Source organism: Frigidibacter sp. RF13, assembly GCF_026626305.1.
In the GTDB taxonomy this organism is placed as follows: domain Bacteria; phylum Pseudomonadota; class Alphaproteobacteria; order Rhodobacterales; family Rhodobacteraceae; genus TMP-24.
Map to the genome: position 1 here is coordinate 1 of NZ_JAPNUE010000005.1, position 112,336 is coordinate 112,336.

The window sequence follows — 112,336 nt, forward strand, 5'->3', positions numbered from 1 at the left end:
CCCCGCCGCGGCGCCGCCCCCCGCCCCCCCCCCCCCCCCCCCCGCGCCCCCCCCCCCCCCCCCCCCCCCCCCCCCCCCCCCCCCCCCCCCCCCCCGCTACTTGCCGCGCCGAAAGAACCGCGAGCGCGAATAAAGCTCTTCGAGCCGCCGCATCCTGGCTTGCGTCTCGTCCCAGGTCAGATTCTCGGTCGCGGCCAGAAGGGTTTCCAGCAGAAGCTGGATCGCCACGGTCGAATCCCAGGCCGACGGCGCCTCGACATGGGCCGAGAGGCGATGGCGGGCATGGGCGGCGGCGGGCGAGACCCATTGATCGGTGATAAGAACGACCTCCGCCCCCTGCGCAGCCGCCGCTTCGACAAGCTGCAGCACATTGTTTTCATAGCGCCTGATGTCCAACGCCAGCAGCACATCGCCCGGCGCCATGTCGATGATCGCGGGAAGCCAAGCATTGGCGCGGTCGGAAATCAGGCTCACGTCGCGGCGGATGACCTTCATATGGGTGACGAAATAGTCGGCCAAAGCATGGGTGATCCGCCCACCCATCGCAAAGATGCGACGACCCGGATCAGCCATCAGGCCCGCGATCGCATCGAACTCCGCCTGATCGATCTGCGCAAGCGTCGCCTGAAGGTTCGCGACCACCGCATCGGCGAAGCGGTTGAGCATATGGGTCTGCGGCACGCCGCCCGCCCAGCGGTCGTGTTTCATCAAGGGTGAGATCAGCCGTTCCTCGACCTCGGCGCGCACCGTCACCTGAAAGTCGGGATAGCCCTTGAAGCCCAGCTTCTGGGTGAGTCGCACCACCGTCGGCGTCGAGACCTCTGCCGCCTTGGCAAGCGTGGTGATCGAGCCGAGCACCGCCACCGGATAATTGCGCATGATGTGGCTGGCCAGCTGCCGCTCGGCCCGGGTCAGTTCGTCGAAGGCCGCCTTGATCTGCTGCTCGATCGTCTGCTTCATCCGTCCGCTGCCCTTCCGCATATGACTTAGAAAAGATCGTAACAGAAAATTTCTGCCGGGAAACATATTGACAGTCTCGCGCCGACATATGACCGTGGCGGCCAAGACCCGGGGGACTTCTGCCGAACATGAGTGTTTCGCACAACAGATTTGACACGCCGGTCGCTGTCGAGAACCCCGGTGGCGACAGCGATGTGCTGATCGTCTGCGAACATGCGTCGAACCATTTCCCAGAAGAATTCGGTACGCTGGGCCTCAGCGAGGCGGACCGGCGCGCCCATATCGCCTGGGACTCGGGTGCATTGGGTATCGCGCGCGGCCTGTCGGCGCGGCTGAACGCGACACTGGTGCGCGCGACGGTCTCGCGGCTGATCTATGATCTGAACCGCCCACCGGACGCGACCGGTGCGATGCCCACGAAAAGCGAGATATTCGACATCCCCGGCAATGCGTCAGTCGATGACGCCGAAAGGCTGCGGCGAACGCAAGCGATCTACCTACCCTTCCACGCCCGGCTTCATGCCGAGATCGCCGCGCGAATCGCGGCGGGGCGCCCGCCGGTCATCGTGACGATCCATTCTTTCACGCCTGTCTATTTCGGCAAGGCGCGCGCGGTTGAATTCGGCGTCATCCATGATGCCGACCCCGCGCTTGCCTTGGCGACCGTCGAGGCTGCGCGCGCCCTGACCGATTTGCGCGTGGAACTGAACGAACCCTATTCCGCTGCCGATCAGGTCACGCATACACTCCGCTTGCAGGCCACCCCCTACGGGCTGAGGAACGTGATGCTGGAAATTCGCAACGATCTGATCGCCACACCCGGCGCCGAGGAGGCGATGGCCGACAAGTTGGTCCCCGTCCTCAGGCGCGCCATGGGCGAATTGCAGCGGGGCCGTCATCGAAGCGCCTGATCAAGGCTGAGACTTCGAGGTGACTGAATACATTCGGACGAAGCGGCGCCAGAAGGCGGCTTCGCCAACGAAGGGGAGAGACGGACTATGGCTGGAAATCTGACACTTGACGCGCTGAAGAAAGCGGTCAAGGCGGGCGAGATCGATACGGTTCTGGTGGCAGGCATCGACATGCAGGGCCGCCTGATGGGCAAGCGCTTTCACGCGCAGTTCTTTCTCGACGGCGGCTGGGAGGAGACGCATTGCTGCAACTACCTCCTCGCCGTCGACATGGAGATGAACACCGTCCCCGGCTACAAGACCTCGAGCTGGGAAAAGGGCTACGGCGACTATGTGATGAAGCCCGACCTCGCGACGCTGAGGGTCATTCCCTGGCTGCCCGCGACGGCGATGGTCCTGTGTGACCTCCTTGACCACCACACGCACGAGGAAGTTGCCCAATCCCCCCGCGCCATCCTGAAGAAACAGGTCGCCCGCGCCCGCGCGCTCGGATTCGAGCCGATGATGGCGACGGAACTGGAATTCTACCTGTTCGAGAACAGCTATGAGGCGCTGCGCGACACGAACTTCACCGGCCTGAAGCCGATCAGCGCCTATAACGAGGACTACCACATCTTCCAGACCACCAAGGAAGAAGATGTGATGCGCGCCGTCCGCAACGGGCTTTATGCGGCAGGGATCCCGGTCGAGAATTCCAAGGGCGAGGCCGATGCCGGTCAGGAAGAGATCAACTACCGCTATTCCGACGCGCTGGATACGGCCGACAACCATACGATCGTGAAGGCGGGCGTGAAGGAAATCGCCTGGTCCAAGGGCCGGTCGGTGACCTTCATGGCCAAGTACGACCACCGCAAGGCCGGATCGTCGAGCCACATCCACCAGTCGCTCTGGACCAAGGACGGCAAGCCCGTCTTCATGGACAAGGACGATGCCCACGGCATGTCGGCCACGATGAAGCATTACGTCGCGGGCCAACTGACCTATGCGCGCGAGATCACGGCCTTCCTGGCGCCCTACGTGAACAGCTACAAACGCTTCTGCATCGGTCTGTTCGCGCCCACCAAGGCCGTCTGGTCGGCCGACAACCGCACCGCCGGCTTCCGCATCTGTGGCGAACACACGAAGGGCGTGCGCGTCGAATGCCGCATCCCGGGGTCGGACGTGAACCCCTACCTCGCCTGCGCCGCACTCCTGGCAGCGGGCCTCGCCGGCATCGAACAGAAGCTGGAGCTGGAGCCCGAACTCAAGGGCGACATGTACAACACCAAGGGCATCCGCGAGATCCCGCATACCTTGCGCGAGGCGGCCGACCTGCTTCTTGGCTCCGACATGCTGCGCGAGGCCTTCGGCGACGAGGTGGTCGAACATTACCACCATGCTGCCCAGTGGGAGATCTCGGAAACCGACCGTGTGGTGACCGATTTCGAAATCCAGCGGCTTCTGGAACGCGCTTAATCTGTAGGGCGGGCTTCAGCCCGCCTTCTTTGCATGATGGCGGGCTGAAGCCCGCCCTACCAAGGACGACCCAAATGAAAACCATCCAACTCATTTCGCCCGTGGACGGCTCGGTCTATGCCGAACGCACGCCGCTCACCCCCGACGCCGCCCTGGCCGCCGTCGCCCGCGCCAAGGCCGCCCAGAAAGGCTGGGCCGCACGTCCGCTCGCCGACCGCATCGCGCTGGTGAATGCGGGCGTCGAGAAGCTGAACGCGATGCAGGCGCCCATCGTCGAGGAAATCGCCTGGCAGATGGGCCGCCCGACCCGCTACGGCGGCGAGTTTGGCGGCGTGAATGCCCGCACCGCCTACATGTCGGAAATCGCCGAAAAGACCCTCGCCCCCCTGATGGTCGAGGATTCGAATGCCTTCCGCCGCTACCTCGCGCGCGAACCCGTGGGTGTCGTCTTCATCGTGGCGCCCTGGAACTATCCCTACCTGACCACGATCAACACGCTCGTCCCCGCGCTCATCGCCGGGAACACGGTCGTCCTGAAACATGCCTCGCAGACCATGCTGGTCGGCGAACGTCTGGCCGAGGCTTTCCATGCCGCAGGCATCCCCGAGGACGTCTTCCAGAACGTCGTCCTCGACCATGCCACGACCGAAATGCTCATCCAGAAACGCTCCTTCGGCTTCGTAAACTTCACCGGTTCCGTCGGCGGCGGTCAGGCGATGGAACGCGCTGCTGCGGGCACCTTCACGCCCCTCGGGCTTGAACTCGGCGGCAAGGACCCGGGCTATGTCCGCGAAGATGCGAACGTCGATGCCGCCATCGACACGCTGATGGACGGCGCGCTTTACAACGCCGGCCAGTGCTGCTGCGGGATCGAACGCATCTATGTGCATGAGCGGCACTATGACCGCTTCGTCGAGGGCGCCGTTGCCTGGGCATCGGGCCTGAAGCTTGGCAACCCGTTCGACGCGGCCACCACCATCGGCCCGATGGCCAACAAGCGCTTCGCTGCCACCGTCCGCGGTCAGATCGCCGAGGCGGTCGCCGCCGGGGCAAAGCCGCTCATCGACCCCAAGCTCTTCCCGGCCGATGACGGCGGCGCGTACCTGGCGCCCCAGGTTCTGGTGAACGTCGACCATTCGATGAAGGTGATGATGGAAGAAAGCTTCGGCCCGGTCGTCGGCATCATGAAAGTCTCCGGCGACGAAGAAGCGATCCGCCTGATGAACGACAGCCCCTATGGTCTGACCGCCTCGATCTGGACGCAGGACTATGATGTCGCCGCCAATATCGGCGCCCAGATCGAAACCGGCACGATCTTCATGAACCGCGCCGATTACCTCGACCCCGCGCTATGCTGGACCGGCTGCAAGGACACCGGTCGCGGCGGCTCGCTCTCCTATCTCGGGTTCCACTCGGTGACCCGTCCGAAATCCTATCACCTGAAGCAGGTCCAGAAATGAGCCACAACGTACCAAACCGGAACTGGTCCTACCCGACCGCGATCAAGTTCGGCGTCGGCCGCATCGCGGAACTTGCCGAACATTGCGCGTCGGTCGGGCTGAAAAAGCCGCTCCTCGTCACCGACAAGGCGCTGGCGTCCCTGCCGATCACGGCCTCAGCACTTGACGTCCTTGACGCCGCAGGCCTCGGCCGCGCGGTCTTTTCCGAGGTCGACCCCAACCCGAACGAAGGCAACATGGAAGCGGGCATCGCCGTCTACAAGGACGGTGGCCATGATGGTGTCATCTGCTTCGGTGGCGGCTCGGCCCTCGACCTTGGCAAGATGATCGCGCTGATGGCGGATCAGAAGAAGGGCCTGTCGGTCTGGAAGCTCGAGGATATCGACGACTGGTGGACCCGCGCCGACGCCGACAAGATCGCCCCGATCATCGCGGTGCCGACGACCGCCGGAACCGGCTCGGAAGTTGGCCGCGCGGGCGTTCTGACCAACTCGGCCACCCACAAGAAGAAGATCATCTTCCATCCCAAACTCATGCCCGCAGTCACAATCTGCGACCCCGCACTGACGGTCGGCATGCCGAAATTCATCACGGCGGGTACCGGCATGGACGCGCTCGCCCACTGCCTCGAGGCCTACTGCTCGCCCTTCTACCACCCGATGTCCCAGGGCATCGCGCTGGAAGGTATGCGGCTGGTTTTCGAGAACCTGCCCAAGGCCTATGCCGACCCCGGCAACCTCGAGGCCCGCGCCCATATGATGAGCGCCGCCGCCATGGGCGCCGTCGCCTTCCAGAAGGGTCTGGGCGCGATCCACTCGCTCAGCCATCCGATCGGCGCGGTCTACAACACCCATCACGGCACCACCAACGCCGTCGTCATGCCCATGGTCCTCGACTTCAACCGCAAGGCCATCAAGGACCGGATCGCCTCCGCCGCCGCCTATCTTGGAATCAAGGGCGGCTTGAAGGGCTTCCGTGCCCGGATCATTGACCTGCGGGCAGAACTGGGTATCCCCGAAGACCTGACGAAGCTCGGCGTGACGAACCCCGACCTCGACATGCTGACCAAGATGGCGCTGGAAGATCCGTCCTGCGGCGGCAATCCGGTGAAGATGACCAAGCGCAACACAAGGGCGCTGTTCGAGGCCTGCCTCTGAAGCAGGTGGGGGGCTGCCGGCCCCCCGCACCCCCCTGGGATATTCCACCACATTGAAGCGATCGGGCTTTCACAGTGGTCCAAATATCCCGGGGTGAATTTGGCCGGAGGCCAAAGAGGGGCAGCGCCCCTCCGCATGGAGGCCGGATGAGCGAGACCACCGAGATTGCCGTGATCGGCGCAGGCGTCATCGGCCTTGCCATCGCCCACCGGCTGGCGCTGGCGGGCCGCGAGGTTCTGGTGTTCGACCCCAACGAGCCCGGCTCTGGCGCCTCCTACGGAAACGCCGGCACCATCGCCGATTATGCCGCGCAGCCCGTCGGTACGCCCGACGTCCTGAAAAACCTCCCCTCACTCCTCTTCGACCGCAATTCGCCCCTTGCGATCCGCCGCGCCGCATTGCCGTCTCTGGCCCCGTGGCTCCTGCGCTTCGCCCGCCAATCCCTGCCCGGGGCCGCGCGCCGCAACGCGATGGTCCTCGCGGGGCTACTTGCGGATGCGACCCCGCGCTGGCAGGCGCTGGCGACCGAGATCGGTGGCGCGGACCTGTTGCAGGACCGGGGTTGTCTTTACTGGTACCAAACCGATGCCGCATATCGGGCGGCCAAGGCCGACATTTCCTTCCGCCAAAGCCTTGGCGTCACCGTCGAACTGATCGACGCCGCCGAGCTGCAATCCCTCGAACCGACCCTACCGGTCACCGAAGGCGGCGCGGCCTTCTTCCCGAACGCGCGCTTCATGACCGATCCCGGCCAAATGGTCACCCGCCTCGCCCGCGCCGCCGAGGCGGCCGGCGCCACCTTCCGCCGCACCAAGGTCACCGGCCTCTCCGATGCGGGCACCGCAATGCGCCTTCAGGGCGATGGCCTCGACGTCCTCGCCCGCCATGTCATCCTCGCCGCCGGCGCCCATTCCCGCGCCCTTGCCCGCCAGGCAGACGACCGCGTGCCGCTCGACACCGAACGCGGCTATCACCTCGAATGGGACATGACCGCGCCGCGCCTGACCCGCCCCACCTGCCCGACCGCACGTGGCTTCTACCTGTGCCCGATGCAGGGCCGCCTGCGCGTGGCCGGAACCGTCGAACTGGGTGGCCTGACCGCCCCGCCCTCGCCCCACCGCCTCGCAAAGCTCGAAGAGGGCGCGCGCAGCATCTTCCCCGATCTGCCCGCGCCGTCACGCACCTGGATGGGCTTCCGCCCCTCGATGCCCGACTCGCTGCCCGTCGTCGGCCCGAGCCGGGCGGGCAACCGGGTGATTCATGCCTACGGCCACGGCCATATCGGCCTGACCCTCGCCCCCGTCACCGCAGAACTCGTGGAACGCTGCCTCACCGCAAACACCGGTGACGCTCGCCTCGCCGCCCTCTCGCCCGCGCGGTTCTGAGGCGAGGCAAGTATCGCGGGCGGCGCCGCGACTGTTCCCTTCAGGCAAACAATCGCTCTCGCCAGCCGCGCGCCGATCGCTCACCCGTTGACACTCGCCCGCCCGGGGCGGCATGTCGGACGCATTGAATTGATGAGGTTTGCTGATGAAGATCGCGATGATCGGCACAGGGTACGTCGGGCTTGTGTCAGGGGTCTGCTTTTCCGACTTCGGGCATGAAGTCATCTGCGTCGACAAGGACCCCCGCAAGGTCGAGATGCTGAAGGCGGGCCAAGTGCCGATTTACGAGCCGGGGCTTGAAGCCCTGATGGCCAAGAACGTCGCTGCCGGCCGCCTCTCATTCACCGGCGACCTCGCCACTGCGGTCGCCGGCGCCGAGGCGGTCTTCATCGCCGTGGGCACGCCGACCCGCCGAGGCGACGGCCATGCCGACCTCACCTATGTCTTTGCCGCCGCCGAGGAGATCGCCCGCGCACTCACCGGCCACGCCGTCGTCGTCACCAAATCGACCGTCCCGGTCGGCACCAACAGCAAGGTGGCCGAGGTGATCCGCAAGGCCGCGCCCCATGCCGAATTCGACGTCGCTTCGAACCCCGAATTCCTGCGCGAAGGCGCGGCCATCGACGATTTCATGCGCCCCGACCGCGTCGTCGTGGGCGTCACCTCGGACCGCGCGAAACAGGTGATGGGCGAGATCTACCGCCCCCTTTTCCTGCGCGACTTCCCGATACTTTACACCGACCTCGAAACTGCCGAGATGATCAAGTACGCCGCGAACGCCTTCCTCGCCACCAAGATCACCTTCATAAACGAGATCGCCACTCTCTGCGAAAAGGTTGGCGCCGATGTGAAGCAGGTCTCGAAAGGCATCGGCCTCGACGGCCGGATCGGCAACAAGTTCCTGCATGCCGGGCCGGGCTATGGCGGCTCGTGCTTCCCGAAAGATACCCAGGCGCTCGCGCGGACCGCGCAGGAATATGCCGCACCCATGCAGATCGTCGAAACGGTCATCAAGGTGAACGAGGAAATCAAGCGCCGCATGGTGACCAAGATCCTCGACCTTTGCGACGGCTCTGTGAACGGCAAGACCGTGGCCGTCCTTGGCGTCACCTTCAAACCCAACACCGACGACATGCGCGACGCGCCCTCGTTGACTATCGTCCCGGCCCTCGTCGGCGGCGGCGCGAAGGTCCGAGCCGTCGATCCCCAGGGCCAGCGCGAAGGAAGGCACCTGTTGCCAGGTGTCGACTGGGTTGAGGATGCCTATGAGGCAGCAAAAGACGCCGATATCGTGGTTATTCTCACCGAGTGGAACGAGTTCCGCGCCCTCGACCTCAAACGACTCGCGAAGGGTATGGCCCATGCCCGCATGGCCGACCTCAGGAATGTCTATTCGCCTGCCGACGCGAAAAAGGCCGGTTTCAGGGCCTACGCAGGCGTCGGCCGCTGACGTGTGGGGGACGCTGTCCCCCATACCCTCTGGAGCATTTTCGGACAGACCGTATGTCTGCCACGTTCTGTCCCGAAATACTCCGGGGGAGAGCTAGGGGGCAGAGCCCCCTCGCACGGATCGGCCCGCCAGCGGCAGGACGAAATCTCACGCCAAGAATTTGCGCCGCGCCGCAATAAGGCTTGCAGGTTCGGTCTTCGCGGCCGGCGTGAACCCGTCCGGCACGCCCCGCCCGATGGCCAACCCGATCGGCAGGACCCCGCTCCAGACATCCAGCGCCTGATCTTCCGGCTCGTCGATGGGCGGACCGGACCGCACCTTGACCGTCATCGCCTCGATCTCGACCGCCAGCACACCGGTCGCCTTTTCCTCCTGCGCGGTCGAGGCGCGAACCTCGCCGCTCCGCCCGGGCATCAGATGGTCGGTGATCAGCCACAGCGCCCGGTCGAACTCGGCCCTGTCCGTCACCGCCCGTGCCGTGCCATGCACCATGCAGGACCGGTAGTTGACCGACGAATTGAAGCCCGACTTCGCCACCACCAGCCCGTCGATATGGGTCACGGTCAGGCAGACCGGCAGGTCCGCCGTCTTCGCGATCACCCGCGTCTTGCGCGCGCCGTGGATATAGATCCGGTCGCCATCGCGGGCATAAGCCATCGGGATCACCATAGGCCGCCCCTCGGCCACGAAGCCTACATGTGCGACCAACCCCTGATCGAGGATTGCGTGCGCGACCGCCTCATCCTCGACCTTGCGCTTCACATAGCGGATTTTCGCATAATTCTGCGGATCGCCCATCATCTTCTCCTTCGCTTTCCCGCAGTTCTAGGCGATCATATGGTTCCCCAGTAGCTCCACTATATACAATCTTGATGGAACCACTTTTTCTGAAACCTCTCCCGCCGCTCGATCGAAGCGCCGATCAGACGCTCACCGTCCAGCTCTATCGCGCCCTCCTGGCGGCCATCCGTGCGGGCGATCTGACCGGTAGCCTCCCCTCGTCCCGCGCCGCGGCGGGCGTGTTCGGTGTCGCGCGCAACACGGTCAACGCCGCCTATGAGCTCCTTGAAGCGGAAGGCGCGGTCACGATCCGCCGGGGTGCGGCGCCGGTGATCCTCGGCCGCGCCGCACCAACGCCCACCCTGCCAATACGAAACGACCTGCCGCGCCTGTCCGAGCGCGGTCGGTCGATCGCCGCATCGGGGGAGGATCGAGACCGCGCGGGCCCGATGACGCCGGGTCAGCCCGATCCCGATCTCTTTCCGCGCGATCTCTGGGCACGCCTCCTGCGCCGGGCCGCGCGGCTCACGGCGGGCGCGGCGCTGGGATATCGTCACTATACCGGCCTGCCCGCCCTGCAAGAGGCGCTTGCTCGTCGGCTCACGACAGATCGCGGCATGGTGGTGACCCCGGAACAGATTCTCGTCACCCCCGGCGCGCAGGCCTCTCTCACGCTTCTGGCGCTGACGCTCGGCGATCCAGGCGACACAGCGCTGATCGAAGACCCCGGATATTCCGGCGCGAAGATGGCCTTCCGCCTTGCGGGTCTGAAGCTCCATCCGCTGCCCGTCGATGCCGAGGGCGCAGATTGCGGGCCGGCACCGGCGGCCCGCCTCATCTACCTGACGCCGGCGAACCAGTATCCGCTGGGCGTCCGCCTGTCCCTTGCCCGCCGTGCGGCATTTCTTGACCATGCGCGCCGTCACGACGCTGTGATCGTCGAGGATGATTATGACAGCGAGTTCCTATGGCACGGCCGCCCGATCGCCGCCTTTCAGCCCGAGGCGCCCGAGCGGATCGTCACCATTGGCACCGCCGCCAAGGCGCTCACGCCGGGGCTCAGGCTCGGTTGGATCGTCGCACCGCCCGGCCTCGCTGCGGCGCTTGCCGCCGCCCAGCGCAGCCTGGGTCTTGCCGCCAATGTGCATGCGCAGGCGGCGCTCGCGGCGCTGATCGAGGACGGGCGCTACCGCGCCCATCTCTTCCGCATCGCCGCGACCTACGGCGAGCGAGGGCGGGCGTTCGCCCGCGCGCTCCGGGCGATTCCGGGGGTGGAGGCCGCCGATCCGTCCGGCGGCGTCCAGCTGACCATCCGCCTGCCAGCCGGGTCCGAAGCCGCTGCCCATGCCGCCGTTCTTGGGGCTGGATTCGCGCCGGCAGCTCTTTCGGCCTTCTGCATCGGACCCGGCCAGAGCGGTCTCGTCGCGGGATTTGCGGATGCGACGCCGGAGCGGATCGCCGGTTTCTGCGCGGCGCTGGCGCGCGCGCTCAAACGCTGAAAAGGTCCTTCAGTTCGGCGCGCAGCAAAGCCTTCTGAACCTTGCCCATCGTGTTGCGGGGCAATTCCGCGCGCATCTCGATATGCTTGGGCTGCTTGAACTTCGCCAGCTGTCCCTGAAGCGCTGTGCGGATCGCCTCGACCGTCGCACCTTCCTGCGCCTCGCTAACAACGACCGCCACCACCGCCTCGCCGAAATCGGGATGCGGCACGCCGATGACCGCGCTTTCCAACACCCCTGGCAGCGCGTCGATCAGTTCCTCCACCTCCTTGGGATAGACATTGAAGCCGCCCGAGATCACCAGATCCTTCGCCCGACCGACGATGGTAACATAGCCATCCGCGCTCATGGTGCCGAGATCGCCGGTGATGAAGAACCCGTCGTCGCGCAATTCCTCGCGGGTCTTTTCCGGCATCCGCCAATAGCCCTGAAAGACGTTCGGGCCCCTTACCTCGATCACGCCAACCTCGCCGCGCGGCAGTTCGGCTCCGGTGGTGTCGCAGACCTTCACCTCCACTCCGGGCAGCGCTATCCCAACAGTGCCTGCCCTTCGATCGCCCTCATAGGGGTTCGATGTATTCATGTTGGTCTCGGTCATCCCGTAACGTTCCAGCACCCGGTGCCCGGTCCGCGCTTCCCAATCCCGGTGCGTCTCGGCCAGAAGCGGTGCGGAACCCGAGATGAAGAGGCGCATATGCGCGGTCAGTGCCCGGTCAAGGCGAGGGTCGGCGAGAAGGCGGGTGTAGAAGGTCGGCACCCCCATCATCGCGGTCGCCTGCGGCAGGAGGCGGATCACCTCGTCCGCGTCGAACTTCGGCTGAAAGATCATCGGCGCCCCGGCGATGAGGGCCACGTTCGTGGCCACGAAGAGCCCGTGCGTGTGGAAGATCGGCAGGGCATGCAGAAGGACATCCGCGCGCGTGAACCGCCATTCCCGCGCAAGCACTTCGGCATTGGACAGAAGGTTGCCATGACTGAGCATCGCGCCCTTGGACCGACCCGTGGTACCCGACGTATAGAGGAAAGCGGCGAGATCGCTTGCGGCGCGCGGCTCTGTTGCAGAACGCTCAGGCTGAGTCGCAGCCAGCATGCCGAAATCGCCGGTGCCGTCGCTGCCAAGCGACATGAGCGGCACCCCTGCGGCCGAAGCCATTTCCGCCAGTGCCCCCATGCGTGACGGATCGGCGAGCAGGAGCCGGGCCTCCGCGTCGGTGATGAAATAGGACAGTTCGGCCGGCGTATAGGCGGTATTGAGCGGCAGGAAGATCACGCCTGCCTGAATGGCGCCAGCGATCACCGCAAGCATCTCGGCACTCTTCTCCAGCTGAAGCGCCACCCGGTCGCCGGGCCTGAGGCCCGCCACCCGCAGGGCGCCCGCCATCTGCGCGGCACGCGCAAGAAAGGCGGCATGGGAGATGCTGCGCCCATCCGGCAGGATCAGGAACGACGTGTCGCGCCCCAGATGCGGGCCGAAAAGCGCGTCATAGAGGTGATTGATCATGATAGCTCCGCCGGGACCTGTGCTCAGATAACGGGCGACGCTACGGACAGTAAAGGGCGATGCTCCTCGTCGGCCGCCGGCCGCTCGTCGCGAGAGCGCCAGAGCGAAGAGCGCCGAAGGCTGCGATGAGCGGCGTGCTCAGACACGGCTCCGCCGCAGGGCGGAAAGAAGGAAAAGGCAGAAGGCCGCGACCACCACCGACGGTCCGGCCGGCGTGTCGAAGCGCAGCGAAGCGCCGAGGCCCGCAATGACCGCGAAGGCACCGCTCAGCGTCGCGAGGACCGCCATCCGCTCCGGCGTCGCGGCGAAGGCGCGGGCGGCTGCGGGCGGAATGATCAGCATTGCGGCGATCAGAAGCGCCCCCACGATCTTGATCGACAGCGCCACGGTGAGCCCCAGCGCCAGCGTCAGAGCCAGCCGTTCGCGGCCCGGATTGACGCCCGAGGCCTGGGCCAGTTCCTCGTTCACCGTGGCCGTCACCAGCCCGTTCCAGCGCCACAGAAGGAGCCCCAGCACCGCACCGCTTCCGGCCCAGACCCAGACCACGTCACTCCAGCCGACCGTAAGGATGTCGCCGAAGAGATAGGCCGAAAGATCGACCCTTACCGACGGCAGGAAGGAAACAGAGACAAGGCCCAGAGCCAGTGCGGAATGGGCCATCACACCCAGGAGCGTGTCGGCTTGATGGCCGCGCCCGCTGAGGCTCGCGACTGTCAGCGCAACCGATAGCGCGACGGCAAGAATGCCCAGATAGAGCGGCAGATGGAAGGCAAAGGAAAGCGCCACCCCGAGGATCGCAGCATGCGATGTGGCATCGCCGAAATAGGCCATCCGCCGCCAGACCACGAAAGAGCCAAGCGGGCCCGTCGCCAGCGTGAGACCAAGCCCGGCGAGAAGCGCGCGCAGAAGGAATTCGTCAAACATCCACCTGCTCCGACGCTTGGGTTGCGGACCGATCACTGTGGCCAGGGTCATGTGCGTGGTGATGATGGTGATCGTGACCGTCCTCGCCATGATCGTGATCATGGTCGTGATGGTGGCGGTACAGCGCCAGAACCCCGTCCTGATCAAAACCGAAGAGCGCCCTGTAGGCGGGCGCGGCAGATACGGCCTCGGGGGCGCCTTCGCAGCAGACATGGCCATTGAGGCAGATCACCCGATCCGAGGCCCGCATCACCACATTCAGATCGTGGCTGACCAGCAGCACCGCCACCCCGGTCTCCTGCCGGAGCTCCTCCAGAAGCCGGTAGAAGGCGGCGATGCCCGGCTGGTCCAGCCCTTGGGTCGGCTCGTCCAGGATGAGGATTTCCGGCGCCGACAGAAGCGCCCGTGCCAGCAACACCCGCTGGAACTGCCCCCCCGACAGCGCCAGCAGCTGGCGCGGACCAAGGCCGTCGGCCCCGGTGCGCGCAAGCGCTGCCTCCGCCGCGGCGTCAGTCACCCGGCGCGGCAGCGACAGGAAGCGGCGGACGGTCAGTGGTAGGCCGGCTTCGACCTTCAGCCGCTGCGGGACGTAGCCGATCCTGAGCCCCGCCCTACGCTCGACCGACCCAGAAGAGGCGGGCGCGAGGCCGATCAGCGCCCGGATCAAGGTGGACTTTCCCGAGCCGTTCGGCCCGATGATCGTCACGATCTCGCCCTTCGAGACCGCAAGCGTCACATCGCTTAGAACCGGCAATTCGCCGTGCCGTACCGAAAGGCCCCGCGCCGCGATCAGCATCTCAGACCTCCCCCCGCGCCCGGCAGGCCGAACAGAGGCCCAGCGCCTCGACCACCGTCCCCTCGACCGCGAAACCTGCCGACGCTGCAGACTCTGCGACGGCCGCTGCCACAGGCTCCGCAGGCGCCTCGGCCACGGACCGACAGGCGCGGCAGATCATCACCATCGGCGTATGGTCATCGCCCGGATGCATGCAGGCCATGAATGCATTCAACCGTGCGATCCGGTGCGCCATGCCGTTTTCGACAAGGAAGTCGAGTGCCCGGTAGGCGACTGGCGGCTTGTTGCCGAACCCCTCGCCCGCCAGCCGTTCCAGTACCTCATAGGCGCCAAGCGCCCGGTGCTCCTCAAGCAAGATCTCCAAAGCCCGCCGCCGGACCGGCGTCAGCTTCAGCCCGCGTTCCGCAGCAAGCTCATCGGCGCGCGCGATCAGCCCACCACAACAATTGCTGTGGTCGTGCCTGCGGAATGCCAACCCCGCGTCAGTAGCTGGCTGGGTTGACGCCTCGATATCCGCGGGTCCAATCATGTTATACTATCACATTTATCTTGACTGTTACATTATAACATATGATATCACCCTGCCGAGCACAACAGGACTTAAAATGCGCCTCACCGACACCCGCCTTGCCATCGCCGTTATTGCCCTTTCCGCTGCCTCTCCCCTTCTCGCCGATGCGCCTTTGGTCGTGACCGACATCGCGCCCGTCCAGTCGCTGGTGGCGCAGGTGATGGGTGAAACCGGTGAACCGGTACTGCTTGTCGCCAAAGGTGCCGACCCGCACGATTATCAGCTCCGCCCATCCGAGGCGCGTGCCCTCGCCTCAGCCGACCTCATCTTCTGGATCGGGCCGGAAATGACTCCATGGCTCGACCGGGCACTTTCCACTGCGCGCGCCGAAGCACCGCTGGCGCTCCTGACCACGCCGGGCACCGAATTGCGCCACTTTGCAGGGGAAGCAGCCGGTGCGCCGGGAGACCATCACGACGGCGACGACACCGGGGACGACGATGATCATGATCACGAAGGCATCGATCCGCACGCCTGGCTCGATCCGGCGAATGCCCGCGCCTGGATTGCGGCGATCCGCGACCGGCTGAGTGCGGCGGACCCTTCCCATGCCGCCGACTATGAAAGGAATGCGGCTGATGCAATGGCGCGCCTGACGGCTCTGGAAGAAGAGGTCCAGACAACACTCAGTGCGGCGCGCGGCAGGTCACTGATCACGGGCCATGATGCCTATGGCTATTTCGCCGCTGCCTTTGGCCTGACCATCGCGGCCAGCCTCTCCGAAGGCGATGCCGCAAGCCCCGGTGCGCATCATCTGAGCGAGGTGACCGAGATTGCGCGCGCCGCCTCCGACGGCTGCATCTTTCCCGAAGCCGGTCACGACCCGGCGCCTGTCGAGCAGATCGCTGCGGATAGCGGCATCAGGATCGGCGCGGTCCTCGATCCCGAAGGGCTTTCGCTTGCGCCCGGTGCTGAGCTTTACGGCCAGCTCCTGCGCGGGCTTGCCTCAACGATCATCAGCTGTCTCGCCTCTGGCGGGTAGAGCGTTAGCGCTATATCTTTCCGGACAAAGGCGCCGCAAAGGCCACCATCCGGGGAGAGAGATGAGCGAAATCTTTGATAACCGGCCCTGTGCCCTCGGCGAGGGGCCGCTGTGGCATCCCGTGCGGGGCCAGCTTTTCTGGTTCGACATTACCGGGCGGCGGCTTCTGTCGCGCGATGCGAGCGGCCCGCTGGACTGGCGCCTGCCGGAGATGTGCTCGGCGGCGGGCTGGATCGACGGCGACCGCCTTCTGATGGCGTCCGAGACCGGCCTTTGGGTCTTCGATATCGAAAGCGGCGCGCGCGACCGCGTGACGGCACTGGAGGCCGACAATCCCGTGACCCGCTCGAACGACGGCCGCGCCGATCCCTGGGGCGGCTTCTGGATCGGCACGATGGGCAAGCAGGCGGAGCCCGAGGCCGGGTCGATCTGGCGCTATTACCGGGGCGAATTGCGGCTACTCTTCCCGAAGATCACCATCTCGAACGCCATCGCCTTCACCCCGGACCGGCAATTCGCGACTTTCGCAGATACGGCGCGCGGCATGGTGTGGCGCACGGCGCTCGATCCGCTTCATGGCTGGCCAAAGGGCGAGCCGGAACCTTTCCTTCGTGCACGCGCAGGCGGCATGACCAATCCCGACGGCGCCGTCTTTGATACCGACGGCATCTTCTGGCTGGCGGAATGGGGCGGCTCGCGGGTCGCGTCCTACGGGCCGGACGGCCGGTTCCTGCGGGCGGTTGCGGTCGGCGGACGCCATTCCTCCTGTCCCGCCTTTGGCGGCGATGACCTGAAGACCCTTTTCACCACCACAGCCCGGCAGGGCCTGCCGCCGGAGGTCCTGGCGGTCGAACCGCTGAACGGCGCGACTTTCCGCTGCGAGGATGTTGCCCCGGGCATGGCCGAAGCGCGCGTCATTCTCTGACCCGCGGCCGGCGCGGGATCAGCGCGCCCCCAAACCCGAGGTGCCGGGGCCATGCCCCCGCGCCGAGAGATGGCTTGATCTCGTGCGCCCACGGGCGCACGAGATCGCATTTTGAAAGAAGCCGTTGCGCCCGGACGCGCGAACGGTGATCTTGTTGCCATGCCAGAGACAGACCGGACGCTCGCCCTTCTTTTCGCCGACATTGCCGATGCCTTCGGCCTCTCTCGCCCGGCGGGGCAATGTTTCGCCGCGATCTGGCGCGCAGCGCAGCCGCCCTGCGCCGACGATCTGGTAGCGAGCCTTGGCCTTGCCCGCTCCAATGTCTCCACCGCTCTGAAGGACCTGCGCAGCGCGGGCCTAGTCAGCACCGCCCGCACGCCCGGCGACCGGAAGGAGTATTTCACCGCCCCTGCCGACCCGTGGGAGCTTCTGCGCCTCCTGGCCGCGCACCGGCAGCGCACCCTGATGCTGCCGCTCCTCGACCGACTGATGCAGGCAGAAGCCACCACGCCCGATAGCCGCCTCGCCGCGCTGCACGACACTTTGTCGACGGCCTCAGCGGCCATGGCGGGACTCGCCACGCTCGACGCGGGCGGCTTTGCAAAACGGGTCAATGCACTCGCGGACCCTTCCGAAAAGCCGAAGAAGAAAAAGAAGAAGCGCTGAATGCCCCTGCCGCGCCCGCTCCAATGCCTATTGCGGATCGGAAAAGCTTAGTTCGCGTGGCAGGTGCGCCATGAATTCCGTGCCGTTCTCGTCCGACCGCACAAGTTCAAGCCGCCCGCCATGGCCCCTGATCAGTTCCGCCGCGATGGCAAGGCCGAGACCGGTGCCGCCCTTACGGTTGCCCGCATGGAACGGCTCAAAGAGATGCTCGCGGGTCTTCTGCGGCAGGCCGGGGCCAGTATCGCCCACACGGATCCACCAGCCGCCCTCCTCCTCGCCCGCGCCGATCTCGATCGTGCCGGGCTGGCCCGTCGCCTCGATCGCCTGACGGGCATTGCGGGTCAAGTTCGACAAAACCCGGTAGAGCTGCTCGCGATCCGCCCGCATGGTCAGCGCCGGTGCGATGTCGGTGACATAATCGACAAGCCCATTGCCCGCGATCCGCTCGCCCTCGACAATCTCCTCGACCAGCCCCGACAGCATGAAGCGCGCAAGCGTCGGCGGCGGCTCTTCGGCCTTGCCGAAAGCCAGCGTCGATTCGCAGAGCGACACCGCCCGCCCGATCGCCGCGATCAGCTTCGGCGCGGCGCGGGCAACCGTGGGATCCTTGCTCATCTCGATCCGGTCGCTCATCAGTTGCGCCGTCGTCAGAATATTGCGCAAGTCATGGCTGATCCGCGCCACGGCGCCGCCAAGCTGCGCGAGCCGTTCCTTCTGCCGCAGAGCCGAGGTGAGTTGCTTTTGCAGGCCCTGCAGCGCCTCCTCCGCCTCGCGCAGCTCGACCACATCCGATTGCGGTTCGATGACACGCCGCGCATCCTCGGGCGCCTCCGCGTAGGAGGACATATGGCTGACCACGCGTCGGATCGGCGCCACCAGAAGCCGCCCAACCGCCAGAAACAGAAGCCCAGCGGTCAGGACAGAGATCACCGCCGACAGGCCGAGGATCCGCACGCCATAGTCGATCATCGCCGCACGCAGGGGCGCGGTATCCATCGTCACCTCGATCAGCATCCCCGCCTGCTTCACCGGATCGCCAATGACCCGCATCACCCGGTTGTCCGGCTCAAGCAGGCAGTGGATGGCATCGCGGATTAGCTCCCAGGCGGAGGGATCGCGCATGTCATAGGTCGCCTCGATCGTTTGGCGGATCGGCGAGGAGAGGACGAGCTGGCGCGCCTCGTCACGCCTCAGGACAACGTTATAGACCTCGGCATTGGCCAGAAGCTCACCCTCGACCTTCTCGTCGATCATGTCGCCCGCCGCCAGAAGCGACAGCGACGCGATCTGAGCACGTTCCAGACGCGAACGGATGTAATCCTCGCGGAAACGCGCAACCGAGGGGACGAAGATCAGGATCTCCGCCAACATGACGAAGAGCGCGGTCAGGATGAGGAAGCGCCCGGAAAGGGTCTTGAGAAACATATTCGGCCCTTCGCGGCCCCAGCGTTTTCCGGCGCGGAATGCGACGGGTTGGCCAGAGGATAGTCATGCCGGCGCGACACTGCAAACCGCTCGGCATCAAAGACCAAGAATTTTCCCGGGGGCTGAGTTGACTTGGGTCCACCATGCGTCTATGGACCGGGCTTCGAATGAAAGGCCTTCGAATCCCTTCCGGGTTTGGGCCCGATGAGCCGGAGCAAGAAAAATGAAACGCACCTATCAACCGTCGAACCTGGTTCGCGCCCGCCGCCACGGCTTCCGCGCGCGCATGGCGACCAAGGGCGGCCGCAAGGTGCTGAACGCCCGCCGCGCCCGTGGCCGCAAGGTCCTGTCGGCGTAAGTTCACCGATACACGGCATGACACCGCCGGAGGCTCCCGCGACTGGCCCTGACGGGTCGGGGGCGGCGCAGCCCCCGGCGGTTTCCGTTCGTCTGGATGTTCTGAGGAACCGCTCCGACTTCCTCAAGGCGGCACAGGCCAGGCGGCAGTCGGCGGGCAGTTTCCTACTTCAAGCGCGTCGCCGTGGCCCCAATGAGGTCGAAGGCGAGGCCGGGGGCTCCCTCATCCGCGTCGGCTTCACCTGTTCGAAGAAGGTCGGCAACGCCGTCGCCCGCAACCGCGCCAAGCGCCGCCTGCGCGAGATCGCACGGAGCGTCCTGCCAGGTACCGGGCGCCCGGGCTGGGACTATGTGCTGATCGGCCGGCCCGGCGTCACAGCCGATCGCGACTTCGCGCTGCTTCTCTCTGACCTGCGGACCGCGCTCGCCCAGGTCCACCGCAAGCCATGAGCCCGCTTGCCCAAGTTCTCGCCCTGCCCGTTCGGGCCTACAGGCTGCTTCTCAGCCCCTGGGTCGGGCACAATTGCCGCTATCAGCCGACCTGTTCAGCCTACGCTCTGGAAGCGCTGGAAAGGCATGGTGCGGTGAAGGGCGGCTGGCTCGCGCTGCGTCGGATCGGTCGCTGCCATCCGTGGGGCGGGTCGGGGCATGATCCGGTGCCGCCCGGACGGGACTGAGGGGCGGCTTTTCGGGGCGATTGCGGAACGGTGTCGCATCTGCGATAGCCATGCCATGCTTGACGATCTCGACGATATCCATCCGCTGTTCCATGGTGCGCCTTCCTCGACCGAGTTCAGGAAGCTCAGAAAACGCATCGTGCGCGATGTGCGCGAGGCGATCGAGACCTATGGTATGATCGAACGCGGCGCGCGCTGGCTCGTCTGCCTGTCGGGCGGCAAGGACAGCTACACGCTTCTGGCCGCGCTCACCGAGTTGAAATGGCGGGGGCTTCTGCCGGTCGATCTGCTGGCCTGCAATCTTGATCAGGGCCAGCCGGGCTTTCCGGCGACGGTGCTGCCGGAGTTCCTGACCCGCATGGGCGTGCCGCACAGGATCGAATATCAGGATACCTATTCGGTCGTGACGTCGAAGATCGCGCCGGGCGGAACCATGTGTTCGCTCTGCTCGCGGCTCCGGCGCGGGAACCTCTACCGAATCGCGCGCGAGGAAGGCTGCAGCGCGGTGGTCCTTGGCCATCACCGCGACGATATCCTTGAAACCTTCTTCATGAACCTCTTCCATGGCGGGCGGCTCGCCACCATGCCGCCGAAGCTTCTGAATGAGGATGGCGATCTGTTCGTCTACCGCCCGCTCGCCTTCGTAGCCGAGTCGGACTGCGAGCGCTTCGCAAAGGCGATGAACTACCCGATCATCCCCTGCGACCTTTGCGGCAGTCAGGAGGGCCTGCAACGCGCACAGGTCAAGAAGCTCTTGAACGAATGGGAGACGCGCAGCCCCGGCCGCCGTCAGGTGATGTTCCGCGCCCTTCTGAACGCGCGGCCCTCGCATCTGCCGGACCCGAAACTCTTCGATTTCCTCGGCCTCGCGCCCGGCAGGCCGCAGAGCGCCGATCCGGACGTGCCACCGAGGCTTTCAGACACGGATTAACTTCGTGGTCACTTCGTTCTGCTTAGGTTCTCTTCAAGGCCGGGTTGGCCTGCGAGGAAAGGGAACCCATGCTGCGATCGTTGCTGCCGACGCGTAGTGGGATGGCGGCCGGGCTGAAGCGCGTCTGGCGCCCCGCCTATCTTGGCCTGGCGCCTGCCGCGGCTCTGGCCTGGCTCTGGTTCGGGGCAGAAGGCGCGATCATCCTTCTTGTCGCTGCCCTCCCCATCGCACTCGCCACCGAACCCGACGCTGCCCCGGGCGCCCGTGGCCCGGCGCCGCCAGAACATGAACCACGCGATGCGCTGAGCGGCCTCGTGCTGCGTACCCGCGCTGAACACGCATTGCAAACCGTGCTGACCCATGCGGCCTCGACCGGCAAAAGCACCGCCTGTCTTGTGCTTGTGCTGGATGACGCCCGTCTGATCGTCGAACGGCACGGTCAGGCCGCGCATGACCATGCGATACGGCGCGTGGCCGAACGGCTGCTGGTGACCATGCGCCAGCATGACACGGTCGCACGCCTTGAAGGTGACAGGTTCGCGCTGGCGCTCGGGCCTATGCGGCGGGCTGACCTTGAGACGCTGATCCAGATCGCCGCGCGTGCCCAGGCGGCGGTGCAGGAACCGATGTCGATCGATGCGATGACGCTCTATGTTTCTTGCTCGATCGGTTTTTGCCTGCCTGGGAGGATCGTCGAGCCGACGGGGGCAGCACTCCTGACCGCTGCGGAGCTTGCCGCCGACGATGCCTGGCGCAACGGTCCCTCGGCGATCCGCGCCTTTTCGCAAGAAATCGCCGCGCATGCCGAGCATCGTCAGTCGCTGCGCGACCAGATCGAATTCGCGCTCGACAATGGCCAGATCGTCGCTCACTTCCAGCCCCAGCTTTCGACGGATACCGGCGAAGTTTCGGGGTTTGAGGCACTCGCGCGTTGGAAACATCCAGAACGCGGTCTCTTGCCACCCGGTGAATTTCTGCCCGCGCTCACCTCCAGCGGTCTTGCCGCGCGACTGGGCGAGGTCATCCTCTTTCAGGCGTTGAACGCGCTTCGCGCTTGGGACCGGGCGGGCTACCGCGTGCCGAATATCGCGGTCAATTTCTGCCGGGAGGAGCTGAGGAACCCCAAGTTGGTCGAAAAACTGAAATGGGAACTGGACCGGTTCGATCTGGATGCAGGGCGCCTGACGATCGAGATCCTCGAAACCGTGGTGGCCGAGACCGAGAACGACATGGTCGTGCGCAATATCGCGGCGCTGGCGAGCCTTGGCTGCGGCATCGACCTTGATGATTTCGGCACCGGACATGCCTCGATCACCTCCATACGCCGCTTCACAGTCAGCCGGCTGAAGATAGACCGCTCGTTCGTGACACGCGTCGACTGCGACCCCACGCAGCAGCGCATGGTCGCGGCGATCCTGTCGATGGCCGAGCAACTGTCGCTGGCAACGCTCGCCGAAGGGGTCGAGACGGTCGGCGAACATGCAATGCTCGCCCAGCTCGGCTGTGGTCATGTGCAGGGCTATGCCATCGCACGCCCGATGCCTTTCGATGAGACGATTGCCTGGCTGGAGCGGCACCGGACGAAGCTTGACGAAACGCCAAATCTCGGACGCAGGACCGGCTAGTCCCGCACTGCCAAACCAGCAAGCTGATCGCGCAGAACCCGCGCGGGAGCAATGTTCCGGCCTGTGCGCCAACGCATTTGCACGTGCCCCGACGTTTCCTGCGCCACCGCGGGCCTCGATTGCCGCAAAAGACCTTGACCTTTCGCCGCCCCTTCTGTTGAACCGGCCTGATCTTGGTTTCGACGGGTGGTAGGTCCTGATGGACGATCAGAACAAGAATCTCATTCTGGCGACGGTGCTCTCCTTTCTGGTGATCCTCGTCTGGTACACGGTCTTCGCCCCGCCGCCGGGCGCCGACCTGACCGCGCCGCCGCCAGCCGCAAGCCAGCAAGCAGCGGATGGGCAAAGCATCGATCCGGCCCCCGGCGCAACCACACTAAACGACCCCGCTGCGACGACCGAGGTTGCGGCTGCACTTGCGGCCGCACCCCGCGTCGAGATCGAAACTCCTCGCCTTTCGGGCTCGATCTCGCTGCTTGGCGGGCGTATCGATGACCTTCTGCTGTCGGACTACCGGGTTTCGCTCGCAGCCGGATCCGATGCCATCAGGCTACTGTCGCCCGAGGGCGGCGCTGCAGACGCGGCGTACAAACCCTATTTCGCACTTTATGGTTGGGTTGCCGGTCAGGGCGCCGCTGCAACCGACATGCCGGGCGCAACGACCCTATGGACACTCGCCAAGGGCGATAAACTTACGCCCGACACGCCGGTGGAGCTTTCGTGGGACAACGGCAAGGGCCTGACCTTCCGGCGCTTGATCGAGGTCGACAGCGACTTCATGTTCAAGATCACCCAGTCGGTCGAGAACAAGGGCGCGACCGCGGTGCGCATGTCTTCCTATGGCGTCGTCGCGCGGCGGGGCCTGCCCAAACTCGAAGGGTTCTATATTGCGCACGAGGGCGCCATCCGCATGTCCGACGGCCGCCTCGAAGAAATCGACTATGACGAATTCGCCGATCTCGAAGTCCCGCAGCAAGGCGGCCTGCCGACAAGCGAGATCGCCGTCACCGGAAACGGCTGGATCGGCTTCACAGACAAATATTTTATGACCTCGCTGGCGCCGAGCGCTGGCCAGCCTTTCCGGTCGGTGGTGCGCTTCGACGCGTCGCGCGAAAGCTACGAGGCCTGGGCGATCGAGCCTGAGGTTGAGGTTGCACCCGGCGCAAGCGCGTCGGTCTCGACCCAGCTCTTTGCCGGCGCCAAGAAGTGGGAAGCGATCAAGGCCTATCAGGCGGCGGGCATAGACCGGTTCGTCGACGCGATCGACTGGGGGTGGTTCTACTTCCTGACCAAGCCGATGTTCCTGTTGCTTCATTGGTTGAACGGCACGATCGGCAACATGGGCTGGGCGATCATCGCGCTGACCTTCGTCATCAAGACGCTCGTCTTCCCGCTTGCGCGGAAGTCCTACATCTCGATGGCCAAGATGAAGGAACTTCAGCCCGAGATGGAGAAGCTGAAGGCAGAGGCAGGCGACGACCGCCAGAAGATGCAGCAGGGCATGATGGCGCTCTACAAGAAGGAAAAGGTCAATCCTGCCTCGGGCTGCCTGCCAATCCTGATCCAGATCCCGATCTTCTTCGCGCTCTACAAGGTGATCTTCGTCACGCTCGACCTGCGTCACGCCGCCTGGATCGGCTGGATCAAGGATCTGTCGGCGCCCGACCCCTCGTCGATCCTCAACCTCTTCGGCCTCCTGCCCTGGGCGACGCCGGAGCCCGGAAGCCTCTTTTTCCTCTTCTCGCTTGGCGTTCTGCCGATCCTTCTGGGTATCTCGATGTGGTTCCAACAGAAGCTGAACCCCGCGCCGACCGATCCTACCCAGGCTGCTGTCTTCGCTTGGATGCCCTGGATATTCATGTTCATGCTGGGCTCGTTTGCCTCGGGCCTCGTGCTCTACTGGATCACCAACAACACGATCACCTTCATCCAGCAGTACACGATCATGGCGATGCACGGGAAAAGGCCGGACATTTTCGGCAATATCCGGGCAGGCTTCAAGCGGAACGGCGCGCCCGAGAAATGACCGCGACCGTCGCCGCCCTTCAGCGCCACCCGCTGAAATCGCACGGACGCGAGGCTCTCGCGTCCGTCGTGCTAACAGCGGGCCAGGGGCTGCCGTGGGATCGCCGGTGGGCCGTCGCGCATGAGGCGTCAAAGATCACCGAAGGTGAGTGGGCGCCCTGCCAGAACTTCTCTCTCGTCTCGAAATCGCCGCAGCTGATGGCGATCGACGCGCAATTGGAACCGGTGACCGGGCAACTGACGCTTACCCATCCCGACCGGCCCGCTATCACCTTCAGACCAGACGAACCGCAGGATGAGGATCGCTTTCTGGAGTGGGTGCGGCCGCTCGTCGCCGCAAATCGCGCGCAGCCCACACGCCTATATTCGGTTGCCGACCGGGGCATGACAGATACGGACTATCCCTCGGTCTCGCTCATTTCGCTCGCCTCGAACCGGGCGCTGGGTGCCGCGATGGGCACCGACCTGTCGCCCAAGCGCTGGCGTGCGAACATCTGGGCCGAAGGGCTGGAGCCGTTCTTGGAACCAGACCTTGTCGGTCGCCGCCTGCGCGTGGGCGAGGTCTTGCTTGACGTGGTCGAGCCGATCGAGCGCTGCCTTGCCACTACGACCAATCCCGAAACCGGCGTCCGCGATGCCGATACGCTCGCCGCGCTCCGCGCCCGCTTCGGCCATCAGAATTTCGGCCTTTATGCCAGGGTAATCGAAGGCGGCACGATCCGGGAGGGCGATCAGATCGCCGTCCTGCCGTGATCCAGCCCTTCCCCTTCACCGAAGAGCCGGACGCTGACGCACGCGAGCGCGGCCGTATACTCATGACCGGCCAGGTCGAGTTCCTGAAGGGCGCGGTCGAGATGAGCCACCTACCGCCGGCCGACCGGGTGGAGATCTGCTTCGCCGGCCGGTCGAACGTCGGCAAATCCAGCCTGATCAACGCGCTGACCGGCCGCCGCAACCTTGCGCGTGCCTCGAACACCCCGGGCCGGACGCAGGAAATCAACTATTTCACCGCGGGCGAGAGCCATTATCTGGTCGACCTGCCGGGCTACGGCTTTGCCGAGGCGCCGAAGCCGATTGTCGAGAAATGGCAGCGGCTTCTGAAAGCCTATCTCGCCGGGCGCCCGACCTTGCGCCGGGTCTTCGTGCTGATCGATTGTCGCCATGGCATCAAGTCAGTGGACGAAGAGATCCTCACTCTTCTCGACCGATCCGCCGTGACCTTCCAGACGGTCTTGACCAAGGCCGACAAGGTCAAGGCTTCCGACCGCGAGGCGATCTTCGCGCAAGTGCGCGCCGCACTGCAGAAGCACCCGGCCGCCTTCCCCGAGATCATCCTGACCTCGTCGGAAAAGGGCGAAGGCATCGAGACGCTGCGCGCGGTGATCGCTGAGCTCGGCTGACGCCGAAGAATTTTCGCGAAGATTCTTCGGCCTTTGTGTTGCCCTCGTGAAAATCCTTCGCGAGGGATTTTCAGCCTCAGACGTGCTGCCCGGCATTCACCTCGATTTCCGTGCCGGTGACATAGGATGACTGATCCGAACAGAGGAACCAGATGACATCCGCCACTTCCGAGGGCTGGCCGAGGCGGCGCATCGGCAGCCCCTCGACGATCTTTTCGGTACCGGGCGACAGGATCGAGGTTTCGATTTCCCCCGGGGCGATCGCATTCACCCGCACGCCCAAAGGCCCGAAATCATGTGCCATCTCGCGTGTCAGGGCCTTCAGGGCCGCCTTCGAAGTCGCATAGGCCGCACCGGCAAACGGGTGGACTCGGCTACCTGCGATGGACGTAACATTCACCACCGCGCCCTTCGCGGCCGAGAGTTCGTCCCGCAGACCGCGCGCCAGAACGATGGGTGCGAAGAAGTTCACATGAAAGACCTTGCCCCAGTCGCGCAGGTCGGTGTCGATCGAGTTCAACCGGCTGCCACTTGGCCCTTTCGGTGAAATGCCCGCATTGTTAACGAGCGCATCCAACCGACCGTTCAACTTGGCCCGGATCACCTCAAGCGCGGCCATCGTGGCGTTCGGATCGGCAAGGTCGATCTGGATATGATTCTCCTCGCCCCCTGGCCAGGGGCAGCGCGGATCGAACGGCTGGCGCGAACAGGTCAGGACCCGCCAGCCCTCGCGCCCGAAACGCTTGACGGTCGCATGGCCGATCCCGCGCGAGGCGCCGGTGAGAAGAAGGGTTTTGACATCGTCAGCCATGATCCGCCCTATGTTCATTCCGGCGTCACTTTCCCGGTCTTGGCAGGCGCGCGCAAGGGGGCTAACAAGACCCCGTTACCCCGAGGGCATCATGAGAAAACAGACGATGGATCGTGACTGGTTTGCCACCGCCAAGACCCTCTCCGAAGCTTTGCCCTATCTGCAGCGCTTCTCGGGCGCGGTCGTCGTGGTGAAATTCGGCGGCAATGCGATGGGCGATGACGCGGCAATGGCCGAGTTTGCCCGCGATGTCGTTCTGATGCGACAGGTGGGTGTGAACCCCGTCGTGGTTCATGGCGGCGGGCCGATGATCAACGAGATGTTGACCAAACTCGGGATCAAGTCGGAGTTCGTGCGCGGCAAGAGGGTGACGGACCGGGCCACCGTGCAGGTGGTCGAGATGATCCTCTCGGGCCTTGTGAACAAGCGTATCGTTCAGGCAATCATGGATGCGGGCGGGCGGGCGGTCGGCATTTCCGGCAAGGATGACGACCTGATGGTATGCGTGGCCGATGACCCGGACCTGGGCTTTGTCGGCCGCCCGGTCGAGATGAACGTGCAGGTGCTGCGCGACCTGTACAGGGCCGGAATCATTCCGGTGGTGGCGCCGGTCGCAACGGGCATGGCCGACAATGAAACCTTCAACGTCAATGGCGACACAGCGGCAGGAGCGATTGCCGGGGCGCTGCAGGCCGATCGCCTGCTGCTTCTCACCGATGTTGCGGGGGTCAAGAACGCCGCAGGCGAGGTGATGACCCAGATCACGCCGGACGAGGTCCGCCAGATGACGCAGGACGGCGTGATCGCGGGCGGCATGATCCCCAAGACCGAAACCGCGCTGATGGCGCTGGAACAGGGCGTGCGCGCGGTGACGATCATGGACGGGCGGACGCCGAATGCTTGTCTCCTTGAACTCTTCACCGACCATGGCGCGGGCAGCCAGATCCGCTCGACCGAGCCGCGCGTGAAGCCGCGCGTCCGGTGACGCTACTGCAGGAGATCGCCGCCCGGGCGGCGCCTCATCGGCTGGGCCTCTTCGGCGCGCTTCGCCTGACGGCGGAAGACGGTCTACCGCCCGAATGGCGCACACTCGTGCTCGTCGGGCCGGAGGAGCCGGGCTTCTGGGCCCATCTGACCGCCCAGCCGGAATGGGCCGATGGCAAGGCTGATCCGGTAGATCGCTGGTCGGAACGGGCCATAGCCGAGATTGCGCGCGCCTCGGGCGGCTTGGCGGTCTTTCCCTTCGGCGGCCCGCCGCACCATCCATTCTTCCCCTGGGCCGTGCGCTCGGGCCGCGCCTTCGCTTCGCCGGTGACGATCCTCGTCCATGATCGCGCGGGCCTCTTTGTCTCCTATCGCGGCGCCATCGCGCTGCGCGAAGTGGTCGATCTGCCGCCACCCGTCCCGAACCCCTGCGACAGCTGCGCCGAAAAGCCATGCCTGACCGCCTGCCCGGTCGGCGCGCTTGGGCAAGACGGATATGACGTACCGACCTGCCACGCCTTTCTCGACCGGTCAGAGGGACAAGATTGCCTCAATCGCGGCTGCCGTGTTCGTCGCGCTTGCCCCCTCTCGAAAGCCTATGGCAGGGTGGAGGAACAATCCGCCTATCACATGAGGCTCTTTCACAAATGATCCCAGCCGGACACCGCCGCCTGATCCTGACGCGCCACGCAAAATCCGCCTGGGACGATCCGATGATGGAGGATCACGACCGCCCCCTGAACCGCAGGGGCCGCCGCTCGGCGTTGGAGCTTGGCGATTGGTTACATTCGCGCGGCTACGAGCCCGACCAGGTCCTCTGCTCGACGGCGACGCGCACGCGGGAAACCTGGACTGTGGCGGCTGCCGCGCCCCTCGAAGTGACGCCACGGGTCGAGTATCTCGATGCGCTCTATCACGCCTCGCCCGATGTGATGCTCGCGGCCCTTGCGCGGGCAACCGGCGAAACTGTGATGATGATCGGCCACAATCCCGGCATCGGCGAACTGGCGCGCCGCCTTGCCGCCCGCGCCCCGAACCACCCGGATTTCGGTCGCTACCCGACGGCCGCCACCACCGTCTACGATTTCCAGATTGACGGCTGGCAGGCGGTGAAGTTCGGCGCAGGCTCGGTCCTCGACTTCTTCATCCCGTCCGGGCGGGATTGACGTTTCAACGGGGTCTTTCGTTTCGAAATATCCTCGGGGGTGCGCTGAAAGCGCGAAGGGGGGCAGTCGGCCCCCCTTCCCATTTAGCGATGAGCGCACGAAAGGCGCGAAGAGCGGCCCGTCAGTGCCCGAGGATCTGGCTGAGGAACAGCTTCGTCCGATCCGACTGCGGATTGTTGAAGAACTCTTTCGGCTCGTTCTGTTCGACGATCTGGCCCTGGTCCATGAAGATCACGCGGTTGGCCACGGCCTGGGCAAAGCCCATCTCGTGGGTGACGCACAGCATTGTCATCCCCTCTTCGGCCAGCTCGATCATCGTATCGAGCACTTCCTTGATCATCTCGGGATCAAGGGCGGAGGTCGGTTCGTCGAAGAGCATGATGCGAGGTTTCATGCAGAGCGAGCGGGCGATCGCCACGCGCTGCTGCTGACCGCCCGACAATTGGCCAGGATACTTATGGGCCTGTTCGGGGATCTTCACCTTCGACAGGAAGTGCATCGCCACTTCCTCGGCCTCGCGCTTGGGCGTCTTGCGGACCCAGATCGGCGCGAGCGTGCAGTTCTCAAGGATCGTGAGATGCGGGAACAGGTTGAAGTGCTGGAAAACCATACCGACTTCAGAGCGCACCTTGTCGATGTTCTTGAGGTCCGAAGTCAGCTCCGTGCCGTCGACCACGATCTTGCCGGACTGGTGTTCTTCCAGCCGGTTGATGCAGCGGATCAGCGTCGACTTGCCAGAGCCCGAGGGGCCGCAGATGACGATCCGCTCGCCCCGGTTCACCGTCATGTTGATGTCACGGAGCACATGGAAGGCCCCGTACCATTTGTTCATGCTGGTGATCTGGATCGCGACCTCGTCACTGACCTGCATATGGCTGCGGTCGATCTGGCGGGTGATTGCTTCCGACATGATGGATGCTCCTTAACGGTGGTCGCGCTTCAGCTTGCGCTCGAGATACATCGAATAGCGCGACATGCTGAAACAGCAGGCGAAGAAGATGAGGCCGACGAACAGGTAGGGTTCCCAGTAGATACCCTTCCAGTTGATATCGGCCCGTGCGATTTTGGTTATGCCCTGCAGCGGATCGGCAAGACCCACGAGCGCCACCAGCGTCGTGTCCTTGAAAAGTCCGATGAACGAGGACACGATCCCCGGGATCGAGATCTTCAGCGCCTGCGGCATGATGATCAGCCGCTGGGCCTGCCAATAGTCAAGCCCCAGCGCATCGGCCGCCTCGTATTGGCCGCGCGGTAGGGCCGCGAGGCCGCCCCGGATCACCTCGGCAATATAGGCGGCCGAGAAGAGCGTGACGAGGATGATGACGCGCAGGATCAGGTCGAAGTTCGTCTGCGGCGGCAGGAAATACTGCAGCAAGAGCGAGGCAACGAAGAGCATCGTGATCAGGGGCACGCCCCGGACGAATTCGATGAACCCGACGGACATCGTCTTGATCAGGAACATGTCCGACCGGCGGCCGAGGGCAAGCAGGATGCCGATCGGTAGCGATGCGGCGATTGCCGTCACCCCGATCACGAACGCCAGAAGGAAGCCGCCAAACTGGTCAGATCGCACAGGCGGCAGACCAATCGGCATGGCTGCATGCAGCGCGCCGGTCACATGCGTCTGGACCGACAACCACCAGACGGCCGCGGTAATCAGGGCAATGCCCCCTGCGACAACCACACCCACCTGGCGCTGCAGCCCGAGCCACACGAAGGCGAGGATCACGAAGCCGAGAAGCGCGCCCACCGGACCCCAGACCGACCCACCCCAGAGAAGGAAGAAGCCGATCGCGGGGTAAAGGAGGGTCAGCCAGACGAGTTTCTTAGGCGCGACCCAAGCGACAGCGGTCAGCGCCGCCATAAGGACCAAAGCAAGCCCGATATGCGCCCCGTCCGTCCCCAAGCCCCAAAGAGCGATCATCAGCAGAACGCCGACCGCTCCCACCATCCGCACATTGATATGGCGGATACCGAAGTAAAGGACCGGCGCCAGTGCCACGAACATGAGCGCGAACGCGAGCGTGGGGCGCCAGTAGCTGTCCATTGGGTAGAAGCCGTAGATGAACTGCTTCCAGCGCTCGGCGATCATCGCCCAACAGGCCGCATGGCTGTCGGGTCCGAGAGTCTCGGCGATAATCTGGCGGCATTCCGACAGCGAACTCGCCGTCCAAACACCGTTCCAGACCCACGGCACAACCGTCTTCAGAACAAGGTAAACGAAGGCGACGCCGATCACGGTGAGGATCGAGTTAAGCGGCGTCGAGAACAGATTCTCCCGAAACCACTTTACCACACCGCGCTGCGAGGTCGGCGGCTCCTTCGGCCCGAGCATTTCGTTGCGAACGAAAATGGGGGTTGCGGTCTCCATCTCAACGCTCCTTCAGCTTAACGGCCGCGTTGAACGCGTTCATGACCGACGAGATGATGAGGCTGAGGATCAGATAGATGCCCATCATCAGCATCATGCACTCAAGTTCACGGCCAGTCTGGTTCAGCGTGATGCCGCCCAGCGTGCCCTTGAGGTCGAGATAGCTGATCGCCATCCCCAGCGTCGTGTTCTTGGTCAGATTCAGGTACTGGCTGATCAGCGGCGGGATGATGACGCGTAGCGCCTGCGGCAGAACGACGAGGCGCATCGTCCGCCCCGGCCGGATACCAAGCGCATAGGCCGCCTCGGTCTGGCCTTTCGAGATCGCCAGAATACCGGCACGCACCGCCTCAGCGATGAAGGCACCGGTATAGAGAGAGAGAGCGATGAGAAGCGCGGTGAAGGAATGCGCGATGGACAGGCCGCCACGGAAGTTGAAGCCCTTGAGTTCGGGATATTCCAGATGGAATCCGCGCCACGCGAGGAACGCTGCCACTGGCAGCACGACCACCAGCAGGTTCTGCCACCAGACCACGGGCCGTTCGCCGGTTTCCTCCTGGGTCTTGCGGGCACGCTGGCTGTTGCGCCGCGCCACATAGACCGAGGCCGCGAGCAGCAGGAGCGATATAACCACGGCAAAGTTGATCGGCACTCCGGCAAACTCGGCACCACCCATCGGGCGTTCCAGCAGGGGCCAGGGAATGTCGGTGCCACGGTTGGTGATCGCTACCGAATCGTTGAAGAGCATGCTCGCCGCAGGTTCCTGCCCGCTCGCAATCATCTCGTCGGTCAGTCGGAACGCATTGGGCGGCGATGTGACCTCGGACAGGATGGTGAAGGACAGGATGATCCACAACAGGAGGGGAACGTTGCGGAACGTCTCGACATAGACCGTCATGATCCGGCTGACGACCCAGTTGTTCGAAAGCCTGAGCACACCGGCAAACACGCCAAGGATCGTCGCGAAGATGCAACCGAAGAACGCCACGACCAGCGTATTGAGAAGGCCGACCACCGCTGCCCGCGAATGGGTGCTGTCGTTGGTGTAGGGAATGAGCTGCTGGCCGATATCATAGCCCGCCCGGTTCCACAGGAAACTGAAGTTGATGTCCTTGTCCTTGGCGGCAAGGTTCTTGATCGTGTTGTCGGCCAGCCAGCCGACGAACAGAAGCGCGAGGATCAGCACGATCACCTGAATGGTGATCGAACGGTACCGCGTGTCATAGATAAGCATGCTCAGCCGAAAGGTTTCTTTCGGCGCGTCGGCGACATAGGCCATTGGCTCCCCCCTGCGACTGACAGCGCGTCCGTGAATGGGCGTCATATGGGGTCTCGCGCCCCGGCGGTCGTCGCGTTGCTACTGGTAGAAAAAGAGCGCGCCGATAGGGCGCGCTCTCAAGGTCAGACGATCAGCGGAAGGGCGGCGAGTACTGCAGGCCGCCGTTGATCCACAGTTCGTTCAGGCCACGGGCCAGACCGATCGGGGTGGATTCGCCGATGTTGGCGGCGAAGATTTCACCATAGTTGCCGTTCGCCATGATGGCGCGCTTGAACGCATCCTTGTCGAGACCGGTCATGGTACCCATGTCGCCTTCGACGCCAAGGAGGCGGCGAACTTCCGGGTCGGTCGAGGACGCAGCCATCTCTTCGGCGTTGGCCTTGGTGACGCCCTTCTCTTCGGCCGTCAGGAGCGCGTTGAGCGTCCAGCGAACGATGTCACCCCACTGGTTGTCGCCGTGACGGACGACCGGGCCGAGCGGCTCTTTCGAGATAATCTCGGGCAGGATGATGTGGTTGTCCGGATCGGGCAGCGTGGCGCGGGTCGCGGCAAGGCCCGAGGCGTCGGTGGTGAACGCGTCGCAGGCGCCGGCCATGTACTGGCGCTGGGCTTCGGCGTCGTCAGCAACCGTAACCGGGGTGTAGCTGATGTTGTTCGACTTGAAGAAGTCGGCAAGGTTCAGTTCGGTCGTGGTGCCGGTCTGGATGCAGACGGTGGCGCCGTCGAGTTCCTTGGCCGAAAGGATGCCGAGATCCTTCTTCACCATGAAGCCTTGGCCGTCATAGTAGTTCACGCCGACGAAATCGAGCTTGAGGTCGGTGTCGCGCGAGTAGGTCCAGGTCGAGTTACGGACGAGAAGGTCCACTTCGCCCGAGGCGAGCGCGGTGAAGCGGGTCTCGCCGGTGGTCGGAACGAACTTCACCTTGCTCGGGTCGCCGAGAACGGCGGCGCCGAGGGCACGGCAGAGATCGACATCGAAGCCGGTCCAGTTGTTGTTGGCGTCCGGCGCACCGAAGCCCGTCAGGCCGGTGTTCGAACCGCAGATCAGCTCGCCCCGGGCCTTCACGTCATCAAGCGTGCCGGCCGAGGCAAAACCGGCCATCAGGGCCGACGCTGCCAGCGTTCCGAGAAATACGGATTTTTTCATGAGTACCTCTTCCTGAGTTGCCGCCCGGGCCACGAGCGGTCTGTTATCGCCAGTTGTCCTGACAAGTTTGTTGGGGCTCCCCAGCGGGGGCAGTTTCGACAGATGGGCGCGGCGCGTCAAGGATACATTCCGCCATTTTGCCGGTCGAAGTGCATTTCTTGGCGGACAGAAATAAAGCTAAACCGCTGTACATACGGCTTGACAGAATATTTCGCCGCTTAGCTACAGAGTTCCCAGAAATGTCTCGCCCGAAGGAAGTCGGTTCGCTTTTTTTCCGCTATGACGGACGCTTCTTCGTCTTCACCCCATTGCCGCGCCTGCCACTCCTCATCGAATCGCGACATTTCCCAGAGATTGGCGACATCGAATTCGTCGGTGGCCGCAGCCAGGCCCAGGATCAGCGAGCCGCTCAGCGACACCAGATCATGCAGTGCCGTCAGCTGAAACGGTGTCGTTTCACGGACCTTTCGCGAGAGTTTTCCCAGAGCGCCAGCCGGTTGTTGAACTGGCACGACACCCGTCGTCGTCACCAGCCGCGCGCCGAGTGCGCGCTCGGCCCAGTCAAGCATCGGGTCCCAGACCTTCGCCTGTGCCAGGCGCAGCGCTGCGGGTGCCTCGGCGCGGTAACACAGTAGATCCGATGCGCCGTAGGCGGCGATCATCTCTGCCACTTCGTCGAACTGCTGCGCGACCTTGTCGATTGCCGCATTGGCCGCGCGCGTCACCGGCATGAGGCGGGGATCAACCGTTTCCTCAACCGCCCGCCACTCGGCTGCGACCGCCTCGGCCATCGCGCTGGTGGGCAGACGGAGTGCAGCCTTCGCCGGTGTCTTCAACACCCGCCCATCGGCGTTCACCTCAAACCCGCCGTCCACCGCATGAACCGTGACGTCCTTCCAGAACCGCTTTGCCTTCCAGCCGCTCATGCCCGTTCCCAAGTCTCCTCAAGCGCTGCCGCCAGCGCCCCGAATGTGCCGACCAGCCTGCCGGCGGCCCTAAGTGCCGTCACCGGATGATAACCCCAAGTGACGCCGATGGTTGGCACGCGCGCCGCCCGCCCCATTTCCATGTCAAAGCTCGTGTCCCCGATCATCACGGCATCTGCCGCGGGGACCCCGGTCTCGGCAAGTGCCGCCAGGACCATCGAGGGATGGGGCTTCGACGGATGATCGTCCGCGACCTGAACGCTGTCGAACATACCGTCAAGCCCGTGCGCCGAAAGGACATGCCGCAAGCCGCGCCGGGATTTTCCGGTTGCGACGGCAAGCCGGACATGTGGGTCGGCCGCGAGCCGGTGCAAAAGCAGCGCGGCACCGTCGAAGAGCGGCGAATGCGCTCGTTCGCGCAGCTGCCCGAAAGACCCTTTGTAGGCCTCGACGATCCGATGTTGAATTGCCAAGGGGCAATCCGGCACAAGCTGTGCGACCGCTTCCGGCAGCGACAAGCCGACAATGCCAAGCACCTGCTCGCGCGCGGGCATCGGCCTTTCGACTGCGGCGAAACCCGCGGCCATCGCCGCGAGGATATGATCCTGGCTGTCGACGAGCGTGCCGTCGACATCGAAGATCACGAGCCGCGCCCTGCTCATTCAGCGTCCCGGAACGGGTCGGCGAAGACGGCGGCCTCGGCCCAGCCCAGCGTCTTCCAGGTGCGCTTCATATGGTCGGGCAAGGGCGCGGTCAGCGTTATGCGTTTGCCGGTGATCGGATGGTCGAAGGCGATGGATCGGGCGTGCAGATGCAGCTTGCGGCTGATGTCGCCGCCGAGCTGCGCACCCCAACCGTCGCCAAGGTTTTCCTGACCCGATCCGCCATACTTGCCGTCGCCCACGATCGGATGGCCAAGCTCGGCCATATGGGCGCGCAGCTGGTGGGTGCGCCCAGTGATCGGCACCATGGCGACCCAGGAAGCGCGCGTGCCCAGCGCCTCAAGGACCGCGTAGTCAGTAGTCGCCCGCTTGGCGCCTTCGGTCTGATCGACTTTCGACGGGTGGATGGCGACCATCTTTTCGCCCTCGCCCGCGCCGCCACGCCCCGGCGCCTTCACGAGACCGAAGCGGATCGTACCCATCTTCGGGTTCGGCACACCCGCGACCGCCGCCCAGTAGATCTTGCGGGTGGTCCGGGCGCGGAACGCTTCCGACAGCGCCCGCGCGATCCGGTCGGTGCGGGCGAGCAGCAATACGCCCGAGGTATCCTTGTCGAGCCGGTGAACGAGCTTCGGCCTGTCCTTGTAACCGAACATCAGGGCGGCCGTCAGCCCGTCGACATGCCGGTCACCCTGCCCCGATCCGCCCTGCGAGGGCAGGCCCGGCGGCTTGTTCAGCGCGATGATATGTTCGTCTTTCCACAGGACCGCCGCCTGGATCATCCGCGCGTCCGCCTCCGGCACACCGGGCGTCGGCGCGGGCCGTGGCGCATCGGGATCGGCCTTCGGCAGCGGTGGCACGCGGATCTCGGCCCCCGGTCCGACGCGGGTCGAGGCCTTTGCGCGCGCGCCGTCGACCCGGATTTGACCGGTGCGGCACCATTTCTCGACCTGGCCTTGCGTGACCTCGGGCAGGCGCTTTTTTAGCCAGCGGTCGAGACGGCTTTCGCCGTCGGCCTCGGCCACCACCATCATCCTGACCCCGCTCATGCCAGCAGCCCCCGTGCCGCGCCAATGCCCGCCAGAAGTGCCGCGAGCGAAAGTACAACCGACGCACCGACATAGAGCGCCGCACCCGACGTCTCGCCACGCTGCCAAAGGCTGACAGCATCCAGCGAGAAGGCCGAGAAGGTGGTGAACCCGCCGAGAAGGCCGGTCATCAGGAGGGGTTGAAGCCGCGCAAGATCACGCTGCGCGAACCAGATGACGAGCACGCCCATCAGGAACGACCCGACGACATTCACCAAAAGCGTGGCCCAGGGAAAGCCCGGGCCGATCAGACGCAGCGCGGCCGTGCCGGTCAGATACCGGGCCGAGGCGCCGAGGGCGCCGCCGAGCGCCACCTGGACAAGGGTTGTAAACATGCGCCTTCCTCTTCGCTCGCGCGCGCGATGTCAACAGATGCTCCCATCAGCAGCTCCTGCCAGCAGCTTCTCGTCGGCTGCGCCGCTCGTCGCGCGCCCGACGAGAAGCCTAAGGCGCCCGAGGCGGTCAGGTCTGCCGCTTGTCCCTGAGCTTGGCGAACCACTCGACCCGCTTCTTCAGATCGCGCTCGAAACCCCGTTCGACCGGCTGATAAAGGACCGGCCGGCGCATGGTTTCGGGGAAATAGTTCTGCCCCGAAAACCCGTCTTCGGCATCGTGGTCGTATGCATAGCCCGCGCCATAGCCTTCGTCCTTCATCAGCCGGGTCGGCGCATTGAGGATATGTTTCGGCGGCGGCTCCGAGCCGGTCCGCCGCGCTTCGGCGCGGGCGGCCTTGTAGGCCGTGTAGGCGGCGTTCGACTTGGGCGCCAAAGCCAGATAGATGACTGCCTGCGCGAGTGCCAGTTCGCCCTCGGGCGTGCCCAGCCGCTCATAGACTTCCCAGGCGTGCAGGCAGATCGTCTGCGCCTGCGGATCGGCGAGGCCGATATCCTCGACCGACATGCGGGTGATGCGGCGGGCAAGGAAGCGCGGGTCTTCGCCGCCTTCCAGCATCCGTGCCAGCCAGTAAAGCGCCGCATCCGGGTCTGAACCGCGCACGGATTTATGCAGCGCCGAGATCAGGTTGTAGTGCTCATCCCCCGACTTGTCGTACTTGGCGGCGCGGCGCATCAGCCGCTGCGACAGCTGATCACGGTCGAGGGGGCCATCCACCTTCCAGGCCGCGACCTGTTCGACGAGGTTCAGAAGAGCCCGCCCGTCTCCATCGGCCATTTCCAGAAGCGCCTCGCGCGCCTCCGGGCGAAGCGGCAGGGCGCGGTTCAGCTCCTTTTCCGCACGCTGCGCCAGCCGCTCCAGTTCGGCAAGCGTGAGACGGGTGAGGACGATCACCTGTGCGCGGCTCAGAACGGCGGCGTTCAGTTCGAACGACGGGTTCTCGGTCGTGGCGCCGACCAGAAGGATGGTGCCGTCTTCCATATGCGGCAGGAAACTGTCCTGCTGGGCCTTGTTGAAGCGGTGGATCTCATCGACGAAAAGAAGCGTGCCCCTGCCCTGCCGGGCGCGCAGCTTCGCTGCATCGAAGACCTTCCTGAGTTCCGGCACACCGGAGAAGATCGCGCTGATCTGCACGAACTCGCGGTCGGTCGCAGCGGCAAGAAGGCGCGCGATCGTGGTCTTGCCGACACCGGGCGGCCCCCAGAAGATCACCGACGAGAGGCTCCCCGCCGTAAGCATCGCGCCAAGCGGCCCTTCGGGCCCGAGAACCTTTTCCTGCCCGATAACTTCGTCCAGCGTGCGCGGCCTGATGCGGTCGGCCAGGGGCCGTGCAGGTGCGGGCGCGCCGTCTTTTCCGGCTATGTCGAACAGATCGGCCATGGGCCGACTCTAGCTGTCGCAACGCTGCGCCGGAAGGGCCGAGTAGCGCCGCCTCAGTTCAACTGACGCGAAAAGTCCATCGAGACGACCTGGCAGTCCTCGCCGTCGATCTCCATGATCCTGCCCATCGCCGTCATGTCGACCCGCACGCGTGGCGCCCAGCGTGGCCAGGTTGCGGCCAGAAGAGTGAGGCAGGTCGCAGCACCGAGCCGGCGCGAGGTCTTGCCGATCTCGGCAATCAGGATCGCATGGACCTTGCGGCGGATACCGGCGGGAACGTCATGCGACACGAAGAGGCGCGAGCTTTCCCAGATATGATCCGACACCGGCGCTTCGTCGTAGAGCAGATCGAACGGGATGGAATCGATCAGACCGCGCTGCGCATCGCGGATCATGTAGGAGTAAAGCCCGCAGCGCGCGGTCGTCGGCGTCAGCCGGTTCCCTGCCAGCACCCGGCCATATTCGTCATGCACGACAACCCAGCGGCTCGCCGGCGTGTCGTACTGGTCATATTCCATGCCAAGCGCTTCGGGCAGCGCCCAGCGCTTGAGGCTGATGAACGACTGCTTCCGCTGGCGGAAGTAATTGCCGAACAATTCGCCATGGGCATGGATATTCTCGAACGACAGGGTCGTGGTGAGAATTTCCGAACCGACGCTATCGGCGGGGTGCGCCGGCAGCAGGGTTTCCTGATCCAGGATCCGGGTCACAGCAGTTTATACTCCTTGGCTCTTTGCAAGGCCTCTGCTGTGGTCCGGGCTAGAAGTTTCTGCCGGGCCGAATTCAGCCGCGCCTTGAACGCACTTTCCGAAATGCCAAGCGTGGCTGCGGCCTTGGCATGGCGCATCCCCTTGGCGACGCAATTCAGCGCCTCAATCTGCGAGCGGGAAAGGCTTTCGGGCGGCTCTGTAATATCGTGAAGCCTCAGGACGATCGCCGCGATCGTTTCGATTTCCTGATCTTCGAACTCCCGGTCAGCCCGGGCAAAACTCGCGATGGTACGGGAACTGATCGGACCGCAGGCAACCGTGCAGCCAAATTTGAGGCCGTAGGTCGCCGCTTCCTTGAACAAGCCGAACGGATCCATGAGCTTGGGGTCGCTCCAGCGGATCGAGCCGGTGGTGGAAAAGCCCCAAGCCGTCATCGGATCGCGCAGCACATATCCGTTGTTGGTATAATGATCGAGCCAGGTCTGGTCATAGGTCTGGAACGACAGGAGCGGAGAGGTGAACCGGATATGCAGGCCAACAAAATACCCCGCCGGCGCCATTAGCGCCAGTTTCCGTAACTCGAAGTCTAGGCCTGTATTTACTGACATATCCAAAATGGTAACTTGCCCCGCACAGACACAACTAGTAATTGATGAAGTTTGACGATATTTTTAGGGACTTTACAACTGGTTACGCGCAATCCTGTGCTTTTTGCAAGAAACATGTACCCTTTTCTTGTGGCGACCCGCGTACAATTACCCCGGTTTGGGGGCGTTTCTGTGGCGGAATAGCAACGATTTGTAGAGTTGGGCAGGCAACTCAGCGATCCGCCGCGCATCGACGTGCGCAACCCAACCTCCGATTGATTCGGATTCAGCCTATCTTTTGAAAAGGAAAACCCCGCCGGAACCGACGGGGTCTTTGGTTCATCGCCGTTGTGGCGGATCAGCCTTCGGCGGCTTCCTCGGCCTCGACGCGCGCGCGGTCGCCTGCGCCCTTGGCGCTGGTGTCGCGGTCAACGAGTTCGATGATCGCCATCGGCGCCATGTCTCCATAACGGAAACCCGCCTTCAGCACGCGCACGCAGCCACCGTTGCGCTCCTTGTAGCGCGGCCCGAGAATTTCGAACAGACGCGCTACATGCTTGTCCTGCTTCAGCTGGGCAGCGGCCTGACGGCGCGCATGCAGATCGCCACGCTTGGCCAGCGTGATCAGCTTTTCGACGATCGGCTTCAGTTCCTTCGCCTTCGGCAGCGTGGTCTTGATCTGCTCATGCTCGATGAGCGAGCCGGCCATGTTCGCGAACAGCGCCTTGCGGTGTTCGTGGGTCCGGTTCAGGCGGCGGTAGCCAGCACCATGGTTCATTTGTCTCTCCTAACCTTCGTTTGCTTTGTCCGGCAGGGCTCTCGTCTCCCTGCTCACCTTGGGGCCGGTTGGCCCGTCTTTTCCCCGGCGGTCCGGGCATTTCGGAAGGCGGGGTTTCCCCCGCCCTCTCAGAACTGATCCTCGAAGCGCTTGGCGAGGTCCTCGATATTCTCCGGCGGCCAGTCCTCGACATCCATGCCGAGGTGCAGTCCCATGCCGGAAAGCACTTCCTTGATCTCGTTCAGCGATTTGCGGCCGAAGTTCGGGGTGCGCAGCATCTCGGCTTCGGTCTTCTGGATCAGGTCGCCAATATAGACGATATTGTCGTTCTTCAGGCAGTTGGCCGAACGGACCGACAGTTCCAGCTCGTCGACCTTCTTCAGCAGCAGCGGGTTGAATTCCAGGCCGTCGTCCGCATCCGCCTTCGAGGCCGCTTCCGGCTCGTCGAAGTTGACGAAGATGCCCAACTGATCCTGCAGAATGCGGGCGGCATAGGCCACCGCATCCTCGGGCGTCAGCGAGCCGTCGGTGTCGATCTTCATCGTCAGCTTGTCATAGTCTAGGACCTGGCCCTCGCGGGTCGGCTGAACCTCGTAGCTCACGCGCTTGACCGGCGAATAGATCGCGTCGATCGGAATGAGGCCGATCGGCGCATCTTCCGGGCGGTTCTTGTCGGCCGAGACATAACCCTTGCCGGTTTCGACGGTCAGTTCCATGAAGAGATCCGCGCCATCATCGAGGTGGCAGATCACATGGTCCTTGTTCAGAACCTCGATCCCGTTCGATTCCGAGATTTCCGCCGCGGTGACGACGCCCGGGCCCTTGGCCGAGATCGACAGGCGCTTCGGCCCTTCGACTTCCATCTTCAGGCTGACGCCCTTCAGGTTCAGGACGATGTCGGTGACATCTTCGCGGACGCCCGCAACCGACGAGAACTCATGCAGAACGTTGTCGATCTGGACGCTGGTGATCGCGGCGCCCTGCAGCGACGACATCAGAACGCGGCGCAGCGCGTTGCCAAGCGTGAGGCCGAAGCCACGCTCCAGCGGTTCGGCAACCAGCGTTGCCTGGCGGGCCGGATCCTTGCCAGGCCGCACATCAAGCTGCGCGGGCTTGATCAGGTTTTCCCAATTCTTGTGGATCATGCGTTTCGCCTCCATTCTTGCCCGTCACCCATGTCCAGAGGTGAAGGACGCCCGAGGGATCAAACAAATAATCCGGGCCGCGAGAAATCCCGCGACCCGGCTCTTTCCGACTGCGTCAGACGCGGCGCCGCTTCGGCGGACGGCAGCCGTTGTGGGCGATCGGCGTCACGTCGCGGATCGACGTGATGTTGAAGCCCACGGCGGCCAGCGCGCGGAGCGCCGATTCACGACCCGAACCCGGGCCCTGAACTTCGACTTCCAGCGTCTTCAGACCATGTTCCTGCGCCTTCTTGCCAGCGTCTTCGGCGGCCATCTGGGCGGCATAAGGGGTCGATTTGCGCGAACCCTTGAAGCCCATGGTGCCGGCCGACGACCAGGCGATCGCATTGCCCTGCACGTCCGAGATCAGGATCTTAGTGTTGTTGAAGGAAGAGTTCACATGCGCAACGCCAGCGGCGATGTTCTTGCGCTCTTTCCGCTTCATGCGGGCGACTTTGGTGTCACGTGCCATACTTACGCGCTCCCCTTACTTCTTCTTGCCGGCGATCGGCTTCGCCGGGCCCTTGCGGGTGCGGGCGTTGGTGTGGGTGCGCTGGCCGCGGACCGGCAGGTTCTTGCGGTGACGAAGGCCGCGGTAGCAGCCGAGGTCCATCAGACGCTTGATGTTCATCGTGACTTCGCGGCGCAGGTCGCCTTCGACGGTCAGGTTCGCATCGATATATTCGCGGATAGCCAGAACTTCGGCGTCGGCAAGGTCGTTCACGCGACGGGCGCGATCGATCTTGAGCGATTCACAGATCTGTTCCGCGAACATCGGGCCGATGCCATGGATATACTGAAGGGCGATGGGGACGCGCTTCCCCGTCGGGATATTGACGCCAGCAATACGTGCCACGCGTATCTTCCTTTCGTTGCGGTTCCGTCGTGCCAGAACCTTTTTTCACAACCAAGGGCCCGGAGGTGGGAACCTTCGGACCCGCTTGTCCGCCATAGAGCGGATTTCCGCCAAATCAGGGCGATTCTCGTTAGAGACGCCGTGAACTAGTGGGTTTGACGCTGAAGGTCAAGCAGCCGATTGCTGATCCAGAATCTCCGCCAGTGCGACCGCGACCGCGTCGATCTCGGCCAGCCCGTCGACGGTGAAAAGATCGCCGAGTGCATAGTAGTAGCCGATCAGCGGCGAGGTCTTCTTGTAATATTCCATCAGCCTGACTTTCAGGCTGTCGGCATTGTCATCGGCCCGGCGTTTCATGTCGGACGATCCGCAAACGTCGCAGACGCCCGAAACCTTCGTGGGTTTGGTCTCGTCGTGATAGACTTCTCCGCAATTGCCACAGGTGAAGCGCCCCGAGATGCGGCGGACAAGCGCCTCGTCATCGACGCGCATCTCGATCACGGCATTCAGTTCCTGCCCCGACCGGCGCAGCATGGCGCCAAGCGCGTCAGCCTGGCCAAGCGTGCGCGGGAAGCCGTCGAAGATGAAGCCGGCGCCGCCCGCGCCGCGCATCTTCTCCTCGATCAGGCCGATGACGATCTCGTCGGTCACCAGATCGCCACGGTCCATGACCTCGGCGACCTTCTTTCCCATCTCCGTCCCACTGGTACGCGCCTCGCGCAGCATGTCTCCCGTCGACAGCTGCACCATTCCGCGTTCTTCCACGAGTTTGCGGGCTTGCGTTCCCTTGCCCGCGCCCGGCGGTCCCAGCAGGATGATGTTCTTCATTAAGACCTCAGCGAAGTGCAGGAGCTTTCTTTGCGCCATTGCGGCGCTTGCCGCGAAGCTGCGACTTTTCGATCAGACCCTCGTACTGATGCGCCAGAAGGTGCGACTGGATCTGGTTGATCGTGTCCATCGTGACCGACACGACGATCAGTACAGACGTGCCACCGAAATAGAAGGGAATGGCGAGCTGTGCGCGAAGGACTTCAGGCAGAAGGCAGACGGCGGCGAGATAGGCAGAGCCAACGACAAGTACCCGTGCCACGACGTAATCGAGATAATCCTCGGTCTTCTTGCCCGGCCGGATGCCCGGGATGAAACCGCCCTGGTTCTTCAGATTGTCCGCGACCTCGTCGGATTTGAACGACACGTTCGCGGTGTAGAAATAGGCGAAGAACACGATCATGCCCGCATAGAACAGCATGTGCAGCGGTTGGCCCGGCCCGAGATAGGCAAGGACCGTCGAGAGGATCGAATTGGTCTGCCCGCCCGAGAAGGTCGAGATCGTGGTGGGCAGGAGCAGCAGCGACGAGGCAAAGATCGCCGGGATCACGCCCGCCGGATTGACCTTGATCGGCAGGTGGCTGGACGACCCGTCATAGACCTTCATCCCCACCTGACGGCGGGGATACTGGATATGGATCTTCCTCAGCGCCCTCTCCATGAAGACGACAAAGGCGATCACGGCCACGATCATCAGCATCACACCGACGATGACAGGCGCCGATAGCGCGCCGATCCGGCCCTGTTCGAAGAAATGCGCCAAGGCCTGCGGAATGTTCGCGACGATGCCGACGAAAATGATCAGCGAAATGCCGTTGCCGATGCCACGCGCGGTAATCTGCTCGCCCAGCCACATCAGGAACATCGTGCCGCCGACGAGCGTCACAACGCAGGAGACATAGAAGAAGAGGCTCGGGTCATGCGCAAGCCCGCCGTTCGCGATCGAGGCCGCAAGACCCCAGGCCTGGAAGGTCGCCAGACCCACCGTCCCATAGCGGGTGTACTGGTTGATCTTCTTGCGGCCCTGCTCGCCTTCCTTCTTCAGCTGCTCCAGCGCGGGAACCATCGCCGTCATCAGCTGCACGATGATCGAGGCGGAGATATAAGGCATGATGCCCAAGGCGAAGATGCCCATCCGGCCAAGCGCGCCGCCGGTGAACATCTGCAGCATGCCGCCGATGCCCTGGTTCGCCTTGTCCATGAACTTTGCCAGTTCCGCCGCGTCGATGCCCGGCACCGGGATGTAGGTCCCGAGCCGATAGACGATCAGCAGACCGATGGTGAAGAAGATGCGCTGGCGGAGGTCCGTCGCCTTGCCGAGGGTGCCCCAGCTGAGGTTCGCCGCCATTTGCTCTGCAGCAGATGCCATTTCCGTCTCTTTCAAGTCAGCGCCGCCGAACCGGTCTCCGGTCGGCGGCGCCTGGAAAAACCTTAGCCTATGTAAGCGGCGAGCCCGCCGCCCGCAACGGCTTATTCGGCCGCAGTGGCCGCAACTTTCAGCGAGCCGCCGGCTTTCTCGACCGCCGCGACCGCCGAGGCGGAGGCACCGGTGACCGAAAGATTGAGCTTCGCCTTGATCTCGCCCTTGGCGAGGATGCGGATACCGTCGAACTTGCGCGAGGTCAGGCCAGCGGCGACGAGGACGTCCTCGGTGATCTCGGATTTCGCGTCGAGCTTGCCCGCATCGACGAACTTCTGGATCAGGCCGAGGTTGATGACGGCGAATTTCTTCTGGTTGGGCTTGTTGAAGCCGCGCTTCGGCAGGCGCCGGTAAAGCGGCATCTGGCCGCCTTCATAGCCACCGAGGGCAACGCCCGAACGCGAGGTCTGGCCCTTGATACCACGGCCAGCGGTCTTGCCCTTGCCCGAACCGGGACCACGCGCAACGCGCTTGGATTTCTTGGCGGCACCGGCATTGTCCCGGAGTTCATTCAGTTTCATGTCGCTTCTCCTTGCCGGATGCGGCCCCCAGCGACGGGAGCGGCCGAACACGGCGTTTCTTGATGTTGAGTCGGTGCTTGGTTGCCCGACCGGGGGGCTATAGACGCTTGACCGACGCGTGGCAAGTCCGAGGCCATCGCCTCGGGCGCCGCGACCGGGTTGAGAAGAGCGCCCGGGCGGCTCCAGCCGCACGGGCAGCCCCCGCCCCCCGGGGCGGCGGGGGCATTCGCCCCCACCGGGGCGGGCGCTTCCCGTGCCCCAGCCGACGGTTTCGCGGAGCCCCCCTTGGCGCTTCCTTGCGTCAGCGCCAATCGGACCGGGAAAGGCTCCACTGGAGCCTTTCCTATCGGCCCTCTGCGGCCCTTACGCCCCCTTCGGCCAAACGAAACTCGGCTGCAACCCGCTATAGACCGGACGGCCGTCGGTCGGGGCCGGATAGCCCTTCGTCTCGTCCCAGAAGGCGTGGTAGCTCGCCTTGGGGAATTTCGCGTCGTCGTAGCCCATCACGTTCGGCACGGCGACGCGGATGCGGCCCTGTTTGTCGTCGAGCATCAGAACGGCGTTGCACTTCTCGCAAAGGCAGATTTCCAAGGGTCCGTTCGGATTGTCGGCATTGAAGGGCACGCGCTTCATCGCCGCTTCATTGTCGGTCCGGATGTCGGCGTGGTTGAAGAAGGCGACATGGGTCGTCTGCTGGCCGGTCACCTTCTTGCAGACATTGCAGTGGCATTCGTGATTGTCGATCGGCTCGGCGGAAACGCGCACCGGATGGTGTTCGCAACCGCCTGCATATTTGGTGGACATCATGGTTCTCCCTGCGGGCTCTCGGCCCCCCACGGGCCGGGCGAGTCGCTGGGACGAGCGTAGCACTCGCGTGGATATTCGCGAAGTGCGCAGGGACTAGTCCGCGCGCGTGAAGCGCATGAGCCAGTTCGTCTCCCAGCTCGCGCCGCCGTCGGTGGAAAAGGCCTGTTCCCAGCGCGGCTGATCCGTCCCGGTATCCAGCCACAGAAAGCGGACCTTGATCGGCCGGCCATCGAACGTGTCGTCCGCATAGAAGGTGCCAACACCACTTTCAAAGCGGCCGATGACCGGCGCGTCGAGCTGGTGGGGACGGCGGGCGTCGAGCCACCAGATGGCCCAGGTCCCGGTCTGAGGATCAAACGAGCGCATCGTGATGGCGCGGTAGCTACCCGACGGGATGTTGACGACATTGTCATCGAGATTGCCGTTCCCGCCGAGGGTTGGCCACATCTCGCTGCTGCCGTCGAACTCCTCCCATTCGTCGGATCCCGCGAGGCGATGTTTCAGCCGGCGGTGCTGGACCTTCCAGCGTCCGAAGAAGAAGTCGAAATCATGCGAGATAGCGGTCATGGCGGTGCTTCCAGGTGACAATTGTGTTTGTTCATGATATGTTCACACAACCACCCACGTCAATCGCCGAGACTGCCACCATGACCATGTTCCAGACCAAGCCCCTGACCGATGCCACATGGCCCGACTTTGCCCGTCTGGCCGAGGCGCACAATGGCGTCTGGGGCGGGTGCTGGTGCATGGCCTTCCATGCCAAGGGCGAAGGCTGGGGGACATCGGCCGAGGCGAACCGGGCCGAGAAGGAGGCGCTGGTGCGGACCGGGCGCGCGCATGCGGCGCTCGTCTATCGGGGGGCGGACTGCGTCGGCTGGTGCCAGTATGGCAGCCCGGCCGAACTGCCGCGCATCAAGGCGCGCAAGGCCTATGAGGCCGGGGCACCTGCCGCAGCCGACTGGCGCATCACCTGTTTCTTCACGGCCAAGGGGCACAGGGGCCGCGGCGTCGCCGAAGCCGCGCTTGCCGGCGCGCTGGGGCAGATCGCCGTTGCAGGTGGTGGTTTGGTTGAGGCCTTTCCCGAAGCCACCGAGGGGCGGAAAGTGTCGGGCTCGTTCCTGTTCTCCGGCCCGCTCGAAATGTTCGAACGACACGGGTTTCGAAAGGAGCGGCCGCTCGGCAAGGACCGCTGGCTAGTTGCGCGGACCATCAGGCCTGGGGCTTGAAGGACGAGCCTCGTCGAGCATTTCATGCACTCCTCGGGCACGACGAAGGCACGAAGTGCCCGAGGAGGCCCGGGAATGAAAAAGGCGGGGCCGAAGCCCCGCCTTTGTCTTGCGCCAGATCGGGTCTCCCCGACGGCTTATTTCTCTTCGACGATGCGCACCAGGTGGCTGATCTTGTTGACCATGCCACGGACGGAGGGCGTGTCTTCCAGTTCGCGCTGGCGGCGGATCTTGTTCAGGCCGAGACCTTTCAGGGTCGCGGTCTGGATCGCCGGGCGGCGGGCGGCCGAGGCAAACTGCTCGACAACGATGGTTTTCTTTTTCGCCATGGTCTCAGGCCTCCGCTGCTTCGGCCGCTTCCGGCTTCTTCAGGATGTCGGCCACCTTCTTGCCGCGACGCTGCGCGACCATGCGGGGGCTGGCTTCCTTCTTCAGACCGTCCATCGTGGCGCGGATCATGTTGTAGGGGTTCTGCGAGCCGAGCGACTTCGCAACCACGTCCTGGATGCCCAGCATCTCGAACACGGCGCGCATCGGACCACCGGCGATGATCCCGGTACCGGCAACCGCGGTGCGGATCACGACCTTGCCCGCGCCATGACGGCCTTCGACGTCATGGTGAACGGTGCGGCCGTCGCGCAGCGGAATGCGGACGAGCGAGCGCTTGGCCTGCTCGGTCGCCTTGCGGATCGCTTCCGGCACTTCCTTGGCCTTGCCCTTGCCAAAGCCCACGCGACCGCGCTGGTCACCGACCACCACGAGGGCCGCGAAGCCAAAGCGCTTACCGCCCTTGACGGTCTTCGACACGCGGTTGATCGCGACGAGACGATCGGCGAATTCCGGGGTTTCCTCGCGCTCGCGACGGTCTTCGCGACGCTCCCGGCGGTTTTCTCTCTCTGCCATCAGGCATTCCTTCATGGTGGCGCAGCATGGCGCCGTTTGGGCCAATCCTGGTGTCCCCGCCCGAAGCGAGGACCCGGATCATCGGGGTGGCGTTTCCGCCACCCGCCATATCAGAACTTCAGACCGCCCTCGCGGGCCGCGTCTGCAAGTGCCTTGATCTTGCCGTGGAAGAGGAAGCCGCCGCGGTCGAAGTAGCAAACCTCGACACCGGCCTTCTTCGCCCGTTCGGCAATCGCCGCGCCGACTTTCGCCGCCGCTTCGACATTGTTCTTGCCGATCACGCCCAGATCCTTCTCGAGGCTCGAGGCGGCGGCAAGGGTCACGCCCTTGACGTCGTCGATCAGCTGAACGCTGATGTTCTTCGAAGAGCGGTGGACAGACAGGCGCGCGCGCCCGTCAGCCATCTTGCGAAGCTTGTTCCGAACGCGCAGGCGGCGCTTGAGGAACAGTTCCCTTTTGCTGTTAGCCATTTTTTCGCGTCCTTACTTCTTCTTGCCTTCCTTGCGGAAGATGAACTCGCCCTTGTACTTGATCCCTTTGCCCTTGTAGGGCTCGGGAGCACGCCATTCGCGGATGTTCGCCGCAACCTGGCCGACGAGCTGGGGGTCGATCCCTTCCACGACGATCTCGGTCTGCTTCGGGGTCGTGACGGTCACGCCCTTCGGCACTTCGAAATTCACTTCGTGGCTGTAGCCGAGCGACAGCTTCAAGACGTTGCCCTGGATCGCCGCACGATATCCGACACCGCTGATCTCAAGCTCTTTCTTGAAACCGGTGGTGACGCCGGTCACGAGGTTTTCGATCATCGACCGCGACATGCCCCACTGCTGACGGGCGCGCTTCGAGGTGCCACGGGGGGCAACCGAAACGCTGCCGTCCGCGATCGTGATGGTCACGTCGTCAGTGGCGGTGAAGCTCAGCGTGCCCTTGGGGCCCTTCACTTCGACGGTCTGGCCGCTCAGGTTGGCGGTGACGCCAGCCGGAACGGGAACGGGTTTCTTGCCGATACGAGACATTGACCCCTCCTTAGAACACGGTGCAGAGCACTTCGCCGCCGACATTGGCGGTCCGTGCAGCTGCATCCGACATGACGCCGCGAGGCGTGGAGACGATCGAAAGGCCGAGGCCATTGCGGACCGACGGGATGTCCTTGACCGAGGCATAGACGCGACGGCCGGGCTTGGACACACGCTTCAGTTCGCGGATGACCGGGGTACCTTCGAAGTACTTCAGGCTGATTTCCAGTTCCGGCATGCCATTGGCCGCCTCGACCTTCTCATAGCCACGGATGAAACCTTCATCCTTCAGCACGTCAAGAACCCAGGCGCGCAGCTTGGAAGCGGGCGACCGGACGGTGGATTTGCCACGCATCTGCGCATTGCGGATACGGGTCAGCATATCGCCGAGAGGATCGTTCATCGACATATCTCGACCTCCTTACCAGCTCGACTTGACCATGCCGGGGATCTGGCCGAACGAGGCCAGGTCGCGCAGCATGATCCGCGAGAGCTTGAGTTTGCGGTAGTAGGCGTGCGGGCGGCCAGTGAGCTGGCAGCGATTGTGCATCCGCACCGCCGACGAGTTACGGGGCATTTCAGCCAGTTTCAGGGTCGCCTTGAAGCGCTCCTCCATCGGCTTGGACTGGTCTGCGATCACCGCCTTGAGGCTCGCGCGCTTGGCAGCATGCTGCTTGACAAGCTTGGCGCGCTTCACTTCGCGGTTAACCATGGATTTCTTAGCCATCTATCGTTCCTCCGCGGATCAGCTGTTGAAGGGCATGTTGAACTGCTTCAACAGGCTCTTCGCTTCCGCGTCGGTCGGCGCGGTGGTGCAGATGATGATGTCCATGCCGAGAACTTCGTCGACCTTGTCGAAGTCGATCTCGGGGAACACGATATGTTCCTTCAGGCCCATCGCGTAGTTGCCGCGGCCATCGAACGCCGTGCCCTTCACGCCGCGGAAGTCGCGGACGCGCGGCAGAGCGACGTTGATCAGACGGTCGAGGAATTCGTACATCCGGTCGCCACGCAGCGTGACCTTGCAGCCCAGCGGCATGTCTTCACGGACGCGGAAGCCCGCGATCGAATTCTTGGCCTTGGTGATGACGGCTTTCTGGCCGGCGATCGCGGAAAGTTCCTCAGCCGCGTTCTTGACCTTCTTGGTGTCCTTCACCGCTTCGCCGACGCCCATGTTCAGGACGATCTTGTCCAGGCGGGGGATCTGCATGTCGTTCTTGTAGCCGAACTCTTCTTTCAGAGCGGCGCGGATCTTCGCGACATACTGCGCCTTGAGGCGCGGGGTATAGGTTTGCGCGTCAAGCATCAGATCGCCTCCCCGGTGGTCTTGGCGAAGCGGACCTTCTTGTCACCTTCCATGCGGAAGCCGACGCGGGTTGCCTTGCCGTTCTTGTCCATAAGCGCGAGGTTCGACAGGTCGATCGGCATCGCCTTCGGCTGGCGGCCGCCCTGGCTCGTCTGGGTCTGGCGGGTGTGGCGGATCGCGACATTCACGCCATCGACCACGGCCTTGCCGGCCTTCGGGTCAACGGACTGGATCTCGCCCTTCTTGCCCTTGTCCTTGCCGGTGAGGACAAGAACGGTATCACCCTTGCGGAGTTTCGCGGCCATCACAGCACCTCCGGCGCAAGCGAGATGATCTTCATGAAGTTCTTCGCACGCAGTTCGCGCACGACCGGCCCGAAGATACGGGTGCCGACCGGTTCGCCCTGGTTGTTCAGGATGACGGCGGCATTGCGGTCGAAGCGGATCGACGTGCCGTCTTCACGACGGACTTCTTTGGCGGTGCGCACGACGACGGCCTTGCGGACGTCCCCTTTCTTCACGCGACCGCGCGGGATGGCTTCCTTGACCGACACCACGATGATGTCGCCGACGCTGGCGTAGCGGCGGTGGGAACCACCCAGAACCTTGATGCACTGCACCCGGCGTGCGCCGGAGTTGTCAGCAACATCCAGATTGGTCTGCATCTGGATCATTTGGTTTCTCCCGACCTTTGGAGACTAGGCTGCAGTGCCAAGCCCCAGGGTTTCGATTGACGAAAGACGGTTTCGCCGGGGCCTCAGACCTCGACAACCACCGTCCAGCGCTTGGTTTTCGAGATCGGCGCACATTCTTCGATACGAACCGTATCGCCGACCTTGAACTTGTTGTCCGCGTCATGGGCGCGGTATTTCTTGGTTTTCCGCACCGTCTTTTGCAGCAGCGGATGCTTGAAGCGGCGTTCGACCAGAACGGTGATCGTCTGCTCGTTCTTGTCCGAGGTCACGACGCCTTGCAGGATACGTTTGGGCATTTCGTCGTTCCCTTACTTCGCAGCTTCTTGGGCTTTTTGGTTCAGCACCGTCTTGATGCGCGCCGCGTCCTTGCGGACGGCGTTCATGCGGGCGGTGTTCTCAATCTGGCCAGTGGCCTGACGGAAGCGGAGGTTGAACGCTTCCTTCTTGAGGGCGACCAGATCCTCGCGGAGCTGATCGGGGGTCTTTTGGCGCAGTTCAGCGGCTTTCATGCCGGTCTTTCCTTTTCACAATCGCCAGACGGCCCCTTGGCAGGGTCACCGAAGACCTGGCGGATCAATGACAAACCACCGATTCCGAGTCGCCCCGGAGCCGTGGATGCGGTCGTATAGGGGGGATGTGCGGGAAGGGCAAGGGGGATTTGGAGTGACGCCCTCGTTCGCCTCCTATCAGCCAGTCGCGTGACTAGCTGATCTGGACGGCGATCTGTCGGGACCATTGACAAATGGATCGAAGGGGGCCACCTATCTATGTAGATATCTACATAGGTTCGCGACCATGAAGCTGAAAATGACGGACCCGACGTTGCGCGTTTTGGACGCTTTCCTGAGCGAGTATCCGAACGCACTTGCCGGGGCCGACTTTATCAACAGTGTGCGCATATTCTCAGGGACATTGTACCCCATTCTTGATCGGCTAGAAAGAGCGGGATGGATCGAGGGGAAGTGGGAGGAGATATCGCCAAGTGACGCGAAACGGCCCCGCAGAAGGTATTATTCTCTAACGGGAAGTGGGCGGATTGCCGCCATTCGCGCCATTAACGAGCGAGATTCAATGACACCTGACCGGCGGGGACGAGGCTTGCCCATTCATCAGGGAGGCGTTTGATGTCCTTCTTAGACCTTATTTTCTCCCTCGCCGGAGCGTTCGCGGTGCAAACTCTGTTTGATCTTTCCGAACCGCTGAGCCGTCGTCTGGTTCGACTAGCCTGCCGGCTCCTTCCAAAAGAGCTTCGCGCGCTCCGCCAAGAGCAAATGGAAGCGGACCTCCTACATGTTAACGGCTCGGCCCTGCGTATTGTAACCGCGATAGGTTTTGTGAAACTTATCCTCCCCGAGGCACTATCGCATATTGCCTCCAAGCCAAGTACCGAAGCCACTACTATGCTTACTTTCGAGAATTTGCACAAACATGGTGAACTTTTCGCGAACATGTTTCGCGCGCGTGAGCGTTTTTTTGTCGCGCGCGAGGCTTGGAACCTGCCGGTGTCTTTGTCGGTCAAGTACGATCAGTATGACAATCCCGCGAGCAAGTGGATAGCGATCCATAGCCATGGCAAGGTTCTTGGCGGGATGCGTTTGACACCCACGACAGCTCGCTGCGGCATTTACTCATACATGATACGGGACGCTCAGCGCGGTCTCCTGCAAAGCTGCCCGGCCTCGCTGCTGTTCAAAGAAGCGCCGATCGAGTCGGATACGTGGGAGCTTTCGCACTGGTTCGTCACAAACGACATGAGACGGGCCACGACGAGGAGGGCGCGCAAGAAGCTGTTTTTGGAACTTCCGAATGCTGCGAAGACTCTCGGAGCGAACAGAATTGTAACCTTCCAGCCCATCGACTGGATCGGAAAAGCGAGACGGAGAGGACTTACAATAACCGCGATCGGTGACGCAGTTGAGATTGAAGGTAAGCGCATGCAAGCCGTAGAGATCAGATTCACAGATAACCCAAACGACGAGATCACGCCAACCCGTAGTTGAAGCTCACGCTGATCCCCTCCTCCTCGACCATGCTCATCGGCACATCATGCCGAAGCTAGCTTTCCGACATCAGCGCCTCACCGACGACGGACTTCACACTGACAAAACGCTGCAATTCCTTCGGCGCGGTTTTCCGGGGGAAGTTTACCTGCTCAACCCGCCCGCCACTGTCGGCATATCCAGCGCGCTGAACCCGTAGTGCCTCAGCCAGCGAAGATCGCTTTCGAAGAACGCGCGCAGATCGGGGATGCCGTATTTCAGCATGGCGATCCGGTCGATGCCCATGCCGAAGGCGAAGCCCTGCCACTCAGTCGGGTCCACCCCCGCCGCCGCCAGAACCTTCGGGTGCACCATGCCGGACCCGAGGATCTCCATCCATTTGTCGCCCTCGCCGATCTTCAGCTGGCCGCCTTCCCAGGAACAGCGGATATCGACCTCGGCCGAGGGTTCGGTGAAGGGGAAGTGAGAGGCGCGGAAGCGCAGTTCCACTTGATCCACCTCGAAATAGGCGCGGCAGAATTCCTCCAGCACCCATTTCAGGTTCGCCATCGAGATGTCGCGGTCGATCGCCAGCCCCTCGACCTGATGGAACATCGGCGTGTGGGTCTGGTCCATGTCCATCCGGTAGACCCGGCCCGGCGCGATCACCCGGATCGGCGCGCCCTGATCGGTCATCGCGCGGATCTGGACCGGCGACGTATGGGTGCGCAGCACATGGGGCGGGCGGTTGTCGCCCTCGGCGCGCGCCATGAAGAACGTGTCATGTTCCTGGCGGGCCGGATGTTCGGGCGGGATGTTCAGCGCGTCGAAATTGTACCAGTCGCTTTCGATCTGCGGCCCTTCGGCCACGGCAAAGCCCATGTCGGCGAAAATCGCGGTGACTTCTTCCGTCACCTGGCTCACCGGATGGATCGTGCCCTGACGGCGCGGGCGACCGGGGAGAGTGACATCCAGCCATTCGGCCTTCAGCCGTTCGTCCAGCGCCGCATCGCCCAGCGCCGCCTTCTTGGCGCGCAAGGCCGCGTCGATTTCATCCTTCAGCCGGTTCAGCGCCGCGCCTGCCGCCTGCCGCTCCTCCGGCGCCATCTGGCCCAGTTCGCGCATCTTCAGCGAAATCTCGCCCTTCTTGCCAAGGGCCGCGACGCGCAGCTCCTCAAGCGCCGCCTCGTCGGCCGCGAGCGAAATGGCGGACAGGTACTTCCCGCTCAGATCGTCCATGGTCATATCCTTTCGTCTTGGCGGCGCGCGCCCGCCGGTTCGGGGAAGGCGCGCCTTGAGGGTCTTGCGCCCCCTATAGCCCGATCCGGCGGCGGACTGCAAAGGCCCGTTGCGAGATGACAGCCGCCAGAGAGCCGAGGATTGTCGCAAAGCCGCAAACGATCCCTCAGCACCGCTTGCGACCACCGGCGGCGGACGGTTAGAGTTGCGCGCGACCCCGGAGGTGCTTTCTTGTCTTCCCCTGAGACCACGTTGCCCGTGCGGCCCCGGATTTCGGTCGTCATCCCGCATCTGAACCAGCCCGCCATGCTCGACCGCTGCCTTGCCTCGATCGCCGCCGGGTCACGCGCGCCCGACGAGGTGGTGGTGGCCGACAATGGCTCGCAGGAAATGCCCGAGACGATCTGCGCCCGCTATCCGTTCGTGCGGCTGATCCGCGAAACCACGCCCGGCCCCGGCCCCGCCCGCAACGCCGGGATCGCCCGGACGACAGGGGAGGTTCTGGCTTTCATCGACGCCGATTGTGTCGCGGACCCGGGCTGGTTGGCCGCCGCCGAGGCAGAGATGGCGAGGCCCGGCGCGACGGTTCTGGGCGGCGATGTCCGCATTCTCTATGTCGACCCAGCCCGCCTGACCATGCTGGAGGCCTACGAGAGCATCTACGCCTACCGGATGGACCGCTACATCGCCCGCAAAAACTTCACCGGCACCGGTAATCTTGTGATGACGCGCGCGGTCTTTGACGATGTCGGCCCGTTCGCCGGCCTGTCGGTGGCAGAAGATACCGACTGGGGGCAGCGCGCCACCGCCAAGGGCTACCGCATCCGTTTTGTGGCGGGGATGCGCGTCTATCATCCTGCGCGCGAAAGGTTCGCCGAGCTTCGCAGCAAGTGGGACCGTCACACCGCGCACTTTTTCGACGGGGTGCGCGGCAATTTCAGGCGGACGGTACTTTGGGCGCTCAAATGTGGTGCCATGGCAGCCTCCCCTCTCGCCGAACTGCCGCAGATCGTGACATCGGATCGGGTGTCGGGCATCCGGAACCGGCTGCTCGCTCTCGCCGGACTGATCCGCATTCGCCTCTACCGGGCACGGATCATGGCCTGGCTCCTGTTTGGGGGCGACCCCGACCGGTTGTCGGGCCGCTGGAACCGGCCCTCGGCGGCAGCGGCGGCTAAGCCGGACTGATCCGGAACCGGACTTCGGTTGCCACGGGATCGCAGGACTGCGGCGATCACATTCTATGTCAGATCGGCAGGGGCATCGACCGGTCCGAAATCTCGCAAAATTTCGGACCGGATTTCGTATCGAAATCCGGCTCTCTGCCGGGGTAAAGAAAAACCCCGCGAAGCGGTGTGCTCGCGGGGCTCCAAATCTTTGGCTTTGGGGCCGATCAGACCATCGCGGCCTTGGCCTTCTCGACGATGGCGCCGAAGGCAGCCGGTTCGCTGACGGCGAGATCGGCGAGCACCTTGCGGTCCACCTCGATGCCCGCTTTCGACAACGCATTGATGAAGCGCGAATAGGTCAGCGATTCGTCGATGGCGCGGCAGGCGGCGTTGATCCGCTGAATCCACAGGGCGCGGAAGTTGCGCTTGCGGGTCTTGCGGTCGCGGGTCGCATACTGGTTGGCCTTGTCTACGGCCTGGGTTGCGGTGCGGAAATTGGTCGAACGGGCGGCGTAGTAGCCTTTCGCAGCCTTCAGCACCTTCTTGTGGCGGGCGTGCGTGACCTTGCCGGATTTAACGCGAGACATGGGTCATTCTCCTCAGCGGTCGTAGGGCATGTATTTCTTGACGATCTTCGCGTCGGCATCGGCCAGCACCATGGTGCCGGTTGCCTGACGGGTGAAGGTCGTCGAGCGTTTGATCATGCCGTGACGCTTTCCGGCGACACCAGCCTTGACGTGCCCGTTGGCCGTCATCTTGAACCGCTTCTTCGCAGCGGATTTGGTCTTCATCTTGGGCATTTCCATCTCCTCGTCAGAGTGAACGCGCGACTCGGCAATGCCACTTGGCCGGACGCGCGGGTATCGAGAGGCGCCCTATAGCCGGGCAGAGGCACGATTGCAAGCGGCGTGGGCCGCTCATCCGGCCTCGCGGCCCTCTTCGCTCTGAAAGCGCCAGAGCCATCCGCCGAAGAGCGCCCGATCCGGGCGCGATGAGGCGCCGGGTTGAGCCGTCGCTTCAGCTGCGCCGACCGGTCTTGGCCGGAATGAGCCCGTCTGGCCGCCAGAGCAGGATCAGGATGACGACGCCGAGGACGAACGCATCGCGGAACGGCAGCGCCGCTTCCGGCAGGTAGGCTTGAAACAGCACTTCGGCGATCCCAAGAGCAAAACCGCCCGCGACCGCCCCCGAGAGGCTGCCGAGGCCACCGATAACCGAGGCGACAAATGCCTTCAGGACCGGCACGAAACCCATCAGCGGGTCGACCGACCCCCTTTGCGCCACCCATAGCGCCGCCGATATCCCCGCCAGCATGCCCGACAGCGCGAAGGCTGCGGCAATCACCCGGTTCGCGCGTATACCCATGAGCCGCAGCACCTGGAAATCCTCGGCCGCGGCGCGCATCGCCTTGCCCATCACCGTGCGCTTCAGGAAAAGAGTGAGAGCGGCGAGCGAGAGGCAGGTGACGAGGATCGAGGCGAGCGGCACCGTGCCAAGCCGCACAGGCCCGAATGTCAGAGTGCCCGACAGCTCCGGTGGCAGCGGCACGGGTTTCGGGCGCGCGGATATCCCATTCTGGAACAGGACCTTGAGGATCGCCGACACGGCGAAACTTGTCAGCATCAGCGAGGTTGGATCGGCCCGCCGCATCGGGCGGAAGGCAAGTCGTTCGGTCGCCGCTGCCGCTACCGCCGCCGCTCCAATCGCCGCCACGACCGCTATCGGCAAAGGCACAGCGTAAAGGATGCAGACGAAAAGCACATAGCCCGCCACCGTCATCAACTCGCCATGGGCGAAGTTGATCAGCGCGACGATCGAGAAGACGACGGCAAGCCCGAGCGCCAGAAGCGCATAGATACCGCCGAGGCTGACCGCATTCAGAAGCTGCTGAAGGAAGAACTCCATCTCACCCCGCAAGATAGGCTTCGCGGATCAGCGGGCTTTCAGCCAGCTCCCGTCCGCTGCCGGAAAGGGCCAACGCCCCGGATTGAAGCACGTACCCATGATCGGCGATCTCAAGCGCACGCTCGGCATTCTGTTCGACAAGCAGTATGGTGATGCCCTGGCTTCGCAAGCCGGCTATCAGGTCGAAAATCTGATCCACCACCTTCGGCGCCAGACCAAGCGACGGCTCGTCCAGCAGAAGAAGCCTTGGGGCCGACATCAGGGCGCGCGCCAGGGCAAGCATCTGCTGTTCGCCACCCGACAGCAGCCCCGCCTTCTGGTGATAGCGTTCGCGGAGGATCGGGAACCGGTCCAGTTCCGCCTCGGTCCGGCTCGCGAGTTCATCGCCCTTGGCATGGACCGCGCCGCCCAGATGCAGGTTGTCGGCCACCGAAAGCGAGGGGAAGACCCGCCTCCCCTCGGGACAGAGCGCGATGCCTCGTCGCACGATCTCCTCGGGCGGCAGTCCGCCGATCTCCGCGCCATTCAGAATAATCCGGCCGCGCGAGGGCGCGAGGCCGGAAATGGCGTTCAGGGTCGAGCTTTTGCCCGCGCCATTGGCGCCAAGGAGAACGGTGATCGAGCCCTTGGGCACTGTGAACCCGAGGCTCCCCACCGCTTCCACGGCGCCGTAGCGCACCGACAGGCCTTCGACCTCCAGCATGTCAGGGCGCCGGAACCAGCGCCGGATCGGGCGTGGCTGTTTCAATCGGCGCCCGGGCGCCCCCTTGGATCTCGACCAGCGTGATCGCGCGGAGCGGCATGCGGTTCGTGCCCTTGTAGGTCACCGACCCCGTCAACACCGGCACGTTTTCCAGGTTCGCCAGCGCATCGCGCAGCGCCGGGCCATCCATGGTACCCGCAGCCGTCACGGCGGCATCCAGAATATAGGGTATCTCATAACCGGTCGCGACATAGACGGTTTCCGGTGCAGCGCCAGTCACTGCCTCGTACTTCGCGTAAAACTCACCCAGGGGCGAGCCATCGGTCGGGAAACCGGCGGTGGTGTGGACGATCCCATTGGCGATATCGCCAAGGCCCGTCGTCGTCGGGCTGTCAATCCCGTCCGAACCCAGGATCGGCGCGGTCACGCCAGCACCGCGCAGCGCCTTGAGAAAGGCGGGGAAGTCGGGCTCATAGGCGGCGGTCATGATGACATCGGGTTGCGGGTCAAGCGCAGCGATCTTCGTCACTTCGGCCGCGAAATCCTGTTGGCCAAGCGAATAGGTCCCCTCGCCCGCGACCGTGCCACCGAGCTTCTGGAACACTTCCGCGAAATATTCCGGCAGGCGCAGCGTATAGGCGCTGTCGGGGGATTTCAGGACATAGGCGCTCTTGTAGCCCTTGGCGATCGCATGCTGGGCCAGAAGTGTCGCCTGTCCATTGTCGGCCGGGTATGAGCCGAACATATAATCGCCGACCGCATCGGTGATCGTTGGCGTGGTGCCACAGAAGGTCATTGTCGGGATCTGCGCTGCCTGACTGATCTGGCCTGCAGCGATCGAAGGATCGGCGTCGCAGGGTGTGATCAGGAATTTCACACCTTCAGCCACCAGCTCCTGCGCTGCCTGAACAGTCGCGCCTGTGTCGGACCTTGTGTCCTTGATATCGAGCGTCACGATATATTTACCGCCGAGCCCGCCCTTGGCATTGATCTCGTCCATCGCCATCCGGAACCCGGCCAGCGACGGCTGATCGAAGGGCGCGAGGCCGCCGGTCTGGCCCGTCGCGAGCCCGATCGTCACTTCTTCGGCCCCCGCAGCGCCCACAGCCGCCCAACCGCACAGAGCCATTGCCGTGCCAAGCGTCAGCATGCGTCTTGTCCGTGTCATTGCATCTCTCCCCGTTGGTTAAGTGTTGGTCTTTTCGTGCCGATATAGGCCTCGATCACCGCCGGATCGTTGCGAATGTCCTCGGGCGTGCCCTCGGCGATCTTCTGGCCCTTGTTCAGGACGACCATCCGGTCCGAAAGCCGCATGATCAGCCGCATGTCATGTTCGATGACCAGGATGCCGATCGGCCGTTCACGGCGCAGCTCTTCCAGCATGGCGATCAGCCGGTCGGTTTCGGCCGGGTTCATCCCGGCGGCCGGTTCGTCCAGAAGAAGGAATTCGGGATCGAGCGCGAGTGCCCGCGCGATCTCAAGCCGCCGCCGGTCGCCATAGGCGAAAGCCTCCGCCAGTTCGTTCCATCGGCCCGCAAGCCCGACCCGCTGCAGCTCTGCCATCGCGAGCTCTTCGGCCACGGCGCGTCCGTGACCGGCGGCCTGGGCGGCGACCGTCACGTTTTCAAGCGCTGTCAGCCGGTCGAAGAGGCGGATATTCTGGAAGGTGCGGGCGAGGCCGACGCGGGCGACCCGATGCGGCGGAAGGTCCGAGAGCCGGATGTCACCAAGCAGGACCGCGCCAGACGTCGGCCGCTGCTGGCCGCAGATCACGTTGACGAGCGTGGTCTTTCCCGCCCCGTTCGGACCGATGAGGCCGGTTACTTGCCCAGTCGGCACCGTGAAGCTGACATTCTCAAGCGCCGCAAGTCCGCCAAAACGGACCGTCACATCGCGGACCGCAAGCGACCTTGCGGCCGCCTCAGCGCGAGGGGCCGGGGTGGCTGCAGGCGGCGGATCGGCGAGTTTCGCCGCAAAGGTCGCAGGCGAAAGCTCGGACAGGCCGACCATTCCGATCGGCCGCGCCCAGATGGTCATCAGCAAGGCAAGGCCGAGGCCAAGCTGAGGCAGACCGAAGATCGGCGGCACCTGCACGAATCCGATGTCGATGCCGGCTTCGGCCTGCCTCAGGATCTGGACAACCGCGGTCAGCATCACGACACCCGTAAGAGCGCCGGTCACACTGTAGCGACCGCCGACGATCAGCATCGCGATCAGAAGAAAGATCAGGTCAAAGTAGAAATCCTTGGGCGAAAAGGCCCCAAGATAGTGGCCATAGAGCGCGCCAGCGACGCAGGCGAGCGTGATGCTCAGCGCCCAACTGAAAAGGCGCATCCGGCCGACATTCACCCCAAGCGCTGCGGCCGCCACCTCGTTCTCGCGCGAGGCGCGCAGCGCGAGGCCGACGCGACCTTCCCTGAAAAGCCGGGCGATGAAGGTGAAGAGAACCACTGTCGCCAGAGCGACGCCGAACCCGGTCAGTCGCGGCACGCCATAGAAGGTCTGGCTGCCGCGCGTGATATCTCGCGCGCCCACAAGGCAGACATGCAGAATGATCAGAAAGGCCAGCGTGCCGATCGCCGCCGATCCGGTCGAAAGCCGCGCCACCACTGCGCCACTCGCCATGCCGACACCGATCCCGACCAATGCCGCCACCGCAAGTGCTGCCAGAAGCCCCAGTTCATGCCCCTGAAGCCAGGCGGGCAGGTTGGGTAGCGCGGTTTTCTGCACCGCCGCGGGCATTGTCATGAGCGCGGCGGCATAGGCGCCCAGCCCCATGAAAGCGGAATGGCCGAAAGAGGTGATGCCGGAATTGCCACTGAAGACCGCTAGCGCCAGGACCGCGGCGGCCTGCAACAGCATCAACGTCGCGATATTGTCGCCCCCTGCCCCCATGAGCGCGCGCACAAGAAGCGCCGCAAGCGCAAGTGCTGCCGACAGCAGCCCCGCGCTCAGCCACGCAGTCCTCGGCAAGGCAAACCAAAGGCGCATCCGACACTCGCTTGTTGTTCACCCGAGCATTCTGCCGTGCTTCGCCTGCTGTCAAGAAAAAATTTCATGTTGAATAATTCATGCGATTATGTGTAATGAATGTTACATTGATGGAGTACCCATGAGCGATTCCGCGCCGCACGGACCAACAGCGCACGAAACTGTTCGAGACCGCCTTCTGGGCGCGGCAACGGGTTTCTCGAATGCGGAACTCAAGGTGATCCGTGTCCTGCTCGCCAACTATCCGGCCGCGGGCCTTACGACGGTCTCGCGGCTGGCGCGCGAGGCAGGCGTCAGCGATCCTACAGTGATCCGGCTGGCAAACCGTCTGGGCTTTGAAGGCTATGCAGAGATGCAGGCCACCCTGATCGCCGAGGTCGAGCTGCACATGCGCTCCCCCCTCACGCTTCCGCCGCAGGCCCCGGCCGAGGGCGCAAATGTCTATCAGGACTTCTTGCGCGAAACCGTCGGTCGCTGCGAGGAGGTCGCGCGCAGCACGGCAACGGCCGATTTCGAACGAATTGTCGCGCTTCTCTCCGACCCGAAGCTGCGTGTCCTTTGCCTTGGGGGAAGGTTTTCGCGCTTCGTCGCGGGCATACTTCAGCGCTGCCTTCACCACCTGCGCCCCGGCACCGAGCATCTGGACGGCTCGGGCGCGGATATTTCCGACCGATTGGCGGACATTGACAGGCGGCACCTCCTGGTTCTCTTTGACTACCGTCGCTATCAGAATGACACTGTCGGCTTCGCCCGTCAGGCGAGGGCGCGCGGCGCGCAGATCGCGCTTTTCACCGATGTCTGGCGTTCGCCCGTCGCCGATTTTGCCGATGCTGTCCTCACGGCACCAACGGAAACCGCCTCGCCATTCGATACGCTCGTGACGCCACTTCTGCAGGTCGAGGCAGTCGTCGCGGGCGTCGCGGAACGGCTTGCGCCGGACTGGCGCGATCGGGTCCGGGCGATGGAAGCGATCCGTCACGAAAACCACATCACCATCGAAACCGGTCAGGGCTCGCCCGATCCCGGTGCAGGAGGCGCTGCATGAAGAATCCACGTGAAACGAGTTTCCGAGCGGGAGAAAGCGCGCTGCTCTTCGTGGACATGCAGAAGATCTTCTGCACGCCCAGCCTCGACCCCGCTCACCCTGAATTCGGACCCGACCACTACTATCACCGGCGCCTGCGCGATACGGTGATCCCGAACCAGTCGCGCCTTCTCGCCCGGGCGCGTGCCACCGGCATCCAGGTGATGCATACGATCATCGAAGCGCTGACCGAGGATTGCCGTGATGTCTCGCTCGATCACCGCCTGTCCAACCTGATGATCCCGAAAGGCCATCCGATGGCCGGGCCGATCGACGAACTGGCGCCCATCGCCAACGAGATCGTCCTGCCGAAAACATCCTCCGGCGTCTTCAACTCGACCAACATAGATTATGTGTTGCGCAATCTCGGGGTCAGGACGCTGATCGTCGCCGGGGTCGTCACCGATCAATGCGTCGACATGGCCGTCCGGGACGCGGCCGACCGGGGCTATCTGGTCGCCGTGCCCGGAGACGCCTGCGCGACCTACACGCAGGAGCGCCACGACGGCGCGCTCCGGGCCTATGGCGGCTACTGCTGGGTTACAGAGACTGACACGGTCCTGACGCGGATGGAGGCGAGATGACCGAGCTTCTGACCTTCGTCACAACAGATTATGCGGGGATCACCCGCGGCAGGTCCATTCCCGCCGCGAGTTTCACGCCTGGGCGGCCAAAGTCGGTGGGCTGGGTGCCCGCCAATATGTCACTGACCCCCTTCGACCAGATCGCCGACCACAATCCCTGGGGTTCCTCGGGTGACTTGCGGCTTCTGGGGGACGAGGCGGCCCGCTACCGCGTCACCCTGCCCGGCGCGGCAACGCCCACCGACATGATGATGAGCGACATCGTCGAGCTTGACGGAACGCCCTGGCCGCTTTGCCCTCGTACGTTCCTGCGTACCGCTCTTGACGAGCTGAAATCGCTGACCGGGCTGACGCTGCAGGTCAGTTTCGAGCACGAATTCCAATTGTTCGGCACGGGATGGGCACAAGCCCCGGCCTTCTCGCTCCGCGCGCTGCGCCAAGCTGATCCGTTCGGACCGGACCTGATGGCGGCCCTCGATGCGCTCGGGATGAAGCCGGAAGTGTTCATCGCGGAATATGGCCGCGATCAGTTCGAAGTGACGATGGCGCCGACCGAAGGCGTTACCGCCGCCGACCGCGCTGTCGTTTTACGTGAAGTCACGCGGGAACTGGCTTCTCTGCGAGGCTGGCAGGCGAGTTTTGCGCCGAAGACCGCCGTCGAGGGTGTGGGAAATGGCGTCCATATCCATTTCTCATTCGCCGATGCGAAGGGCACGAATGCGACCTTCGACCCTACGCGTCCCGGGCGCGTTTCCGCCACCGCCGGTGCCTTCGCCGCTGGGGTGATCCGCCATCTGCCCGCTCTTGTCGCCTTCACGGCACCAAGCCCGATTTCCTACCTGCGGCTGAAGCCGCACAATTGGTCATCAAGCTACACCTGGTTCGGCGACCGCGACCGCGAGGCGAGCCTCAGGATCTGCCCGGTCACGACAGTGGGTGGCGCCGACCCGGCCCGCGCCTACAACCTCGAATACCGGGCGGCGGACGCCTGCGCCTGCCCGCACCTGGCGCTTGCTGTCATCGTTCGCGCCGGGATAGAGGGGCTGAAGCGCCGCCTGCCCGACCCGCCGCTCTTTTCCGGCGATCCGGAATTGCTGCCACCTGCCGAAAGGGCCGCACTCGGCCTGGAAAGGCTTCCGCTTTCCTTGGAAGCGGCGCTTGAGCGGTTCCTGGGCGATCCGGTGGCGATGGGATGGTTCACGCCGCTGGCGTCTGAGACCTATGTTGGAATGAAGCGGACCGAGATCGCGCTCGCGGGCCACGCGATCGACGACGATCTTTGTCGCCGCTACGCAGGCATCTACTGATGACCGAGAAGCGCGCCGCGGTCGAGGTCGTCAACCCTGCGGGAAACGCCGCCTATGTCCTTCTGTGCGAACATGCATCGAACTGGTTACCGCCCGAATACGAGGGCCTCGGGCTTGGCCCTGCCGATCTTGAGCGGCACATCGCTTGGGATATCGGCGCAGCTGCCGTCGCCGCGATCCTTTCGACGAAACTGGACGCGCCGCTGGTATTGGGTGGCGCTTCGCGACTGCTGATCGACCTCAACCGCCCGCTGTCCAGCCCGACCTCAATCCCCGAGCGGAGCGAGGCGACCGACATTCCCGGCAATCTGAGCCTTGGCGACGAGGAGCGGCAGCGGCGCGTCGACCGGTGGTTCCATCCGTTTCAGGAGGCAGTCGGGGCAGTGCTCGACGAAAGGCAGCGCGCGCGCAAGCCGACGCGCATCGTCGCCATCCATTCCTTCACGCCGGTCTTCCTTGGCGTCGCAAGGCCATGGCGGGCGGGCATCCTCTATCGCCACGCCTCGGACTTCGCCTCGGCGCTGGTCGATGCCCTCGGCGGCGCGGCGGCGGGCATAGCACATAACGAACCTTACCGGATCGAGGACGGCGGCGACTATACAGTGCCGGTGCATGGCGAGGCGCGCGGCCTGGACGCCGTTCTGGTCGAAATCCGCCATGACCTGATTGCCGCCCCCGACGGTCAGGTCGAATGGGCCGAAGCGCTGGCGCGCGCGCTGAACGTCATCTGAGCTGCCTCGGCCGGAAAAGCAAAACCCGCCCGGAATACCGGGCGGGTCTTTTCATTCTAGGGATCGTCAGCGGTAGGGATAGCCCGCCTTTTCCATGTTCGAGGCATATTTCTTGAACGCCTCGACCACCTTGCCCGCGCGCGGGCTGGAGGCCGCGACCTCGTCCCAGAAGCCTTCGGAATCCTTGACGACCTGTGCCCATTCCTCGTCGGGAAGCTGGGTCAGTTCCATCTTCTCGCCCTCGACGCGGAGCTTGGCTTCGCCGCCCCAGTACCAGCCGAGGCGGTAGTAGTGCGACTGGTCGATCGAGATGCGGAACAGTTCCTGCAGATGCGGCGGCACCTTCTGCCAGCTGGCAGTGTTGGTGAAGTAGCTGCCGAACCAGGCGCCGGTGACGGCGTTGTTGAGTGCATATTTACACACATCGGCCCAGCCGACCTCGTAGGCCTCGGTGAAGCCGCACCAGGCGACGCCGTCGATCTCGCCGGTCTGCATGGCGACCTCGACATTGTCCCACGGGATCGTCACCGGGATGAGGCCGTATTTCGCGAGGAACTTGCCCGCCGTCGGCACGCCGAAGACGCGCAGGCCGTTCATGTCGGCAAGGCTGCGGATCGGCTTGTCGACGGTGAAGATATGAAGCGGGTCCCAGGAACCGGTCGAGAGCCAGGTGACATTCTCGACTTCGGAATAGGCTTCTTCCCAGATTTCCTTCAGCCCGTAATAGCGGAAGAGCGCCGTCACATCGAGCGGGTAGCGGGTGGCGAAGGGGAAGTAGCCGCCGAAGACCGCGATATCGACCGGAGAGGCCATCGTCGCCTCGTCCGACTGGACCGCGTCAAGTGCGCCCGACTGAAGCGCGCGGAAGAGGTCCGCGGTCGGCACGAGCTGGTCGGCGTAGTAAAGCTCGATCTCCATTTCGCCGTTTGCGGCGGCATTGAAGGCTTCGATCTGCGGCTTGATCACGTGGGCGCCGAGGGGGGCGCCGGAATAGGTCTGAAGGCGCCATTTGATCGGGCCGGACTGGGCGTTCACGTAAGGTGCGGCGAGGGTGGAGCCCGCGAGCGCAGTCCCGGCGGCCAGCCCCGACCGTTTCAGGAAGTTCCGGCGGCTCGACAGGATCGCTTCCGACGGGGTTTGAGGTTTGATCTTATCTGTCATCTTTCACTCCTTGTTGCGATGGTGGCCTCTTGGCGGGCCTTGGGTTTGGGTCAGCCTCTGACGTTCATATGTTCGGGCAGCCAGAGTGCCAGTTGCGGCCAGATCATCAGCATGATGATGGTCAGGACCATCATGGCGACGAAGGGCCAGATCGATCGGTAGATATCGACGAGCGTGATTTCCTTCGGCGCGAGCGATCGCATGAGGAAGAGGTTATAGCCGAAGGGCGGCGTGATATAGGCGATCTGGCAGGTGATCGTGTAAAGGACGCCGAACCAGATCAGCTGGTTGTCGAAGCCGAGATCCAGCACCTTTACGAGCGGGATATAGAGCGGCGCCACGATCACGAGCATCGCGGTATCGTCGAGGAACATGCCCATCACGACAAAGCTGAGCTGCATCATGATGATGACGGCCCAGGGCGAGAGATCCCACTGGTTGATGAAGAGGTTCTCGACCGCCTTCACCGCGCCGATCCCGTCGAAGACGGCACCGAAGGCGAGGGCCGCGAGGATCAGCCACAGGAACATGCACGACACCGAGAGCGTCTTCATCGCCGTGTCGCGCAGAAGCTTCCAGCTCATCCGACCCTTGAGGATCGCGGCGGCGGTCGAGGAGAAGGCGCCGACGGCCGAGCTTTCGACAAGGCTCGTGTAGCCCGAGACGAAGAGGCCGGTCATCAGGAAGAAGATCACGAAGGGCACGATGCCTGCGCGCGCGAGCGCGAGCTTCTCGCGAAGCGGCATGTTCAGCTCCTCATCGTCCACGACGGGCGCAAGCTTTGGATTGAGGCGGGCGCGGATCAGGACGTAGATGACGAACATGGCGGCCATGATCAGCCCAGGGACGAGGCCCGCGAACCAGAGCTTCGACACCGGCTGGCGCGCGATCATCCCGTAAAGGACGAGAACCACCGACGGCGGGATAAGGATGCCAAGCGATGAGCCGCCCTGCACCACGCCCGAAATCAGCACCTTGTCATAGCCGCGCCTCAGCATCTCGGGCAGCGCGATCGTCGCGCCAATCGCCATGCCGGCTACCGAAAGCCCGTTCATCGCCGAAATGATGACCATGAGGAAGATCGTGCCGACGGCAAGGCCGCCCCGCACACGCCCGAACCAGACATGCAGCATCCGGTAAAGGTCTTCGGCGATCCCAGCCTCGGACAGGATGTAGCCCATGTAGATGAACATGGGCAGCGTGAGCATCGGGAACCAGTTGAAGAGCTTGAAGACCTGGTTGAACGGCAGATCGGCCGCGCCGGGCCCGTAGAGAAGCAGCGCAGCGCCCGAGGCGACAAAACCGATGGCGGCAAACACCCGCTGGCCGGACACCAGCAGCAGCACCATCGAGGCGAACATCAGAAGGGCAATCGTTTCGTAGCTCATTCAATCTTCTCCCCGCGGAGGGTCGCGACATGTTTGAAGACAAGCGCAACCGCCTGCAGGAGCATGAGGACAAGGCACACCACCATGAGCGCCTTGATCGGGATGACCGAGGGGTTCCACATCGAGAACCGCCGCTCGCCGGTCGCGATGGCATATTGCAGGCTGGAGATGGAGCCCCAGAGCATCACGCCAAGGAAGAAGATCAGACAGCCCACCGTCACGAGGTCGATCTTGGCCTTGCCGCGTTCCGACAGGTGCGAATACCACAGGTCCATCCGCACATGATCTTCGTTCTTCAGCGTAATGGGCCCGCCAAGAAAGTAGTAAGCCGTCAGCGTGAACTGGGTCATCTCGATCGCCCAGGAGACGGGCATTTTGATGACGTTGCGGGTGAAGGCGTCGAAGATAAGCACCGCGCCCATATAGAAGATCAGCGATGCGGCGGCATAACCGACATAGTCGGAAACCCGGTCCGTCACCCGAACGTAGGTTCTAATCGCTCCCCACACGTCACATTCCCTGTTGTTGTTTCTTATCGTTCGTTTCCGCACCAGACCTGGACGCCCACCTCGGCCAGAAGCTCGCGGTGGGTCCAGCCCAGGGCCTCATCACTGATCAAAGCACCGATGTTCGTACATTTGCAGACAGAAAATGCCGCGCGGCGCCCGAATTTGCTGCTGTCGGCCAGAATGATCACGTTGCGCGCATTCTCGATCATCGCGCGGGCAACCTGCGCTTCCTCGAAGCTCGCGTCGGTCACGCCGAACTCAGGATCGACCGCCGCAACCGTCAGAACCGCATGGTCCGCCTGAAAGGCGGCAATCTGGGCAATCGCAAGCGGGCCGGTCGTTTCGGCATTATCCTCGTGATAGCGCCCGCCGAGCAGATAGATCGCCGCGTCCGAGCCGAACTGGCACAGCCGGTCGGCGAGACGGGCGGAATTGGTGATGATCGTCAGGCCCGGAATGCGCGCCAGCCGGTCGGCGGCGGCGAGTGTCGTGGAACCGGTGTCGATGAACAAAGTTTCACCGGGCTGGATGATCCCTGCAAGTGTCTCGGCGATTGCCGTCTTGGCATCGGATTCGCGCCCGAGCCGCTCGGCAAAGCTGCCCTCGCTCTGCAAACGCGCCACCCGGGCGCCGCCGTGGATCTTCTGGATCTTTCCGGTTTCGGCCAGCTGGGCGAGGTCGCGGCGGATCGTCTCGGTCGACAGGCCGAAATGCCCGGCAAGCGCATCGACCGACGCCTCGCCCTGGCGGCGGATCATCTCCGCGATCTTCAGCTGTCTTTGAATTGGCTTCATCGACCTTCCCCTGGGTGAAAGATGCGGGAGCCTGCCTCTTTGTCAACTCTATTTCAGAACATATGTGTAAGTCCACAAAACTTGGGCATTAATTCCAACATATTGACCACTCAGTCATTCCATGGAAAGAATGTTTCAGCCTGAAAGGGGGATGGCAGCGTTTGGCAGGGGCCCGGACATATGACGTGGCGGTGATCGGCGGCGGGGTCGTCGGCTGCGCGCTCGCGCGGCGCTTCACGCTCGACGGGGCGCGGGTCGTGCTCCTGGAAAAGGCCGCAGATGTTCTCGATGGCGCCTCCAAGGGCAACAGCGCGATTCTGCATACGGGCTTCGACGCGCCAGAGGGTTCGCTGGAACTGCAGTGCATCCGCGAGGGCTATGCGGAATATCTGGATATCCATGCCCGGCTGAACCTGCCGCTGATCCGATCGGGCGCGATGGTCCTCGCGTGGACGCCGGAGGAACTGGCTCAACTGCCCGATCTGATCGCGCAGGCACATCTGAACGGCATCACCGATGTCGAATCCCTGACGGCGGCCGATATCCTGCGGCAGGAACCTGCGCTCGCCGCGAACGTTCTGGGCGGCTTCCGGATCCCCGGCGAAAGCCTGATCGACCCATGGTCGGCGGCGCACGCCTATCTGCGGCAGGCGCTGGACAATGGCGCGATGCTCATCCGGCAGGCGGAGGTGCTAGGGGGGCGGCGCGTGGGTGATCTTTGGGAGATGGAAACCTCTGCCGGTACCGTCCACGCCGCGCTGGTGATCAATGCCGCGGGCCTCTGGGGCGACGAAGTTGACCGGCGCATGACCGGAGAAAGCTGGTTCGCAATCAAACCCCGCAAGGGCCAGTTCGTGGTCTATGACAAACCGGCGGCGGCGCTTGCGGGCCACATCCTGCTGCCGGTACCGAACAAGATAACCAAGGGCGTCGTCGTCTGCCGCACCGCCTTCGGCAACCTGCTCGTCGGCCCGACGGCCGAGGAACAGGAGGACCGTATCCATGCCACCATGGACCGCGCGGCGCTGGAGGCGCTGCGCAAACGCGGGGAGGAAATCCTGCCTGCCCTGCGCGATCACGAGATCACCGCCATCTATGCCGGTCTCCGCCCCGCCACCGAAGAAAAAGAATACCGCATCCGTGCCGACCGGGCCGAAGGCTACATCACGGTCGGCGGCATCCGCTCGACCGGGCTCTCGGCGGCGCTCGGCATCGCCGCCCATGTCGCGCGGCTTGCCGGGCGTGCAGACCAGCCGCTCGCCGGTCCGGTCTGGCCGCGCATGCCCGCGCTATCGGACGAAGCGCAGCGCGACTGGCGCGCACCCCGCAATGGCGGCGTCATCTGTCATTGCGAACGGGTGACACGGCGCGAGATCGAGGCGGCACTGTCCGGCCCGATGGCGGCGGGCAGCATGGGCGGGCTGAAGCGACGCACCCGCGTGACCATGGGTCGCTGTCAGGGCTTCTATTGCTCGGCCGAATTGGCGCGGCTGACCGAGGGTCGCCTGCCCGAGCCGATGCTCGCCGGGAACGCCCACGATGAGTGATCCGGACGAAACGGTCGATGTCGCCATCGTCGGCGGCGGCCCCGCCGGGCTGGCGGCAGCGACCGAATTGCGCCGCCATGGCGTGGCGCGCGTCCTCGTCCTTGAACGCGAGGCGGAGGCCGGTGGCATACCGCGCCACTGCGGCCATTACCCCTTCGGCATGCGTGAATTCCACCGGCTGTTGCGCGGACCGGATTATGCGGCCCGACTGGTCAGGCGCGCCGAAGCGGCCGGGGCGGTCATCCGCACTGGAACCACCGTGACTGGCCTCGGACCGGACGGGCGGCTTTCCGTTTGCGATGATCGCGGCACGGCAACGGTCACGGCGCGCGCGGTGCTTCTGGCGACCGGCGTCCGGGAAACCAGCCGCGCCGCCCGCCTGATCGGCGGCGAGAAGCCGGGCGGTATCCTGCCCACCGGCGCGCTGCAGGGGCTCGTCTACCTGAACCACCAGAAACCGTTCGACCGCCCCGTCATCATCGGATCGGAGCTTGTCGCCTTCTCGGCCCTTCTCACCTGCCGCCATGCCGGCATCCGCCCCGTCGCGATCATCGAGGCAGGCGACCGTGCCACCGCCCGCTGGCCCGTCCCGCTGCTCGCGCGCTTTCTCGGCATTCCTTTTCTTGCCAGAACGCGGCTAGAGGCCATTCACGGCACGCGACGGGTGGAAGGCATCGACTTAGCCGGGGCGACCGGCGAGCGCAGCCTTCAAGCAGATGGTGTGATCGTCACCGGCCAGTTCCGCCCAGAAGCGAGCCTCCTGCGCGAGGGTGGGCTCAGGATAGACCCGGCGACCGGCGGGCCCGAGGTCGATGGCTGGGGTCGTTTGTCCGACCCCGCCTATTTCGCCGCCGGGAACCTGTTGCGCGGTGTCGAGACGGCGGGGTGGAGCTGGGCCGAGGGCCGCCGCGCTGCTTCTGCCATCGCGGCGCACCTGAGGGGTGATCTGCCTGAGGGTGACCGGTCGGCGCCAATCGCTCTTGACCATGCCGCACTGAAGTTTGCGATGCCGCAGATCCTGCCGATGGCGCCGGCAGAGGGGCGGGGCCTCGCCCCGTTCCTGCAGATCAGGCTCGCGACCCCTGCCAGAGGCCGACTTTGCCTCTGGCAGGGAGACCGGATCATCGCCTACCGTCGGCTGAACCACCGGCCAGAGCAACGGATTCTGATGCCACTGCCAACCATCGACCCCAATGCACCGCCCCCGAGACTGACGATCGAACCCAGCTGATGCCCATCCTCGCCATCGACCAGGGAACCACCAGCACCCGCGCGCTCCTTCTGTCCGAGGACGGTGCGCTGACGCCGGTCGCGAGCATCGCGCATCGTCAATCCTACCCGCAGTCGGGCTGGGTCGAGCATGACGGCGAGGAACTGCTGGCCAATGTCGTGCAGTGCCTTGAGACATCGGACGGCGCCGCCCCGGTCGCGGGTCTCGACAATCAGGGCGAAAGCTGTCTGGCATGGGACGCCCGCGATGGCCGCCCCGTCGGCCCGGTCATCGTCTGGCAGGACGACCGGACCGCGAACGAGGTTGCCGCGCTCGAAGGACAGGGCGCCGGGCCGGAGGTCATGGCGCGCGCGGGCCTGCCCATGGATCCCTATTTCTCCGCCTCGAAACTTGGCTGGATCGTCCGCGAAAACCCGGTGGCGGCCGAACTGGCGCGGCAGGGCCACCTGCGGCTTGGCACCACCGACGCCTTCTTCCGCGACCGGCTGACCGGTCGGTTCCAGACCGATATCGCCACCGCCTCGCGCACCTCGCTGCTCAACCTTGAGACAGGGGAGTGGGACCCCGAGCTCTGTCGCCTGTTCGGCGTGCCGCTCGATGCGCTTCCCTCGATCGGCCCGACAAGCGGCGCGCTTGGCACCCTGCCCGGGGGAAACGCCCTCTACGCTAGCATCGTTGATCAGCAAGCCGCCCTCTACGGCCACGGCTGCCGCGCCGCCGGCGAAACAAAGATCACCTTCGGCACCGGCGCCTTCGTGCAGTGCGTGACAGGCGCGCTCCTGCGCCCCGAAAAACCCGGGCCGCTACCCACCGTCGCCTGGCAGCGGGAAGGCGAGGCGCCAACCTATGCGCTCGACGGCGGGGTCTATGCGGCGGCGGCGGCGGTGAACTGGGCGCGCGGGCTTGGCCTCTTCTCCACTTACGACGAGATCAATCAATTCGCCGCCACCCCCGCAATCGACCGGGGGCTCGCCTTCATTCCAGCCCTCGCAGGCCTTGGCTGCCCGCACTGGTCGCGGACCGCACGTGGGGCATGGCTAGGTATGGCACTGGACACGAGCCGCGCCGACCTGATGCAGGCGCTTCTGGAAGGGATCGCGCTCCGGACGGCGGAAGTGCTCGACGCCTTCGCGGCACTTCGGCCGCTCAAAGGCCCGATCTCGGTCGACGGTGGCCTGTCGCGCAATCGCTATTTCACCCGCTTTCTTGCCGATGCAACGGGCCAGAGCCTGCGCCTCTCGAACGAACCCGAACTGACCGCAAAGGGCATTGCGTTTATGGCAGCAGAGGCGGCGGGCATCGAGGTCACGCAGCAGTCGGGCGGCACAATGCTGGAGCCAGACCGGGATACACCCCGGGCGACCTGGCGAGAGCGGTTTGAAAGCGTCCGGCGGGCAATCGAGGCGGTGCGCCTCACCTGACCCTTGCGCCATCGGCTGAGGCAGCGCTCGTCGAAGCACTTCGTGCACTCCTCGCGAAACGCGCGCCCGACGCGTGCGCGAAGCGCTTCGAGGAGGCGCGCATCAGTTCAGGTCCTTCAGCAGCCGCCTGTGCCGGGCGACCTCGGCAATCACCGACCCAAAAGTCTCGAACCCGCGCCCCTGCAGCATCTGGACCATCTTCAGGAATACATCCGCCGTCGCGACAGAATCCCCAAGCGCCGTATGCCGGTCCTCCTCGGCGATGGAAACGCCCAGCCGATGCGAGAGCGCGTCGAGCGTATGGACCTCGTGCTGGCCCCAGAGCACTGCAGACAACAGCACCGTATCGAAGACCGGATGATCGAACGTCAGGCCCGTCGCGCCCTCGGTCCGGCGCAGGAATTCCATGTCGAATGGCGCATTGTGGGCAACGAGAACCGCGCCTTCGGCGAACCTGTGAAAACGCGAGACCGCCTCGGTAACGGACGGCGCATCCGCGACCATTGCGTCGGTAATGCCGTGGACAGCGGTTGAGGCAGGCGGGATCGGGCGGCCGGGATTGACCAGAAGGTCGAAGATCTCGCCCGCCACCCGCCTACCGTTGACGATGCGGATCGCAGCCAGTTGCACCATCTCGTCGCCTTCATGGGGCAGAAGGCCGGTCGTCTCGCTGTCGAACACCACATAGGTCAGATCATCAAGCCGTGCCTCACCGGCCGGGGCATTCCGCGCCCGGGTGAGAAGGTCGAAATCATAGGTCACCCGCCGCGCAACCGGGGCTGGCCGCGCCTCGGCCCGGCGCGCCGACAGGATCGGCAGGCAGAGCGATTGGCGCCCGTCCGCCATCGGCTCGGGCCAGATATCGGTCGCATGTGTGATAAGGACGCTGCGCCGCAGGGCCTGTGGATGGCCGGGGTCGAGCGGTCGGTCGAGCCAGCGCTCAAGCCGCCCCACCGGCACCGGATCACCGGACCAGCAGAGCCGAAGCACCGCGCCGCTCCCCTCTTCTGCAATCACGAGCCCGATCTCGGAGGCAATCGCGCCTGCGAGGAGCTCCTCGGTCAGGCCGGAGAGCAGCGCAATCAGATCGAACCCGTTGCAGCGCAGGAGAAGCGCTGCCGCCTCGCCCCCGACAGCCAGACCCGCGGCCTCGGCGCGGGCGCGCCAGCCGTCCATGAGGTCCGAAGCCCGAGTCATCGGCAGGATCCCGGTACCCCGGTCCACCCCCTCGTCCCGTGCATGGCCCGAAACCGTCGTCGAGAGCTTCGCCGCCTCGTCGCGCAGCGCGCCCATCAGGAGCGGCGCGGTTTCGTCCGCGATCACCGCCTCGGCCAAAGCGGAGAGGTTTGCCGAGGCGCGGCGCACCGCATCGATGAACGCCGCCTCGCGCGCCGCGTGATCTGCCTCGGCGGCCTGTTCCTGCGTGATATCGCGCAGGCTGAGCGCATAGGCGGGCGCGCCGCCCCCGCCTGGTGCCAACCGCATGCGGGCCGCCAGGACATGTGCACCCTCTCGCGTCACGCACAGAAGGTCCGACGCAATATCGCCGTCCCCTTCCGTCGCGAGTCTTTCATAGGCGTGCCGGATCGGACCGGCGCGCAGATAGTCGAAAAGCGTTCGGTCAAGGCCGGGTCCGGTGAAATCTGCGCCCAGATAGTCGGCCGCGGGCGTGTTGTAGAAGGCGATCTGATGGTCGGACGTGCAAAGGATCAGCCCGAACGGAATGTCCGACATCAGCGCCTCGAGCCGCGCCTTTTCGTCGGCGATGCGTGTCGTCTCGCGCGCCACCGTTTCCGCCAGCGCATTCCGCGCTTCCTCGAGACTGCGGGCGGCAGCAGCGGCGGCGGGCGCCAGATCGCCGAGGTGGCGCGCAATCGTCGCATCCAGTTCCTGACCGCCTTCGGCATGCGCGCGGGCGCGCAGCTCGCCCGACAGGCGGTCGATCGGCTTGGCGACATTCAGATCGAAGAGATACCAGATCCAGACCACCAGCCCGATGGTCAGAAAGACCGCGATCAGCGCGGACTGGACAAACCCGTCCCTCGCCTCGGTCAAGCCCAGGCGATGATAGCCCGCGACAGCGCCCAGTGTGATCGCAAACGCGGCCCCGACGCCGAGCAGGAGGAAGAACAGAAGCACCCGCGTGCGAAGCGACAGGCGCGCAAACATCTATTGCGCCTTGTCCAGCAGCCGGTGCATCTCGCTGCGCAGTTCCTTCAGCTCGAAGGGCTTGGCTATGAAGCCGTCGGCCCCGAGCGCCAGCCCCTTCCTTCGTTCCACTGCTGATCCGCGCGCGGTCATCATCAGGATGGGGATGTGTTTCAGTTCGGGATCAAGCCGAACCGCCTGACAAATTTCGTAGCCCGACATTTCGGGCAGCATCACGTCCAGAAGCACGAGGTCGGGATGGCTGGCGCGTATGCGCTCCATCGCCTCGGCACCATTCGAAATCCGCTCGGGTTCCAGCCCCTCGCGGCGGATCAGATAGTCGAGCGCGATTGCGATATTGTCCTCATCCTCGACCACGAGCACTCTTGGGATCTTTGCCTGAGCCGGTTGCGTCACGTCAGCCTCCCGACTGCGCGGCCCCGCAGGCCGCGTTCAGTACCGGGTCGTCAGCAGCGGGAACTGTCCAGTCCGCGCCGGACAATTCGCCTTCTGCCGTGACCTCTGCCCCCGCCATCAGCAGCGCATGACGGCCCCCATCGCAATCAAAGACCATGAGAGCGGCCTGCACCGGCCGCCAGCGACCGAAATCGTAGACCTGCGCCATGCGCAGCTCCGGCCGAACCGGATGCGCCGCCATCTCGCGGCGATCGAGCGCCACGAAATGCGTCGTCAGCGGGAAGAGATAGGTCCAGGGCCTGAGCGGCATAGCCCCGCTGTCTTGCCAGACCACCGTCACACCTTCGGGCAGGTCGGCGGTCGCGCGGCGGTACCAGTCGTATTCCGACCAGATGGTGAAGCCGATGAGCCCGACCCCGGCGGCGGCCGGTACGATCCATCTGGGCAAGCGCCCGCCGGACAGGCGACGGACCAGCATGGCAAACCCGGCAAAGGCGAAGGCGGCGGCAAGGGCGGCAATCAGTTCAAGGGCCATTCTTTTATCCCGGGGCGCCGCGGGCCTGGCCCACGGCGGATTGCATGGTGCGCACGACGACGAACGCGTCGCGCAGGTGGCTGCGGTCGAAATCCGCCAGTTCGTAGGGCGCGAGGAAATTGTCGGGCTTGGCCCCCGCCCGCACGAGGCGCAGCTGATGGACAAGCCGCATCTCGGCGATCAGGTCATAGGCGGCGATCAGGTCGCGCGCGCCCGAGGCAGAGATCACGCCTGCCGCCTCGGCCGCCTCGAGCCGGGCGCGGGTGTTGACCGCCTCGATCCGCCCGACCAGCGCATAGACGCGTGCGAGGTCGGTGACCGGCACGACGCCATTGTGCTTCATGTCGATCCGGTCCTTGTGCTCGCCCGAGCGGATGGTGGCGAAGCCTCTGAGCAGCCCCAGCGGCGGGGCATGTTTCAGGCTGTTGGCGACCATATGGGCGACGAAGATCGAGTTCTTCGCGGCCCTCTCAAGCGTCTCGCGCTGCAGATCGGCGAACAGCCCCAGCGCTCCCCCGATCGGGCGCAGGTCGAACATCACGCTCGCCAGCATTTGCGCCATCGGATCGGGCGTGGCGATCCAGCCGCGGAAATAGTCGCGCCAGATGGCGAGGCGCTGGCACCATTTCGGGTTGGTGGCCATCATGTCGCCCGGGCAATAGACATAGCCGCAGTCATTCAGCCCGTCCGAGACGATCCGGGCAAGCGCGGTGAAGTACGCCATATCCGCCTCGGTCGCGGCATCGTCGATCATCAGGCAATTGTCCTGATCGCTGACGCCGGTCTGTTCCTGCCGCCCCTGGCTGCCGCAGGCGAGCCAGAGATAGGGCACGGGCGGCGGCCCCAGCCGTTCCTCCGCCATGGCCAGAAGCCGACGCGTCACCGTATCAGCCACATCGGTGATGAGCCGTGTCGTGACCTCATGCGGTGTGTTTGCGCCGACAAGCTGCGCCAGAAGCTGCGGGATGCGCGCTGTCGCTGCCGCCATCTCGGCGACGGTCGCGGCCGCTGCCACGTCGCGGACGATCTGGCCGGAGCTGACCGCCTGAAAGCGCGTGAGGTCGGTCTGTGTGACCATGCCCACCAGCCGCCCGCCCTCGACCACCGGCAGATGGCCGATGCGGCGTTCATACATCAGATGCAGCACATCCGATCCGAGTGCTTCGGGCCCCAGCGACACCGGATCGCGGGTCATGACCGCCCCGACCGATGTCTCGCCCGGCAGACCTGCCGCCAGCACTCGACCGGTCATGTCGCGTGTCGTGAGGATCCCCACCAACCGCTCGCCCTCGACCACGCCGACCGAGGAGACGCCCGCATCCCGCATCCGCCGTGCCGCTTCCGCCACCGTGTCGCCGGGGTCGACCGTGACGGGCGCCTGGGCCATAAGGTCTGCCACCTTGCGGGTGGCGATCCCGGCGCTGCGCGGTTCGCCCGCGCGGGTACGGCCGAAGAAGCGCTCGAACGCGGGGCTGGTCGCCAGCAACCTGCGATATTCGGCAGGCGGCAGGATGAGGATTTCGCTTGATTCACTCGCCGCAGCAGAGGTCACTGCAAGCCCGTCGCGCGCCAGGCCGCGCTCGCCGAAGGAATTGCGCGGGCCAAGCAGCGATATGGTCTGACCGAGGCTGTCCTTCACCTCGACCGCGCCCTCGCGGATCAGGTAAAGCCCCTCAAGCGGCTGACCGACCTCGTAGATCGTCGCGCCCTTCTCGAAGGTTCTGCGGCTGAAGGAACCGGCGACCCGCGCCAGCTCGTCCCGCGGCAGACTGTCGTAGGGGTGGACGGAGTCCAGAAAGCTTGTAACCGTCTCCAGCCCTTGGTTCATGTGGCCTGTCCGTCAAAAGGAAACGCCCCCGACCATCGGCCGGGGGCGAAAGTTTCATCAGTGGGCCTGAGCCGCGCCCGCCCCTTTCGGGATGCGGATAGACTCGACCAGATCCACGACCTCCTGCGGCGGCGCCTTCGTCATGCCCGTCACCACATAGGCGACGAGGAAGTTCACCAGCGCTCCGACCGTCCCGATCGACAAGGGCGAGATACCGAAGAAGTAGTTCGCCGCGGTGTTTTCGTAGACGTTCGTACCGGGGATGAAGAACCAGCCGAGGTAGAGGAAGATGTAGACTGAGGTGAAGGCCAGACCGGCCAGCATGCCCCAGATCGCCCCTTCCTTGTTGATGCGGGTCGAGAAGATCCCCATCATCAGCGCCGGGAAGATTGTCGCGGCGGCCAGACCGAAGGCCAGCGCCACCACCTGCGCGGCAAAGCCGGGCGGGTTGAGGCCGAGCCAGGTCGCAACTGCGATGGCGACACCCATCGAGATACGCGCGGCCAGGAGTTCACCCTTTTCCGAGATCTGCGGGTTCAGCGAACCCTTGATCAGGTCATGGCTGATCGCCGACGAGATCGCCAGCAGAAGACCCGCGGCGGTCGACAGAGCGGCCGCAAGGCCACCGGCGGCGACGAGCGCGATCACCCAGCCCGGAAGCTTGGCGATCTCTGGGTTGGCAAGGACCATGATGTCATTGTCGATCTTGGTCACTTCGTTACCGACGAGACCGAGTTCGGCAAGCGACTTGCCGCCAAGCTTGGCTTCGGCCAGTGCTGCGTCGACCGCAGCCTTGGCTTCCGCGACCTTGGCTTCCAGCGCCGACTTGTCGGCTTCGGTCGAATCCGCCAGCGCCTTCGAGGCATCCGCAAGCGCCTTGTTCGCGGCTGTCACGGCCTTCGGTTCGTTGAAATACTGGATCTTGCCGTCACCGTTGAGATCGCTGAAATCAAGCAGCTTCGTCGCCTTCCAGGTGTTGATCCAGGCCAGTTCCGGCTTGCTGTCGATGTCGGCAATCGCGATTGCGTCACCGTCAAGGGCATTGCCGGTCACCGCGTTCGGCCAGAAGGTCGTGGTCAGGTTCAGCCGCGCCATCGAGCCGACCGCCGGAGCGACGGTATAGAGAAGCGCGATGAACACCAGCGCCCAGCCCGCGGACGAACGCGCGTCCGAGACCTTGGGAACGGTGAAGAAGCGGATGATGACGTGCGGCAGGCCGGCGGTACCGATCATGAGCGACATGGTGAAAAGAACCATGTTGAACATGTTCGACGTGTCGGCCGTATAGGCGGTGAAGCCCAGTTCCGTCACGACCTGGTCCAGCTTCTCAAGCATCGCCACTTCGCCGCCCTGCGGTGCATAGCCACCGATCAGGCCAAGCTGGGGCAGGAAGTTGCCGGTCAGTTGCAGCGAGATGAAGATCGCCGGGATGGTGTAGGCGATGATCAGCACGACATACTGGGCGACCTGCGTGTAGGTGATGCCCTTCATGCCGCCCAGAACCGCGTAGGCGAAGACGATCGCCGCACCGATATAAAGGCCGGTGTCGGTCGACACTTCAAGGAAGCGCGAGAAGGTCACGCCGACGCCGCGCATCTGGCCGATAACATAGGTGACCGAGATGACGATGAGGCAGATGACCGCGACAAGCCGGGCAGTGCCGGAGTAGAAGCGGTCACCGATGAACTCGGGTACCGTGAACTTGCCGAACTTGCGCAGATAGGGCGCAAGCAGAAGGGCAAGCAGCACATAGCCGCCCGTCCAGCCCATCAGGAAGGCCGACTGCTGGTAGCCGCCCGCAGGCGACAGGGCGATGATGCCCGCCATCGAGATGAACGAGGCCGCCGACATCCAGTCAGCGCCCGTGGCCATGCCGTTCATAACCGGATGAACGCCGCGACCGGCTGCATAGAATTCTGCGGTCGAGCCCGCGCGGGCCCAGATCGCGATCCCGATGTAGAGGGCGAAAGTCATGCCCACCACGATCAGGTTGAGGGTAAACTGATCCATCTGTCCCTGTCCCCTTACTCGTCTACGCCATATTCTTTATCGAGCTTGTTCATCTTCGCTGCGTAAGCAAAGATCAGCACGAGAAAGACGTAGATCGATCCGTTCTGGGCGAACCAGAAGCCAAGATCGGCACCGCCGATGTGAATGCCCGATAGTGCCGGGCGAAGAATGATGCCAAGCCCGAACGAACAGAAGAACCAGATCGCAAGCGAGATCAGGATCACCCGGACGTTCGCAGCCCAGTAGGCGTTGGACGTCGATTTGTCCGCCATGTCTGCTACTCCCTTTGTTGTCATTGCCGACCGGCGCCCCTCCTCCCGGGGCGCTGGCCCCTCCTCAGTCTGACACGCGGCTTACGATGGTGCGGAGCGCAGACCGGACCTCGGCGATGGAAGCCATCGCATCGACCCGGTCTTGCACGCCCTTGCCTTCGTAATAGGCGATCAGCGGTGCCGTCTGGGCGTGATAGGCCTTCAGCCTTTCGCGCACCGTCTCGGCCTTGTCGTCGGCGCGGCGCTTGAACGCCGTGCCGCCGCATTTGTCACAAGCCCCTGCCCGGGCGGGTTGCTTGTGGGTATCGTGATAACCTTCGCCGCATTCCGCGCAGGTGAAGCGCCCGGCGATGCGGTCGACCATGGCCTCATCCTCGACTTCGAGGCTGATCGCCGTATCGACCTTCTGACCCCGTTCTGCGAGCAGACGGTCAAGCGCTTCTGCCTGCGCGGCGGTGCGCGGGAAGCCGTCGAGAATGACACCGGCAGAGACATCCTCAGCCGCCATCCGGTCGGCGAGAATGTCGAGCACGATCGCATCGGAAACGAGCCCGCCCGCCTCCATCACCGCCTTCGCGGCGAGCCCTGCGTGCGTTCCCGCCGCCACTGCAGCGCGCAGAAGGTCGCCGGTCGACAGCTGGACCAGCCCGAAGGCCTCTTCCAGCATCCGCGCCTGCGTGCCCTTGCCCGCGCCCGGCGGCCCGAGAAGGATGATGACCGGTGGTCGGGTGATGACCTCGTCGCTCATCCCCTCAGCCCCGGTTCATGCGGTTGTTGATCAGATCCTCGACGACCGACGGATCGGCCAGCGTCGATATATCGCCAAGCGCGCCATAATCATTCTCGGCGATCTTTCTCAGGATCCGGCGCATGATCTTGCCCGAACGGGTCTTGGGCAGGCCGGGCGCCCACTGGATCAGGTCAGGGCTGGCGATCGGGCCGATCTCGGTCCGGACCCATTTCACCAGTTCCTTGCGCAGGTCTTCGGTGGCCTCGACACCCGTCATCAGCGTCACATAGGCATAGATGCCCTGACCCTTGATCTCGTGCGGGTACCCCACTACCGCCGCCTCGGCGACCTGAGCATGAGCGACCAGCGCGCTTTCGACCTCGGCCGTACCCATCCGGTGGCCCGAGACGTTGATCACGTCATCGACCCGGCCGGTGATCCAGTAATAGCCATCCTCATCCCGGCGGCAGCCGTCACCGGTGAAGTAGTAGCCCTTGTACTGCTGGAAATAGGTTTCCTGAAACCGCTGGTGATCGCCCCAGACAGTGCGCATCTGGCCCGGCCATGAATCGGCGATGCAGAGAACGCCGTCGACGCCGTTGCCTTCCTGAACCTTGCCGGTCTCGGCATTCAGAACTTCCGGCCGGATGCCGAAGAAGGGCAGTGTGGCCGATCCGGGCTTCGTCGGGATCGCGCCCGGCAGCGGCGTGATCAGATGCCCACCGGTTTCGGTCTGCCACCAGGTGTCGACGATCGGGCAGCGCCCCTTGCCCACATGTTTGTCATACCAGACCCAGGCTTCGGGGTTGATCGGCTCGCCCACCGTGCCCAGAAGGCGCAGGCTGGACAGATCGTGCTTTTCCACCCATTCCGGTCCCTGCCCCATCAGCGCGCGGATCGCGGTCGGCGCGGTGTAGAACTGGGTGACCTTGTGCTTGGCGCAGACCTCCCAGAAGCGGCCCGCGTCGGGCCAGGTGGGCACGCCTTCGAACATCAGCGTGGTGGCACCGTTCGCCAGCGGACCATAGACGATATAGCTGTGCCCGGTGACCCAGCCCACGTCCGCTGTGCACCAGTAGACGTCGCCCTCGTGATAATCGAATGTCAGCTCATGCGTCATCGCCGCATAGACGAGATAGCCGCCCGACGTATGGACGACGCCCTTCGGCTTGCCGGTCGAGCCGGAGGTATAAAGGATGAAGAGCGGGTCTTCCGCATCCATTGCCTCTGCGGGGCAATCGGGGCTGGCCTTGGCCATTTCCGCCAGCACATCCACATCGCGGCCCTCGACCCAGGTGGTCTGGTCGCCGGTATGCTTGACCACAAGGCATTTCACTTTGTCCGAACAATGCAAAAGCGCCGCATCGGCATTGGCCTTCAAGGGCGTCCTGCGCCCCCCGCGCGGGGCGGTATCAGACGTGATCACCACCTTCGCCTCGCAATCATTCACCCGGTTCGCGAGCGCATCGGGGGAAAAGCCGCCGAACACCACCGAATGGATCGCGCCGATCCGGGCAGAGGCGAGCATCGCGTAAGCCGCTTCGGGGATCATCGGCATGTAGATGATCACCCGGTCGCCGCGCTTCACGCCTTGCGCCTTCAGCACATTCGCCATGCGGCCGACCTTGTTGGCCAGCTCGGCATAGGTGATGTGGCGGGCGGGCTCCTTGGGATCATCCGGCTCCCAGATGATCGCTGTCTGGCTGCCACGCTTGGCGAGGTGGCGGTCGATGCAGTTGGCGGCCACGTTCAACTGGCCATCCTCGAACCATTTGATCGAGACCTGGCCAAAGGTGAAATCGGTGTTCTTCACCTTGCTATAGGGCTTGACCCAGTCGAGCCGCTTGCCGACCTCGCCCCAGAACGCGGCAGGGTCACTGACCGAAGCGCGATACATGTCATCGTACTTGGCGCGGTCGATGTGGGCGCGCGCGACGAATGCCTCCGGCGCAGGGTGAAGGTGCTGGGCAGAACCCGTCTCGGACATGCTTTCCTCCTCATCGGCGGGCCGGCCGGACCCGCATTTCCCCCGGGGCGCTGCGGGAAGGGGCAGCGCCAGTTGATGAAGAGCATAGCGCAATATTAATTACTTTGTAACCCACTTTAACAAAAGGATTTTTTTGTAAATTTGTTCACACAAAGACTGAAACTTCAGTTAACGCCTCCGACCACAGGCCCATTTCGGCAAATGTTTCAACAGGCTGACGGTTGACGCTGCGACAGGCTGGATCATCCGCTGCCCAGCCTGCGTGATCAGACAGGTCACAGAAACGAAGCCGGTCGCCGGTATTCTGGCGGCCGGTCGAATCACGCGGTTGTGAAGCCGTCAGGCGGCGCGCTTGCGCTCCAGCCGGGCGCGGATGCTTTCGACATCGGCGCGCGGGGTCGCGGCGAAAAGCGTGCGAGTATAGTCGTGCTGCGGGTTGGCGAAGACCTCTTCTCGCAGGCCGTATTCGACCACCTCACCCTTGAACATCACCATCACCGTGTCGGCGATATACTTCACGACCGACAGATCGTGGCTGATGAAGACGTAAGTCAGGCCGAACTCGTCCTGCAGATCGGCCAGAAGGTTCAGCACTTGCGCCTGAACCGACAGGTCGAGCGCCGAGACCGGTTCGTCCAGCACCAGGATCTTCGGGCGCACCATCAGCGCGCGCGCAATTGCCAGGCGCTGGCGCTGACCGCCAGAGAACATATGCGGATATCGGTTGAAATGCTCGCGCTTCAAACCGACCTTGGCAAGCATCGCATGGGCTTCGGCCCGCCGTTCCTCGGCGGTGTGGTCGGTATTGAGGTAAAGCTGTTCCATCAGCATGTCGCCGACCTTCTGGCGCGGGTTGAGCGAGCCATAGGGGTTCTGGAACACGATCTGCACCTTGCGTCGCAGATCGCGCGGCGGGCTCGCGCGGCTGACGTCAACCTCCTGGCCATCCATCTTCAACGATCCGCCCGAGGCCGGGTCGATCAGCGTGATGATCCGGGCGAGCGTCGACTTGCCGCAACCGCTCTCGCCGACGATGGCAAGCGTCTTGCCCGCCTCGACCGAAAAGCTGATGCCCTTCAGCGCCCGGACCGATTTCGCGCGGCCGAAAAGACCGCCGCCGCTGACATAATCGCGGGTCAGGTCCTTGGCTTCCAGCATAAGGCTCATTGCGCGATCTCCATCATCTCGCCAACCGTGGGCAGCCGGTCGCCCGTGGCGTTTTCCGGCAGCGCCGACAGAAGCGCCTTGGTATAGGGGTGCTGCGGTTTCTCGAAGAGGTCGAGCACACCCGCCTCCTCCATCTTCTTGCCGCGGTACTGAACGATGACGCGATCGGCGGTTTCGGCCACCACGCCCATGTCGTGCGTGATCATGATCAGCCCCATCCCGTGCTTTTCCTGCAAGCCCATGATCAGGTCGAGGATCTGCTTCTGGATCGTCACGTCGAGCGCGGTCGTCGGTTCGTCCGCGATCAGGAGCTTGGGATTGCAGGCAATCGCCATGGCGATCATCACCCGCTGGCACTGGCCGCCCGACATCTGGTGCGGGAAGGCCGACAGCCGTTCCTCGGGATTCGGGATGCCGACCTGGGTCAGAAGCTCGATCGAGCGCGCGCGCGCTTCCTTGCTCGACATGCCCAGATGTTCGCGCAGAGTCTCGGCCAGCTGGAAGCCAACGGTGAAGCAAGGGTTAAGGCTCGCAATCGGCTCCTGGAAGATCATCGAAATATCGCGACCAATGATCTTGCGGCGCTCTTTGGGCGACAGGCTCAAAAGGTCCTTGCCCGCGAATTTCATCACGTCGGCTGTCACCGTCGCGGTCGGTGGCAGAAGGCCCATGACCGCGAGCATGCCGACCGACTTGCCCGATCCGCTTTCACCGACGATAGCCAGAACCTCACGCTCACTCAGGGTCAGGTCGATCCCGTCCACCGCCTTGAAAGGCCCGGCGGCGGTATCGAAGCTGACCGAGAGATTGCGGATTTCAAGAAGAAGTCCCATGGATCAGCTCCGCTTCAGTTTGGGGTCGAGCGCGTCGCGCAAGCCATCACCCATGAGGTTGATCGCCAGAACCGTGATCAGGATGGCAAGCCCCGGGAACGTCACGACCCACCAGGCGGCCAGAATGAACTCCCGCGCTTCAGCGAGCATCGTGCCCCATTCCGGAGTCGGGCGCTGCGCCCCCATGCCGAGGAAGCCAAGGGCGGCGGCATCGAGAATCGCGCCCGAGAAGGAAAGCGTCGCCTGCACGATCAGCGGCGCGAGGCAATTGGGCAGGATGGTGCGGAACATCAGCCGCATTTTTCCAGCGCCCGCGACCCGCGAGGCCATCACATATTCGCGCGGCAGTTCCGCCATCACCGCGGCGCGCGTCAGGCGGGCGAAGTGAGGTTGCAGGACCAAAGCGATTGCGATCATCGCGTTCGTCAGCCCCGGCCCGAGGATCGCCACCAGCACCAGCGCCAGAAGCAGCGACGGGAAGGCAAGGATCACATCCATCACCCGCATGATCACCGTATCGACCCAGCCGCCGAAGAACCCGGCGACAAGACCGATCAGGATACCGCCAGAGAGCGCCACTACCACGACAACGCAGCCGATGAAGAGCGAATAGCGCGCGCCGAAGATCAGGCGCGACAGGATATCGCGGCCAACCGCGTCGGTACCAAGAAGAAAGCGCGCATCGCCCTTTTCCGCCCAGGCGGGCGGCATGAGCAGTGCGTCCCGCACCTGCTCAATCGGGTCGTGCGGTGCGATGAGCGGCGCGAAAAGCGCCACCAGAGCAAGTGCCACGAAGACCCAAAGCCCGATGACCGCGCCCTTGTTCACGCTGAAATAGTGCCAGAACTCGGACAGCTGAGCGCGCAGGCCCGTCGCTGCGACCGGTTCTATTTCGGTTGTTGTGCTTGTCATGATGTCACCGATGCCGGATGCGCGGGTTGATGAGCCCGTAAAGAAGATCAACGAGAAGGTTCACCGTCATCACCAGCGCGGCGATAATCAGAAGCCCGCCCTGCACCGACGGATAGTCCCGGCGCGAAATGCTATCGACCATGGCCTTGCCGATGCCGGGCCATGAAAAGATCGTCTCGGTCAGGATCGCGCCGCCCATCAACGTGCCGACCTGCAGGCCGATGGTGGTGATGACCGGAATGAGCGCGTTCCTGAGCGCATGAAGCCCCACGACACGCCAGGCCGACAGGCCCTTGGCGCGGGCGGTGCGGACGTAATCCTCGCCCAGAACCTCCAGCATCGCCGACCGAGCCTGCCGCGCGATCACCGCCATCGGGATCGTGGCCAGAACGATCGTCGGCAGGATCAGGTGCGACAAAGCCGAGGTGAAGGCGCCGTCCTGCCCAGAAAGGAGGCTGTCGATCGTCATGAAGCCGGTCACGGTCGGGAAATAGAACATGAGCGAGATGCGGCCCGAAACCGGGGTCCAGCCAAGGACACCCGAGAAGAAGATGATCAGAAGGAGGCCCCACCAGAAGATCGGCATCGAATAGCCGACGAGCGCGGAGGACATCGAAATCTGGTCGAACCACGATCCCCGCCGGATTGCGGCGAAGATGCCCAAGGGCAGACCCACCAGTGTCGCGACGAGGATGGCGCAAAGGCTCAACTCCAGCGTCGCCGGGAAAAGCGTGAAGAACTCTGTCAGCACCGGCTTTTTCGTCACCAGCGAGGTGCCGAAATCGCCCTGGAAAAGGCGACCGAGGAAATCGAGATACTGCTGCCAGATCGGCCGGTCGAAACCCAGCTGCGCCGACAGTTCGGCGTGGCGCTCGGCCGTCAGGCCGCGTTCGCCCGCCATCAGAAGGACCGGATCGCCGGGCAGCACGCGTACGAAACCGAAGGCGACGATGGTGATGCCAATGAAGGTCGGCACCAGATAGGCAAGCTTGCCCAAAACGAAGCGAAACATGGGGTCCCCCAGAATGAAAGCGCGCCGGAAGAACCGGCGCGCTTCATGTCAGTTGTTATTATTCAGCGATGTCGACACCGCGGAAGTCATGCGAGCCGAGCGGATCCATGACATAGCCCGAGACCTTCTTCGACATCGGCATGGTCACGGTCGAATGGCCGAGCGTCGCCCAGGGCGCCTCGCGCTTGAAGACGACCTGCGCTTCTTCATAAAGCTTGGTGCGCTCGCCAACATCGGCGGTGACCTTCGCCTTCTGGATCAGCCCGTCGAACTCTTCGTTGCACCACTGCGCGCGGTTCGAACCGCCATCGACAGCACCGGCACAGCCGAGCAGCACGCCCATGAAGTTGTCCGGGTCGCCATTGTCGCCGGTCCAGCCGAGGATGACCGCGCCGTCACGGTTCTTCTCGGTCGACTTCTTGAGGTACTCGCCCCATTCGTAGGACACGATCTCGACCTTCACGCCAACCGCAGCGAAGTCGGCCTGGATCAGTTCGGCCGCGCGCTGCGCGTTCGGCATGTAGGGGCGCTGCACCGGCATCGCCCAGACCTTCATCGACAGGTCCTTGACGCCGGCTTCTTCCAGCATCTTCTTCGCCGCTTCCGGGTCGTAACCATCATCGGCGACGCTGTCGTTGTAGGACCACATGGTCGGCGGGATCGGGTTCTTGGCCGGTTGGCCGGTGCCCTGATAGACGGCGTCCATCAGCGCCTGTTCGTTGATCGCCATGTTCAGCGCCTTGCGGACGCTTGCATTGTCGAAGGGCGCAACCGAGGTGTTGTAGGCGAGGTAGGCGACGTTCAGGCCAGCCTGTTCCATCACGTTCAGATCGGCATTGGCCTTCAGACCGGCGATATCGGCCGGGGCCGGATAGGGTGCCACGTGGCATTCACCCGCCTGCAGCTTCTGCATACGCACGGCCGCATCCGGCGTGATCGCGAAGATCAGATCGTCGATCGCCTGCTTGCCGCCCCAGTAGTCGGGGTTGGCCTTGTAGCGGATCACCGCGTCTTTCTGGTAGGCAACGAACTGGAAGGGCCCGGTGCCGATCGGCGCCTGGTTGAAGTCGGCCTGCTTGCCTTCGGCGGCGAGCTTGTCGGCATATTCCTTCGAGGTGATCGAAGCAAAGTCCATGGCGAGGTTCGCGAGGAACGGCGCCTCAGGACGGGTCAGGACGAACTTGACCGTCATGTCGTCGACCTTGACGACTTCCTTGATGACGACATTCATCTCCATGCCGCCGTAATACTCGTAGGTGATGCCTTCGATGTACGAGAAGTAGGGGTTGTCTTCCTTGCCCTGCCGCTCGAACGAGAAGACCACGTCGTCGGCGTTGAAGTCGCGCGACGGGGTGAAGTAGTCGGTCGAATGGAACTTGACGCCCGGGCGCAGCTTGAAGGTCACTTCCATGCCATCGGCCGAGGTTTCCCAGCTTTCGGCGAGACCGGGGATCACGTTGGTCGTGCCCTTTTCGAACTCGACGAGGCGGTTATAGAGCGGCTTGGCCGAAGCGTCGAAAGTGGTGCCGGCGGTGTAGGGTGCCGGGTCGAAGCCTTCAGGCGAACCTTCCGAGCAATAGACGAGCGTCTTCGCGGCCGCGGCTCCGCCGAGAAGGCCGGCCATGACCATGCCGGTTGCCAAACGGGTAAGAAGTTTCATTTCCCTGTTTCCTTTCAGGTTATGGTTGAACCCGGCCGGGCCTGGCCGGGGCATTGCCAGCCCTCGCGAGAGGGCCGGGAATTCCTATCCCCGGATCACCGGGGTGCGCGGCAGTTCGCTTAAGACCTCCGCGCCCTCGGGCCTGAGGAAGACGATCTCCTCAAGCCTAACGCCGAACCGGTCGGCCAGATAGACGCCCGGTTCGATCGAATAGACATTGCCGGGGCCAAGCGGACGCTCGGACGCGCCGCTGATGTAGGGTTCCTCATGCAGCTCGATCCCCAGCCCATGGCCGGTGCGGTGCAGGAAGTTCGGGCCATAGCCCGCTTCGGTGATGACACCCCGCGCCGCGCGGTCGATATCGCGGGCCGGAACGCCCGGCTTCGACGCCGCCAGCGCCGCCGCGACCGCGCCTTCGACGACCGAGACGACCTTCAGATAGTCCGGATCGGGCGCGCCAAACCAGCCCGACCGCGTCATGTCGGACGGATAACCCATATAGCGGCAGCCGGCGTCGATCAGGACGGCCATGTCGCGACGAAGCCGAGTTTCGCCCGTATGATGGTGGCAAAAGGCGCCGTTTGCTCCGAAACAAACCGAAATGAATTCGGTCTCTGCCCCTTCAGAGGCATAATGGGCCGCAATGACCTCGGCCACGTCTTTCTCGGTCATCCCCTCGCGCAGCGCGTCGAACCCGGCCATCACCGCCCGGTCGTTGATCAGGGCGCAGGCCTTCAGCGCGCGATATTCCGTCTCTTCCTTCTCGGACCGCAGCGCGCTGACAGTGCCATGGGTGAAGGTCCGGCGCGCGCCCGGCAGGGCATCAAGGACGCGCAGCGCGAAATCGGCGCGCATGCCTTCGTCCAGTGCTACATTCAGGTTCGCCGGATCGACGCCGGTCGCGGCGATTAGATCGCCGAGCGCCGAGGCCGGCCCCTCGTCGTCCCGCCAGGTGTGGAACGGCAGATCGGTATGCTGTCGCACGCTTGCAGCGTTCAGCACCGGCATCAACATGCCCGCATAGGCCTGGGAGATGAACAGCATCACCGGCCGCTCGTCGCCGTGCGGGTCAAGACCTGCAAGCCAGCGCAGATGGTTGGTTGGGCCGAGGACCGTCAGGTCGACGCCTTCTTCCTGCATTCTTTGCCTCAGTCGCGCAATCCGCGCGTCTGTCACGCTGGCCGCCATTTGTGCCGTCATTTTCAGGTCTTTCGTATCTTGTCTGTGCCGTTGTCCGGTGGCGAGAATGCCCCCGCGCCGGGCGTATGAAACAGGGTAAGCGTGCCCGACCAGAAGATCCGGGCCGGGTCGGCCCCGTCGTTGCGGTAGGAATGAGGGCTCGTTCCGCGATAATGCAGGCTGTCGCCGACGCCGAGCGTGAACTCGGTGCCATCGACGACCTGCACGATCTCGCCGTCCATCACATAGACGATTTCCTCGCCCTCGTGGCTGACCGTCTCAGACCGGAAGCCCGGCGGGACATGCATGAGGAAGGCCGACAGCTCGTTGCCGGGAAATTCCGCGCCGATCCGTTCATACTGGATCGACGAGCCGTTGATCGAGAACCGCATGCGGTTGGCCGCGCGCGTCACCGAATCGGCGGGACGCGGCGTCGCAATGAAATAGTCGACCCCTACGCCAAGCGCCTTGGCCACCTGCGCGAGCGTACCGAGCGTCGGCGTCGCATTGTCGCGCTCAAGCTGGCTGAGATAGCTGAAGGAAACGCCCGAACGCTCACCAAGCTGCTGCAGCGTCAGATGCAGCGCGCGACGGCGTTTCCGGATCAAGTGACCGATCTGGCCGACCGGCTTTTCACCCGCTTCAGGCATTGTCAGCAGTTCCTCCCCAGGGACCGGCTATTGGCTTACACTACAAAAAATTTTTCTCAACCCAAAAACTTTGTATCTACCCCAGGATGTCCACGATCTACTCAAATCGGGAGGTCGCGCGCCAACGCTGATGCCGGCCTGGGGCGCGTAGTCGGTGACGCCCACATTCAACGCCAGTGCGGCGCGGCACGAGTTGCGCAAGATTCTCACATGGTTCGGTCACGATCTCCACAAAAGCCCACATTTCCTGTTGACAGAGGCCGCCGCGCCGCGCGTTACTTTCGCTCAGCGCGCGGTCGCCGGGATGCGGCCAGAAGACGCTGCCAACAGATTTCAGGGAGTTCACAGATGACCGCCAGACCGACCTCACCGCGTGTCGCCCTGACGCGCCTGACGCTTGCCATGCTTCTCGGCTCTGCCGCCGCCGTCGGCGCACAGGAATCGACCGACCCGATCAAGCTGACCCTTCACGACTGGACCGGCCAGCTCATCACGACCGAGTTGATGGGCGAGGTGCTCAAGAAGGCGGGTTATAACATCGAATATGTCCAGGCCGACTATCTGGCCCAGTTCGCGGGGCTCGAAACCGGCGACCTGCATGTCGCGATGGAAATGTGGGAAACGACGGGGCGCGAGGCGATGGATGCCTCGACCGCTACAGGCAAGACCGAAGTCTTCGGCCCGACCGGCATGAAGGCCAAGGAGGAATGGTGGTATCCGTCCTACATGAAGGAAAAGTGCCCCGGCCTGCCGAACTGGGAAGCGCTGAAAGACCCGGCCTGCGCCGAAGCCTTCTCGACCGCCGAAACCGCGCCGAAAGGCCGGTACCTTGGCGGCCCGGTGACCTGGGGCGGGTTCGATGATGAACGGGTCGAGGCGCTCGATCTGCCGTTCGAGGTGATCCATGCGGGCACCGATGCCGCGCTCTTTGCCGAACTGGAAAGCGCCTATCAGCGCCAGGCGCCGATCATGCTGTGGATCTACGCCCCGCACTGGGCGCCCGCCAAGTATGAAGGCGAATGGGTCGAATTCCCGGAATATTCCGCCGACTGCTACAACGATCCCGCGGCCGGACTTAACCCCGACCTCGCCTATGATTGCGGCAAGCCGTTCGGCGATATCTGGAAGGTCGGCTGGGCAGGCCTTAAGGACAAATGGCCGGGCGCGCACAAGGCGATCACCGCCTTCACCATCGACAATGACGAGATGGGCGCGATGATCACCGAGGTCGATCTGAACGGCAAGACCGTCGAGGCGGTCGTTGCCGACTGGATGGGCGCGAACGAGGCGCGCTGGAAGGGCTGGATCGGCCAGTAACGCCGCTCCGCCTTCCCCCCCTTTGTCAACCAGATTGGGCGGCAGCCGCTGCCGCCCCCGTTCGAGATTTGCCCTGATGACCGCGCCCGCCACGCTGATCTGCCGCAATGTCTGGAAGCTGTTCGGCGCCGATGCTGAACGGCGCCTTGCCGCGCTCGGCCCCGCGCCGTCGCTTGAGGCGCTGCAGGGCGCGGGTCTCATCCCCGCGGTCAGGGACGCCACTATCGAAGTGCGGGCAGGCGAGATTTTCGTAATCATGGGGCTTTCCGGTTCGGGCAAGTCGACACTCGTCCGCTGCCTCTCGCGCCTGATCGAGCCGACGGCGGGCGAAATCCTTTTCAACGGCCGGAACCTGTTGACTGCCAGCGAAGCCGAGATGATCGAGATCCGCCGCCACAAGATGGGAATGGTCTTCCAGCATTTCGCCCTGCTGCCGCACCAGACAGTGCTTGAAAACGTCGCCTTTCCGCTGGCGGTCCAGGGCGTGGACCGCGCCAGGCGCGAGGCGCGGGCGCGCGAGATGATCGCGCTCGTCGGCCTGACGGGCCGCGAAAGCGCCCTGCCCCGCCAACTGTCCGGCGGCCAGCAGCAGCGCGTGGGCATTGCCCGCTCGCTCGCCGTTGAGCCGGAACTCTGGTTCCTCGACGAACCTTTCTCGGCACTCGACCCGCTCATCCGGCGCGAATTGCAGGGCGAATTCATGCGCCTGCAATCAGTCCTGAAGAAAAGCATCGTCTTCATCACTCACGATTTCGACGAGGCGATCCGGCTGGCCGACCGGATCGCAATCATGAAGGACGGCGCGATCGTCCAGTGCGGAACGCCCGAAGAAATCGTCATGAACCCGGCGACCGACTATGTGCGTGAGTTCACCCGCGCGGTGCCCAAGGCCAAGGCCGTGCGCGTGCGCACGGTAATGCAGCCGGGGGTGCCGGCCGATAGGAATGCCCCTTCCGTCGCCGCAACCGCGACGGTGGCCGAGGCCAGTGCAGCCTTCCTCGATGGCGCCGCCGAGATTGCGGTTTTGGGCGCGGACGGCACGGCTGTGGGTCGGCTCAGGCGCGAAGATGTGGTGCAGCTTCTGCTCGGGGGCAGCGAGGGATGAGCGCGGCCGAACTATCGTCCCGCACCACCGATCCCAGTGCAGGTGCGCGCTGGCTTTGGCCGCTGGCTTTGGTGCTTTTGGTCCTTCTCTGCCTTGTCGGCGCCGCCGCCCTGCCCTGGGCCTTCGACTATCCCAAGGGCCTGCGAATTCCCGCCCAGCGCTGGATCGGTGCCTTCGTCAAATGGCTGACGAATGAAGCCGCTGTGGGACCGATCCGCTTTTCCGACATCACCCGGTTCATCGCCGCCGTGATCGATGTGCCCTACCGCGCCGCGCTCAATCTTCTGTCTACCGGCTTCCTCAAAGGCGAGGGCAGCCAGGCGATCCAGCTTCTGCCACCGATCCCATGGCCCGCGGTCATCCTTCTTTTCGGCCTTATCGGCTATTGGGTGCGGGGTCGGGCGACGGCGCTGCTCGCGATGGGCTGCTTTCTGTTCATTGCGATCTTCGGCCAATGGCAAAGCGCGATGGTCACGCTTGCCTCGATCCTCGTGGCGGTGCCCATCGGCGTGATCGGCGGGCTTCTTCTTGGTATCGCGGCCTTTCGCCACCCCTGGCTCGACCGGGCGCTGAAACCTGTGCTCGACCTGATGCAGACCATGCCGGTCTTCGCCTATCTGGTGCCAATCCTCATCCTCTTCGGCTTCGGCCCGACTGCCGCCGTGGTCGCGACGCTGATCTACGCCATGCCGCCGATGACCAGACTGACGACCCTGTCGCTCAGGCGCGTGCCGTCCGAGATCGACGACCTCGGCCGCATGGTCGGCTGCACAAGAAGCCAGATGACCTGGCGGGTGCTGGTTCCCGCCGCACAGGACGCGCTGATGGTCGGTGTCAACCAGGTGATCATGTTGTCGCTCAACATGGTGATCATTGCCTCGATGATAGGTGCCGGGGGCCTCGGGTTTGACGTGCTTGCGGCGCTGCGCCGCCTCGACTTCGGTGCCGGGTTGGAGGCGGGCTTTGCCATCGTCGCGATGGCCGTGGCGCTTGACCGGCTGAGCCAGGCGGCTGCGGTGAGGCAACGCAGCATGCCTGCCCCGGGTCCGTGGCATCGCCGGCATCCTTATGTCGTTGCGGCGATCCTCATCGTCACAACAGGCTATGTCGCGGGTCATTTCCTGCCAGCCGTCCGGCACTACCCCGAGGCATGGGAGCTTTCGACCTCCGCCTTCTGGGCGGCAGCGGTCCAGTGGCTGAATGTCAATTTCTTCGACTATTTCGAAGCGATCAAGAATGCCGTCCTTCTCAACCTCCTCGTCCCGGTCAAACGACTGATGGTCGGGCTGCCCTGGGCGGGTGTCACCGCCTTTCTCGCCTTTGCGGGCTGGCGCGTGGGCGGCTGGCGGCTGGGGCTTCTGACCGGGGCGCTGTCCTTCCTCATCGCCGCCACCGGGCAGTGGGAAAAGGCGATGATCACGCTTTACCTTTGCGGCATCTCGACCGCGATCGCCATGGCGATCGGCGTGCCTGTGGGCATAGCGGTCGCGGCGCGCGACAGGCTGTGGCGGGCAGTGCAACTGATCATCGACACGCTGCAGACGCTGCCGTCCTTCGTCTATCTCATGCCCGTCGTCATGCTTTTCCGCGTCGGCGATTTCACCGCAATGATCGCTGTCATCGCCTATGCCGTCGTGCCCGCAATCCGCTATACCGTCCTAGGCCTCAGGGGCGTCGATCCCCGCCTGATCGAGGCGGGTCGGGCGATGGGCTGCACGCCGCGCCAGATCCTCTTCTCGATCCGCCTGCGCCTTGCCGCACCCGAGATATTGCTCGGCCTCAACCAGACGATCATGTTCGCGCTTTCGATGCTGGTGATCACCGCACTCGTCGGCACCCGCGACCTCGGGCAGGAGGTCTATATCGCCCTGACCAAGGCCGATCCGGGTCGCGGCCTCGTCGCGGGCCTCGCCGTCGCCTTCATAGCCATCATCACCGACCGCCTCATCAGTGCCGCCGCCGCCCGCACCCGCGAGCGGCTTGGCCTGACCACACACTGACACGCTTAGACAAGCCCCACCCGGGCAGAGACCAAGGACCAGACATGACGCTTCCCTCCCACGCCCAGATCGTCGTCATCGGCGGCGGCATCATCGGCGCATCGACTGCCTATCACCTCGCCCGAGACCACAAGGCCGATGTGGTGCTTTTGGAACAGGGCAAGCTCACCTCTGGCTCCACCTGGCATGCGGCGGGGCTGGTGGGGCAACTCCGGTCCTCGGCCTCGATCACAAGGGTGCTGAAATATTCGGTCGATCTTTACAAAGGGCTCGCCGCAGAGACCGGGCTTGAGACCGGCTGGAAGATGACCGGCTGCCTGCGCCTTGCGACGAACGAGGATCGCTGGACGGAATACAAGCGCCTTGCCACCACGGCGAAAAGCTTTGGAATGGAGATGCACCTGATCTCGCCCGATGAGGTCAAGCGGATGTGGCCGCTCATGGATGTGTCCGATCTGGTGGGGGCAAGCTGGCTGCCGACCGACGGGCAAGCCTCGCCGTCCGACATCACCCAGTCGCTTGCGAAGGGCGCACGGATGCATGGGGCGAAACTCCATGAGGGGGTCCGGGTCACAGGCTTCCGGATGGACGGTGCGCGGATCACCCATGTCGAGACTGACATAGGCGTCATTGCCTGCGAAAAAGTCGTCAATTGCGCAGGTCAGTGGGCGCGGCAGGTGGGCGCGATGGCGGGGATCAACGTGCCGCTGCAGGCGGTGCGCCACCAGTATATCGTGACCGAGAAAGTGCCGGGGCTTTCGGGCGATGCGCCGACGCTGCGCGACCCCGACCGGCGGACCTATTTCAAGGAAGAGGTCGGCGGGCTGGTGATGGGCGGATACGAGCCGAATCCCCAGCCGCTCGACACCGGCGATATCCCTAACGACTGGCAGTTCCATCTGTTCGAGGATGACTATGACCATTTCGAACAGCATCTGGTACAGGCCATCGCCCGGGTGCCCGCTTTGGAGCAGGTCGGCGTCAAGCAGATGATCAACGGGCCGGAAAGCTTCACGCCCGATGGCAATTTCATCCTCGGGCCCGCGGCGGAATGCGTGAACATGTTCGTGGGCGCCGGTTTCAACGCCTTCGGCATCGCAAGCGGAGGCGGCGCGGGCTGGGTGCTGGCGGACTGGGTAATGAACGGCGAGGCGCCGCTCGACCTCTGGGTCGTCGATATCCGCCGCTTCTCGGACATGCACCGCGACCGGCAGTGGGTCAGCGATCGCACCTGCGAGGCCTACGGCAAGCACTACACGATCGGCTTCCCGCATGAGGAATATAGCTCGGGCCGCCCGCGCATCACCTCGCCGCTCTATGAGCGACTGAAGGGGCATCGCGCGGTGTTCGGATCGAAGCTTGGATGGGAGCGGCCGAACTGGTTCGCCCCTGAGGGCGTGGAGGCGAGGGATATCTATTCCATGGGCCGCCAGAACTGGTTTGCCCCTGTCGGCGACGAACACCGGCATGTGCGCGAGGCGGTGGGCATCTTCGACCAATCCTCCTTTGCCAAATACGAGGTGACCGGCAAGGACGCGGCCCGCGCACTGGACTATGTCTGCGCGAACGACGTGACCAAGGCGCCGGGGCGGCTGACCTATACCCAGCTTCTGAACACGCGCGGCGGGATCGAGGCGGATCTGACCGTGGCGCGGCTGGCCGAAGACCGGTTCTACCTTGTCACCGGTACCGGCTTCCGCACCCACGACCTTGGCTGGATCGCCGAACATCTGCCGCAGGGCGACGTGGCGATCCGCGATATCACCGAGGACTGGGGCACGCTGTCGCTGATGGGGCCGAAGGCGCGCGATGTGCTGGCGCGGGTGACCGATGCCGATGTGTCAAACACTGTGTTCCCTTTCGGCCATGTGCGCGAGATCGAGATTGCCGGGGCAACGGTCCGGGCGCTTCGCATCACATATGTTGGCGAACTCGGCTGGGAGCTGCACGTCCCCCTCGCCGCAACGGGCGCTGTGTTCGACGCGCTGATGGCCGCCGGGGCGGGCGAGGGCATCCGTCCCGTGGGCTACCGCGCGATTGAATCGCTCCGGCTGGAAAAAGGTTACCGCGCCTGGTCGTCCGACATCACGCCGAACGATACACCGTTCGAGGCGGGCCTTGGCTGGGCAGTGAAGATGCGCCGGAACGCCGATTTCATCGGGCGCGCCGCACTGGAAGCGGTCTCGGGCCGGCCGCTGAAGAAGCGCCTTGCTGCCTTCACGCTCGACGATCCGGCCGCGGTGCTTGTGGGGCGAGAGACGATCCTCCGCAACGGCGAAACGGTCGGTTACCTGACCTCCGGCGGCTATGGCTATAGTTTGGGAAAATCGGTGGGCTACGGCTATGTCCGCAATGGGGATGGCGTCAGCGACGACTACCTGACCTCCGGCACCTATGAACTTGTCGTCGCCAATGAACGCTTCCCAGCGAAAATCGCGCTGGAGCCGCTCTTTGACCCTGAAAACCTGAAGGTGAAGGCATGAAGGCCGATCGCCACGCGAAGATCGTCATCATAGGCGCTGGCGCCATCGGCTGCGCCATCGCCTATCACCTTGCACGCCAGGGCGAACGCGACGTACTGGTTCTGGAAAAGGCGCAGGTGACGCATGGGTCGACCTGGCACGCTGCAGGGCTGGTTGGCCAGTTGCGCGGCAAGCGGGCACTGACGCGACTGATGCAGAATTCGGTCGCAGTCTTTGACCGGTTGGCGGGCGAAAGCGGCATGGCGACCGACTGGAAGAAGGTGGGCTCGCTGCGCCTTGCTGCCTCCGACGCACGTTGGAGCGAGATCAGGCGTTCGATCCAGCTCGCCAAAAGCTTCGGCTTCGAAGCCCATCTTGTCTCGCCGGACGAGGCGAAAGCGATGTTCCCCCATATCGAAAAAGCGGGAGTCGTCGGCGCCGCTTGGATTCCGACCGATGGCTACATTGACCCATATGCAGTCACCATGGCCTTTGCGGCCAGCGCCCGGAAGGGCGGCGTGCGGATCGAAGAAGGTGTGACCGTCACCGCGATTCCGGTGAAGGGCAGGCGCGCGCTCGGTGTTGTGACCGACCATGGCACGATCTCGGCCGATGTGGTGGTGAACGCCGCAGGCTACTGGGCGCGCCGTGTTGGCGCCATGGCCGGAGTTCCGGTCGCGGCGGGTGTCGTGGAACATCAATATTTCGTCACCGAGAAGGGCCTGGATGTTCCGGACAATCTGACCACGCTGCGCGATCCTGACCACAATTTCTACCTCAAGCCGGATGTCGGCGGCTCATGGGCCATCGGCGGCTGGGAGGAAGGCACGCGCACGCTGTGGAACCAGTGGGCGCCGTTCGACTTCGCGCGCGAACTCTTCCCCGCGAACATGGACAGGCTCGAGCTTTTCGCACTGCCTGCCGCAGAGCGGCTGCCGATCCTGAACGAGATCGGTATCAAGACCGTGATCAACGGCCCGATCCCGGTCTCGGCCGACGGCGAGCCGATCATGGGGCTCGCGCCAGAACTGGACAATTTCTACCTTGCCTGCGGCTTCACAGCGGGCATTGCCGCCTCCGGCGGCGCAGGCGAGGCGATGGCGAACTGGATCATCAGCGGCGACCCGGGGCTGGATCTTTGGCCTTTCGATGCTCGGCGGTTCGGAGCGCCGCATGCCCGCGCCGCCTGGCTCGCGGCACGGGCTCAGGAGGCCTATGCGTCCTATTACAAGGTCCACTGGCCGGGCGAGGAACATCACGCCGGGCGCGGCCTGCGCCGGTCACCACTATATGATGCTCTGAAAGAGGCTGGCGCGGTCTTCGGGTCGCGCTTCGGATGGGAAAGGGCCAACTGGTTCAGGACTTCGGCTTCTGCCGCAACCGACACGCCAAGCTTCGAAGACAAGCCCGGCTGGCACGAAGCCGTGGCAGCAGAGGTGCGGGCGATCCGCACCGGCGTGGCGCTGATCGACCAGACCTCATTCTCGAAGTTCGAACTGACGGGCCCCGGCGCGCAGGCAGCGCTGGACCGGATTGCGGCGGCAGACATCTCGGGCCCGCCGGGGCGGGCGATCTATACCCAGCTTCTGAATGACAGGGGCGGTATCGAGGCCGACGTCACCATCCAGCACCGGGGCGACGAAGATTTCCTGATCGTGACCGGGTCGGGCTTTGGCGTCCGTGACAGCAATTGGATCACACGCCAGCTTCCTGAAGGATTGCACCTTCGCGACGTGACGAATGCCTTTGCGGTCCTCAATATCTGCGGCCCGAAAGCACGCGACGTACTTGCCTCGGTCACCGACGCGGACCTGTCGAATGCTGCGTTCCCATTCCTGTCGGCGCAGGAAATCGTGGTGGGCCAGGCCCCGGCGCTCGCGGTACGCGTCGGCTATGTGGGCGAGCTTGGCTGGGAACTGTACATACCGACCGAATATGCAGCCCATGTCTATGAATCGCTGAAAACTGCCGGTGCCGCGCAGGGTATCCGCGATGCGGGCTACCGCGCCATTGAAAGCTGCCGACTGGAGAAGGGCTATCTCTACTGGTCGTCCGACATCTCGCCGGATACCACCCCCTACGAGGCGGGCCTTGGCTTTGCGGTCGCGATGGGCAAGGGAGAGTTTACCGGTCGCGCCGCGCTTGCTGCGGCAGGGGCGCCCAAGCGCAAGCTTGTCACCTTGACCGCCGAGGGGTTCGCGCCCTTTCTCTCAGGCGAGACTGTCCTGCACGGCGGCAAACCTGTCGCCTCGCTCACCAGTGCTGGCTATGGCCATCATCTGGGCAAGACGATCGGTTTTGCCTACCTTCCTATGGAGCTTGCGGCAGAGCAGGGCTTCACCATCGAGGCTTTTGGCAAGCCCTACGCCGCAACGCGTGGGCCCCGTTGCCTCTACGATGCGAAGATGGAAAGGCTTAAGGCATGAGCGACGTCGATCTGGCCCGCAAGGCGATTGCCACAATCCCGGCACTGCAGCGCGCGGGCGAGCCGGAACGGCTCGGGGGCCTGACCAACCTTGTGTTCAGGGTTGGTGATTATTGCCTGAGAATCCCCGGCAAGGGCACCGAGGAGTACATTGACCGGGCGAACGAAGCCGTCGCGGCGCGGGAAGCCGCGCGGGCGGGCGTCAGCCCCGAAGTCATCTACATGGACGACGCGAGCGGCGTCATGGCCACCCGCTTCATCGACGGCGCGGTGACGATGAGCCCGGAAAACTTCCGCACGCGCGCCGGGTCGCCCGGGCGCGCGGGCGCAGCCTTCCGCAAGCTGCATACTTCCGGCGCGGTCTTTCCCTTTCGCTTCGAGCTTTTCGCGATGATCGACGACTATCTCGGCATCCTTTCGACCAAGGATGTGGCACTGCCCGACGGCTATCACGACGTGGTCGCCGAAGCGAGTGCGGTGCGCGACGCCTTGGCGGCCCATCCGCTGCCGCTCGCGCCGTGCCACTGCGATCCCCTTTGCGAGAATTTCCTCGATACCGGCAGCCGCATGTGGATCGTCGACTGGGAGTATTCCGGCATGAATGATCCGATGTGGGACCTGGGCGATCTGTCGGTCGAGGGCGGCTTTGACGCAGGACAGGACGAAGAGATGCTGGTGGCCTATTTCGGCGGTGCGGTCCTTGCGGCCGACAGGGGTCGGATGGTGATCTACAAAGCGATGTGCGACCTGCTCTGGACGCTCTGGGGCCTGATCCAGCTGGCCAACAACAACCCCGCCGACGATTTTCGCGCTTATGCCGACCGGCGTTTCGCCCGCTGCCGGGCGCTGATGGCGACACCCGATTTCGCCCGGCATCTGGAGGCCGTGCGCCGGGGTTGAGCAACGGCCCGCACGACATACTTGATTTCCCGACTGCGTTACCCCGATCTCCTGCAAGGGCGTGTGAAGCTACGCCCAAACATTGTCAGACAAAGATTGAACTATGTCTGACAATGTGTATGATCCGATTCCATGGCGGGAGGGGAAATGGCACTTCAGGCGAAACTGACGAGTGAGAAGGCGGGAACGGAGGAACGCTCCGTCCTCGACCGCCTCATCGCGCTGATCGAGGAAGACGGGATCGATGTCGGCGACCGGCTGCCGCCGGAACTGGACCTTGCCCAGCGTCTCGGCGTCGGCCGGTCCACGATCCGCGAAGTGCTGAAATCCTGGCAGAGCATGGGGATCGTCACGCGCAACAAGGGTGCGGGCACCACGCTGGCCGCTGAAGTCTCGCGCCGCTCGATCCATGTGCCGCTGACGTTGCGCCTTGAAGCCGAAAGTCTCATCCGTACCCACGCCGTCCGCCGCCCCCTGGAGATCGAGGCGGTACGCCTTGCAACCCGCAACGCCAGCGACAAGCAACGCATGGTCATCCTCGCGCGCATGGCCGAGCTGATGGCGACCTTCGAGGCGGGCGAGGAAGACTGGCGCCCCGCCGACCACCGCTTTCACGCCGCGATCCACGAGGCGACCGGCAACCCCCTGTTCCTGCAAATCATCTGGCAGATCCACCATGCCTTCCACGACGTCTATCAGACACCTTTCGGCCAGCCGAAACTTGGCGAGGCGACCATTCCCATGCACCGCCCGCTCGCCGAAGCGATCGCGGCGGGCAACGAGGACGAGGCCGCCCGCATCACTGCCCAGATCCTCGACCGGGTCGAGACCGAAGTGCGCGAGATCATGGAGCGTGGCGAATGACTGACCTGCCACATGCCGACCTCGCCACCCTGCTTGCCCAGCCCTATGACGGCGAGGGCGGCGCGATCACCCCGCCGATCGTCCAGACCTCGCTGTTCGCCTTCGCCGATTATCAGGCCTTCGAAGACCGGATGGCTGGCCGGACGGTAGACCCGATCTATACGCGGGTGCAGAACCCGACGGTGGCGGCGTTCGAGGCGATGATGGCGCGGGCCGAGGGGGCCGAGGCCGGGGTAGGCTTTGCCTCGGGCATGGCGGCGATTTCCTCGACCCTTCTGGCCTTCCTCAAGCCGGGCGACCGGGTGGCCTGCGTCGAACATGTCTATCCGGATGCCTACCGGCTGTTCGAACGGCTGCTGCGCCCCTTCGGGATCGACATCACCTATCATGCGCCTGCGGCGTTCGAGGACGATCCCGACCTTCTGAAGGGCGTGCGGATTGCCTATCTGGAAAGCCCTTCCTCGCTGGTCTTCCAGCCGCTGAACCTTGCCAAAGTCGCGGCCCATGCCCGCCGCCACGGCGCGCTGTCGGTGATCGACAATTCCTGGGCCACTCCGGTTTTCCAGCGCCCGGCCGAAAGCGGCATCGATATCGTTCTGCATTCCGCGTCGAAATATATCTCCGGCCATTCCGACACAGTGGCGGGTGTCGTCACCGGATCGTCCGACCATGTCGGCCAGATCCGCGACCTGACGCTGCCGCTTCTCGGCGCGAAACTGGCGCCGTTCGAGGCATTCCTCCTGCTGCGCGGGCTGCGCACTCTGGACGTGCGCATGAGGCGCCATCAGGAAACGGCCAACCATTTCGTCGACCGGCTGGCGCAGTTGCCGCAGGTCACGCGGATCCATTCGCCGGGAGCAAACAGCGTACCGGGCCTTACCGGGCGCAGCGGCCTTCTGTCATTCGAATTCGCCGCCTCGGTCGACATCGCGTGTTTCGCCGATCACCTCAAACATTTCCGCCTTGGCGTCAGCTGGGGCGGGTTCGAAAGCCTTGTCCTGCCTGCCCAGGTGACGCTCCGGCAGGCGGGTGAACAGAATGCGCCGCAGCGCTTCGGCGTGTCGGACCGTCTTGTCCGGCTGAGCCTCGGGCTCGAAAGCGCGGACGATCTCTGGGCCGACTTCATGCAGGCCCTTACCAAAAGCACCGGCTAACGGTGCGCTGACCAACCGGAGGAAGAGATGAAGATCGCTGGACTTGCAATAACCGCTTTGGCGGGCCTGTTGTCTACTGCCTGCTACGCCGACACGACACTGAAACTCGTCGAGGTCATCACCAGCCCCGAGCGGACAGAAGTGCTGAAGGGTATCGTCGCCGAGTATGAGGCCGCAAACCCCGGCGTCACGGTCGAGATCACCTCACTCCCGTGGGGCGAGGCATTCCAGAAGCTGGCAACGATGGTCTCGGGCGGCGACGTGCCCGACGTGGTCGAGATGCCCGACACCTGGCTTGCGCTGTACGCGGGCGGTGACCAGCTTGTCGACCTCGATAGCCATATCGCCGGGTGGGCGCATGGCGCGACGCTGACCGACAAGACGCTGGCCATGGGGCGGCAGTCGGGCGGCAAGGCCTATATGATCCCCTACGGCTTCTATCTGCGCGCCATGTTCTACAACAAGAAGCTTCTGGCAGAGGCCGGCGTCGCCGAGCCGCCGAAGACCATGGACGAGTTCATGGCGGCGTCCGAGGCCGTGTCGAAACTGCCCGGCAAATACGGCTACTGCCTGCGCGGTGGCCCGGGCGGCGCGAACGGCTGGGTGATGATGGCGGCGACCATGAACGGGTCGAACGAGTTCTTCACTGCTGACGGCAAGAGCCGGATCAACGAGCCGGATTCTGTGAAGGGCATCCAGTTCCTGATGGACATGTACCAGAAAGGCTATGCGCCGAAGGATTCGGTCAACTGGGGCTTCAACGAGATCGTCGCGGGCTTCTATTCCGGCACCTGCGCCTTCCTCGATCAGGACCCCGACGCGCTGATCGCCATCGCCGAGCGCATGCCTGCTGAGGATTTCGCGGTCATGCCGATGCCGGTAGGCCCTGCCGGCAAGGCCTTCCCCACCATCGGTTTCGCGGGCTGGTCGATCTTCAAGACCACGCAGCATGAAGATGATGCCTGGAACCTTGTTGCCGCGCTTTCTTCACCCGAGGCGAACGCGACCTGGTCGAAGCGCGTGGGCGTGATCCCGATCCACAAGGGCGCCGATCAGGACCCCTACTTCAAGACCGAGCAGTTCAAGGGTTGGTTCGAAGAGCTGAACGGCGAGGCCTGGGTGCCGACGATCATGCCGACCTATCTGGAACAATGGGGTTACTTCACCTCGAACGTCCTGAAGGATTCGGCGCAGGAAGCCCTTCTTGGCACCAAGACGGCGCAGGAAGTGGCCGACGAATGGGCGGCCTTCCTGACCGACGAATATTCCAAGTGGAAAGCCAGCCAATGACCACCACTCACGCCAAGGTCACGTCCGGGGAAACCCGGGCGTGGCGCTCCGCCTACTGGCGCTGGCTGGTGGAGCCGTATTTCTATGTGGGTCCGGCGGTCCTGACGATCGTCCTCGTCATGCTGGTGCCGCTGACGATCGGTATTTCCTATTCCTTCCAGTCGATCTCGCTTCTGAAGCCCTTCGCGACAAGCTGGGTCGGGTTCGAGAATTATGCAGCCCTTTGGTCGGATGCGAAATTCTGGCGGGCGCTGATGAATACCCTGCGCTGGACGCTCGGGTCGCTGGTCTTCCAATTCTCGCTCGGGCTCGGGCTGGCGCTTCTGCTCAACACCACTTTCCCGATGAAACGGCTTTATCAGGCTTTGGTCTTCCTGCCCTGGGCGGTGCCCACCTTCCTCTCGGCGCTGACCTGGGCCTGGCTTTTCAACCCGGTGATCGGACCCCTGCCCCACTGGATGGCCGCCGTTGGCCTTCTGTCGGAGCCCTACAATATTCTCGGCGACCCGAAGCTTGCGATGTGGGGGCCAATCGCCGCGAATGTCTGGTTCGGCGTGCCCTTCTTTGCGATCACGCTGATGGCGGCGCTTCAGTCGATCCCCTCGGAACTCTATGAGGCGGCCGAGATCGACGGCGCCTCCGCCTGGCAGCGGTTCACCAAGATCACGCTCCCGTTCCTCGCGCCGATGATTGCCATCACCGTGATGCTCAGAACAATTTGGATCGCCAATTTCGCCGACCTGATCTTCGTGATGACCGGCGGCGGCCCCGCGGCCTCGACCGAGATCCTGTCGACCTATGTCTTCAACACCGCCTTTCGCAAGCTCGACTTCGGCTATGCGTCAGCCATCGCGGTGGCTCTTCTCTTCATGCTGCTCGCCTATGCCGTATTCCTTCTCTGGGCGCGGCGGCGGTTCGTGAAACTCTGAAAGGCACCCGATGTCCGCGATCCGCCAGACCCATCCGCTTCTGAAGGCCGCCAAGGCTGCGGCGCTATTCTTCTACCTCGCTTTCGCGCTCTTCCCGCTCTACTGGCTTTTGAAAATCTCGGTCACACCTGACCGGCTGATCTATGCCGAGGGCACCGCGCTCTGGCCCGAAACCGCGACACTCGACAATTTCCGCCGCATCCTCTTCCAGTCGGACTTCCTGTCCTACTTCGCCAATTCGGTCACCGTCTCGCTCGGCACGGCCGCGGCCACTACCCTGATCGCGGCTGGCGCGGGCTATGCCTTCTCGCGCTTCGATTTCGGCGGCAAGAAGATCGTGATCGCGCTGATGCTGGTGACGCAGATGTTCCCGCTTCTGATGATCATCGCGCCGATCTACAAGATCGTGGCGGCCGTCGGGCTTCTGAACTCGCTGACGAGCCTCATCATCACTTACACCGCCTTCAATGTGCCCTTCGCCACCTTCCTGATGCAGTCGTTCTTCGACGGCATCCCGAAGGATCTTGAGGAAGCGGCGATGATGGACGGTTGCACACGCTTTCAGGCACTGCGGAAGGTGATCCTGCCGCTGACCCTACCCGGCCTCGGCGCCACGCTTGGTTTCGTCTTCACCGCCGCCTGGTCGGAGCTTCTCTTCGCGCTGATGCTCATCTCGAAGAACGAGGCGATGACTTTCCCGGTCGGCCTTCTGACCTTCGTCTCGAAATTCTCGGTCGACTGGGGGCAGATGATGGCGGCGGGCGTTCTGGCACTCATCCCCTCCTGTCTCTTCTTCATCTTCATCCAGCGCTATCTGGTGCAGGGTCTCACCTCCGGCGCGGTCAAGGGTTAAATAATGGCACGTCTCGAACTGAAGAACATCGCCAAGCGCTATGGCGCGGTCGAGGTCCTGAGCGAAGTCGATCTCGACATCGCGGACGGTGAATTTCTGGTGCTCGTCGGCCCGTCGGGTTGCGGCAAATCCACGCTTCTGCGGATGATCGCGGGGCTGGAGCCGATCACGGCGGGCGATTTCCTGATCGACGGGGTTCGGATGAACGACGTGCCCCCCCGCAGCCGCGACATAGCGATGGTCTTCCAGTCCTATGCGCTTTATCCGCATATGGATGTGGCGCGGAACATGGGGTTTTCCATGGAGATACGCGGCGAGGACCGCTCCACACGCGCCGACAAGGTCGCGGCTGCGGCGAAGACGCTTGGCTTGTCGGCTCTGACCGAACGGCTGCCGCGTGCCTTGTCGGGCGGCCAGCGCCAGCGGGTCGCCATGGGCCGCGCCATCGTCCGCGACCCACGCGCCTTCCTCTTCGACGAGCCGCTGTCGAACCTCGATGCCGCGCTGCGTGTCGAGATGCGGCTTGAAATCGCGCGCCTGCACCAGCGCCTTGGCGCCACGATGATCTATGTGACCCATGATCAGGTCGAGGCGATGACCTTGGCCGACCGGATCGTGGTGCTGAACGGCGGCAAGGTGCAGCAGGTCGGCACGCCGCTTGAGCTATACGAGCGGCCCGCCAACCGTTTCGTTGCGCAATTCATCGGCTCGCCCACCATGAACGTCTTTCCGGTCGTGTCGGACGGGGCCGCGCTGGTGCTGGGCGATGGCGCGCGACTTGCGATGCCGGACTGCGACGGCGCGACGGCGCTTGGCGTCCGCCCTGAACATATCGACGTCGCGGCCGCAGGCGACGGCCTGATCGACGGCACGGCCGATGTTGTCGAGCGGCTTGGGTCCGACACCAACCTCTATGTGAATGCCGGGGACCTCGGCATGCTGACCGTTCGCCGGGCGGGCAACCTCCCTGTGCGGCCCGGCGAACGGATCGGCCTTCACCTTCGCCCCGAAAACCTGCATCTCTTCGACAAGGCGGGCCTTGCGCTCGCCCGCCGCGCCTGAACCCCGAGGGACAGAAAGATGAAACGTTCCGAGATCAACCAGATCCTCACCGAGGCTGACGCCTTCATCCGCTCGTTCGGGTATATCATGCCGCCCTTCGCCTACTGGTCGCCCGAGAAGATGCGGGCGGCGATCGCGGGTGGCGCCGACCATGCGGCGCGCGGGCTTGGATGGGACATCACCGATTATGGTCAGGGCAGGTTCGACGAACTCGGGCTCTTCCTCTTCACCGTCAGAAACGGCGATGCCGCCGACCTGACACGCGGGCGCGGCATGCTTTATGCCGAAAAAATCATGATCTCGCGCAAGGATCAGCTGAGCCCGATGCACCGCCATAACATCAAGGCCGAGGATATCATCAACCGGGGGGGCGGCACGCTGGTGCTGGAGCTTTTCGCGCCCGACGCAGCGGGCGGGATCGATCCGGGCGCAGAGGTGGTGGTTCCGGTCGACGGCATGCTGCGCCGTCTGCCCGCCGGGGGGCACCTGAAACTCGCGCCAGGCGAAAGCGTGACGCTTCTGCCGGGTGTCTGGCATGCGTTCTGGGCGGAGGGGGCGGATGTGCTGATCGGCGAGGTCTCGACCGTGAACGACGATCGCACCGACAATGTCTTCCGCGAGAAGATCGGCCGCTTCCCGAAGGTCGAGGAGGATGTGGCGCCGCTGCATCTTCTGGTTTCGGATTACTGAACCGGTCTGATCCGAAGGCGGCGCCTTGCGGCGCCAAGACATCTCTCGCGTCCCGCGCCAAGGCGCGGGCCACTCGGGCGCCTCCGGCGGGAGTATTTTCGGACAGAACGTGGGAGCAGGCGGTTTCGCCGGAGGCGGCCTTCTCTATTTCGGCGCCATGCGCAGCGCGCCGTCGAGGCGGATCACCTCGCCGTTCAGCATGCGGTTCTCGAAGATATGGCGGACGAGGGCGGCATATTCCTGCGGGTCTCCCAGCCGGGCGGGGAAGGGGACGCTCTGGCCGAGCGATGTCTGCACCTCTTCGGGCAGGCCCGCCATCATCGGGGTGCTGAAGATACCCGGCGCGATGGTCATCACCCGGATGCCCTGACGGGCAAGTTCGCGCGCCATGGGAAGCGTGAGGCTTGCGACGCCACCTTTCGAGGCGGCATAGGCCGCCTGGCCGATCTGGCCGTCGAAGGCGGCGATCGAGGCAGTGTTGACGATCACGCCGCGTTCGCCGTCGGGGCCGGGCGGGCGCCTGGCGATTGCCTCCGCCGCGAGGCGGGCCATGTTGAACGTGCCGATGAGGTTGATGGTGATGGCGCGGGCGAAACTTTCCAGACGGTGCGGGCCTTCGCGGCCCAGAACCTTTTCGCCCGGCGCCCAACCCGCGCAGTTCACAAGGCCAGAGAGCCCGCCGAAGGCATCTTCGGCGAGCGCGACCGCCGCCTTGCCATCCGCTTCGCTCGTCACGTCCGTACGGACGAAGCGGGCGTCGGGCCCGAGTTCGGCGACCATCGCCCTGCCCGCTTCCTCGTTAAGGTCGGCGATGACGACCCTTGCGCCTGCGGCGGCCAGTGCCCGCGCCGTCGCGGCACCAAGACCGGAGGCGCCGCCGGTGATCAGGATGACCGAACCGGAAATCTGCATCCCCGCCCCCTCAGGCCGTCGCCGTGCCGGGGGCGGCACCGGTCAGCATTTCGAACACCGCAGAGAAATCGCGCCCGCCGAGGCCCATGGTCTCCATCCGTTCGTAGATCGCCGTGGCCGCCTGCCCCAGCGGTGTCTCGGCCCCGGCGCCCTCTGCCGCCGCCTGCGACAGCCGCAGGTCCTTCAGCATCAGCGCGGCGGCGAAGCCGGGCTTGTAGTGATTGTTCGCGGGCGAGGCGGGCACCGGGCCGGGAACCGGGCAGTAGGAGGTGAGCGACCAGCATTGGCCCGAGGATTTCGAGGCAACATCGAACAGTGCCTGCCGCGAAAGACCCAAGCGGTCGGCAAGGCCGAAGGCTTCGCTGACGGCAATCATCGAGATGCCGAGGATCATGTTGTTGCAGATCTTCGCGGCCTGACCGGCGCCCGCATCGCCGCAATGGGTCATGTTCTTGCCCATCGCCTGCAGGACGGGGAGCGCCCGGCCGAATGCCTCGACCGAACCGCCGGCCATGAAGGTCAGCGTCCCCGCCGTGGCGCCCCCGACCCCACCCGAGACCGGCGCGTCGAGCGCGGCAAGGCCGTGGTCGGCGGCGAGCGCATGGGCGGCGCGGCAGCTTTCGATATCGACGGTCGAGCAATCGATGATCAGCGTGCCCGGGGGCAGAAGCGGCAGAACCTCTTTCCATACAGACAGCATGATCGGGCCGGAGGGCAGCATGGTGATCACCGTTCCTGCGCCGTGGACGGCCTCCGCCGCCGTCTCGGCAACCGTCACGCCCCCTTCGGTCGCGGCGGAACGCGCGGCGGGCACCATGTCGAAGCCCCGAACGGTGAAGCCCGCAGCCACCAGATTGCGCGCCATCGGGCCGCCCATATTGCCGAGGCCGATGAAGCCCACCACGTCCGCCATGTCACTCTCCTGTCAGTTCGAGGGCGGGAAAGACCCGGTCCCCGGTCGGTTCCAGCCAGCGCGCCATATCGGCCTCGCCGACCTCGGCGAGCGTTGCGGGCCGCCATTTCGGCGCGCGGTCCTTGTCGATGATTGCCGCGCGGATGCCCTCATAAAAGTCAGGGCCGACGACCAGTGCGCGCGCGGCAGCGAAATCCCGTTCAAGCGCCGCTTCCAGCCCCGGCGCCTTGCGTGCCGCCCTGAGGAGTGCGAGCGCGAGCTTCAGCGCCGTGGGCGATTTTGCGGCGATCTCGGCCGCCGTTTCGCGCGCGAAGGGCGAGCCGTCTTCGCCCAGTGCGGCGAGGACATCCTCGACCCGGTTGGCCGAGAAAGCGCGGTCAATCAGGTCGCGATGCTCGGTCACAGGTGCGGGCCCGGGAGGGATGGCAAGGCTTTGCAGGACTGCGTCCACTTCGGCGAAGCTCGCGTCTTTCGGCAGTCCCGCCAGTGGCGCCACCAGATCGGGCAGGCGCGCCAAGGGCAGGCAAAGGTCGGCCATGCCGGCGAGGATCGCCTCGGCCGCATTCATCACCCGGCCGGTCAGGGCATAATAGGTTCCGATCTCGCCCGGCGCCTGCGACAGGATCGCGGTGCCACCGACATCCGGCACGAAACCGATACCGACCTCTGGCATGGCGATGCGGCTTTTCTCGGTCACCAGGCGAAAGCGAGCATGGGCAGATATGCCGACGCCGCCTCCCATCACCAGCCCGTCCATCACCGCGACAAAGGGTTTCTCGAAGCGCGCAATGCGAGCGTCCAACCGGTATTCGTCGCGCCAGAAGTCCATCGACGGGCCATCGGTCACGCGCGGCGCTTCATATAGGCTGCGGATGTCACCACCCGCACACAGGCCGCGTTCGCCCTCACCGGTTAGCAGGACCACCCGCACTGTCGGGTCGGTGGCGAACCGGTCTAGAGCGTGGTCGATTTCATGCACCATCGCATGGGTCAGCGCATTGATCGCCTGCGGCCGGTTCAGCCGGATGCGGCCGAGGCTGCCGGTCACCTCGACGATCACGTCGCCCGCCATCTCAGCGCGCCTCGGTCACGGCGCGGGCGATGATCAGGCGCATGATCTCGTTCGTGCCTTCGAGGATCTGGTGGACGCGCAGATCGCGCACCAGCTTCTCGACCCCATAGTCCGCCAGATAGCCATAGCCGCCATGCATCTGCAGCGCGCGGTTGGCGACGTCGAACCCCATGTCGGTGACATGGCGCTTGGCCATGGCGCATAGCTTCGTCGCCTCGGGGCTTTTGGCATCGAGTGCCCTCGCCGCGCGCCAGAGGAACGTGCGCCCGACCTCCAGATCGGTGGCCATGTCAGCGAGCTGGAATTGCAAAGCCTGAAATTCGTTGATCTTCTTGCCGAAAGCCTTGCGCTCGCCTGTGTAGGCAACCGCCTTGTCGAAGGCGGCCTGCGCGCCCCCGAGCGAGCAGGCCGAGATCGAAAGCCGCCCGCCGTCTAGCGCGGCCATGGCGAATTTGAACCCTTCGCCCTCCTCCCCCAGCCGGTTCTCGGCGGGAACACTCACACCGTCCATCTGCACGGTGCGGGTGGGCTGGGCATTCCAGCCCATCTTCTTTTCGTTCGCGCCGAACGTGAGCCCCTCCATCCCCTTTTCGAGGATGAAGGCACTGATCCCCTTCGGCCCCGGCCCACCGGTCCGCGCCATCACCACATAAAGATCGGTCGCGCCCGCACCCGAAATGAACTGCTTTTGCCCGCTGATGACATACTGGTTGCCCATGCTTTCCGCCCGGGTCGCAAGCGCCGCCGCGTCGGAGCCGGAGCCGGGCTCGGTCAGGCAATAGCTTGCCAGCCGGTTCATCGAACAAAGGTCCGGCAGGAAGCGCGACCGCTGGTCGGCGCTGCCATAGCGATCGATCATGGTGGCAACCATGTTGTGGATCGAGAGATAGGCCGACACAGCCGGGCAGCCGGTGGCAAGCGCCTCGTAGATCAGCACGCTTTCCATACGGCCAAGTGCCGATCCGCCCTGATCCTCCCCCACCATGATGCCGCCGAGCCCGAGGCCTGCGAGCTCCTTCAGCACATCCACCGGGAAGTGCTTCTGCTCGTCCCAGTCGGCGGCGTTGGGCGCAATCCGGTCTTCGGCGAAGCGGGCCGCCATGTCGCGGATGGTTTCTTGTTCCTCGGTCAGATCAAGGCTCATTTGTCCCTCAATGCAGAAGTTCCACCGCGACCGCCGTCGCCTCGCCCCCGCCGATGCAAAGGCTCGCCATGCCGCGCCTTTGCCCGTGGGTTTTCAGCGCGGCAAGCAGCGTCACCAGAATACGCGCGCCCGAGGCGCCGATCGGATGGCCAAGCGCACAGGCGCCGCCATGCACGTTCACCTTGTCGGCGGGAAGGCCAAGGTCGCGCATCGCGGCCATGGCGACAACGGCGAAGGCCTCGTTGATCTCGTAAAGATCGGGCGTGCCCGCGTCCCAGCCCAGCCGGTCGAGCAGTTTCTGCATCGCCCCGATGGGAGCGGTCGGGAATAGGTTCGGGCGGTCGGCGTGGCTTGCATGGCCCAAGATGCGGGCCAGCGGCGTCAGCCCCGCCGCCTCGGCATCCGATTGGCGCATCAGCACAAGCGCCGCCGCCCCGTCAGAAATCGACGAGGAATTGGCCGCCGTCACCGTGCCACCGGGCCGGAAGGCGGGTTTCAGGCTGGGTATCTTGTCAGGCCGGGCCTTGCCGGGCTGTTCGTCGATTGTCACCTCAACGGTGCCTGCCCTGCCCTTCACCGCCACCGGCGCGACTTCGGCCGCGAAGCGGCCCTCCGCGATAGCGGCCTGGGCGCGGGCGAGCGAGCGAAGCGCATAGTCGTCCTGCGCCTCGCGGGTGAACTGATAGGCCTCGGCGCAGTCCTCGGCGAAGGTGCCCATCAGGCGGCCCTTGTCATAGGCGTCTTCAAGGCCGTCGAGGAACATGTGATCGACCACCCTGCCATGGCCCATCCGGTAGCCGCCGCGCGCCTTTTCAAGCAGGTAGGGCGCGTTCGACATGCTTTCCATGCCGCCCGCCACCACGATCCCCGCCTGCCCGGCCAGAAGCGCGTCATGCGCCATCATCACGGTTTTCATGCCCGAGCCGCACATCTTGTTCACGGTCGTTGCCGGCACCGAGACCGGCAGACCGGCGCCCAGTACCGCCTGGCGGGCCGGGGCCTGGCCTTGACCGGCGGGCAGGACGCAGCCCAACAGCGCCTCGTCCACCCGATCCCGCGCGATCCCGGCGCGATCCAGCGCCGCGCCGATCGCAAGCGCGCCCAGTTCGGCCGCCGTCAGGGGGGACAGGTCGCCCTGAAAGCCGCCCATTGGCGTGCGGGCCGCACCCACGATGACGATACTGTCTGCCATTCGATCCTCCCTCGCGCTGTCCGTCGACTATAGGTCATAATTTCTGACCTACAAATGATTCTCG

The 112,336-nt window shown here is 64.3% G+C and carries 115 protein-coding genes; 45 read left to right on the forward strand and 70 right to left on the reverse strand.

All coding sequences use genetic code 11. From position 1 onward, the window contains the following. Positions 1–96 precede the first annotated feature (96 nt). Positions 97–960: a MurR/RpiR family transcriptional regulator gene (locus tag OU426_RS11160; RefSeq protein ID WP_267634069.1), complete on the reverse strand. Its 864-nt coding sequence runs from the start codon at positions 958–960 to the stop codon at positions 97–99. 128 nt (positions 961–1,088) lie between these two features. Between OU426_RS11160 and OU426_RS11165 the strand changes: the two genes are divergently transcribed. From OU426_RS11165 to OU426_RS11190, 6 genes are all read left to right on the forward strand, one after another. Beyond that, positions 1,089–1,871: an N-formylglutamate amidohydrolase gene (locus OU426_RS11165; protein WP_267634070.1), complete on the forward strand. Its 783-nt coding sequence runs from the start codon at positions 1,089–1,091 to the stop codon at positions 1,869–1,871. A gap of 87 nt (positions 1,872–1,958) precedes the next feature. After that, positions 1,959–3,326, forward strand: coding sequence for a glutamine synthetase family protein (locus tag OU426_RS11170; protein ID WP_267634071.1), 1,368 nt, complete (start codon positions 1,959–1,961; stop codon positions 3,324–3,326). 74 nt (positions 3,327–3,400) lie between these two features. Beyond that, entirely contained in the window at positions 3,401–4,786 is a 1,386-nt protein-coding gene (locus OU426_RS11175; protein ID WP_267634072.1) for an aldehyde dehydrogenase family protein, read from the forward strand. After that, the gene (locus OU426_RS11180) at positions 4,783–5,943 is read left to right on the forward strand and encodes an iron-containing alcohol dehydrogenase (protein WP_267634073.1); all 1,161 of its coding nucleotides are present in this window, start codon (positions 4,783–4,785) and stop codon (positions 5,941–5,943) included. The genes OU426_RS11175 and OU426_RS11180 overlap by 4 nt, the downstream gene beginning before the upstream one ends. 146 nt (positions 5,944–6,089) lie before the next feature. Next, positions 6,090–7,328: an NAD(P)/FAD-dependent oxidoreductase gene (locus OU426_RS11185; RefSeq protein ID WP_267634074.1), complete on the forward strand. Its 1,239-nt coding sequence runs from the start codon at positions 6,090–6,092 to the stop codon at positions 7,326–7,328. Between the two features lie 145 nt (positions 7,329–7,473). After that, positions 7,474–8,778, forward strand: coding sequence for a UDP-glucose dehydrogenase family protein (locus OU426_RS11190; protein WP_267634075.1), 1,305 nt, complete (start codon positions 7,474–7,476; stop codon positions 8,776–8,778). A 147-nt stretch (positions 8,779–8,925) separates the two neighbouring features. On the opposite strand, the gene OU426_RS11195 is transcribed toward OU426_RS11190, so the two are convergent. After that, a complete protein-coding gene (locus tag OU426_RS11195) occupies positions 8,926–9,576 on the reverse strand; it encodes a pyridoxamine 5'-phosphate oxidase family protein (RefSeq protein WP_267634076.1) in 651 nt (216 codons plus the stop codon). A 74-nt stretch (positions 9,577–9,650) separates the two neighbouring features. On the opposite strand from OU426_RS11195, the gene OU426_RS11200 reads away from it, so the two are divergent. Continuing rightward, positions 9,651–11,057 (forward strand): aminotransferase-like domain-containing protein, encoded by a 1,407-nt coding sequence (locus tag OU426_RS11200; protein WP_267634077.1) that lies wholly within the window; start codon positions 9,651–9,653, stop codon positions 11,055–11,057. Here the strand turns inward: OU426_RS11200 and OU426_RS11205 are convergent. From OU426_RS11205 to OU426_RS11220, 4 genes are all read right to left on the reverse strand, one after another. Then, a complete protein-coding gene (locus OU426_RS11205; RefSeq protein ID WP_267634078.1) occupies positions 11,047–12,558 on the reverse strand; it encodes a malonate--CoA ligase in 1,512 nt (503 codons plus the stop codon). The genes OU426_RS11200 and OU426_RS11205 overlap by 11 nt on opposite strands. Positions 12,559–12,696: 138 nt before the next feature. Next, a complete protein-coding gene (locus OU426_RS11210; protein ID WP_267634079.1) occupies positions 12,697–13,482 on the reverse strand; it encodes an iron chelate uptake ABC transporter family permease subunit in 786 nt (261 codons plus the stop codon). Then, positions 13,475–14,278: a metal ABC transporter ATP-binding protein gene (locus OU426_RS11215; RefSeq protein ID WP_267634080.1), complete on the reverse strand. Its 804-nt coding sequence runs from the start codon at positions 14,276–14,278 to the stop codon at positions 13,475–13,477. The genes OU426_RS11210 and OU426_RS11215 overlap by 8 nt, the downstream gene beginning before the upstream one ends. A gap of 1 nt (position 14,279) precedes the next feature. Next, positions 14,280–14,807: a Fur family transcriptional regulator gene (locus OU426_RS11220; protein ID WP_267634081.1), complete on the reverse strand. Its 528-nt coding sequence runs from the start codon at positions 14,805–14,807 to the stop codon at positions 14,280–14,282. Between the two features lie 76 nt (positions 14,808–14,883). On the opposite strand from OU426_RS11220, the gene OU426_RS11225 reads away from it, so the two are divergent. The 3 genes from OU426_RS11225 (at position 14,884) to OU426_RS11235 (ending at position 17,422) form a co-directional block, all read left to right on the forward strand. Continuing rightward, positions 14,884–15,831 (forward strand): zinc ABC transporter substrate-binding protein, encoded by a 948-nt coding sequence (locus tag OU426_RS11225; RefSeq protein ID WP_267634082.1) that lies wholly within the window; start codon positions 14,884–14,886, stop codon positions 15,829–15,831. A 61-nt stretch (positions 15,832–15,892) separates the two neighbouring features. Further along, the gene (locus OU426_RS11230; protein ID WP_267634083.1) at positions 15,893–16,756 is read left to right on the forward strand and encodes an SMP-30/gluconolactonase/LRE family protein; all 864 of its coding nucleotides are present in this window, start codon (positions 15,893–15,895) and stop codon (positions 16,754–16,756) included. A gap of 159 nt (positions 16,757–16,915) precedes the next feature. Continuing rightward, complete coding sequence (locus OU426_RS11235; protein ID WP_267634084.1) at positions 16,916–17,422, forward strand: GbsR/MarR family transcriptional regulator; 507 nt, start codon at positions 16,916–16,918, stop codon at positions 17,420–17,422. Positions 17,423–17,449: 27 nt separating this feature from the next. Here the strand turns inward: OU426_RS11235 and OU426_RS11240 are convergent, their stop codons facing one another. Beyond that, positions 17,450–18,847 carry a sensor histidine kinase gene (locus tag OU426_RS11240; RefSeq protein ID WP_267634085.1) on the reverse strand — a complete coding sequence of 466 codons (1,398 nt, stop codon included), beginning with the start codon at positions 18,845–18,847 and terminating at the stop codon, positions 17,450–17,452. Between the two features lie 223 nt (positions 18,848–19,070). Between OU426_RS11240 and rpmH the strand changes: the two genes are divergently transcribed. The 8 genes from rpmH to yihA all read left to right on the forward strand — a co-directional run bounded on the left by rpmH (position 19,071) and on the right by yihA (position 25,862). After that, positions 19,071–19,205 (forward strand): 50S ribosomal protein L34, encoded by a 135-nt coding sequence (gene rpmH / locus OU426_RS11245; protein ID WP_267634086.1) that lies wholly within the window; start codon positions 19,071–19,073, stop codon positions 19,203–19,205. Positions 19,206–19,222: 17 nt separating this feature from the next. After that, a complete protein-coding gene (gene rnpA / locus OU426_RS11250; RefSeq protein ID WP_267634087.1) occupies positions 19,223–19,654 on the forward strand; it encodes a ribonuclease P protein component in 432 nt (143 codons plus the stop codon). After that, a complete protein-coding gene (yidD, locus tag OU426_RS11255; protein WP_267634088.1) occupies positions 19,651–19,881 on the forward strand; it encodes a membrane protein insertion efficiency factor YidD in 231 nt (76 codons plus the stop codon). Before rnpA ends, yidD begins: the two co-directional genes overlap by 4 nt. 55 nt (positions 19,882–19,936) lie before the next feature. Further along, a complete protein-coding gene (gene ttcA, locus OU426_RS11260) occupies positions 19,937–20,812 on the forward strand; it encodes a tRNA 2-thiocytidine(32) synthetase TtcA (protein ID WP_267634325.1) in 876 nt (291 codons plus the stop codon). A gap of 68 nt (positions 20,813–20,880) precedes the next feature. After that, positions 20,881–22,437, forward strand: a complete 1,557-nt coding sequence (locus OU426_RS11265) for a putative bifunctional diguanylate cyclase/phosphodiesterase (RefSeq protein ID WP_267634089.1) — start codon at positions 20,881–20,883, stop codon at positions 22,435–22,437. Positions 22,438–22,636: 199 nt separating this feature from the next. Continuing rightward, complete coding sequence (yidC, locus tag OU426_RS11270) at positions 22,637–24,463, forward strand: membrane protein insertase YidC (protein WP_267634090.1); 1,827 nt, start codon at positions 22,637–22,639, stop codon at positions 24,461–24,463. Further along, positions 24,460–25,215: an MOSC domain-containing protein gene (locus OU426_RS11275; protein WP_267634091.1), complete on the forward strand. Its 756-nt coding sequence runs from the start codon at positions 24,460–24,462 to the stop codon at positions 25,213–25,215. Before yidC ends, OU426_RS11275 begins: the two co-directional genes overlap by 4 nt. Continuing rightward, positions 25,212–25,862, forward strand: coding sequence for a ribosome biogenesis GTP-binding protein YihA/YsxC (gene yihA / locus OU426_RS11280; RefSeq protein ID WP_267634092.1), 651 nt, complete (start codon positions 25,212–25,214; stop codon positions 25,860–25,862). The genes OU426_RS11275 and yihA overlap by 4 nt, the downstream gene beginning before the upstream one ends. Positions 25,863–25,938: 76 nt before the next feature. On the opposite strand, the gene OU426_RS11285 is transcribed toward yihA, so the two are convergent. Further along, on the reverse strand, positions 25,939–26,673 hold the full coding sequence (locus OU426_RS11285) for an SDR family NAD(P)-dependent oxidoreductase (protein ID WP_267634094.1): 735 nt from the start codon (positions 26,671–26,673) through the stop codon (positions 25,939–25,941). Positions 26,674–26,779: 106 nt separating this feature from the next. Here OU426_RS11285 and argB point away from each other — a divergent pair, with 106 nt between their 5' ends. From argB to OU426_RS11300, 3 genes are read left to right on the forward strand one after another with little or no spacing between them, the layout of a single operon-like run. Next, the gene (gene argB / locus OU426_RS11290; protein ID WP_267634326.1) at positions 26,780–27,658 is read left to right on the forward strand and encodes an acetylglutamate kinase; all 879 of its coding nucleotides are present in this window, start codon (positions 26,780–26,782) and stop codon (positions 27,656–27,658) included. Beyond that, a complete protein-coding gene (locus OU426_RS11295) occupies positions 27,655–28,308 on the forward strand; it encodes a ferredoxin (RefSeq protein WP_267634095.1) in 654 nt (217 codons plus the stop codon). The genes argB and OU426_RS11295 overlap by 4 nt, the downstream gene beginning before the upstream one ends. Next, complete coding sequence (locus tag OU426_RS11300; RefSeq protein ID WP_267634096.1) at positions 28,305–28,823, forward strand: SixA phosphatase family protein; 519 nt, start codon at positions 28,305–28,307, stop codon at positions 28,821–28,823. The genes OU426_RS11295 and OU426_RS11300 overlap by 4 nt, the downstream gene beginning before the upstream one ends. Before the next feature lie 121 nt (positions 28,824–28,944). Here the strand turns inward: OU426_RS11300 and OU426_RS11305 are convergent, their stop codons facing one another. The 20 genes from OU426_RS11305 to OU426_RS11400 form a co-directional block, all read right to left on the reverse strand. Beyond that, complete coding sequence (locus tag OU426_RS11305) at positions 28,945–29,733, reverse strand: amino acid ABC transporter ATP-binding protein (RefSeq protein WP_324289812.1); 789 nt, start codon at positions 29,731–29,733, stop codon at positions 28,945–28,947. Positions 29,734–29,745: 12 nt separating this feature from the next. Continuing rightward, positions 29,746–31,194 carry an amino acid ABC transporter permease gene (locus tag OU426_RS11310; protein WP_267634098.1) on the reverse strand — a complete coding sequence of 483 codons (1,449 nt, stop codon included), beginning with the start codon at positions 31,192–31,194 and terminating at the stop codon, positions 29,746–29,748. Between the two features lies 1 nt (position 31,195). Beyond that, a complete protein-coding gene (locus OU426_RS11315; RefSeq protein WP_267634099.1) occupies positions 31,196–32,473 on the reverse strand; it encodes an amino acid ABC transporter permease in 1,278 nt (425 codons plus the stop codon). 130 nt (positions 32,474–32,603) lie between these two features. Continuing rightward, the gene (locus OU426_RS11320; RefSeq protein ID WP_267634101.1) at positions 32,604–33,620 is read right to left on the reverse strand and encodes an amino acid ABC transporter substrate-binding protein; all 1,017 of its coding nucleotides are present in this window, start codon (positions 33,618–33,620) and stop codon (positions 32,604–32,606) included. A 218-nt stretch (positions 33,621–33,838) separates the two neighbouring features. Then, positions 33,839–34,546 carry an ATP12 family chaperone protein gene (locus tag OU426_RS11325; protein ID WP_267634102.1) on the reverse strand — a complete coding sequence of 236 codons (708 nt, stop codon included), beginning with the start codon at positions 34,544–34,546 and terminating at the stop codon, positions 33,839–33,841. Beyond that, the gene (locus OU426_RS11330) at positions 34,543–35,208 is read right to left on the reverse strand and encodes an HAD-IA family hydrolase (protein WP_267634104.1); all 666 of its coding nucleotides are present in this window, start codon (positions 35,206–35,208) and stop codon (positions 34,543–34,545) included. The genes OU426_RS11325 and OU426_RS11330 overlap by 4 nt, the downstream gene beginning before the upstream one ends. Beyond that, positions 35,205–36,257, reverse strand: coding sequence for an RluA family pseudouridine synthase (locus OU426_RS11335; RefSeq protein WP_267634105.1), 1,053 nt, complete (start codon positions 36,255–36,257; stop codon positions 35,205–35,207). Before OU426_RS11335 ends, OU426_RS11330 begins: the two co-directional genes overlap by 4 nt. Beyond that, a complete protein-coding gene (crcB, locus tag OU426_RS11340; protein WP_267634106.1) occupies positions 36,254–36,631 on the reverse strand; it encodes a fluoride efflux transporter CrcB in 378 nt (125 codons plus the stop codon). The genes OU426_RS11335 and crcB overlap by 4 nt, the downstream gene beginning before the upstream one ends. Positions 36,632–36,758: 127 nt before the next feature. Next, entirely contained in the window at positions 36,759–38,069 is a 1,311-nt protein-coding gene (locus tag OU426_RS11345; RefSeq protein WP_267634107.1) for a replication-associated recombination protein A, read from the reverse strand. Between the two features lie 53 nt (positions 38,070–38,122). Next, the gene (locus OU426_RS11350; protein WP_267634328.1) at positions 38,123–38,713 is read right to left on the reverse strand and encodes an acyl-homoserine-lactone synthase; all 591 of its coding nucleotides are present in this window, start codon (positions 38,711–38,713) and stop codon (positions 38,123–38,125) included. Between the two features lie 62 nt (positions 38,714–38,775). Continuing rightward, positions 38,776–39,387, reverse strand: a complete 612-nt coding sequence (locus OU426_RS11355; protein ID WP_267634108.1) for a helix-turn-helix transcriptional regulator — start codon at positions 39,385–39,387, stop codon at positions 38,776–38,778. Between the two features lie 337 nt (positions 39,388–39,724). Beyond that, on the reverse strand, positions 39,725–40,144 hold the full coding sequence (gene rplQ / locus OU426_RS11360; RefSeq protein WP_267634109.1) for a 50S ribosomal protein L17: 420 nt from the start codon (positions 40,142–40,144) through the stop codon (positions 39,725–39,727). 128 nt (positions 40,145–40,272) lie between these two features. After that, positions 40,273–41,289, reverse strand: coding sequence for a DNA-directed RNA polymerase subunit alpha (locus OU426_RS11365; protein ID WP_267634111.1), 1,017 nt, complete (start codon positions 41,287–41,289; stop codon positions 40,273–40,275). A 115-nt stretch (positions 41,290–41,404) separates the two neighbouring features. Further along, entirely contained in the window at positions 41,405–41,800 is a 396-nt protein-coding gene (gene rpsK / locus OU426_RS11370) for a 30S ribosomal protein S11 (protein ID WP_267634112.1), read from the reverse strand. 15 nt (positions 41,801–41,815) lie between these two features. Then, a complete protein-coding gene (gene rpsM, locus OU426_RS11375; protein ID WP_267634114.1) occupies positions 41,816–42,184 on the reverse strand; it encodes a 30S ribosomal protein S13 in 369 nt (122 codons plus the stop codon). A gap of 168 nt (positions 42,185–42,352) precedes the next feature. Beyond that, positions 42,353–43,012 carry an adenylate kinase gene (locus OU426_RS11380; protein ID WP_267634116.1) on the reverse strand — a complete coding sequence of 220 codons (660 nt, stop codon included), beginning with the start codon at positions 43,010–43,012 and terminating at the stop codon, positions 42,353–42,355. A 7-nt stretch (positions 43,013–43,019) separates the two neighbouring features. Then, the gene (gene secY, locus OU426_RS11385) at positions 43,020–44,381 is read right to left on the reverse strand and encodes a preprotein translocase subunit SecY (RefSeq protein ID WP_267634117.1); all 1,362 of its coding nucleotides are present in this window, start codon (positions 44,379–44,381) and stop codon (positions 43,020–43,022) included. Between the two features lie 101 nt (positions 44,382–44,482). Then, on the reverse strand, positions 44,483–44,953 hold the full coding sequence (rplO, locus tag OU426_RS11390; RefSeq protein WP_267634119.1) for a 50S ribosomal protein L15: 471 nt from the start codon (positions 44,951–44,953) through the stop codon (positions 44,483–44,485). A 363-nt stretch (positions 44,954–45,316) separates the two neighbouring features. Then, a complete protein-coding gene (locus OU426_RS11395; RefSeq protein ID WP_267634120.1) occupies positions 45,317–45,757 on the reverse strand; it encodes a GFA family protein in 441 nt (146 codons plus the stop codon). Positions 45,758–45,853: 96 nt separating this feature from the next. Continuing rightward, positions 45,854–46,327, reverse strand: coding sequence for a DUF1579 domain-containing protein (locus OU426_RS11400; protein ID WP_267634121.1), 474 nt, complete (start codon positions 46,325–46,327; stop codon positions 45,854–45,856). Positions 46,328–46,407: 80 nt separating this feature from the next. Here OU426_RS11400 and OU426_RS11405 point away from each other — a divergent pair, with 80 nt between their 5' ends. Next, complete coding sequence (locus OU426_RS11405; RefSeq protein ID WP_267634122.1) at positions 46,408–46,986, forward strand: GNAT family N-acetyltransferase; 579 nt, start codon at positions 46,408–46,410, stop codon at positions 46,984–46,986. A gap of 137 nt (positions 46,987–47,123) precedes the next feature. Here OU426_RS11405 and rpmD read toward each other — a convergent pair whose 3' ends face one another. The 11 genes from rpmD to rpmC all read right to left on the reverse strand — a co-directional run bounded on the left by rpmD (position 47,124) and on the right by rpmC (position 51,414). Continuing rightward, positions 47,124–47,315 (reverse strand): 50S ribosomal protein L30, encoded by a 192-nt coding sequence (rpmD, locus tag OU426_RS11410; protein ID WP_267634123.1) that lies wholly within the window; start codon positions 47,313–47,315, stop codon positions 47,124–47,126. A gap of 4 nt (positions 47,316–47,319) precedes the next feature. Then, positions 47,320–47,889 (reverse strand): 30S ribosomal protein S5, encoded by a 570-nt coding sequence (gene rpsE / locus OU426_RS11415; protein ID WP_267634125.1) that lies wholly within the window; start codon positions 47,887–47,889, stop codon positions 47,320–47,322. Between the two features lie 110 nt (positions 47,890–47,999). Then, positions 48,000–48,359: a 50S ribosomal protein L18 gene (rplR, locus tag OU426_RS11420; RefSeq protein WP_267634126.1), complete on the reverse strand. Its 360-nt coding sequence runs from the start codon at positions 48,357–48,359 to the stop codon at positions 48,000–48,002. A gap of 12 nt (positions 48,360–48,371) precedes the next feature. After that, positions 48,372–48,905: a 50S ribosomal protein L6 gene (gene rplF, locus OU426_RS11425; protein WP_267634127.1), complete on the reverse strand. Its 534-nt coding sequence runs from the start codon at positions 48,903–48,905 to the stop codon at positions 48,372–48,374. 10 nt (positions 48,906–48,915) lie between these two features. Next, positions 48,916–49,314 carry a 30S ribosomal protein S8 gene (gene rpsH / locus OU426_RS11430; protein ID WP_267634128.1) on the reverse strand — a complete coding sequence of 133 codons (399 nt, stop codon included), beginning with the start codon at positions 49,312–49,314 and terminating at the stop codon, positions 48,916–48,918. A 12-nt stretch (positions 49,315–49,326) separates the two neighbouring features. Then, a complete protein-coding gene (gene rpsN / locus OU426_RS11435) occupies positions 49,327–49,632 on the reverse strand; it encodes a 30S ribosomal protein S14 (protein WP_267634129.1) in 306 nt (101 codons plus the stop codon). 18 nt (positions 49,633–49,650) lie between these two features. After that, positions 49,651–50,211, reverse strand: a complete 561-nt coding sequence (gene rplE, locus OU426_RS11440; protein WP_267634131.1) for a 50S ribosomal protein L5 — start codon at positions 50,209–50,211, stop codon at positions 49,651–49,653. Continuing rightward, the gene (rplX, locus tag OU426_RS11445; protein ID WP_267634132.1) at positions 50,211–50,516 is read right to left on the reverse strand and encodes a 50S ribosomal protein L24; all 306 of its coding nucleotides are present in this window, start codon (positions 50,514–50,516) and stop codon (positions 50,211–50,213) included. The genes rplE and rplX overlap by 1 nt, the downstream gene beginning before the upstream one ends. Beyond that, complete coding sequence (gene rplN, locus OU426_RS11450) at positions 50,516–50,884, reverse strand: 50S ribosomal protein L14 (RefSeq protein ID WP_035714274.1); 369 nt, start codon at positions 50,882–50,884, stop codon at positions 50,516–50,518. Before rplN ends, rplX begins: the two co-directional genes overlap by 1 nt. Positions 50,885–50,967: 83 nt before the next feature. Continuing rightward, a complete protein-coding gene (gene rpsQ / locus OU426_RS11455; protein ID WP_267634135.1) occupies positions 50,968–51,201 on the reverse strand; it encodes a 30S ribosomal protein S17 in 234 nt (77 codons plus the stop codon). A gap of 12 nt (positions 51,202–51,213) precedes the next feature. After that, complete coding sequence (rpmC, locus tag OU426_RS11460) at positions 51,214–51,414, reverse strand: 50S ribosomal protein L29 (protein WP_267634136.1); 201 nt, start codon at positions 51,412–51,414, stop codon at positions 51,214–51,216. Between the two features lie 298 nt (positions 51,415–51,712). On the opposite strand from rpmC, the gene OU426_RS18160 reads away from it, so the two are divergent. After that, positions 51,713–52,030 (forward strand): PadR family transcriptional regulator, encoded by a 318-nt coding sequence (locus tag OU426_RS18160; protein ID WP_420712595.1) that lies wholly within the window; start codon positions 51,713–51,715, stop codon positions 52,028–52,030. Next, positions 52,030–52,905, forward strand: a complete 876-nt coding sequence (locus tag OU426_RS11465; RefSeq protein WP_267634137.1) for an acyl-homoserine-lactone synthase — start codon at positions 52,030–52,032, stop codon at positions 52,903–52,905. Before OU426_RS18160 ends, OU426_RS11465 begins: the two co-directional genes overlap by 1 nt. A gap of 144 nt (positions 52,906–53,049) precedes the next feature. Here OU426_RS11465 and pheS read toward each other — a convergent pair whose 3' ends face one another. After that, the gene (gene pheS / locus OU426_RS11470) at positions 53,050–54,123 is read right to left on the reverse strand and encodes a phenylalanine--tRNA ligase subunit alpha (RefSeq protein ID WP_420712594.1); all 1,074 of its coding nucleotides are present in this window, start codon (positions 54,121–54,123) and stop codon (positions 53,050–53,052) included. A 258-nt stretch (positions 54,124–54,381) separates the two neighbouring features. On the opposite strand from pheS, the gene OU426_RS11475 reads away from it, so the two are divergent. Further along, positions 54,382–55,311: a glycosyltransferase family 2 protein gene (locus tag OU426_RS11475; protein ID WP_267634329.1), complete on the forward strand. Its 930-nt coding sequence runs from the start codon at positions 54,382–54,384 to the stop codon at positions 55,309–55,311. A 205-nt stretch (positions 55,312–55,516) separates the two neighbouring features. Here the strand turns inward: OU426_RS11475 and rplT are convergent, their stop codons facing one another. The 6 genes from rplT to OU426_RS11505 all read right to left on the reverse strand — a co-directional run bounded on the left by rplT (position 55,517) and on the right by OU426_RS11505 (position 60,891). Continuing rightward, complete coding sequence (gene rplT / locus OU426_RS11480) at positions 55,517–55,879, reverse strand: 50S ribosomal protein L20 (RefSeq protein WP_267634139.1); 363 nt, start codon at positions 55,877–55,879, stop codon at positions 55,517–55,519. A gap of 12 nt (positions 55,880–55,891) precedes the next feature. Further along, positions 55,892–56,092: a 50S ribosomal protein L35 gene (gene rpmI, locus OU426_RS11485; protein WP_267634140.1), complete on the reverse strand. Its 201-nt coding sequence runs from the start codon at positions 56,090–56,092 to the stop codon at positions 55,892–55,894. Between the two features lie 217 nt (positions 56,093–56,309). Further along, positions 56,310–57,197: a branched-chain amino acid ABC transporter permease gene (locus OU426_RS11490; protein ID WP_267634141.1), complete on the reverse strand. Its 888-nt coding sequence runs from the start codon at positions 57,195–57,197 to the stop codon at positions 56,310–56,312. Between the two features lies 1 nt (position 57,198). Then, positions 57,199–57,900 (reverse strand): ABC transporter ATP-binding protein, encoded by a 702-nt coding sequence (locus tag OU426_RS11495; protein WP_267634142.1) that lies wholly within the window; start codon positions 57,898–57,900, stop codon positions 57,199–57,201. A 1-nt stretch (position 57,901) separates the two neighbouring features. Next, the gene (locus OU426_RS11500) at positions 57,902–59,068 is read right to left on the reverse strand and encodes an ABC transporter substrate-binding protein (RefSeq protein WP_267634143.1); all 1,167 of its coding nucleotides are present in this window, start codon (positions 59,066–59,068) and stop codon (positions 57,902–57,904) included. Further along, positions 59,065–60,891, reverse strand: coding sequence for a branched-chain amino acid ABC transporter ATP-binding protein/permease (locus OU426_RS11505; RefSeq protein ID WP_267634145.1), 1,827 nt, complete (start codon positions 60,889–60,891; stop codon positions 59,065–59,067). Before OU426_RS11505 ends, OU426_RS11500 begins: the two co-directional genes overlap by 4 nt. 121 nt (positions 60,892–61,012) lie before the next feature. Between OU426_RS11505 and OU426_RS11510 the strand changes: the two genes are divergently transcribed. Genes OU426_RS11510 through OU426_RS11525 form a run of 4 tightly spaced genes read left to right on the forward strand, consistent with a single transcriptional unit; the run spans position 61,013 to position 64,597 of the window. Next, positions 61,013–61,936: a MurR/RpiR family transcriptional regulator gene (locus tag OU426_RS11510; protein WP_267634146.1), complete on the forward strand. Its 924-nt coding sequence runs from the start codon at positions 61,013–61,015 to the stop codon at positions 61,934–61,936. After that, entirely contained in the window at positions 61,933–62,559 is a 627-nt protein-coding gene (locus tag OU426_RS11515; RefSeq protein ID WP_267634148.1) for a cysteine hydrolase family protein, read from the forward strand. The genes OU426_RS11510 and OU426_RS11515 overlap by 4 nt, the downstream gene beginning before the upstream one ends. Then, positions 62,556–63,866 carry a type I glutamate--ammonia ligase gene (locus OU426_RS11520; protein ID WP_267634149.1) on the forward strand — a complete coding sequence of 437 codons (1,311 nt, stop codon included), beginning with the start codon at positions 62,556–62,558 and terminating at the stop codon, positions 63,864–63,866. The genes OU426_RS11515 and OU426_RS11520 overlap by 4 nt, the downstream gene beginning before the upstream one ends. Beyond that, entirely contained in the window at positions 63,866–64,597 is a 732-nt protein-coding gene (locus OU426_RS11525) for an N-formylglutamate amidohydrolase (protein ID WP_267634151.1), read from the forward strand. The genes OU426_RS11520 and OU426_RS11525 overlap by 1 nt, the downstream gene beginning before the upstream one ends. 66 nt (positions 64,598–64,663) lie before the next feature. Here OU426_RS11525 and dctP read toward each other — a convergent pair whose 3' ends face one another. The 4 genes from dctP to OU426_RS11545 form a co-directional block, all read right to left on the reverse strand. Then, on the reverse strand, positions 64,664–65,716 hold the full coding sequence (dctP, locus tag OU426_RS11530; protein WP_267634330.1) for a TRAP transporter substrate-binding protein DctP: 1,053 nt from the start codon (positions 65,714–65,716) through the stop codon (positions 64,664–64,666). Between the two features lie 92 nt (positions 65,717–65,808). Next, on the reverse strand, positions 65,809–67,146 hold the full coding sequence (locus OU426_RS11535) for a TRAP transporter large permease (protein ID WP_267634153.1): 1,338 nt from the start codon (positions 67,144–67,146) through the stop codon (positions 65,809–65,811). After that, complete coding sequence (locus tag OU426_RS11540) at positions 67,143–67,655, reverse strand: TRAP transporter small permease subunit (RefSeq protein ID WP_267634154.1); 513 nt, start codon at positions 67,653–67,655, stop codon at positions 67,143–67,145. Before OU426_RS11540 ends, OU426_RS11535 begins: the two co-directional genes overlap by 4 nt. Positions 67,656–67,678: 23 nt before the next feature. Next, positions 67,679–68,449 carry a DeoR/GlpR family DNA-binding transcription regulator gene (locus OU426_RS11545; protein ID WP_267634155.1) on the reverse strand — a complete coding sequence of 257 codons (771 nt, stop codon included), beginning with the start codon at positions 68,447–68,449 and terminating at the stop codon, positions 67,679–67,681. A 185-nt stretch (positions 68,450–68,634) separates the two neighbouring features. On the opposite strand from OU426_RS11545, the gene OU426_RS11550 reads away from it, so the two are divergent. Genes OU426_RS11550 through OU426_RS11560 form a run of 3 tightly spaced genes read left to right on the forward strand, consistent with a single transcriptional unit; the run spans position 68,635 to position 72,648 of the window. Next, positions 68,635–69,996, forward strand: coding sequence for an NAD(P)/FAD-dependent oxidoreductase (locus OU426_RS11550; protein ID WP_267634156.1), 1,362 nt, complete (start codon positions 68,635–68,637; stop codon positions 69,994–69,996). Next, positions 69,989–71,227, forward strand: a complete 1,239-nt coding sequence (locus OU426_RS11555) for an NAD(P)/FAD-dependent oxidoreductase (protein WP_267634157.1) — start codon at positions 69,989–69,991, stop codon at positions 71,225–71,227. Before OU426_RS11550 ends, OU426_RS11555 begins: the two co-directional genes overlap by 8 nt. After that, positions 71,227–72,648 carry an FGGY family carbohydrate kinase gene (locus OU426_RS11560; protein ID WP_267634158.1) on the forward strand — a complete coding sequence of 474 codons (1,422 nt, stop codon included), beginning with the start codon at positions 71,227–71,229 and terminating at the stop codon, positions 72,646–72,648. Before OU426_RS11555 ends, OU426_RS11560 begins: the two co-directional genes overlap by 1 nt. A 102-nt stretch (positions 72,649–72,750) precedes the next feature. Here OU426_RS11560 and OU426_RS11565 read toward each other — a convergent pair whose 3' ends face one another. The 15 genes from OU426_RS11565 to OU426_RS11635 form a co-directional block, all read right to left on the reverse strand. Beyond that, positions 72,751–74,817: a 3'-5' exonuclease gene (locus OU426_RS11565; protein WP_267634159.1), complete on the reverse strand. Its 2,067-nt coding sequence runs from the start codon at positions 74,815–74,817 to the stop codon at positions 72,751–72,753. Further along, positions 74,818–75,213 (reverse strand): response regulator transcription factor, encoded by a 396-nt coding sequence (locus OU426_RS11570; protein WP_267634161.1) that lies wholly within the window; start codon positions 75,211–75,213, stop codon positions 74,818–74,820. A 1-nt stretch (position 75,214) separates the two neighbouring features. Further along, positions 75,215–75,748 (reverse strand): hypothetical protein, encoded by a 534-nt coding sequence (locus OU426_RS11575; protein ID WP_267634162.1) that lies wholly within the window; start codon positions 75,746–75,748, stop codon positions 75,215–75,217. 4 nt (positions 75,749–75,752) lie between these two features. Then, the gene (locus OU426_RS11580) at positions 75,753–77,576 is read right to left on the reverse strand and encodes a DUF294 nucleotidyltransferase-like domain-containing protein (RefSeq protein WP_267634164.1); all 1,824 of its coding nucleotides are present in this window, start codon (positions 77,574–77,576) and stop codon (positions 75,753–75,755) included. Between the two features lie 57 nt (positions 77,577–77,633). Next, positions 77,634–79,586 carry a sodium:solute symporter family protein gene (locus OU426_RS11585; RefSeq protein ID WP_267634165.1) on the reverse strand — a complete coding sequence of 651 codons (1,953 nt, stop codon included), beginning with the start codon at positions 79,584–79,586 and terminating at the stop codon, positions 77,634–77,636. A gap of 14 nt (positions 79,587–79,600) precedes the next feature. Then, positions 79,601–79,858, reverse strand: a complete 258-nt coding sequence (locus OU426_RS11590; RefSeq protein WP_267634166.1) for a DUF4212 domain-containing protein — start codon at positions 79,856–79,858, stop codon at positions 79,601–79,603. A 64-nt stretch (positions 79,859–79,922) separates the two neighbouring features. Continuing rightward, positions 79,923–80,606, reverse strand: coding sequence for an adenylate kinase (locus OU426_RS11595; RefSeq protein ID WP_267634167.1), 684 nt, complete (start codon positions 80,604–80,606; stop codon positions 79,923–79,925). Positions 80,607–80,610: 4 nt separating this feature from the next. Beyond that, positions 80,611–82,575: an acetate--CoA ligase gene (gene acs, locus OU426_RS11600; RefSeq protein WP_267634168.1), complete on the reverse strand. Its 1,965-nt coding sequence runs from the start codon at positions 82,573–82,575 to the stop codon at positions 80,611–80,613. A gap of 339 nt (positions 82,576–82,914) precedes the next feature. Beyond that, complete coding sequence (locus tag OU426_RS11605) at positions 82,915–83,742, reverse strand: dipeptide ABC transporter ATP-binding protein (RefSeq protein WP_267634169.1); 828 nt, start codon at positions 83,740–83,742, stop codon at positions 82,915–82,917. Further along, the gene (locus OU426_RS11610; RefSeq protein WP_267634171.1) at positions 83,739–84,575 is read right to left on the reverse strand and encodes an ABC transporter ATP-binding protein; all 837 of its coding nucleotides are present in this window, start codon (positions 84,573–84,575) and stop codon (positions 83,739–83,741) included. Before OU426_RS11610 ends, OU426_RS11605 begins: the two co-directional genes overlap by 4 nt. A gap of 3 nt (positions 84,576–84,578) precedes the next feature. After that, positions 84,579–85,487, reverse strand: coding sequence for an ABC transporter permease subunit (locus OU426_RS11615; protein ID WP_267634172.1), 909 nt, complete (start codon positions 85,485–85,487; stop codon positions 84,579–84,581). 4 nt (positions 85,488–85,491) lie between these two features. Continuing rightward, complete coding sequence (locus tag OU426_RS11620; protein ID WP_267634173.1) at positions 85,492–86,499, reverse strand: ABC transporter permease subunit; 1,008 nt, start codon at positions 86,497–86,499, stop codon at positions 85,492–85,494. A 58-nt stretch (positions 86,500–86,557) separates the two neighbouring features. Further along, positions 86,558–88,159 carry an ABC transporter substrate-binding protein gene (locus OU426_RS11625; RefSeq protein WP_267634174.1) on the reverse strand — a complete coding sequence of 534 codons (1,602 nt, stop codon included), beginning with the start codon at positions 88,157–88,159 and terminating at the stop codon, positions 86,558–86,560. 84 nt (positions 88,160–88,243) lie between these two features. Further along, positions 88,244–89,347 carry a M24 family metallopeptidase gene (locus OU426_RS11630; RefSeq protein WP_267634331.1) on the reverse strand — a complete coding sequence of 368 codons (1,104 nt, stop codon included), beginning with the start codon at positions 89,345–89,347 and terminating at the stop codon, positions 88,244–88,246. A gap of 14 nt (positions 89,348–89,361) precedes the next feature. Then, positions 89,362–89,988 (reverse strand): helix-turn-helix domain-containing protein, encoded by a 627-nt coding sequence (locus OU426_RS11635; protein WP_267634175.1) that lies wholly within the window; start codon positions 89,986–89,988, stop codon positions 89,362–89,364. Positions 89,989–90,336: 348 nt separating this feature from the next. On the opposite strand from OU426_RS11635, the gene OU426_RS11640 reads away from it, so the two are divergent. From OU426_RS11640 to OU426_RS11700, 13 genes are all read left to right on the forward strand, one after another. Further along, positions 90,337–91,305 (forward strand): ABC transporter substrate-binding protein, encoded by a 969-nt coding sequence (locus tag OU426_RS11640; protein WP_267634176.1) that lies wholly within the window; start codon positions 90,337–90,339, stop codon positions 91,303–91,305. A gap of 76 nt (positions 91,306–91,381) precedes the next feature. After that, the gene (locus tag OU426_RS11645; protein WP_267634178.1) at positions 91,382–92,410 is read left to right on the forward strand and encodes a quaternary amine ABC transporter ATP-binding protein; all 1,029 of its coding nucleotides are present in this window, start codon (positions 91,382–91,384) and stop codon (positions 92,408–92,410) included. After that, a complete protein-coding gene (locus tag OU426_RS11650; RefSeq protein ID WP_267634179.1) occupies positions 92,407–94,410 on the forward strand; it encodes an ABC transporter permease in 2,004 nt (667 codons plus the stop codon). Before OU426_RS11645 ends, OU426_RS11650 begins: the two co-directional genes overlap by 4 nt. A gap of 44 nt (positions 94,411–94,454) precedes the next feature. Next, complete coding sequence (locus tag OU426_RS11655; RefSeq protein WP_267634180.1) at positions 94,455–96,893, forward strand: GcvT family protein; 2,439 nt, start codon at positions 94,455–94,457, stop codon at positions 96,891–96,893. Next, positions 96,890–99,298: a GcvT family protein gene (locus OU426_RS11660; RefSeq protein ID WP_267634181.1), complete on the forward strand. Its 2,409-nt coding sequence runs from the start codon at positions 96,890–96,892 to the stop codon at positions 99,296–99,298. Before OU426_RS11655 ends, OU426_RS11660 begins: the two co-directional genes overlap by 4 nt. Continuing rightward, complete coding sequence (locus tag OU426_RS11665) at positions 99,295–100,197, forward strand: phosphotransferase family protein (protein WP_267634183.1); 903 nt, start codon at positions 99,295–99,297, stop codon at positions 100,195–100,197. The genes OU426_RS11660 and OU426_RS11665 overlap by 4 nt, the downstream gene beginning before the upstream one ends. Positions 100,198–100,344: 147 nt before the next feature. Then, positions 100,345–101,061, forward strand: coding sequence for a FadR/GntR family transcriptional regulator (locus OU426_RS11670; RefSeq protein WP_267634184.1), 717 nt, complete (start codon positions 100,345–100,347; stop codon positions 101,059–101,061). After that, a complete protein-coding gene (locus OU426_RS11675) occupies positions 101,058–102,215 on the forward strand; it encodes an aminotransferase class I/II-fold pyridoxal phosphate-dependent enzyme (RefSeq protein WP_267634185.1) in 1,158 nt (385 codons plus the stop codon). The genes OU426_RS11670 and OU426_RS11675 overlap by 4 nt, the downstream gene beginning before the upstream one ends. Before the next feature lie 27 nt (positions 102,216–102,242). Then, positions 102,243–103,505, forward strand: coding sequence for an ABC transporter substrate-binding protein (locus tag OU426_RS11680; RefSeq protein WP_267634186.1), 1,263 nt, complete (start codon positions 102,243–102,245; stop codon positions 103,503–103,505). Further along, positions 103,502–104,434, forward strand: a complete 933-nt coding sequence (locus tag OU426_RS11685; protein ID WP_267634187.1) for a carbohydrate ABC transporter permease — start codon at positions 103,502–103,504, stop codon at positions 104,432–104,434. The genes OU426_RS11680 and OU426_RS11685 overlap by 4 nt, the downstream gene beginning before the upstream one ends. A 10-nt stretch (positions 104,435–104,444) precedes the next feature. Continuing rightward, the gene (locus OU426_RS11690) at positions 104,445–105,287 is read left to right on the forward strand and encodes a carbohydrate ABC transporter permease (protein ID WP_267634188.1); all 843 of its coding nucleotides are present in this window, start codon (positions 104,445–104,447) and stop codon (positions 105,285–105,287) included. 3 nt (positions 105,288–105,290) lie between these two features. Further along, positions 105,291–106,349 (forward strand): ABC transporter ATP-binding protein, encoded by a 1,059-nt coding sequence (locus OU426_RS11695; protein ID WP_267634189.1) that lies wholly within the window; start codon positions 105,291–105,293, stop codon positions 106,347–106,349. Positions 106,350–106,367: 18 nt separating this feature from the next. Next, positions 106,368–107,039: a D-lyxose/D-mannose family sugar isomerase gene (locus OU426_RS11700; protein WP_267634190.1), complete on the forward strand. Its 672-nt coding sequence runs from the start codon at positions 106,368–106,370 to the stop codon at positions 107,037–107,039. Positions 107,040–107,183: 144 nt separating this feature from the next. On the opposite strand, the gene OU426_RS11705 is transcribed toward OU426_RS11700, so the two are convergent. From OU426_RS11705 to OU426_RS11725, 5 genes are read right to left on the reverse strand one after another with little or no spacing between them, the layout of a single operon-like run. Then, positions 107,184–107,951, reverse strand: a complete 768-nt coding sequence (locus OU426_RS11705; protein WP_267634191.1) for a 3-hydroxyacyl-CoA dehydrogenase — start codon at positions 107,949–107,951, stop codon at positions 107,184–107,186. Between the two features lie 10 nt (positions 107,952–107,961). Next, positions 107,962–108,864 carry a 3-hydroxyisobutyrate dehydrogenase gene (mmsB, locus tag OU426_RS11710; RefSeq protein ID WP_267634193.1) on the reverse strand — a complete coding sequence of 301 codons (903 nt, stop codon included), beginning with the start codon at positions 108,862–108,864 and terminating at the stop codon, positions 107,962–107,964. Position 108,865: 1 nt separating this feature from the next. After that, positions 108,866–109,936 carry an enoyl-CoA hydratase/isomerase family protein gene (locus tag OU426_RS11715; protein ID WP_267634194.1) on the reverse strand — a complete coding sequence of 357 codons (1,071 nt, stop codon included), beginning with the start codon at positions 109,934–109,936 and terminating at the stop codon, positions 108,866–108,868. A 1-nt stretch (position 109,937) separates the two neighbouring features. Continuing rightward, the gene (locus tag OU426_RS11720; protein ID WP_267634195.1) at positions 109,938–111,080 is read right to left on the reverse strand and encodes an acyl-CoA dehydrogenase family protein; all 1,143 of its coding nucleotides are present in this window, start codon (positions 111,078–111,080) and stop codon (positions 109,938–109,940) included. A 7-nt stretch (positions 111,081–111,087) separates the two neighbouring features. Then, positions 111,088–112,272 (reverse strand): acetyl-CoA C-acyltransferase, encoded by a 1,185-nt coding sequence (locus tag OU426_RS11725; protein WP_267634196.1) that lies wholly within the window; start codon positions 112,270–112,272, stop codon positions 111,088–111,090. Between the last annotated feature and the right edge of the window lie 64 nt (positions 112,273–112,336).

Bases quoted from the DNA above. Each gene is read 5' to 3' on its own strand.
- OU426_RS11210 (WP_267634079.1), bottom strand. From the start codon at position 13,482: ATGTTTGACGAATTCCTTCTGCGCGCGCTTCTCGCCGGGCTTGGTCTC.
- OU426_RS11205 (WP_267634078.1), bottom strand. From the start codon at position 12,558: ATGATCAATCACCTCTATGACGCGCTTTTCGGCCCGCATCTGGGGCGC.
- OU426_RS11580 (WP_267634164.1), bottom strand. From the start codon at position 77,576: ATGAACCAAGGGCTGGAGACGGTTACAAGCTTTCTGGACTCCGTCCAC.
- rpsQ (WP_267634135.1), bottom strand. From the start codon at position 51,201: ATGCCCAAACGTATCCTGCAAGGCGTCGTGACCTCGGACAAGAACGAG.
- OU426_RS11165 (WP_267634070.1), top strand. From the start codon at position 1,089: ATGAGTGTTTCGCACAACAGATTTGACACGCCGGTCGCTGTCGAGAAC.
- rpsK (WP_267634112.1), bottom strand. From the start codon at position 41,800: ATGGCACGTGACACCAAAGTCGCCCGCATGAAGCGGAAAGAGCGCAAG.
- OU426_RS11505 (WP_267634145.1), bottom strand. From the start codon at position 60,891: ATGCGCCTTTGGTTTGCCTTGCCGAGGACTGCGTGGCTGAGCGCGGGG.
- OU426_RS11565 (WP_267634159.1), bottom strand. From the start codon at position 74,817: ATGTTTGCGCGCCTGTCGCTTCGCACGCGGGTGCTTCTGTTCTTCCTC.
- OU426_RS11490 (WP_267634141.1), bottom strand. From the start codon at position 57,197: ATGGAGTTCTTCCTTCAGCAGCTTCTGAATGCGGTCAGCCTCGGCGGT.
- OU426_RS11275 (WP_267634091.1), top strand. From the start codon at position 24,460: ATGACCGCGACCGTCGCCGCCCTTCAGCGCCACCCGCTGAAATCGCAC.
- OU426_RS11345 (WP_267634107.1), bottom strand. From the start codon at position 38,069: ATGGCCGATCTGTTCGACATAGCCGGAAAAGACGGCGCGCCCGCACCT.
- OU426_RS11320 (WP_267634101.1), bottom strand. From the start codon at position 33,620: ATGAAAAAATCCGTATTTCTCGGAACGCTGGCAGCGTCGGCCCTGATG.
- OU426_RS11680 (WP_267634186.1), top strand. From the start codon at position 102,243: ATGAAGATCGCTGGACTTGCAATAACCGCTTTGGCGGGCCTGTTGTCT.
- OU426_RS11585 (WP_267634165.1), bottom strand. From the start codon at position 79,586: ATGGATCAGTTTACCCTCAACCTGATCGTGGTGGGCATGACTTTCGCC.
- ttcA (WP_267634325.1), top strand. From the start codon at position 19,937: ATGCTTGACGATCTCGACGATATCCATCCGCTGTTCCATGGTGCGCCT.
- OU426_RS11180 (WP_267634073.1), top strand. From the start codon at position 4,783: ATGAGCCACAACGTACCAAACCGGAACTGGTCCTACCCGACCGCGATC.
- OU426_RS11300 (WP_267634096.1), top strand. From the start codon at position 28,305: ATGATCCCAGCCGGACACCGCCGCCTGATCCTGACGCGCCACGCAAAA.
- OU426_RS11465 (WP_267634137.1), top strand. From the start codon at position 52,030: ATGTCCTTCTTAGACCTTATTTTCTCCCTCGCCGGAGCGTTCGCGGTG.
- OU426_RS11700 (WP_267634190.1), top strand. From the start codon at position 106,368: ATGAAACGTTCCGAGATCAACCAGATCCTCACCGAGGCTGACGCCTTC.
- OU426_RS11685 (WP_267634187.1), top strand. From the start codon at position 103,502: ATGACCACCACTCACGCCAAGGTCACGTCCGGGGAAACCCGGGCGTGG.
- OU426_RS11720 (WP_267634195.1), bottom strand. From the start codon at position 111,080: ATGAGCCTTGATCTGACCGAGGAACAAGAAACCATCCGCGACATGGCG.
- crcB (WP_267634106.1), bottom strand. From the start codon at position 36,631: ATGTTTACAACCCTTGTCCAGGTGGCGCTCGGCGGCGCCCTCGGCGCC.
- OU426_RS11615 (WP_267634172.1), bottom strand. From the start codon at position 85,487: ATGACAAGCACAACAACCGAAATAGAACCGGTCGCAGCGACGGGCCTG.
- OU426_RS18160 (WP_420712595.1), top strand. From the start codon at position 51,713: ATGACGGACCCGACGTTGCGCGTTTTGGACGCTTTCCTGAGCGAGTAT.
- OU426_RS11650 (WP_267634179.1), top strand. From the start codon at position 92,407: ATGAGCGCGGCCGAACTATCGTCCCGCACCACCGATCCCAGTGCAGGT.
- argB (WP_267634326.1), top strand. From the start codon at position 26,780: ATGGATCGTGACTGGTTTGCCACCGCCAAGACCCTCTCCGAAGCTTTG.
- acs (WP_267634168.1), bottom strand. From the start codon at position 82,575: ATGTCCGAGACGGGTTCTGCCCAGCACCTTCACCCTGCGCCGGAGGCA.
- OU426_RS11520 (WP_267634149.1), top strand. From the start codon at position 62,556: ATGACCGAGCTTCTGACCTTCGTCACAACAGATTATGCGGGGATCACC.
- OU426_RS11330 (WP_267634104.1), bottom strand. From the start codon at position 35,208: ATGAGCAGGGCGCGGCTCGTGATCTTCGATGTCGACGGCACGCTCGTC.
- OU426_RS11185 (WP_267634074.1), top strand. From the start codon at position 6,090: ATGAGCGAGACCACCGAGATTGCCGTGATCGGCGCAGGCGTCATCGGC.
- OU426_RS11545 (WP_267634155.1), bottom strand. From the start codon at position 68,449: ATGAAGCCAATTCAAAGACAGCTGAAGATCGCGGAGATGATCCGCCGC.
- OU426_RS11335 (WP_267634105.1), bottom strand. From the start codon at position 36,257: ATGAGCGGGGTCAGGATGATGGTGGTGGCCGAGGCCGACGGCGAAAGC.
- OU426_RS11595 (WP_267634167.1), bottom strand. From the start codon at position 80,606: ATGAGCGACGAGGTCATCACCCGACCACCGGTCATCATCCTTCTCGGG.
- OU426_RS11525 (WP_267634151.1), top strand. From the start codon at position 63,866: ATGACCGAGAAGCGCGCCGCGGTCGAGGTCGTCAACCCTGCGGGAAAC.
- OU426_RS11670 (WP_267634184.1), top strand. From the start codon at position 100,345: ATGGCACTTCAGGCGAAACTGACGAGTGAGAAGGCGGGAACGGAGGAA.
- OU426_RS11560 (WP_267634158.1), top strand. From the start codon at position 71,227: ATGCCCATCCTCGCCATCGACCAGGGAACCACCAGCACCCGCGCGCTC.
- OU426_RS11610 (WP_267634171.1), bottom strand. From the start codon at position 84,575: ATGGGACTTCTTCTTGAAATCCGCAATCTCTCGGTCAGCTTCGATACC.
- rplO (WP_267634119.1), bottom strand. From the start codon at position 44,953: ATGAAACTGAATGAACTCCGGGACAATGCCGGTGCCGCCAAGAAATCC.
- rpmH (WP_267634086.1), top strand. From the start codon at position 19,071: ATGAAACGCACCTATCAACCGTCGAACCTGGTTCGCGCCCGCCGCCAC.
- OU426_RS11590 (WP_267634166.1), bottom strand. From the start codon at position 79,858: ATGGCGGACAAATCGACGTCCAACGCCTACTGGGCTGCGAACGTCCGG.
- OU426_RS11400 (WP_267634121.1), bottom strand. From the start codon at position 46,327: ATGACCGCTATCTCGCATGATTTCGACTTCTTCTTCGGACGCTGGAAG.
- OU426_RS11705 (WP_267634191.1), bottom strand. From the start codon at position 107,951: ATGCAGATTTCCGGTTCGGTCATCCTGATCACCGGCGGCGCCTCCGGT.
- OU426_RS11220 (WP_267634081.1), bottom strand. From the start codon at position 14,807: ATGATTGGACCCGCGGATATCGAGGCGTCAACCCAGCCAGCTACTGAC.
- OU426_RS11575 (WP_267634162.1), bottom strand. From the start codon at position 75,748: ATGGCCCTTGAACTGATTGCCGCCCTTGCCGCCGCCTTCGCCTTTGCC.
- OU426_RS11630 (WP_267634331.1), bottom strand. From the start codon at position 89,347: ATGGCGGCCAGCGTGACAGACGCGCGGATTGCGCGACTGAGGCAAAGA.
- OU426_RS11265 (WP_267634089.1), top strand. From the start codon at position 20,881: ATGCTGCGATCGTTGCTGCCGACGCGTAGTGGGATGGCGGCCGGGCTG.
- OU426_RS11175 (WP_267634072.1), top strand. From the start codon at position 3,401: ATGAAAACCATCCAACTCATTTCGCCCGTGGACGGCTCGGTCTATGCC.
- OU426_RS11240 (WP_267634085.1), bottom strand. From the start codon at position 18,847: ATGTTTCTCAAGACCCTTTCCGGGCGCTTCCTCATCCTGACCGCGCTC.
- OU426_RS11690 (WP_267634188.1), top strand. From the start codon at position 104,445: ATGTCCGCGATCCGCCAGACCCATCCGCTTCTGAAGGCCGCCAAGGCT.
- rplE (WP_267634131.1), bottom strand. From the start codon at position 50,211: ATGCTTGACGCGCAAACCTATACCCCGCGCCTCAAGGCGCAGTATGTC.
- OU426_RS11675 (WP_267634185.1), top strand. From the start codon at position 101,058: ATGACTGACCTGCCACATGCCGACCTCGCCACCCTGCTTGCCCAGCCC.
- OU426_RS11625 (WP_267634174.1), bottom strand. From the start codon at position 88,159: ATGAAACTTCTTACCCGTTTGGCAACCGGCATGGTCATGGCCGGCCTT.
- OU426_RS11695 (WP_267634189.1), top strand. From the start codon at position 105,291: ATGGCACGTCTCGAACTGAAGAACATCGCCAAGCGCTATGGCGCGGTC.
- yidD (WP_267634088.1), top strand. From the start codon at position 19,651: ATGAGCCCGCTTGCCCAAGTTCTCGCCCTGCCCGTTCGGGCCTACAGG.
- rpmI (WP_267634140.1), bottom strand. From the start codon at position 56,092: ATGCCCAAGATGAAGACCAAATCCGCTGCGAAGAAGCGGTTCAAGATG.
- OU426_RS11725 (WP_267634196.1), bottom strand. From the start codon at position 112,272: ATGGCAGACAGTATCGTCATCGTGGGTGCGGCCCGCACGCCAATGGGC.
- OU426_RS11665 (WP_267634183.1), top strand. From the start codon at position 99,295: ATGAGCGACGTCGATCTGGCCCGCAAGGCGATTGCCACAATCCCGGCA.
- OU426_RS11310 (WP_267634098.1), bottom strand. From the start codon at position 31,194: ATGGAGACCGCAACCCCCATTTTCGTTCGCAACGAAATGCTCGGGCCG.
- OU426_RS11305 (WP_324289812.1), bottom strand. From the start codon at position 29,733: ATGTCGGAAGCAATCACCCGCCAGATCGACCGCAGCCATATGCAGGTC.
- OU426_RS11215 (WP_267634080.1), bottom strand. From the start codon at position 14,278: ATGCTGATCGCGGCGCGGGGCCTTTCGGTACGGCACGGCGAATTGCCG.
- OU426_RS11380 (WP_267634116.1), bottom strand. From the start codon at position 43,012: ATGAAGAACATCATCCTGCTGGGACCGCCGGGCGCGGGCAAGGGAACG.
- pheS (WP_420712594.1), bottom strand. From the start codon at position 54,123: ATGGACGATCTGAGCGGGAAGTACCTGTCCGCCATTTCGCTCGCGGCC.
- OU426_RS11315 (WP_267634099.1), bottom strand. From the start codon at position 32,473: ATGGCCTATGTCGCCGACGCGCCGAAAGAAACCTTTCGGCTGAGCATG.
- OU426_RS11535 (WP_267634153.1), bottom strand. From the start codon at position 67,146: ATGAGCTACGAAACGATTGCCCTTCTGATGTTCGCCTCGATGGTGCTG.
- secY (WP_267634117.1), bottom strand. From the start codon at position 44,381: ATGGCATCTGCTGCAGAGCAAATGGCGGCGAACCTCAGCTGGGGCACC.
- OU426_RS11285 (WP_267634094.1), bottom strand. From the start codon at position 26,673: ATGGCTGACGATGTCAAAACCCTTCTTCTCACCGGCGCCTCGCGCGGG.
- OU426_RS11170 (WP_267634071.1), top strand. From the start codon at position 1,959: ATGGCTGGAAATCTGACACTTGACGCGCTGAAGAAAGCGGTCAAGGCG.
- OU426_RS11655 (WP_267634180.1), top strand. From the start codon at position 94,455: ATGACGCTTCCCTCCCACGCCCAGATCGTCGTCATCGGCGGCGGCATC.
- OU426_RS11325 (WP_267634102.1), bottom strand. From the start codon at position 34,546: ATGAGCGGCTGGAAGGCAAAGCGGTTCTGGAAGGACGTCACGGTTCAT.
- OU426_RS11495 (WP_267634142.1), bottom strand. From the start codon at position 57,900: ATGCTGGAGGTCGAAGGCCTGTCGGTGCGCTACGGCGCCGTGGAAGCG.
- OU426_RS11500 (WP_267634143.1), bottom strand. From the start codon at position 59,068: ATGACACGGACAAGACGCATGCTGACGCTTGGCACGGCAATGGCTCTG.
- OU426_RS11515 (WP_267634148.1), top strand. From the start codon at position 61,933: ATGAAGAATCCACGTGAAACGAGTTTCCGAGCGGGAGAAAGCGCGCTG.
- OU426_RS11200 (WP_267634077.1), top strand. From the start codon at position 9,651: ATGGAACCACTTTTTCTGAAACCTCTCCCGCCGCTCGATCGAAGCGCC.
- rplR (WP_267634126.1), bottom strand. From the start codon at position 48,359: ATGGCTAACAGCAAAAGGGAACTGTTCCTCAAGCGCCGCCTGCGCGTT.
- OU426_RS11660 (WP_267634181.1), top strand. From the start codon at position 96,890: ATGAAGGCCGATCGCCACGCGAAGATCGTCATCATAGGCGCTGGCGCC.
- OU426_RS11365 (WP_267634111.1), bottom strand. From the start codon at position 41,289: ATGATCCACAAGAATTGGGAAAACCTGATCAAGCCCGCGCAGCTTGAT.
- yidC (WP_267634090.1), top strand. From the start codon at position 22,637: ATGGACGATCAGAACAAGAATCTCATTCTGGCGACGGTGCTCTCCTTT.
- OU426_RS11225 (WP_267634082.1), top strand. From the start codon at position 14,884: ATGCGCCTCACCGACACCCGCCTTGCCATCGCCGTTATTGCCCTTTCC.
- rplN (WP_035714274.1), bottom strand. From the start codon at position 50,884: ATGATCCAGATGCAGACCAATCTGGATGTTGCTGACAACTCCGGCGCA.
- rpmC (WP_267634136.1), bottom strand. From the start codon at position 51,414: ATGAAAGCCGCTGAACTGCGCCAAAAGACCCCCGATCAGCTCCGCGAG.
- rplF (WP_267634127.1), bottom strand. From the start codon at position 48,905: ATGTCTCGTATCGGCAAGAAACCCGTTCCCGTTCCGGCTGGCGTCACC.
- OU426_RS11640 (WP_267634176.1), top strand. From the start codon at position 90,337: ATGACCGCCAGACCGACCTCACCGCGTGTCGCCCTGACGCGCCTGACG.
- OU426_RS11160 (WP_267634069.1), bottom strand. From the start codon at position 960: ATGAAGCAGACGATCGAGCAGCAGATCAAGGCGGCCTTCGACGAACTG.
- OU426_RS11620 (WP_267634173.1), bottom strand. From the start codon at position 86,499: ATGTTTCGCTTCGTTTTGGGCAAGCTTGCCTATCTGGTGCCGACCTTC.
- rnpA (WP_267634087.1), top strand. From the start codon at position 19,223: ATGACACCGCCGGAGGCTCCCGCGACTGGCCCTGACGGGTCGGGGGCG.
- OU426_RS11555 (WP_267634157.1), top strand. From the start codon at position 69,989: ATGAGTGATCCGGACGAAACGGTCGATGTCGCCATCGTCGGCGGCGGC.
- OU426_RS11715 (WP_267634194.1), bottom strand. From the start codon at position 109,936: ATGGCGGGCGACGTGATCGTCGAGGTGACCGGCAGCCTCGGCCGCATC.
- mmsB (WP_267634193.1), bottom strand. From the start codon at position 108,864: ATGGCGGACGTGGTGGGCTTCATCGGCCTCGGCAATATGGGCGGCCCG.
- rpsE (WP_267634125.1), bottom strand. From the start codon at position 47,889: ATGGCAGAGAGAGAAAACCGCCGGGAGCGTCGCGAAGACCGTCGCGAG.
- OU426_RS11235 (WP_267634084.1), top strand. From the start codon at position 16,916: ATGCCAGAGACAGACCGGACGCTCGCCCTTCTTTTCGCCGACATTGCC.
- OU426_RS11195 (WP_267634076.1), bottom strand. From the start codon at position 9,576: ATGGGCGATCCGCAGAATTATGCGAAAATCCGCTATGTGAAGCGCAAG.
- OU426_RS11355 (WP_267634108.1), bottom strand. From the start codon at position 39,387: ATGTCAGTAAATACAGGCCTAGACTTCGAGTTACGGAAACTGGCGCTA.
- rplQ (WP_267634109.1), bottom strand. From the start codon at position 40,144: ATGAACCATGGTGCTGGCTACCGCCGCCTGAACCGGACCCACGAACAC.
- rplX (WP_267634132.1), bottom strand. From the start codon at position 50,516: ATGGCCGCGAAACTCCGCAAGGGTGATACCGTTCTTGTCCTCACCGGC.
- OU426_RS11645 (WP_267634178.1), top strand. From the start codon at position 91,382: ATGACCGCGCCCGCCACGCTGATCTGCCGCAATGTCTGGAAGCTGTTC.
- OU426_RS11635 (WP_267634175.1), bottom strand. From the start codon at position 89,988: ATGCCTGAAGCGGGTGAAAAGCCGGTCGGCCAGATCGGTCACTTGATC.
- OU426_RS11405 (WP_267634122.1), top strand. From the start codon at position 46,408: ATGACCATGTTCCAGACCAAGCCCCTGACCGATGCCACATGGCCCGAC.
- OU426_RS11605 (WP_267634169.1), bottom strand. From the start codon at position 83,742: ATGAGCCTTATGCTGGAAGCCAAGGACCTGACCCGCGATTATGTCAGC.
- rpmD (WP_267634123.1), bottom strand. From the start codon at position 47,315: ATGGCGAAAAAGAAAACCATCGTTGTCGAGCAGTTTGCCTCGGCCGCC.
- rpsH (WP_267634128.1), bottom strand. From the start codon at position 49,314: ATGTCGATGAACGATCCTCTCGGCGATATGCTGACCCGTATCCGCAAT.
- OU426_RS11510 (WP_267634146.1), top strand. From the start codon at position 61,013: ATGAGCGATTCCGCGCCGCACGGACCAACAGCGCACGAAACTGTTCGA.
- rpsN (WP_267634129.1), bottom strand. From the start codon at position 49,632: ATGGCTAAGAAATCCATGGTTAACCGCGAAGTGAAGCGCGCCAAGCTT.
- OU426_RS11190 (WP_267634075.1), top strand. From the start codon at position 7,474: ATGAAGATCGCGATGATCGGCACAGGGTACGTCGGGCTTGTGTCAGGG.
- OU426_RS11230 (WP_267634083.1), top strand. From the start codon at position 15,893: ATGAGCGAAATCTTTGATAACCGGCCCTGTGCCCTCGGCGAGGGGCCG.
- rplT (WP_267634139.1), bottom strand. From the start codon at position 55,879: ATGTCTCGCGTTAAATCCGGCAAGGTCACGCACGCCCGCCACAAGAAG.
- OU426_RS11395 (WP_267634120.1), bottom strand. From the start codon at position 45,757: ATGTCCACCAAATATGCAGGCGGTTGCGAACACCATCCGGTGCGCGTT.